The sequence below is a fragment of the Ruegeria sp. K5 genome, from assembly GCF_056531805.1.
Genome location: NZ_JBQFML010000004.1, coordinates 1 through 113,381 on the forward strand (window position 1 = coordinate 1; position 113,381 = coordinate 113,381).

110 protein-coding genes and 1 riboswitch (1 of these 111 running past the window's edge) are annotated in these 113,381 nt (G+C 60.1%); of the genes, 60 read left to right on the forward strand and 50 right to left on the reverse strand.

The annotated features are described in order from the left end of the window. Both ACR0MO_RS12625 and ACR0MO_RS12630 read left to right on the forward strand, forming a co-directional pair. A partial coding sequence (locus ACR0MO_RS12625; RefSeq protein WP_480642961.1) for an EF-Tu C-terminal domain-related protein occupies positions 1-163 on the forward strand: 163 nt, incomplete at its 5' end. A 360-nt stretch (positions 164-523) separates the two neighbouring features. Then, the gene (locus tag ACR0MO_RS12630) at positions 524-1,387 is read left to right on the forward strand and encodes a M48 family metallopeptidase (RefSeq protein WP_170454561.1); all 864 of its coding nucleotides are present in this window, start codon (positions 524-526) and stop codon (positions 1,385-1,387) included. Between the two features lie 67 nt (positions 1,388-1,454). Here the strand turns inward: ACR0MO_RS12630 and rpe are convergent, their stop codons facing one another. After that, the gene (gene rpe, locus ACR0MO_RS12635; protein WP_170454559.1) at positions 1,455-2,144 is read right to left on the reverse strand and encodes a ribulose-phosphate 3-epimerase; all 690 of its coding nucleotides are present in this window, start codon (positions 2,142-2,144) and stop codon (positions 1,455-1,457) included. A 163-nt stretch (positions 2,145-2,307) separates the two neighbouring features. Between rpe and phnC the strand changes: the two genes are divergently transcribed. The 5 genes from phnC (at position 2,308) to ACR0MO_RS12660 (ending at position 7,042) form a co-directional block, all read left to right on the forward strand. After that, positions 2,308-3,129 carry a phosphonate ABC transporter ATP-binding protein gene (phnC, locus tag ACR0MO_RS12640; RefSeq protein WP_170454557.1) on the forward strand — a complete coding sequence of 274 codons (822 nt, stop codon included), beginning with the start codon at positions 2,308-2,310 and terminating at the stop codon, positions 3,127-3,129. A gap of 64 nt (positions 3,130-3,193) precedes the next feature. Next, positions 3,194-4,096 (forward strand): phosphonate ABC transporter substrate-binding protein, encoded by a 903-nt coding sequence (gene phnD / locus ACR0MO_RS12645; protein WP_170454555.1) that lies wholly within the window; start codon positions 3,194-3,196, stop codon positions 4,094-4,096. Positions 4,097-4,162: 66 nt separating this feature from the next. Beyond that, positions 4,163-5,044 (forward strand): phosphonate ABC transporter, permease protein PhnE, encoded by an 882-nt coding sequence (gene phnE / locus ACR0MO_RS12650; RefSeq protein WP_170454553.1) that lies wholly within the window; start codon positions 4,163-4,165, stop codon positions 5,042-5,044. Continuing rightward, positions 5,041-6,408: a phosphonate ABC transporter, permease protein PhnE gene (gene phnE, locus ACR0MO_RS12655; protein ID WP_170623889.1), complete on the forward strand. Its 1,368-nt coding sequence runs from the start codon at positions 5,041-5,043 to the stop codon at positions 6,406-6,408. Before phnE (ACR0MO_RS12650) ends, phnE (ACR0MO_RS12655) begins: the two co-directional genes overlap by 4 nt. A 19-nt stretch (positions 6,409-6,427) precedes the next feature. Next, a complete protein-coding gene (locus ACR0MO_RS12660) occupies positions 6,428-7,042 on the forward strand; it encodes an LbetaH domain-containing protein (protein WP_170454549.1) in 615 nt (204 codons plus the stop codon). 151 nt (positions 7,043-7,193) lie between these two features. Here the strand turns inward: ACR0MO_RS12660 and phnF are convergent, their stop codons facing one another. Beyond that, a complete protein-coding gene (gene phnF / locus ACR0MO_RS12665) occupies positions 7,194-7,904 on the reverse strand; it encodes a phosphonate metabolism transcriptional regulator PhnF (RefSeq protein ID WP_170623887.1) in 711 nt (236 codons plus the stop codon). A gap of 102 nt (positions 7,905-8,006) precedes the next feature. On the opposite strand from phnF, the gene phnG reads away from it, so the two are divergent. From phnG to ACR0MO_RS12710, 9 genes are read left to right on the forward strand one after another with little or no spacing between them, the layout of a single operon-like run. Further along, the gene (phnG, locus tag ACR0MO_RS12670) at positions 8,007-8,465 is read left to right on the forward strand and encodes a phosphonate C-P lyase system protein PhnG (RefSeq protein WP_170623886.1); all 459 of its coding nucleotides are present in this window, start codon (positions 8,007-8,009) and stop codon (positions 8,463-8,465) included. Next, the gene (phnH, locus tag ACR0MO_RS12675) at positions 8,465-9,040 is read left to right on the forward strand and encodes a phosphonate C-P lyase system protein PhnH (RefSeq protein ID WP_170454542.1); all 576 of its coding nucleotides are present in this window, start codon (positions 8,465-8,467) and stop codon (positions 9,038-9,040) included. The genes phnG and phnH overlap by 1 nt, the downstream gene beginning before the upstream one ends. Before the next feature lie 3 nt (positions 9,041-9,043). Then, complete coding sequence (locus ACR0MO_RS12680) at positions 9,044-10,135, forward strand: carbon-phosphorus lyase complex subunit PhnI (RefSeq protein WP_170623884.1); 1,092 nt, start codon at positions 9,044-9,046, stop codon at positions 10,133-10,135. After that, positions 10,132-10,728, forward strand: a complete 597-nt coding sequence (locus tag ACR0MO_RS12685; RefSeq protein WP_170454538.1) for an HAD family hydrolase — start codon at positions 10,132-10,134, stop codon at positions 10,726-10,728. The genes ACR0MO_RS12680 and ACR0MO_RS12685 overlap by 4 nt, the downstream gene beginning before the upstream one ends. Beyond that, positions 10,725-11,603 carry an alpha-D-ribose 1-methylphosphonate 5-phosphate C-P-lyase PhnJ gene (locus ACR0MO_RS12690; RefSeq protein ID WP_170520367.1) on the forward strand — a complete coding sequence of 293 codons (879 nt, stop codon included), beginning with the start codon at positions 10,725-10,727 and terminating at the stop codon, positions 11,601-11,603. The genes ACR0MO_RS12685 and ACR0MO_RS12690 overlap by 4 nt, the downstream gene beginning before the upstream one ends. Then, positions 11,600-11,998: a VOC family protein gene (locus ACR0MO_RS12695; protein WP_170520369.1), complete on the forward strand. Its 399-nt coding sequence runs from the start codon at positions 11,600-11,602 to the stop codon at positions 11,996-11,998. The genes ACR0MO_RS12690 and ACR0MO_RS12695 overlap by 4 nt, the downstream gene beginning before the upstream one ends. After that, the gene (gene phnK, locus ACR0MO_RS12700) at positions 11,998-12,777 is read left to right on the forward strand and encodes a phosphonate C-P lyase system protein PhnK (protein ID WP_480781543.1); all 780 of its coding nucleotides are present in this window, start codon (positions 11,998-12,000) and stop codon (positions 12,775-12,777) included. The genes ACR0MO_RS12695 and phnK overlap by 1 nt, the downstream gene beginning before the upstream one ends. A 22-nt stretch (positions 12,778-12,799) precedes the next feature. After that, positions 12,800-13,483 carry a phosphonate C-P lyase system protein PhnL gene (gene phnL, locus ACR0MO_RS12705; RefSeq protein ID WP_170520373.1) on the forward strand — a complete coding sequence of 228 codons (684 nt, stop codon included), beginning with the start codon at positions 12,800-12,802 and terminating at the stop codon, positions 13,481-13,483. Further along, the gene (locus tag ACR0MO_RS12710) at positions 13,480-14,028 is read left to right on the forward strand and encodes an AAA family ATPase (protein WP_480891583.1); all 549 of its coding nucleotides are present in this window, start codon (positions 13,480-13,482) and stop codon (positions 14,026-14,028) included. The genes phnL and ACR0MO_RS12710 overlap by 4 nt, the downstream gene beginning before the upstream one ends. Here the strand turns inward: ACR0MO_RS12710 and ACR0MO_RS12715 are convergent. Continuing rightward, on the reverse strand, positions 14,010-14,693 hold the full coding sequence (locus tag ACR0MO_RS12715; RefSeq protein ID WP_170520378.1) for a DUF1045 domain-containing protein: 684 nt from the start codon (positions 14,691-14,693) through the stop codon (positions 14,010-14,012). The genes ACR0MO_RS12710 and ACR0MO_RS12715 overlap by 19 nt on opposite strands. 53 nt (positions 14,694-14,746) lie before the next feature. Between ACR0MO_RS12715 and ACR0MO_RS12720 the strand changes: the two genes are divergently transcribed. Further along, a complete protein-coding gene (locus tag ACR0MO_RS12720) occupies positions 14,747-15,889 on the forward strand; it encodes an alpha-D-ribose 1-methylphosphonate 5-triphosphate diphosphatase (RefSeq protein ID WP_170454523.1) in 1,143 nt (380 codons plus the stop codon). On the opposite strand, the gene ACR0MO_RS12725 is transcribed toward ACR0MO_RS12720, so the two are convergent. The 7 genes from ACR0MO_RS12725 to ACR0MO_RS12755 are packed head-to-tail and all read right to left on the reverse strand — an operon-like array spanning position 15,890 to position 22,387. Beyond that, positions 15,890-16,366 (reverse strand): class I SAM-dependent methyltransferase, encoded by a 477-nt coding sequence (locus ACR0MO_RS12725; RefSeq protein ID WP_170623880.1) that lies wholly within the window; start codon positions 16,364-16,366, stop codon positions 15,890-15,892. Between the two features lie 17 nt (positions 16,367-16,383). Continuing rightward, entirely contained in the window at positions 16,384-17,136 is a 753-nt protein-coding gene (locus tag ACR0MO_RS12730; protein WP_480891585.1) for a polysaccharide deacetylase family protein, read from the reverse strand. After that, positions 17,133-18,275, reverse strand: a complete 1,143-nt coding sequence (locus tag ACR0MO_RS12735; protein ID WP_170736748.1) for a glycosyltransferase — start codon at positions 18,273-18,275, stop codon at positions 17,133-17,135. Before ACR0MO_RS12735 ends, ACR0MO_RS12730 begins: the two co-directional genes overlap by 4 nt. Continuing rightward, a complete protein-coding gene (locus tag ACR0MO_RS12740) occupies positions 18,272-18,856 on the reverse strand; it encodes a histidine phosphatase family protein (RefSeq protein ID WP_170736750.1) in 585 nt (194 codons plus the stop codon). The genes ACR0MO_RS12735 and ACR0MO_RS12740 overlap by 4 nt, the downstream gene beginning before the upstream one ends. Next, positions 18,853-19,929, reverse strand: a complete 1,077-nt coding sequence (locus ACR0MO_RS12745; protein ID WP_170736752.1) for a glycosyltransferase family 4 protein — start codon at positions 19,927-19,929, stop codon at positions 18,853-18,855. The genes ACR0MO_RS12740 and ACR0MO_RS12745 overlap by 4 nt, the downstream gene beginning before the upstream one ends. Further along, a complete protein-coding gene (locus ACR0MO_RS12750) occupies positions 19,929-21,176 on the reverse strand; it encodes a glycosyltransferase (RefSeq protein ID WP_170736754.1) in 1,248 nt (415 codons plus the stop codon). The genes ACR0MO_RS12745 and ACR0MO_RS12750 overlap by 1 nt, the downstream gene beginning before the upstream one ends. Next, a complete protein-coding gene (locus ACR0MO_RS12755) occupies positions 21,173-22,387 on the reverse strand; it encodes a glycosyltransferase family protein (RefSeq protein WP_480891589.1) in 1,215 nt (404 codons plus the stop codon). The genes ACR0MO_RS12750 and ACR0MO_RS12755 overlap by 4 nt, the downstream gene beginning before the upstream one ends. A gap of 390 nt (positions 22,388-22,777) precedes the next feature. Here ACR0MO_RS12755 and ACR0MO_RS12760 point away from each other — a divergent pair, with 390 nt between their 5' ends. After that, positions 22,778-25,150: a mechanosensitive ion channel domain-containing protein gene (locus ACR0MO_RS12760; RefSeq protein WP_170454505.1), complete on the forward strand. Its 2,373-nt coding sequence runs from the start codon at positions 22,778-22,780 to the stop codon at positions 25,148-25,150. Positions 25,151-25,237: 87 nt separating this feature from the next. On the opposite strand, the gene ACR0MO_RS12765 is transcribed toward ACR0MO_RS12760, so the two are convergent. The 5 genes from ACR0MO_RS12765 to ACR0MO_RS12785 are packed head-to-tail and all read right to left on the reverse strand — an operon-like array spanning position 25,238 to position 32,458. Next, a complete protein-coding gene (locus ACR0MO_RS12765) occupies positions 25,238-26,593 on the reverse strand; it encodes a CoA transferase (RefSeq protein WP_170623867.1) in 1,356 nt (451 codons plus the stop codon). Then, positions 26,590-27,744 (reverse strand): ABC transporter permease, encoded by a 1,155-nt coding sequence (locus tag ACR0MO_RS12770; protein WP_170454501.1) that lies wholly within the window; start codon positions 27,742-27,744, stop codon positions 26,590-26,592. Before ACR0MO_RS12770 ends, ACR0MO_RS12765 begins: the two co-directional genes overlap by 4 nt. Then, a complete protein-coding gene (locus tag ACR0MO_RS12775; RefSeq protein WP_170454498.1) occupies positions 27,741-28,769 on the reverse strand; it encodes an ABC transporter permease in 1,029 nt (342 codons plus the stop codon). The genes ACR0MO_RS12770 and ACR0MO_RS12775 overlap by 4 nt, the downstream gene beginning before the upstream one ends. A 13-nt stretch (positions 28,770-28,782) precedes the next feature. Beyond that, a complete protein-coding gene (locus tag ACR0MO_RS12780) occupies positions 28,783-30,693 on the reverse strand; it encodes an ABC transporter substrate-binding protein (protein ID WP_170454496.1) in 1,911 nt (636 codons plus the stop codon). Further along, positions 30,686-32,458: an ABC transporter ATP-binding protein gene (locus ACR0MO_RS12785; protein ID WP_480891591.1), complete on the reverse strand. Its 1,773-nt coding sequence runs from the start codon at positions 32,456-32,458 to the stop codon at positions 30,686-30,688. The genes ACR0MO_RS12780 and ACR0MO_RS12785 overlap by 8 nt, the downstream gene beginning before the upstream one ends. Before the next feature lie 233 nt (positions 32,459-32,691). On the opposite strand from ACR0MO_RS12785, the gene ACR0MO_RS12790 reads away from it, so the two are divergent. The 6 genes from ACR0MO_RS12790 (at position 32,692) to ACR0MO_RS12815 (ending at position 39,883) form a co-directional block, all read left to right on the forward strand. Further along, positions 32,692-33,189, forward strand: a complete 498-nt coding sequence (locus ACR0MO_RS12790) for a class I SAM-dependent methyltransferase (protein ID WP_170632754.1) — start codon at positions 32,692-32,694, stop codon at positions 33,187-33,189. A 19-nt stretch (positions 33,190-33,208) separates the two neighbouring features. After that, positions 33,209-33,838, forward strand: coding sequence for a glutathione S-transferase family protein (locus tag ACR0MO_RS12795; protein ID WP_480891593.1), 630 nt, complete (start codon positions 33,209-33,211; stop codon positions 33,836-33,838). A gap of 113 nt (positions 33,839-33,951) precedes the next feature. After that, positions 33,952-36,354: a GcvT family protein gene (locus ACR0MO_RS12800; RefSeq protein WP_480891596.1), complete on the forward strand. Its 2,403-nt coding sequence runs from the start codon at positions 33,952-33,954 to the stop codon at positions 36,352-36,354. 2 nt (positions 36,355-36,356) lie between these two features. Continuing rightward, a complete protein-coding gene (locus ACR0MO_RS12805) occupies positions 36,357-37,907 on the forward strand; it encodes a trimethylamine methyltransferase family protein (protein WP_170454486.1) in 1,551 nt (516 codons plus the stop codon). After that, complete coding sequence (locus ACR0MO_RS12810) at positions 37,908-38,582, forward strand: TetR/AcrR family transcriptional regulator (protein ID WP_170454484.1); 675 nt, start codon at positions 37,908-37,910, stop codon at positions 38,580-38,582. It abuts the gene before it with no gap. Next, positions 38,579-39,883, forward strand: a complete 1,305-nt coding sequence (locus ACR0MO_RS12815; protein ID WP_170454482.1) for an FAD-dependent oxidoreductase — start codon at positions 38,579-38,581, stop codon at positions 39,881-39,883. The genes ACR0MO_RS12810 and ACR0MO_RS12815 overlap by 4 nt, the downstream gene beginning before the upstream one ends. A 110-nt stretch (positions 39,884-39,993) precedes the next feature. Here the strand turns inward: ACR0MO_RS12815 and ACR0MO_RS12820 are convergent, their stop codons facing one another. After that, positions 39,994-40,353 (reverse strand): DUF3307 domain-containing protein, encoded by a 360-nt coding sequence (locus ACR0MO_RS12820; protein WP_170454596.1) that lies wholly within the window; start codon positions 40,351-40,353, stop codon positions 39,994-39,996. 244 nt (positions 40,354-40,597) lie between these two features. Between ACR0MO_RS12820 and ACR0MO_RS12825 the strand changes: the two genes are divergently transcribed. Further along, a complete protein-coding gene (locus ACR0MO_RS12825; protein WP_170454594.1) occupies positions 40,598-43,594 on the forward strand; it encodes an ABC transporter transmembrane domain-containing protein in 2,997 nt (998 codons plus the stop codon). 3 nt (positions 43,595-43,597) lie between these two features. On the opposite strand, the gene ACR0MO_RS12830 is transcribed toward ACR0MO_RS12825, so the two are convergent. The 8 genes from ACR0MO_RS12830 to ACR0MO_RS12865 all read right to left on the reverse strand — a co-directional run bounded on the left by ACR0MO_RS12830 (position 43,598) and on the right by ACR0MO_RS12865 (position 50,689). Further along, positions 43,598-43,885 carry a metalloregulator ArsR/SmtB family transcription factor gene (locus ACR0MO_RS12830; RefSeq protein ID WP_170623909.1) on the reverse strand — a complete coding sequence of 96 codons (288 nt, stop codon included), beginning with the start codon at positions 43,883-43,885 and terminating at the stop codon, positions 43,598-43,600. Positions 43,886-43,991: 106 nt separating this feature from the next. Further along, the gene (locus ACR0MO_RS12835) at positions 43,992-45,224 is read right to left on the reverse strand and encodes a mandelate racemase/muconate lactonizing enzyme family protein (RefSeq protein WP_480891598.1); all 1,233 of its coding nucleotides are present in this window, start codon (positions 45,222-45,224) and stop codon (positions 43,992-43,994) included. A gap of 105 nt (positions 45,225-45,329) precedes the next feature. Further along, positions 45,330-46,547, reverse strand: a complete 1,218-nt coding sequence (locus ACR0MO_RS12840) for a TCR/Tet family MFS transporter (RefSeq protein ID WP_480891600.1) — start codon at positions 46,545-46,547, stop codon at positions 45,330-45,332. A 75-nt stretch (positions 46,548-46,622) separates the two neighbouring features. After that, on the reverse strand, positions 46,623-47,351 hold the full coding sequence (locus ACR0MO_RS12845; protein WP_170632772.1) for an alpha/beta fold hydrolase: 729 nt from the start codon (positions 47,349-47,351) through the stop codon (positions 46,623-46,625). 12 nt (positions 47,352-47,363) lie between these two features. Continuing rightward, entirely contained in the window at positions 47,364-48,152 is a 789-nt protein-coding gene (pcaD, locus tag ACR0MO_RS12850; protein WP_170454473.1) for a 3-oxoadipate enol-lactonase, read from the reverse strand. 52 nt (positions 48,153-48,204) lie between these two features. Beyond that, entirely contained in the window at positions 48,205-49,179 is a 975-nt protein-coding gene (locus ACR0MO_RS12855) for a threonine/serine dehydratase family protein (protein WP_170454472.1), read from the reverse strand. Next, the gene (locus ACR0MO_RS12860; RefSeq protein WP_170454470.1) at positions 49,176-50,003 is read right to left on the reverse strand and encodes an alpha/beta fold hydrolase; all 828 of its coding nucleotides are present in this window, start codon (positions 50,001-50,003) and stop codon (positions 49,176-49,178) included. Before ACR0MO_RS12860 ends, ACR0MO_RS12855 begins: the two co-directional genes overlap by 4 nt. Then, a complete protein-coding gene (locus ACR0MO_RS12865) occupies positions 50,003-50,689 on the reverse strand; it encodes a haloacid dehalogenase type II (RefSeq protein WP_170454468.1) in 687 nt (228 codons plus the stop codon). Before ACR0MO_RS12865 ends, ACR0MO_RS12860 begins: the two co-directional genes overlap by 1 nt. A gap of 126 nt (positions 50,690-50,815) precedes the next feature. Between ACR0MO_RS12865 and ACR0MO_RS12870 the strand changes: the two genes are divergently transcribed. Then, positions 50,816-51,244: an FKBP-type peptidyl-prolyl cis-trans isomerase gene (locus tag ACR0MO_RS12870; RefSeq protein WP_170623842.1), complete on the forward strand. Its 429-nt coding sequence runs from the start codon at positions 50,816-50,818 to the stop codon at positions 51,242-51,244. 8 nt (positions 51,245-51,252) lie between these two features. Here ACR0MO_RS12870 and ACR0MO_RS12875 read toward each other — a convergent pair whose 3' ends face one another. The 4 genes from ACR0MO_RS12875 to fabA are packed head-to-tail and all read right to left on the reverse strand — an operon-like array spanning position 51,253 to position 54,054. Then, a complete protein-coding gene (locus ACR0MO_RS12875; RefSeq protein WP_480891604.1) occupies positions 51,253-51,426 on the reverse strand; it encodes a hypothetical protein in 174 nt (57 codons plus the stop codon). Positions 51,427-51,485: 59 nt separating this feature from the next. After that, positions 51,486-52,277: an enoyl-ACP reductase FabI gene (locus ACR0MO_RS12880; protein WP_170454462.1), complete on the reverse strand. Its 792-nt coding sequence runs from the start codon at positions 52,275-52,277 to the stop codon at positions 51,486-51,488. A gap of 5 nt (positions 52,278-52,282) precedes the next feature. Then, on the reverse strand, positions 52,283-53,512 hold the full coding sequence (gene fabB / locus ACR0MO_RS12885; protein WP_170623841.1) for a beta-ketoacyl-ACP synthase I: 1,230 nt from the start codon (positions 53,510-53,512) through the stop codon (positions 52,283-52,285). A 32-nt stretch (positions 53,513-53,544) separates the two neighbouring features. After that, positions 53,545-54,054 (reverse strand): bifunctional 3-hydroxydecanoyl-ACP dehydratase/trans-2-decenoyl-ACP isomerase, encoded by a 510-nt coding sequence (gene fabA / locus ACR0MO_RS12890; RefSeq protein ID WP_170326986.1) that lies wholly within the window; start codon positions 54,052-54,054, stop codon positions 53,545-53,547. 211 nt (positions 54,055-54,265) lie between these two features. Between fabA and irrA the strand changes: the two genes are divergently transcribed. Next, positions 54,266-54,685: an iron response transcriptional regulator IrrA gene (gene irrA / locus ACR0MO_RS12895; RefSeq protein ID WP_170454458.1), complete on the forward strand. Its 420-nt coding sequence runs from the start codon at positions 54,266-54,268 to the stop codon at positions 54,683-54,685. A 1-nt stretch (position 54,686) separates the two neighbouring features. Here irrA and ACR0MO_RS12900 read toward each other — a convergent pair whose 3' ends face one another. Continuing rightward, entirely contained in the window at positions 54,687-55,583 is an 897-nt protein-coding gene (locus tag ACR0MO_RS12900) for a LysR family transcriptional regulator (RefSeq protein ID WP_480891607.1), read from the reverse strand. Positions 55,584-55,667: 84 nt separating this feature from the next. Between ACR0MO_RS12900 and ACR0MO_RS12905 the strand changes: the two genes are divergently transcribed. Further along, positions 55,668-56,465 carry a phytanoyl-CoA dioxygenase family protein gene (locus ACR0MO_RS12905; protein ID WP_170454454.1) on the forward strand — a complete coding sequence of 266 codons (798 nt, stop codon included), beginning with the start codon at positions 55,668-55,670 and terminating at the stop codon, positions 56,463-56,465. A 70-nt stretch (positions 56,466-56,535) separates the two neighbouring features. Here ACR0MO_RS12905 and ACR0MO_RS12910 read toward each other — a convergent pair whose 3' ends face one another. Next, positions 56,536-57,399, reverse strand: a complete 864-nt coding sequence (locus ACR0MO_RS12910; protein ID WP_480891609.1) for a glycosyltransferase family 2 protein — start codon at positions 57,397-57,399, stop codon at positions 56,536-56,538. Positions 57,400-57,521: 122 nt separating this feature from the next. Here ACR0MO_RS12910 and miaB point away from each other — a divergent pair, with 122 nt between their 5' ends. The 8 genes from miaB to trmB all read left to right on the forward strand — a co-directional run bounded on the left by miaB (position 57,522) and on the right by trmB (position 66,056). Beyond that, positions 57,522-58,841: a tRNA (N6-isopentenyl adenosine(37)-C2)-methylthiotransferase MiaB gene (gene miaB / locus ACR0MO_RS12915; RefSeq protein ID WP_480891613.1), complete on the forward strand. Its 1,320-nt coding sequence runs from the start codon at positions 57,522-57,524 to the stop codon at positions 58,839-58,841. Positions 58,842-59,025: 184 nt separating this feature from the next. Beyond that, positions 59,026-59,790 (forward strand): outer membrane protein, encoded by a 765-nt coding sequence (locus ACR0MO_RS12920; RefSeq protein WP_480580062.1) that lies wholly within the window; start codon positions 59,026-59,028, stop codon positions 59,788-59,790. A 136-nt stretch (positions 59,791-59,926) separates the two neighbouring features. Next, a complete protein-coding gene (locus tag ACR0MO_RS12925) occupies positions 59,927-60,949 on the forward strand; it encodes a PhoH family protein (protein WP_170520443.1) in 1,023 nt (340 codons plus the stop codon). 35 nt (positions 60,950-60,984) lie between these two features. After that, positions 60,985-61,479 carry an rRNA maturation RNase YbeY gene (ybeY, locus tag ACR0MO_RS12930; RefSeq protein ID WP_480891616.1) on the forward strand — a complete coding sequence of 165 codons (495 nt, stop codon included), beginning with the start codon at positions 60,985-60,987 and terminating at the stop codon, positions 61,477-61,479. A gap of 36 nt (positions 61,480-61,515) precedes the next feature. Continuing rightward, on the forward strand, positions 61,516-62,403 hold the full coding sequence (locus tag ACR0MO_RS12935) for a hemolysin family protein (RefSeq protein WP_170454429.1): 888 nt from the start codon (positions 61,516-61,518) through the stop codon (positions 62,401-62,403). After that, a complete protein-coding gene (lnt, locus tag ACR0MO_RS12940; protein ID WP_480891618.1) occupies positions 62,400-63,923 on the forward strand; it encodes an apolipoprotein N-acyltransferase in 1,524 nt (507 codons plus the stop codon). Before ACR0MO_RS12935 ends, lnt begins: the two co-directional genes overlap by 4 nt. 21 nt (positions 63,924-63,944) lie before the next feature. After that, positions 63,945-63,993, forward strand: a riboswitch (SAM-SAH riboswitch). A 5-nt stretch (positions 63,994-63,998) separates the two neighbouring features. Then, the gene (gene metK, locus ACR0MO_RS12945) at positions 63,999-65,180 is read left to right on the forward strand and encodes a methionine adenosyltransferase (protein ID WP_480626847.1); all 1,182 of its coding nucleotides are present in this window, start codon (positions 63,999-64,001) and stop codon (positions 65,178-65,180) included. Positions 65,181-65,345: 165 nt separating this feature from the next. Then, positions 65,346-66,056: a tRNA (guanine(46)-N(7))-methyltransferase TrmB gene (gene trmB / locus ACR0MO_RS12950; RefSeq protein WP_170520452.1), complete on the forward strand. Its 711-nt coding sequence runs from the start codon at positions 65,346-65,348 to the stop codon at positions 66,054-66,056. Here trmB and ACR0MO_RS12955 read toward each other — a convergent pair. Beyond that, positions 66,053-66,859: a hypothetical protein gene (locus ACR0MO_RS12955; protein WP_170520454.1), complete on the reverse strand. Its 807-nt coding sequence runs from the start codon at positions 66,857-66,859 to the stop codon at positions 66,053-66,055. The genes trmB and ACR0MO_RS12955 overlap by 4 nt on opposite strands. A gap of 191 nt (positions 66,860-67,050) precedes the next feature. On the opposite strand from ACR0MO_RS12955, the gene aroA reads away from it, so the two are divergent. Together aroA and ACR0MO_RS12965 are read left to right on the forward strand one after the other, a co-directional pair. Next, positions 67,051-68,403, forward strand: coding sequence for a 3-phosphoshikimate 1-carboxyvinyltransferase (aroA, locus tag ACR0MO_RS12960; protein WP_480891621.1), 1,353 nt, complete (start codon positions 67,051-67,053; stop codon positions 68,401-68,403). Positions 68,404-68,411: 8 nt separating this feature from the next. Then, positions 68,412-69,035 (forward strand): (d)CMP kinase, encoded by a 624-nt coding sequence (locus ACR0MO_RS12965; protein ID WP_480781446.1) that lies wholly within the window; start codon positions 68,412-68,414, stop codon positions 69,033-69,035. Between the two features lie 22 nt (positions 69,036-69,057). On the opposite strand, the gene ACR0MO_RS12970 is transcribed toward ACR0MO_RS12965, so the two are convergent. After that, positions 69,058-69,537, reverse strand: a complete 480-nt coding sequence (locus tag ACR0MO_RS12970) for a YHS domain-containing (seleno)protein (RefSeq protein WP_480891624.1) — start codon at positions 69,535-69,537, stop codon at positions 69,058-69,060. Positions 69,538-69,757: 220 nt separating this feature from the next. Between ACR0MO_RS12970 and ACR0MO_RS12975 the strand changes: the two genes are divergently transcribed. Together ACR0MO_RS12975 and ACR0MO_RS12980 are read left to right on the forward strand one after the other, a co-directional pair. Beyond that, positions 69,758-70,273 (forward strand): hypothetical protein, encoded by a 516-nt coding sequence (locus tag ACR0MO_RS12975; RefSeq protein WP_170454415.1) that lies wholly within the window; start codon positions 69,758-69,760, stop codon positions 70,271-70,273. Positions 70,274-70,486: 213 nt separating this feature from the next. Then, entirely contained in the window at positions 70,487-72,172 is a 1,686-nt protein-coding gene (locus tag ACR0MO_RS12980; protein WP_480891627.1) for a tryptophan halogenase family protein, read from the forward strand. A gap of 40 nt (positions 72,173-72,212) precedes the next feature. On the opposite strand, the gene ACR0MO_RS12985 is transcribed toward ACR0MO_RS12980, so the two are convergent. Next, positions 72,213-72,620 carry a hypothetical protein gene (locus tag ACR0MO_RS12985; protein ID WP_480891630.1) on the reverse strand — a complete coding sequence of 136 codons (408 nt, stop codon included), beginning with the start codon at positions 72,618-72,620 and terminating at the stop codon, positions 72,213-72,215. Positions 72,621-72,973: 353 nt separating this feature from the next. Here ACR0MO_RS12985 and rpsA point away from each other — a divergent pair, with 353 nt between their 5' ends. The 6 genes from rpsA to trpB all read left to right on the forward strand — a co-directional run bounded on the left by rpsA (position 72,974) and on the right by trpB (position 77,915). Beyond that, positions 72,974-74,650 (forward strand): 30S ribosomal protein S1, encoded by a 1,677-nt coding sequence (gene rpsA, locus ACR0MO_RS12990; RefSeq protein WP_170454410.1) that lies wholly within the window; start codon positions 72,974-72,976, stop codon positions 74,648-74,650. Between the two features lie 271 nt (positions 74,651-74,921). Next, positions 74,922-75,206, forward strand: a complete 285-nt coding sequence (ihfB, locus tag ACR0MO_RS12995) for an integration host factor subunit beta (protein WP_050603110.1) — start codon at positions 74,922-74,924, stop codon at positions 75,204-75,206. A 7-nt stretch (positions 75,207-75,213) separates the two neighbouring features. Next, positions 75,214-75,564 carry a LapA family protein gene (locus ACR0MO_RS13000; RefSeq protein WP_170454588.1) on the forward strand — a complete coding sequence of 117 codons (351 nt, stop codon included), beginning with the start codon at positions 75,214-75,216 and terminating at the stop codon, positions 75,562-75,564. Positions 75,565-75,574: 10 nt separating this feature from the next. After that, positions 75,575-76,216, forward strand: a complete 642-nt coding sequence (locus ACR0MO_RS13005; protein WP_480891632.1) for a phosphoribosylanthranilate isomerase — start codon at positions 75,575-75,577, stop codon at positions 76,214-76,216. A gap of 124 nt (positions 76,217-76,340) precedes the next feature. Further along, positions 76,341-76,598 (forward strand): hypothetical protein, encoded by a 258-nt coding sequence (locus ACR0MO_RS13010; RefSeq protein ID WP_480891635.1) that lies wholly within the window; start codon positions 76,341-76,343, stop codon positions 76,596-76,598. 69 nt (positions 76,599-76,667) lie between these two features. Beyond that, a complete protein-coding gene (gene trpB / locus ACR0MO_RS13015; protein ID WP_170454406.1) occupies positions 76,668-77,915 on the forward strand; it encodes a tryptophan synthase subunit beta in 1,248 nt (415 codons plus the stop codon). Between the two features lie 224 nt (positions 77,916-78,139). Here trpB and ACR0MO_RS13020 read toward each other — a convergent pair whose 3' ends face one another. From ACR0MO_RS13020 to ACR0MO_RS13050, 7 genes are all read right to left on the reverse strand, one after another. Continuing rightward, entirely contained in the window at positions 78,140-78,517 is a 378-nt protein-coding gene (locus ACR0MO_RS13020) for a DUF2237 domain-containing protein (RefSeq protein WP_170623822.1), read from the reverse strand. Between the two features lie 9 nt (positions 78,518-78,526). After that, positions 78,527-79,690 carry a serine hydrolase domain-containing protein gene (locus ACR0MO_RS13025; RefSeq protein WP_170454402.1) on the reverse strand — a complete coding sequence of 388 codons (1,164 nt, stop codon included), beginning with the start codon at positions 79,688-79,690 and terminating at the stop codon, positions 78,527-78,529. An 82-nt stretch (positions 79,691-79,772) separates the two neighbouring features. Further along, positions 79,773-80,453 (reverse strand): aminoacyl-tRNA hydrolase, encoded by a 681-nt coding sequence (gene pth, locus ACR0MO_RS13030; protein ID WP_170454400.1) that lies wholly within the window; start codon positions 80,451-80,453, stop codon positions 79,773-79,775. A gap of 124 nt (positions 80,454-80,577) precedes the next feature. Then, entirely contained in the window at positions 80,578-81,231 is a 654-nt protein-coding gene (locus ACR0MO_RS13035; RefSeq protein WP_170454398.1) for a 50S ribosomal protein L25/general stress protein Ctc, read from the reverse strand. Between the two features lie 244 nt (positions 81,232-81,475). Next, positions 81,476-82,642 carry an alpha-hydroxy acid oxidase gene (locus ACR0MO_RS13040; RefSeq protein WP_480781449.1) on the reverse strand — a complete coding sequence of 389 codons (1,167 nt, stop codon included), beginning with the start codon at positions 82,640-82,642 and terminating at the stop codon, positions 81,476-81,478. Positions 82,643-82,805: 163 nt separating this feature from the next. Beyond that, a complete protein-coding gene (gene trpA, locus ACR0MO_RS13045) occupies positions 82,806-83,597 on the reverse strand; it encodes a tryptophan synthase subunit alpha (RefSeq protein ID WP_480891638.1) in 792 nt (263 codons plus the stop codon). 79 nt (positions 83,598-83,676) lie between these two features. Continuing rightward, positions 83,677-84,165, reverse strand: a complete 489-nt coding sequence (locus ACR0MO_RS13050) for an acyloxyacyl hydrolase (RefSeq protein ID WP_170454392.1) — start codon at positions 84,163-84,165, stop codon at positions 83,677-83,679. A gap of 202 nt (positions 84,166-84,367) precedes the next feature. Between ACR0MO_RS13050 and ychF the strand changes: the two genes are divergently transcribed. The 4 genes from ychF (at position 84,368) to fdhF (ending at position 91,717) form a co-directional block, all read left to right on the forward strand. Continuing rightward, positions 84,368-85,465: a redox-regulated ATPase YchF gene (gene ychF / locus ACR0MO_RS13055; RefSeq protein WP_170454390.1), complete on the forward strand. Its 1,098-nt coding sequence runs from the start codon at positions 84,368-84,370 to the stop codon at positions 85,463-85,465. 784 nt (positions 85,466-86,249) lie between these two features. After that, positions 86,250-87,131, forward strand: a complete 882-nt coding sequence (locus ACR0MO_RS13060) for a LysR family transcriptional regulator (RefSeq protein WP_170454387.1) — start codon at positions 86,250-86,252, stop codon at positions 87,129-87,131. A gap of 84 nt (positions 87,132-87,215) precedes the next feature. Continuing rightward, complete coding sequence (locus tag ACR0MO_RS13065) at positions 87,216-88,919, forward strand: NAD(P)H-dependent oxidoreductase subunit E (RefSeq protein ID WP_480891642.1); 1,704 nt, start codon at positions 87,216-87,218, stop codon at positions 88,917-88,919. Between the two features lie 14 nt (positions 88,920-88,933). Further along, positions 88,934-91,717, forward strand: a complete 2,784-nt coding sequence (fdhF, locus tag ACR0MO_RS13070) for a formate dehydrogenase subunit alpha (protein WP_480781452.1) — start codon at positions 88,934-88,936, stop codon at positions 91,715-91,717. Between the two features lie 88 nt (positions 91,718-91,805). Here the strand turns inward: fdhF and ACR0MO_RS13075 are convergent, their stop codons facing one another. Next, positions 91,806-92,171, reverse strand: coding sequence for an eCIS core domain-containing protein (locus ACR0MO_RS13075; RefSeq protein WP_480891644.1), 366 nt, complete (start codon positions 92,169-92,171; stop codon positions 91,806-91,808). 217 nt (positions 92,172-92,388) lie between these two features. Between ACR0MO_RS13075 and ACR0MO_RS13080 the strand changes: the two genes are divergently transcribed. Further along, a complete protein-coding gene (locus ACR0MO_RS13080; RefSeq protein ID WP_480891646.1) occupies positions 92,389-92,901 on the forward strand; it encodes a thioesterase family protein in 513 nt (170 codons plus the stop codon). On the opposite strand, the gene ACR0MO_RS13085 is transcribed toward ACR0MO_RS13080, so the two are convergent. The 3 genes from ACR0MO_RS13085 to ACR0MO_RS13095 all read right to left on the reverse strand — a co-directional run bounded on the left by ACR0MO_RS13085 (position 92,898) and on the right by ACR0MO_RS13095 (position 100,480). Further along, positions 92,898-97,310 carry a translocation/assembly module TamB domain-containing protein gene (locus tag ACR0MO_RS13085; protein WP_480891648.1) on the reverse strand — a complete coding sequence of 1,471 codons (4,413 nt, stop codon included), beginning with the start codon at positions 97,308-97,310 and terminating at the stop codon, positions 92,898-92,900. The two genes, ACR0MO_RS13080 and ACR0MO_RS13085, sit on opposite strands and share 4 nt — an antisense overlap. Then, complete coding sequence (locus ACR0MO_RS13090) at positions 97,307-99,112, reverse strand: autotransporter assembly complex protein TamA (protein ID WP_480891650.1); 1,806 nt, start codon at positions 99,110-99,112, stop codon at positions 97,307-97,309. The genes ACR0MO_RS13085 and ACR0MO_RS13090 overlap by 4 nt, the downstream gene beginning before the upstream one ends. Before the next feature lie 144 nt (positions 99,113-99,256). Continuing rightward, positions 99,257-100,480 carry a urate hydroxylase PuuD gene (locus ACR0MO_RS13095; RefSeq protein WP_170623801.1) on the reverse strand — a complete coding sequence of 408 codons (1,224 nt, stop codon included), beginning with the start codon at positions 100,478-100,480 and terminating at the stop codon, positions 99,257-99,259. Between the two features lie 96 nt (positions 100,481-100,576). Here ACR0MO_RS13095 and ACR0MO_RS13100 point away from each other — a divergent pair, with 96 nt between their 5' ends. Further along, positions 100,577-101,500 (forward strand): LysR family transcriptional regulator, encoded by a 924-nt coding sequence (locus ACR0MO_RS13100; protein WP_480891652.1) that lies wholly within the window; start codon positions 100,577-100,579, stop codon positions 101,498-101,500. A 195-nt stretch (positions 101,501-101,695) separates the two neighbouring features. On the opposite strand, the gene uraH is transcribed toward ACR0MO_RS13100, so the two are convergent. After that, the gene (uraH, locus tag ACR0MO_RS13105) at positions 101,696-102,052 is read right to left on the reverse strand and encodes a hydroxyisourate hydrolase (RefSeq protein ID WP_480891654.1); all 357 of its coding nucleotides are present in this window, start codon (positions 102,050-102,052) and stop codon (positions 101,696-101,698) included. 163 nt (positions 102,053-102,215) lie between these two features. Here uraH and puuE point away from each other — a divergent pair, with 163 nt between their 5' ends. Both puuE and ACR0MO_RS13115 read left to right on the forward strand, forming a co-directional pair. Next, positions 102,216-103,634, forward strand: coding sequence for an allantoinase PuuE (gene puuE, locus ACR0MO_RS13110; RefSeq protein WP_480891657.1), 1,419 nt, complete (start codon positions 102,216-102,218; stop codon positions 103,632-103,634). Further along, on the forward strand, positions 103,631-104,119 hold the full coding sequence (locus tag ACR0MO_RS13115; protein ID WP_480891660.1) for an ureidoglycolate lyase: 489 nt from the start codon (positions 103,631-103,633) through the stop codon (positions 104,117-104,119). Before puuE ends, ACR0MO_RS13115 begins: the two co-directional genes overlap by 4 nt. 101 nt (positions 104,120-104,220) lie before the next feature. Here the strand turns inward: ACR0MO_RS13115 and ACR0MO_RS13120 are convergent, their stop codons facing one another. From ACR0MO_RS13120 to ACR0MO_RS13130, 3 genes are all read right to left on the reverse strand, one after another. Further along, positions 104,221-105,207, reverse strand: a complete 987-nt coding sequence (locus ACR0MO_RS13120; RefSeq protein WP_480781454.1) for a type I glyceraldehyde-3-phosphate dehydrogenase — start codon at positions 105,205-105,207, stop codon at positions 104,221-104,223. Positions 105,208-105,261: 54 nt separating this feature from the next. Then, on the reverse strand, positions 105,262-105,585 hold the full coding sequence (locus tag ACR0MO_RS13125) for a hypothetical protein (protein WP_480626831.1): 324 nt from the start codon (positions 105,583-105,585) through the stop codon (positions 105,262-105,264). A 101-nt stretch (positions 105,586-105,686) separates the two neighbouring features. Next, positions 105,687-106,517 (reverse strand): bifunctional allantoicase/(S)-ureidoglycine aminohydrolase, encoded by an 831-nt coding sequence (locus tag ACR0MO_RS13130; RefSeq protein ID WP_170632831.1) that lies wholly within the window; start codon positions 106,515-106,517, stop codon positions 105,687-105,689. Between the two features lie 178 nt (positions 106,518-106,695). Between ACR0MO_RS13130 and ACR0MO_RS13135 the strand changes: the two genes are divergently transcribed. Then, positions 106,696-107,052 (forward strand): hypothetical protein, encoded by a 357-nt coding sequence (locus ACR0MO_RS13135; RefSeq protein ID WP_170520495.1) that lies wholly within the window; start codon positions 106,696-106,698, stop codon positions 107,050-107,052. Positions 107,053-107,057: 5 nt separating this feature from the next. On the opposite strand, the gene ACR0MO_RS13140 is transcribed toward ACR0MO_RS13135, so the two are convergent. Beyond that, on the reverse strand, positions 107,058-107,993 hold the full coding sequence (locus tag ACR0MO_RS13140) for a 2-hydroxyacid dehydrogenase (RefSeq protein ID WP_480891663.1): 936 nt from the start codon (positions 107,991-107,993) through the stop codon (positions 107,058-107,060). Between the two features lie 127 nt (positions 107,994-108,120). Between ACR0MO_RS13140 and ACR0MO_RS13145 the strand changes: the two genes are divergently transcribed. From ACR0MO_RS13145 to ACR0MO_RS13160, 4 genes are read left to right on the forward strand one after another with little or no spacing between them, the layout of a single operon-like run. Further along, positions 108,121-109,356, forward strand: a complete 1,236-nt coding sequence (locus ACR0MO_RS13145) for an acyl-CoA dehydrogenase family protein (RefSeq protein WP_170454357.1) — start codon at positions 108,121-108,123, stop codon at positions 109,354-109,356. Between the two features lie 8 nt (positions 109,357-109,364). Continuing rightward, positions 109,365-110,168 carry a thioesterase family protein gene (locus tag ACR0MO_RS13150; RefSeq protein ID WP_170623786.1) on the forward strand — a complete coding sequence of 268 codons (804 nt, stop codon included), beginning with the start codon at positions 109,365-109,367 and terminating at the stop codon, positions 110,166-110,168. Further along, the gene (locus ACR0MO_RS13155) at positions 110,165-110,890 is read left to right on the forward strand and encodes a DUF1007 family protein (protein WP_480891666.1); all 726 of its coding nucleotides are present in this window, start codon (positions 110,165-110,167) and stop codon (positions 110,888-110,890) included. The genes ACR0MO_RS13150 and ACR0MO_RS13155 overlap by 4 nt, the downstream gene beginning before the upstream one ends. Further along, positions 110,875-111,837 (forward strand): nickel/cobalt transporter, encoded by a 963-nt coding sequence (locus ACR0MO_RS13160; protein ID WP_480891669.1) that lies wholly within the window; start codon positions 110,875-110,877, stop codon positions 111,835-111,837. The genes ACR0MO_RS13155 and ACR0MO_RS13160 overlap by 16 nt, the downstream gene beginning before the upstream one ends. Before the next feature lies 1 nt (position 111,838). Here the strand turns inward: ACR0MO_RS13160 and truA are convergent, their stop codons facing one another. Then, positions 111,839-112,606, reverse strand: a complete 768-nt coding sequence (gene truA, locus ACR0MO_RS13165; protein WP_480891672.1) for a tRNA pseudouridine(38-40) synthase TruA — start codon at positions 112,604-112,606, stop codon at positions 111,839-111,841. 107 nt (positions 112,607-112,713) lie between these two features. Here truA and ACR0MO_RS13170 point away from each other — a divergent pair, with 107 nt between their 5' ends. Then, positions 112,714-113,381 carry the 5' portion of a YcjX family GTP-binding protein gene (locus tag ACR0MO_RS13170; protein ID WP_480891675.1) on the forward strand. 748 nt of this gene lie beyond the right edge of the window, so 668 of the gene's 1,416 nt are visible here — the first part of the coding sequence; it begins with the start codon at positions 112,714-112,716; its stop codon lies off the right edge, out of view.

Here is a 113,381-nt window from a genome sequence, read left to right on the forward strand (position 1 = left end):
CGTGACCCTGGCGGAAGGCACCGAGATGGTCATGCCCGGCGACAACGTGTCGTTCGGCGTTGAGCTGATCGCACCGATCGCGATGGAAAACGGTCTGCGCTTCGCCATCCGTGAAGGTGGCCGCACCGTTGGTGCGGGTGTTGTTTCCAAAATTATTGAATAATTCGCACCTGCGAATGATCAAACGGAAAGGGCGTCCCTCGGGACGCCTTTTTTGTTTGAACTCAATGATCCCGAGACACACCAAATGTAGTGTGTCGAAGATCATCGAGTAATCGGTAGGCCAGGCTTCAGCCCGGCTCGTCGTTGAGATTGAGAAGGCCGCTCCCTAAGGGGCGGCCTTTTTTGTGGCGAGCCCTTCGCTGCGAAAGTCATCGCCGAACATTTGGCGTTAGCGCATAGTACTCAATAATACGACCGGGTTCCGCGATTCCGTAGAAAGACTGAACAGTTGATTTCGTCTTACAAAATAGATGTAATTTCATAATCTATTACTTTTCACGATTTTTGTGGGGGATTTCCCATGCCTTTGTCAAAAAATGAAATGCAGGAACTAAGACATCCTACTGAGACTCCACGCTTTTACATAACCTTGTTTGTTTTGATTCCGTTTGGTTTCGTAACGGCGCTGCTAACAGTCGCAACTTTTGGAACCATTCTTTTGCTGGTTCCGATCATCCTTTTCTCGCTGTGGTTTAGCCTTAGGTTGGCTGTCGCGCATTGGATGAACAATTTTGTCCAGGTTTCAGCGGCGTCTTTCCCTGAAGCCAACGATGCGATCAAAGAAGCGAAGGAGCTTTTTGGTTACAACCGAACGGTCGAGGCATATGTTCATGAGGATGGATCTTACAATGCATCAATCCTGTCGCTTCTCAACACCAAGATATTGCTTCTGAATTCCGAGCTTCTGAGGAACGAAAACACTAAGGACGAACTGCGATTTATTGTGGGGCGATTTGTGGGCGCATTGGCAGCTAAACATTTCCGGTTTGGCTGGTTGCAATTCTTCATTAACAGTGTGGAGAAGCTATTGATCTTCAATATTTTGCTTTTCCCCTACGAACGCGCAACCAAACTATCAGGCGACAGAATGGGATTGCGCATGATTGATGGCAACACTCGGGTCGCTGTGAGGTCCATGATGAAAATGGCTGTAGGCTCCGAGATTGCTGACCGTGTCAACATTCGCGCGTATGTCGCACAGGGAAGAAAATACAATGGGAGTTTCTTTGGCTGGTTGGCCCGTGCTTTTTCGTCTTTCCCACACCACTGCACACGTGTGTCAGAGCTTATCGTCTTCGCGAAACAAAAATACCCAAGAAGCGTTTCCGCTTCCCGTGGCCGGGCCCGAAAACGCCGTGTCAGCGGCGCACGAATGGCTACATAGCGACTGACTTTGTGACCCGGGATCCATTCGGCACAGACCCAGTCAGCCGCCGCCATAAGCTGCTGAATTAGGACAACCCACCCTCAGCCGCCGCGCGAACGGCCCGGATGTTCTCACCATAAACCTCCGGCTGATCCACCGATCCGCCCTTGAATACGGCTGATCCGGCCACCAGCACATCCGCACCCGCTGCCGCAACCAGTGGTGCCGTCCGGGGATCGACGCCACCGTCGATTTCGATATGTACCGGGCGGTCGCCGATCATCTGGCGCAGTTTGCGGACCTTGGCGGTCATGTCGATGAACTTCTGGCCACCGAACCCGGGGTTCACCGTCATCACGCAAACCAGATCGGTCAGGTCCAGCAGATGCTCGACCGCCTCGGCAGGGGTGCCGGGGTTCAGGGCGACGCCTGCTTTCATGCCCGCCGCGCGGATGGCCTGCAGGGTGCGATGGGTGTGCGGCCCGGCCTCGACATGGGCGGTCAGGATGTCGGCGCCCGCATCGGCATAGGCCTGGATGTAGGGATCGACCGGCGTGATCATCAGGTGCACGTCCATCACGGTTTTCACATGCGGGCGGAACGCCTTGACTGCCGGGGGGCCGAAGGTGAGGTTCGGGACGAAATGGCCGTCCATCACGTCCACATGTACCCAGTCGGCACCTTGGGCTTCGATGGCCTGAATCTCGGCCCCGAAATTGGCGAAATCGGCGGACAGGATCGACGGAGCGATCTTGATGGTGCGGTCAAAGCTCATGGTGGCCTCGTGTCAGCAAAAGAGTCGCGGTCGCGTATACCCGCGCCGTGACGCAAAGGGTAGCCCCTGCGACCCGTGCGCCGTTACAAAACTTTCACCGCAGTGACACGTATTCGTTGAACGGCATCTGTAGCAGACCGCCAACACGAATTGGGGGTGGCACGTGCTGCGGATCGAGAAACTGACCAAACGCTTTGGCGGGAATACAGCCGTGGACGCGGCGACGCTGGATGTGGACAAGCCGTGCATGATCGGCATCATCGGACGTTCGGGTGCGGGCAAATCGACGCTGTTGCGGATGATCAACCGTCTGACGGATTCGACGGAAGGTCGGATTCTGTTCGAAGGCCGCGACGTGACCCAGTTGAAGGGGCGAGAGAAACGGGCATGGCAGGCGGATTGCGCGATGATCTTCCAGCAGTTCAATCTTGTGCCCCGCATGGATGTGGTTTCCAACGTGTTGCACGGCACGTTGAACCGCCACTCGACGCTGGCGACGATGTTCAACCTGTACCCGATGGCCGAAATTCACCGCGCCATCGATATTCTGGACCGTCTGGGCATTGCCGAACACGCGCCCAAACGGGCTGAGGCGCTTTCGGGTGGACAACAGCAGCGCGTGGCCATTGCCCGCGCCCTGATGCAGGACCCTAGGATCATTCTCGCGGATGAGCCGATTGCCTCACTCGACCCGATGAATGCGCAGGTGGTGATGCAGGCGCTGCGTCGTATCCACGAGGAAGATGGCCGCACCGTCATCGCCAACCTGCACACGCTGGACACGGCGCGCCGCTACTGCGACCGCGTCGTCGGAATGCGTGACGGTCGCATCGTGTTCGACGGCCTGCCCGAGCAACTGACCACCGGCGTCGCCCGCGAAATCTATGGCGCTGATGCCAGCTTCTCGGAAGAGGCGACCTCGACCGAGATCGACACTCTGGACGCCACCCAGAAGGCCCTGATGGAAGCAGAAGCCACCATCTGAGCCACCCAACCCCTTTCATCGACCGGCCGATGAAAGGCCGGCACAAAAACCTGGAGAGAGACAGATGAAAAAACTGATTGCTGCCCTTGCTGCAACCACCGCCTTGGCCGCGCCGGTCCTGGCTGACGACATCAGCGAGTTCCGCATTGGCATTCTGGGCGGTGAGAACGCTCAGGACCGCCTGAACAACAACGAATGCCTGCGTGAATACACCGAAGAAACATTGGGCGTTGAAACCAAGCTGTTCGCGCCTGCCGACTATGATGGCGTGATTCAAGGCCTGCTGGGCGGCACAATCGACATGGCGTGGCTGGGCGCATCGGGTTACGCAAAAACCTATCTGAGCGACCCCGAAGCGGTCGAGCCGGTTCTGGTCAAGGTCAACACCGATGGCGGCTACGGCTATTACTCGATCGGTTTTGCCCGCAAGGACAGCGGCATCACCTCGCTGGAAGACATGAAGGACAAGACCTTTGGCTTCGGCGATCCGAACTCGACCTCGGGCTATCTGATCCCGTCCATCGAAATCCCACAGGCCACCGGTTCGACCATGGAGTCGGGCGACTATTTTGGTGAAGTCAAGTTCACTGGCGGTCACGAACAGACCATCGTTGCTGTCAATAACGGCGACGTTGATGGCGGCGTGACCTGGGCCGATGGACTGGGTGACTGGGAAGACGGTTTCAACTCCGGTGCCCTGCGTCGTGCGGTTGATGCGGGTCTGATCGACATGAACGACATGGTCATGATCTGGCAGTCCAAGCCGATCCCGGAAGGCCCGGTTGTACTGCGCACCGCGCTGCCTGCGGATGTGAAGGAAAAGATGACCGCGCTGATGGCGGGTCTGGCCGAAAAGGACCGTGAATGCTTCTACGGCGTTGCCGCTGGTGAGGCCAAAGCGTTCGAACCGATCACCCATGACGCTTACGAAATCATCATCGAAGCGCGCAAGCTGAAGTCGAACTAAGCCTGCATCCTCCAAGATCGGGGTCCGGTACCTGCCGGGCCCCGTTTTTCCACTCAGGAGCATTCCATGACAGACCTGACCGCAGGGCCCCCCAGCGTCGCCCAGATCCGGGCCGACTATTCCGAGATGACACGGCGCAAGCGGGTCTATGGTGGTATCCTTCTGATCCTGTTTGTGGCGCTGATGGTCGCGGGCTTTCGTACAGCAGACAGCCGCAACGCGGGCAGCTTTATCGATGGTTGGCACCGCATCTTCGACTACCCGTCCGAGGTTCTGGCCGAGGCGTGGGAGAAGATCGGCGCGATGCCCGAGAATCTGGTCACGTTCTTCCCGGCCTTGATCGAGACAATCAACATCGCCGCAGCATCGACCCTGATCGGGACTATCGCGGGGACGTTTCTGGCCTTGATGTCGACGCGGGGCATGGCGCTTTGGCCTTCGCTGATCCCGCTGTTCCGCCGCATTGCCGACATTTGCCGGGCGATACCGGAGATCGTGATCGCGCTGGTGCTGATCTTTGTTCTGGGCGGTGGTCCGGTTCCGGCGATGATCGCGATTGCCATTCATACGGCAGGGGCCTTGGGCAAGCTGTTCTCGGAAGTGAATGAGAACGCCTCGCTGAAACCGGTCGAGGGGTTGCATTCGGTCGGTGCGAACTGGTCACAACGGATGTATCTGGGTGTGATCCCGCAGGTCGGGCCGAACTATGTCAGCTATGCCTTGCTGCGGTTCGAGATCAACATCCGCGCCTCGGCCATCCTCGGTTTCGTCGGGGCTGGCGGTCTGGGCTATGAGCTGCGCAACTCGATGTCCTGGGGGCAGGGGCGCTATGACGAGGCCGCCGCCATCTTCCTTCTTCTCTTTGTCACTATTGTCGTCGTGGACCAGATCTCGGGTGTGCTGCGCGACCGCCTGACCCATGGGTCGGAAAAAGGAGCTTCGGCATGAGCACCTTCGCAACCGATCTGACCGTTGTTGAACTGAAGGCCGAAGCGGACCGTCTGTTCAGCCGAAAACGTCTGGTGAATTTCGGCCTTCCGGCTTTGGTGCTGGTCTATCTTGTCTATGTGTTCTTCGCCTTCGACGTGCCGGGTTTGGCGGGGCGGGCGAACCTGGAAAACGGCAGAACTCTGGTCGCCGACAGTTATAGCTACAAAACCCATATCGAGCGGGATAATCGCACAGGTGAGGTCTCAGCCGCCATCGAAGGCGAGCGCAAGGGCGCCTACCCCGAAGGCGAGGCGCCGGATTGGGTGACGCTGGGCGAAACGACCGTCATCGATCTGGAAGACGGGCATGTGGTGCGTTTTGGTCCGGAGACCATCGAATATGACATTCCCGGCTACGGCACCGTGCGCGCCACACCGACCCGATCCGCCGGGGTGCAGGCCGAACTGCCGCCGGGCGATGTGCCCGATTGGATCAATGTTTCAAAGAACCGGATGGCGATCACCACCGATGCCGGTCGCCTGACTGTGACCCGGAACCGGGCCGAGGTGTTTCGGTATTTCACCGGGTGGGAGCTGTTCTGGTTCACTTTGGACAGCCCCTATTACGGTCAGTCATTCTCCGATCTCGCCGGGCGCGCTGCATCCGGGGAAGCCGGGGCAATTTTCAACGATTTCTGGACCAACAAGATGTGGCGGCACCAGGACGTGGCCTGGGCCATATTCGAGACGATCCTGATGGCGTTTCTGGGCACGTTCGGCGCGGCCATCGTGGCCTTGCCACTGGCCTTTCTGGCGACGCGCAACTTCAACCCGCTGAAATCCGTTCGGTTCGTCACACGACGTATCTTTGACTTTGTGCGCGGCGTGGACGCCTTGATCTGGACGGTTGTTCTGGCCCGCGCCTTTGGGCCCGGCCCGTTGACCGGCGCTTTGGCCATGCTGGTGACGGATACCGGCACCTTCGGCAAGATATTCTCGGAAGCTTTGGAGAATGTGGACCAGAAACAGATTGAGGGCGTGCAATCGACCGGTGCAAACGCGCCGCAGCGCTATCGCTTTGGGGTCATCCCGCAGATCACACCTGTATTGTTGAGCCAGCTTCTGTATTTCCTGGAATCCAACACCCGCAGCGCCACCGTGATCGGTGCGATCACGGGCGGCGGTATCGGCCTGTTGCTGACCCAAGCGATCATCACGCAGAAAGACTGGGAGGAGGTCGCCTATTACATCGTCCTGATCATCCTGATGGTGATGCTGATGGACTGGTTCTCGGGCTGGTTGCGGCGTCGCCTGATACAGGGGGAGATTGGAAAGGCACGCAAACCGCGCGATCCCAAGCGCAAACCCTTCCTGCTGCCCTGATCTAACAACGGACGAGACAATGCCACGACTGCGCGCGGATCAGCCGTTCATCCATCCCGATTGCCAGATCAGTAACAGCCGGTTCGGGGAATATGTCGAAATCGGCGCGGGTAGCCGCCTCGCCAATACGGTCTGGGGTGACTATTCCTATTGCGACCGGACCTGTGACATTGCCAATGCCGAGATCGGCAAATTCGCCAATATCGCCAGCTTCACCCGGATCGGGGCAACGGATCACCCGATAGAGAAAGCCTCGCTGCACCATTTCCTGTACCGGTCGGCAGATTATTGGGACGGTGAAGAGGACGATGCCGAATGGTTTGCCCATCGTGCCAGCCGGACGGCGCGGATCGGCCACGACACCTGGATCGGTCATGCGGCGATCATCAAGCCCGAGGTTTCCATCGGGCATGGGGCAGTCGTCGCCTCTGGTGCCGTTGTGACCAAGGATGTCGCGCCTTACACCATCGTTGGTGGCGTCACAGCGGCCCAGATACGCCGTCGGTTCTCTGACACGGTGTCCGACCGGATGTTGGCCCTGTCATGGTGGGATTGGGACAATGCCCGTTTGCGGGCGGCCCTTCCGGACTTCCGCACCCTGAGTGCCGAAGCCTTCCTGGAGAAGTACGAATAGGAAAAGGCAAACTCTCCCGCGCCCGCTGGTGCATCGGCTGCGCCGATCCCCCTTGGCGACCTTGGGCCCGGCGCCGCGCTGCGCGCGGTGCTACGCCCAACAGGATGAGGCCTCCGGCAGGAGGGCGAAGACGGGCGGGAGCCCCTTGGGTTCAATCCTCATTCAGGGTCAATGTCACACGCTCGCCGGCGAAAACGGTTCGGCCATATTCCACAGGATTGCCGTCCGGGTCGGCGTTTATGCCGATTGAAAACAGCACGGGAGCCCCTTCTGCCATATGCAAATGAAGCGCCTGTGTTGCGGTCGCCGCCCGCGCTGTCAGCCGGGTCGAAATTCGGGTGTAATCGGAAATGCCACAGGTTTGCAGGGCTTTGGTAACGGATTGCGTGTCCGAGAGGGCCTTGAGCAGATCGGGAAACCGCTCAGCCGGAAACACACTTTGAAACAGGCCGATGGGTTGCCCGTCCGCCAAAGACAACCCGTCATAGACGTGCACCGAGGCACCTTGTTCAAGCTGTAAAGCCTCGGCTTCTGCCTCATCCGCCGCACGGGTGGTCAGCGCTAGGATTTTCTTGCCGGGGATCTTGCCGCCGGCTGAGATATTCTTGTGGTAACGCACCCGCTTGCCAATGGGATAATCCGTGGGCCTCGCCGCCACAAACACGCCCGCTCCGCGCCGTGCGTGGACCAGCCCCTGATCGGCCATATCCGACAGGGCACGCCGGACCGTGTGGCGGTTGACCCCATGAGTTGCCGCCAACTGCGCCTCGGTCGGCAGGCGATCACCCGTTTGATACCGCCCTTCGGCGATATCCGACGTCAGGCTGAGGGCGATGCTTTTCCAGATCGGCGTTTTGCTCATGTCACCAAATATTCACAGAGTTCTGATTGCACGGCGCACGCACGCACGCTAATATTTGTCTAGTTGTATAGTATAGATAGACAACCCAGCCAAGAGGCTTTGATGACACATCAAACAGAAATCGCGACGGCTGCCCGGCAAGAGTGGATGGGCCTTTTGGCGCGCGCTCCGGAAGATGCAATGTTGACGCTTTGGAAGGATCTTGCGGACCGTCCCCCTTTTGAGTGGTTGCGTCGGCCCGAAACCGGCGGCGTGATGGTGCGCGGACGCGCGGGTGGAACCGGTGCGCCGTTCAACCTGGGTGAAATGACGGTTACGCGTTGCTCGGTTGTTCTGAAGGATGGCACGGTTGGGCATGGCTACGTTCAGGGACGCTCGAAACCCAAGGTCGAGGCGGCGGCGGTGATCGATGCGATGATGCAGACGGCGGCGGCGTCAACCCTGCGGTCCGAACTCCTTGATCCGCTGAAACAGCAGATGCAGGCGGTCAAGGCCACGCGCGCGGCCAAAGCAGCCGCAACCAAGGTCGAGTTCTTCACGATGGTCCGGGGGGAAGATTGATGTCGGCGCAAACGCAATTCTCGGGTGGCTTCGACAACGCACCGATCCAGGCCGCTCATGCGTTCCGCGCTGCGATGACAGTGATGGCGCGCCCCGGCGAAATCCGCCCGCTGACCGGTGTTGTGCCGCCCAGCCCGCTGTCCGCGGCCGCCGGAACATTGCTTTTGACGCTGTGTGACCCGGAAACCAAGCTGAATCTGGCCGGGGCTGTTGACACCGACGCTGTCCGCAACTGGCTGACCTTTCACACCGGCGCTCCGCTGGTACCCGCGCCCGAGGCCGACTTTGCGGTTGGAACCTGGGATGCGTTGGCCCCGCTTGACGTCTATCGCATCGGAACGCCGGAATACCCGGATCGCTCGGCCACTCTGATTGTCGAATGCGAGGCGCTGGAACAGGTGGGTGCTGTTTTGTCCGGTCCCGGCATCAAGGATGTGGCGCATCTGGCTGTGCCCGACATCGCTGCGTTTCAGGCGAATTCGAAACTCTACCCGTTGGGGTGCGATTTCTTTCTGACCTGCGGAGAACAGGTCGCTGCCGTGCCACGCAGTACGCAGATCAGGGCGGAGGGCTAGGTCATGTATGTCGCTGTCAAAGGGGGCGAAAAAGCCATTGAGAACGCCCATAGCTGGCTTGCCGAGGAACGGCGCGGCGCGACAGATGTGGCGGAGCTCAGCCTCGGCCAGATCCGGGAACAGCTGAGCCTTGCGGTCAATCGGGTCATGGCCGAAGGGTCCCTGTACGATCCTGATCTCGCCGCTTTGGCGATCAAACAGGCGCGCGGGGATCTGATCGAGGCGATCTTTCTGATCCGCGCCTATCGCACCACCCTGCCACGCTTTGGCTACTCGAACCCTGTCGAGACAGGGCAGATGGCTTGCGACCGTCGCATCTCGGCCACCTTCAAGGACGCACCGGGCGGGCAAGTTCTGGGCCCGACTTTTGATTACACCCACCGGTTGCTGGATTTCAAACTGGCCGCAGATGGCGAGGTGCCTGCCACCCCTGAAGGATCAGCGCGTACCGAACCAACGCCGCATATCACCGAATTCCTCAAAGGCGAGGATATCATCCAAGACGAACCCCTTAGCGATGAAACCCCGGGCGATCTGACACGTGAACCGATGGAGTTTCCCTCGAACCGCCCGCTGCGCCTGCAATCTCTGACGCGCGGGGATGAAGGGTTTGTGCTGGGCATGGCCTACTCGACCCAGCGCGGCTATGCCCGCAACCACGCCTTTGTCGGCGAGTTGCGGATCGGCAAGGTCACGGTTGAGATGGACATCCCGGAACTGGGTTTTGCCATCGACATTGGCGAGGTCGAACTGACCGAATGCGAGACGGTAAACCAGTTCAAAGGCTCAAAAACCGAACCGCCGCAATTCACGCGCGGTTATGGGCTGGTCTTTGGTCAATCCGAACGCAAATCGATCTCGATGGCTCTGGTCGACCGGGCGCTGCGGTGGGAGGAGTTGGGAGAGGAAAATCTGGGTGCCCCCGCGCAGGATGAAGAATTTGTTCTGAGCCATGCGGATAACATTCAGGCCACAGGGTTCCTCGAACACATCAAGTTGCCGCATTACGTGGATTTTCAGTCCGAACTGGAACTGGTGCGCAAACTGCGCCGCGAGGCGGAAGAACGCATTACGCCCAGGGAGGCTGCGGAATGAAGGCGGTTGTTTTTGACATTGGTGGTGTGCTGATCGACTGGCAGCCGCATCTGGCCTGGGTCGAGGCATTGGGTTCCGAGGACGCCGCCCATGCGTTTATTGAGCGGACAGGTTTTCGGGAAAAAAACGCGCGCGGGGACAATGGCGAGTGCTTTGCTGATCTGGCGCAGGAGCTGGAGGACCCGCAGGACCGGGAGTTGTTCGCCGGATATGTCGATCTTTACGCCCGAACGGTTGAAAATGCGATCCACGGGACCTGGGACGTGCTGGACAGGCTCAAGGCGCAGGGAACACCGGTGCATGCCATCACCAACTGGTCCGCTGAAACCTGGCCCGAGGGGTTAAAAGTACACCCACGTCTGGGTGAGGTGTTCGGAACTCTGGTTGTGTCTGGCGAAGAAGGGATGATGAAGCCGGACGCGCGGATATTCCATCTGCTGTGTGAACGGGCGGGAATTGCGCCCGAGGGCTGCGTTTTTATTGATGACGGATTGCACAATGTCGAAGGCGCTCGGGCGGTCGGAATGGATGGTATCCATTTCACGACACCGCAGGCGCTGGAGATCGCTCTAACTGAAAGAGGGTTCCTATGAGCGAGTATAATTTCGCCTATCTGGACGAGCAGACCAAGCGGATGATCCGCCGTGCCATTCTCAAGGGTTTGGCCGTTCCGGGCTATCAGGTGCCCTTTGCCAGCCGCGAGATGCCGATGCCCTATGGCTGGGGCACGGGCGGGGTGCAGGTCTCGGCCGCGACGCTGACGCCGGATGATACGTTCAAAGTGATCGATCAGGGGGCGGATGACACCACCAATGCCGTTTCGATCCGCAAGTTCTTTGAAAACACGGCAGGCGTCGCAACCACCGAACAGACCGAGAAGGCGACCGTCATCCAGACCCGCCACCGCATCCCCGAAGCCAAGCTGACCGAGGATCAGATCCTGGTCTATCAGGTGCCGATCCCGGAACCTTTGCGCTTTCTGGAGCCGCGAGAGACCGAAACGCGGAAGATGCACAGCCTTGAAGAATACGGGCTGATGCATGTGAAACTCTATGAAGACATCAGCCAGCACGGGGCGATTTCGACCTCATACGCTTACCCGGTGAAAGTGTCCGACCGCTATGTGATGGACCCATCGCCGATTCCGAAATTCGACAACCCCAAGCTGGAAATGGACGCGATCCAACTGTTTGGCGCAGGCCGCGAGCAGCGGATTTACGCGGTGCCTCCGCATACGAAGATCGTCAGCCTCGATTTCGAGGATTATCCGTTTGAGGCCACCAAGGCCGATCACGCCTGCGATCTGTGCGGGGCCGAAGACAGCTATCTGGATGAGGTTATCATTGATGATGCGGGCAACCGGATGTTCGTATGCTCGGATACCGATTACTGCCGCTCGCGCCGCGCGGCGGGCCGTTTGGGCCGATTGGGCGAAACACAGCCAGAATTGCAAGGAGAGATGAGATGACAGGAAGGCCTTCGATTGTTCCCTATTTCAGCTATGTCGATGCAAAGGCTGCGGTTGAGTTTTTGCAGCGTGCGTTTGGGTTGGAGGTTGTTCAGGCCTTTGATGGCGAGGACGGTCGGCTGATGCATGGCGAGATGCGATATGGCAACGGCATCATCATGATGGGCACGGTCGACGATGCCGTGCAGGTGCTGAGCCCCGGCGTTTATCTGGTCGTCGAGGATGTGGACGCCCATTTCGAAACCGCAAAGGCGGCTGGCGCCGAAATTGTTTACCCGCCCGAGGATACTGAATTCGGAACGCGCCGTTATCGGGCGCGCGATTCAGAAGGGCATGAGTGGTCGTTTGGCAGCTATCAGCCTCAGACGGTTGCTCCGGATTGGGGCGCGGAATGATGGGGCAAAACGTGCCATTGTTGAGCGTCAAGGGCATCGAGAAACGCTATGGCACGCGGATCGGCTGTGCAGATGTCAGCTTCGATCTCTACCCCGGCGAGGTGATGGGGATTGTTGGCGAGAGCGGGTCGGGGAAATCCACGCTGCTGAACTGTCTGGCCGGGCATCTGGTGCCGGATACGGGGCAGGTGATCTTTGACACCCGTGCAGATGGACCGGTGGACACAGTCACCATGTCGGAACCCGCGCGCCGGATGCTGGGTCGCACTGATTGGGCCTTTGTGCACCAGCACGCGCGCGACGGGTTGCGCATGTCGGTCAGTGCCGGGGGCAACATTGGTGAACGGCTGATGGCCGTAGGCGACCGGCACTATGGCGATATCCGGGACAAGGCGATTGACTGGCTGGGCAGGGTCGAGATCGCTGCATCTCGGGTCGATGACCGCCCGACCGCGTTTTCCGGCGGCATGCAGCAGCGGTTGCAGATTGCGCGCAATCTGGTGACGGGGCCACGGCTGGTGTTCATGGATGAGCCGACCGGGGGGCTGGACGTCTCGGTTCAGGCGCGTCTGCTGGACCTGTTGCGCGGGTTGGTCCGCGAGATGGGCCTGAGCGCGATCATTGTGACCCATGATCTGGCCGTGGTGCGCCTGCTGGCGGATCGATTGATAGTGATGAAGGACGGGCACGTGGTCGAGGCCGGGTTGACCGATCAGGTGCTGGACGATCCGCAACATGCCTATACGCAGTTGCTTGTGTCCAGCGTCCTGCAGGTTTGAGTATTTGGGAAAAGATGAAGTGATGATTGAGCTGAAGGACGTCAGCAAGAGCTTTACCCTGCACAACCAGGGCAGTGCGGTGATCCCGGTGATGGAGGGGGCTTCGCTGACGGTGGCGCCGGGCGAATGTGTTGCCCTGACCGGGGCGTCCGGTGCGGGGAAGTCCACGCTGATGCGGGTGATCTATGGGAACTATCTGGCCGCGTCCGGTTCGGTACTGGTTGCTGGGTTGGATGTTGCGCAGGCCGAACCGCGCGAGATTCTGGCTCTGCGGCGGGACACGCTTGGCTATGTCAGCCAGTTTCTGCGGGTTGTGCCTAGGGTGCCGACGCTGGAGGTAGTGGCCGAGCCGTTATTGGCAGTTGGGTGCGATCGGCAGATGGCGTTGGACAAGGCGGCGGGATTGTTGGCGCGGCTGAACATCCCGGAACGGCTGTGGTCCCTGAGCCCGACGACCTTTTCCGGGGGTGAGCAGCAACGTGTGAATATCGCGCGCGGCTTCGCGCATGAGTATCCGGCGATGTTGTTGGACGAACCGACCGCCAGTCTGGATGCACAGAACCGGGAAACCGTTCTGTCCTTGATCGATGAGGCCAAGGCGCGTGGCGCGGCGATTGTTGGGATATTCCACGACGTTGATGCGCGTGATCGGGTCTGCGACCGCGCGGTGGATGTGTCCACATTCACGCCCGGACAGGCGGCATGACACTCGCCCCGGTCATAGCGGTTGTGGGTCCATCAGGCGTTGGCAAGGACAGCGTCATGGTGGCGCTGGAGGCGCGCGCGCCGGGTATTCAGCGATTGCGGCGGGTGATCACCCGGCCCGAAGGGGAAGAGGGCGAGGAGTTCGACCGTGTCTCGGTCGAGGTGTTCAAGCAGATGGTGCTGGACGGTGCCTTTGCCATGCATTGGCCGGCGCATGGGCTGCTGTATGGCGTACCAGCCGGGATCGCCGAACAGCGACAGAGTTGTCAGGCGGTGCTGGTCAATTTCTCGCGCGCTGTGCTAGTGCAGGCGCAGAAGGTGTTTGGCGATCTGATCGTGATTTCTCTGACCGCTGATGCCGAGGTGCTTGCACAGCGTCTGGCCGCGCGGGGGCGCGAAAGCGCGGCGGATCAGGCCAAGCGTCTGGGCCGGGCCAAAACGCCCCTGCCGGACGGGCTGAACCGGGTGATCGAGATCGACAACTCGGGCGCTTTGGATGACACGGTCAGCGAAATCCTTGCGCGGCTTCAGCCGGAAAGGGCGTAGCGATGGATCAGGTGAAACCGACCGTCCTGAGCCTCGCCCATCAGGGCCAGATCGTTGATCTGGAAGGGCGACGGCAGCAGCGGGGCCAGATGAACGGCCAGTGCGCTTTCGACGTCTGTCAGCGTGGCTTTGTCCAATCGCCCGCTGAGCGTGATGTGGAACCGGAACGCGTCCAGCACATAGGGATAGCCCCACTGAACAAGATTGACGTCCTGTTCCGGGGTCAGCTTTGCCGCCCGGCGGCGGGTCAGTTCCGCCTCGGACGCGGGCGCGCGAAACGTATCCAGATCCTGCACGCAGCCAGCGGCCAGGGCGTTCAGGGCATCGGTGTTCCCAACGGGGCGCAAGGCCAGAAACCGGCCCAGACGCGCGATCTCGAGCCCGTCCAGCGTGACCGGCGTGTGACTAGCGGCCAGCGCGGCGCAGGCATCGTGCAGCGCGTCCACGGTTTGGCCGTCTCGCAAGCGAAAGGGCGGCTTCAGCGTTGCGTGCAGCCCGTATTTGCGCGGAACCTCGGTGACGGTGGCCACGTCGATGCCGTCGACAACCGGGTGCGTAGCCTGCGTTCCGGCCTCCATGTCCCAGCCCAGCCAGCGAGTGGCAAATCTCGTCCATTCCGCGTCAGCGGGCGGGGCAAAATAGATCGCGTATCGCGTGAATGTCACATTGGCCTCCTAGCTACGTGGCCGTTCAATATCTCAAACTGCGTGAAGTTCAGATGACAGAAGAAATGATCCTTGCCAATGCCACGCTTGTGTTGCCCGAAGAGACCGTGACCGGCAGCGTTCGGATCGTCGGTGGCACCATTGCGGAGATGGACACAGGCACCTCGGTTCCGACGGGGGCGATCGATTGCGGCGGCGACTATGTCTGCCCCGGATTGGTGGAGTTGCACACGGACAATCTGGAACGCCATATCCAGCCGCGCCCCCGAGTGGACTGGCCGCATGCCGCCGCGATCCTTGCTCACGATGCCGAGTTGGCCAGCACCGGGATCACCACTGTCTTCGATGCCATGCGCGTGGGCTCGATCCCGTCTGGGGCCGCGCGATACGGGAAATACGCCCGTGGCCTGTCGCAGGAGCTTTGGGACCTGCGGGAACAGGATGCGCTGAAGATCAGCCATTTCCTGCATCTGCGGGCCGAGGTGTGCTCGGAAACGCTGGTCGAAGAACTGAATGAGTTCGGCCCCGAGGACCGGGTTGGGCTGGTGTCGATCATGGACCATACGCCGGGCCAGCGGCAGTTTCGCGATCTGTCAAAGTTCGAGGCCTATATGAAGGGCAAATACGCGATGGACGACGATACGTTTTTGCAGCACGTGGCGCAGTTGAAGGGCCTGCGCGACCAACACGGTGACACACACGAGGTCGAAACCGTGAAGGCCGCGCAACGGTTCGGGGCGGTGATCGCCAGCCATGATGACACGACCGAAGATCAGGTGAAGGTTTCTGCAGGCCACGGCATTTGTCTGGCCGAATTCCCGACAACGGTCGAGGCCGCGCGCGCCTGTCATGACCACAACATCAAGGTGATGATGGGGGCGCCGAACATCATACGTGGCGGCTCTCATTCCGGGAATGTGGCGGCCGAGGAACTGGCCCGGCTGGGTCATCTGGACATCATGTCGTCGGATTATGTGCCGTCGGCCCTGTTGCTGTCGGCAGTGCGTCTGGGTGAGATGTGGGGCGACATGGCACGCGGTCTCAGGACCGTCACTCTGGCCCCGGCGCAAGCCGCAGGGTTGCACGACCGGGGAGAGCTGCGCAGCGGCGCGCGTGCCGACCTGATCCGGTTTCAGATGCGGGGCGATGTTCCGGCCTTGAAGGCGGTCTGGTCGCGTGGGCAGCGCGTGGCCTGATCAGGCAAGGTAAAACAAGTACCGGTCCGGTGCGATGGTTTCGGGCCCTTTGATCTGATCGAAGCCCACCAATGGCTGGCCCGAGATCAGCAACCCTCCGGGCTGCATCACCTGCGCGATCAACGGGCTGAGGCGGGCAGCTTCGGCCACGTCCTCTTCCTTGATCCCACGTCCGAAATCATAATGCGCCATGGCCATCTTGTGGCCTTCACGGGCCAGCCTTTCCAGCATCGGCTCGGCCTCGCCTTGCAGGAAATCCTGTTCGGGCGGGGTGCTGTCGGGGTGGCATTGCAACACCCGGTCCATCACCCAGATGCGCCGGTTGGGCAGGATCTCTCGCAGGTGGTCATAGGTGCGCCCGTTGCCCAGGCCCATGTCCAGCACATCGCCGTCCTTATCCGCGATCCGGGATGCGGCCCAGTTCAGCCCGTCGCGCTGGGCAGTCAGGCGACGCAGCATGGAATCCAATCGGCTCATCAGGGGAACTCCGTTCTTCAGGTCTTGGGGGCGGTCCACGCCTGTGCGGGGCCGTCCAGTAGTTTCGTCAGCAGGGCCTCGGTGAAGGCCCAGATGTTCGGGTCGTGGACAAGGTGGTGGGTCAGCACTCCGAACGGTTCAGCATTCTCTGCCCGTCCATTGCGGCGATCCTTGAGAAAGTCCACGACCTGCAAGATCAAAACATCCGGAGCAACCAGCCCGCGTGTTCCACGCCAGTCAATGGGATCGAGATGGGTGTTGATCTGCTCCAGCCCCGGGGCGGTCATCGCGGCCTTGCGCGGCGTTGCCGTGGACAGGATGCGAAAGCCCAGCGCGGGCAGTTGCGCGACGGCTTCATCGCCGATCCTGTTCCAAGGTGGGACAAACATCGGTCGCAGCCGATCACCGAACATCTCTGTCATACGGGTAAGCCCCGCTTTTGCATCGGCGATAACCGCATCCAGTGGTCGATGCGCCCTAAACTCGGACTTCTTTTCACCTTCGGGTGCGTGATTCTGATGCGCCCATCCATGGACAACGGGGATCAAAACCGGATGCTGGTCGACATATCCCGCAAGTTTTGCATCCGCATCACGGGGGATCACAGCCAGATGGACAGGCAAGCCCAACCGCTCGGAGAGTTCGGTTAGCCTGTCCAATTGCGGTGTAAGCGTCGTCGCATCATCGTCCCGCCACCACAGGGGCAGGGACAGGTCGCCCTCGCGCCACAGGGCCAGTTCGGCGTCCAATGGGCTCCAGTCGGGGTTCATGGCCGTTGCTCCCACAAGTGTTTGGCGATCTCGACGCTGCGCTGTGCGCCGTCAAACCCTGCGCGTTCGGGCTCTCGCCGCCCGTCGGAAATCACGCGTTCAACCCGCTGGGCCAACACAGACCCGGTCAGGTCCTGACTGTGCAGCAGCTCGATTGCCGGCAAACCCGACAGACTCTGACCGCGCAGCCCCTGTTCGACTTCCTTGCCATCGTCAAAGGGCACAAACACCGCAGGCGTACCACATTGCAGGATATCCAAAGCGGTGTTGTAGCCGCACATGCTGACCGAGGCCGCGGCATGGGGCAGCATTTGTCGGAAATCCGGGCGCACGGGTTCCAGTGTCACCGGTGCCCCATCAACGTACCCGGACAGCTCGGCAATGCGGTCCTTTGCGTCCCGCCCGCCCACCAACAGGCGCCAGCGCCTGTTGGGCATCTTTCGGGCGGCCTCGATGGCCGCGCGAAAGATCGGCTGGCCGACAGATCCGCCGCCTGTGCTGACTAAAACTTCGTCCCGTCCCACGGCGTCTGGATGCGGGCTTGGAGCTTCTGGTGCGACAAACCCCGTATAATGCAGCCGTTTTGCAAGGTGCTCCGACACCGGCCAACTGACCGAAAGCGGGGTGATGTTTTCATCAGAATGCACCAGCACACCGTCATAATAACGTTGCACAATCTCATCGGCGCGTTCGGCCTTCGCGGGTTTCGAGGGCGGTGCCAGAATGTCCCGGATCGAACAAAGAATGATGGGCCGCGATTCCAGTGCGTGTGCGGCTTCCAGACCCGCTTCAAACTCGGCGGCCAGCACACGGCGGCCAAAGGGGAAAAGCTCGGTGATCAGAACCTGGGGCTGAAAGCTGTGTATCGCCTGAACCAAAGCGGTGCTCCGCGCAGTCAGATACCCTGCATCGGCGACCTCGCCGGTCTCTGTCAGAAGGCGCGTGAAATTTGTCCCGTCCGAGCGCAACGGCGGCAGGCCAAGCAGGGTCATGCCGTCCGTGTTCAATTGCGGCGCGGGCATACCGCCCGACACAACCAGCACCTGCTGCCCATCGTCCACAAAGGCGCGGCCCAATGTCAGCGCGCGGCTCAGATGACCTGTGCCCAGCAGATGGGTGACGACGATCATCACTCTCATTGCGTCACTCCGCGAAGGATCAGGCGCACAGGGTCAGGTTCGGCGGTCAGGTCAGGCATCTCAACGATATAAAGCCGATTGCGTTTGATCTTGAAAGGCGCGGGGCCTTCAAAATTCCAACCCCAGGCGCGGGCGAGGATCACCCGCATGATGCCGATATGGCAGACCGCGACCGTGTCCCGCTGCAACCCAGACAGCCATGGTTGCAAGCGACGCCAGACCTCGGCGGGGCTTTCGCCATTGGGCGGGCGGTAGTCCCAGCCCCAGTCTTCGATATGGCGATAGCCGCTTTTGGGGTCTTCAATCAGATCGACGCCGCGCAGCCCCTCCCATTCGCCCCAGTTCATCTCGGTCAGGGCCGGAGATGTATGCGGAATGCGACCCGATACCAACTGCGCCGTCTCGTGGGCGCGGGCCAATGGGCTGGACCAGATGTCAGCCTGCTGCCAGCCCGACGGAAGATCGTAGCCCGCCAATTCAGCCCGCGCGTCATCATCAAGGGAAATATCGCTGCGCCCTTGTATCTGCCCCGCGCGGTTCCAGCTTGTGTGTCCGTGTCGCAAGAGGGCCAGTCTGGTCATGCCGATGCCTCCACCAACGGGCGCACCGTTGACCAGAATATTTCGGTCGCGCGCGACATCAGGTGATGCGCCGCCACATGCGCCCGCGCGTCGGCACCAAGGGTTCGGCGTCTGGCGGGGTCATCCAGCAGCGCCTGAAGATTCATGGCAAATCCCGGTACCCCGGCGTCCACGGATGGGTAATCCGACGGACAGAGAACATCCCGAACCCCCGGCCGATCCTGCGCCACAACGGGCAGGCCGGCTGCCTGCGCTTCGAGGTAGACCATCCCATAGGCCTCATTCACGCCGGGCCAGACGAACAGGCTGGCGGCTTGGTAGGCGGTTTGCAGAGCGTCCCGATCCAGTTGACCCAAGAAGGTGACGCGATCCGCAAAGGGTGCCATCAGGGTCTCGACCTCGGGGCGGGCGGGGCCGTCCCCTGCGATGTTGAGGTGCCATTCGCCGGTCAGATGCGCCAAGGCTTCGGCGAGAATGGTGTACGAGGCCAGCTTGTCCCCGTGGCGCATCATCCCGACGCTCAGCATCGGGCCGTCCGCGGTGCCGCTTGGCGGCAGGTCGGAGATCGGCAAAAAGGGTGGCAACTCAACCAAAGCCTGATTGTTGCAGCGGTCGCGCTGCAGGGTGATCAGGTCATTTGCCGTGTGATAGAAAATCACCTGCGCCGCATCGCAGGCCGCGTGCGCCGCCCGGGCGAAGCCCGACCAGGGGCCGGTCAGGCGGCTGGAGGCGCGGGTGCTTTCCAACTGAACATAAGGAATGCCGCGCGCCTTTGATACGGCAGGGCCCAACAGATCGGGGGCCTTGTAGTAGTTGTGATAGGTCACCCAAAGATCGACGTCCGACGGCAACCGGGAAATCAACCGCTGCGCCTCGGCCTCAGCCGCCAAACGCAGCGATTGCTGATGTGCCGCGTCTCCGGTTTTGTCATAGATGCGCAGGTCCGAGATCAGATCGACCCGGTCCCCTTGCGCCGAAATGGCCTGCATCAGGTTGCGGGCCATTTCCCGGTCGCCCGAGGGTTTTGGGCTGTCGGGGGACTTCATCGGCGCATAGAACGCGACGCGCGCCATCAGGCGGCATCCGTGCACAAAGCGCTCAGCCGTTCCGACAATCGAGCGATGCCCGGGTCCATCCGGAATTCGGCGAGCAGACGATCATAAGCGGCTTGGGCCATCTGGGCAGTTTTCGCTGGCTGCGCCGCCATCTGGGCCATCGCCTCGGCCAAAGCCGTCGGGTCATCCTTGGACAGAACGCCATGCGTTCCGGTCTCGATAAACTCGGGAATGGCGGAAACGGGCGTCGAAAGGATCGGCAGATTTTGCGAGGCCGCTTCCATCAGGACATTCGGCAACCCGTCCCGGTCTCCGTCATCGGCAATTCGGCTGGGCAGCACGAACAGGTCCGCATCCCGCATCGCAGCAATCACCTCGGGCTGATCGCAAGCGCCTTTCCAGATGATGCGGTGCGCAACGCCCGCAGCCTTTGCCTGATCCTGCAGCGCCTGACCCAGGCCGCCGCCGCCGATATGGGTCCAGTGCCAGTCCAGTGTCCTGGGCAGCAGGGCGAAGGCCGCGATCAGGCGATCAAAGCCCTTTTTCTCGACCAGCCGCCCGACCGAGATCATGTGAAACGGTCCATTCGCATCGCGCAACGCGCGCTCGGGCGGGGATGGAAAGCGGCCAAGGTCCAGCCCGTGATAAATCAGATCGACCCGATCCGGCGTATCCGCCAAACCGCGCAGGTGTTTCGCCCCGATGGCGGTGCAGGTGGCCCCGAAGGCTGCGCCATGGGTCGCTGCCTGCAGCTTTTCGCGTTTCTCCCAATCCGGCGAGGTCCAGATATCCTTGGCGTGGGCAGAAAAGCTCCATGGAACGCCGCGCATGATGGACGCGTAGCGCGCGACCGAAGACGGGGTGTGCATGAAATGCGCATAAAGCGCCCGAGTGTCGCCGGGCAGTTCCGCAGCCAGAACGCAGGCCTGCCCGAAGCGGCGGATGCGGTTGTGGGTGGGATCACGACGCAGGTCTTGCCGCCATACCCGGTATGCCTCGGCATAGCCCGGAAGGCCCTGTGCAATCGCGCGTGCGGACCAGACCCGCTGGGGTTCCTGATACAGATATTCGGGCAGGTAGTGTACGCGACCGGTAAAGCGGTCATGCAGCGGATGGCGTTTGGTGTCCGTCGGGTGGCGCAGTGACCAGATGTCAAACGTGTGGCCCGCGTCCTGAAGGGCGACCAGTTCCTGCGCGATGAACGTCTCGGACAGGCGCGGCCAGCCTTTGACCAGCACCGCCAGCTTCGGCGTATTTGCACTCATCCGGTGGCCCGTTCCTGTTCGCCGGTCAGCAGGGTTTCGATCCGGTCGGTCACGTAATCCAGACCGTCAAGCAGGCCAGCCTGGATCGTCTCGGACGGCAACGGTTGTTGCGGCAGTGCACGAATGGCCTGGATCATCGCATCAGGCGTCAGGCCATCGCGGGTTTCGTCCAGCATTCGGACAAGACCCAACCCCTCGGCCTGCGAGGCGCGGATCCACTGTTCCAGACGCGGTGTGGTACGCGGAACAATGACGGCGCGCTTGTCGAAGGACAGCACCTCGCAAAAGGTGTTGTATCCCCCCATGCAGACCACACCGGCAGCACCGGCAAACAGGGTTTCGATCTGGGATTCGAAGCCCACAGCCGTCACCCGGCCATTCAGTGCGGCCACGCGGGCTTCAAAATCCTCGCGCAGTTCGCCGGACAGGAATGGCCCATAGACCAGAACGGCGCGGGGCGACAGATTGGGGTCTTGTTCGTAAGCGGACAGAACCAGATTGACCATGGCCTTGCCATCGCCGCCCCCACCGGGGGTGATCAGGATATAGGGCTGTTCAGGCGGTTCACCGACAGGGCCAAGGTCGCGCCGCAGATAGCCGGTCCAATGAATGCGGGACTGTGTTGCGGGGTTCAGAGGCAACCCAGCGGTCGGGTCGTAGATCGAGCGGAGGCCATAAACCCAGATCTCGTCATAAAACCGCTCGGTCGCGGTAACGGCGTCTTTCCGGTCCCATTCGGCGGCCAGCACCTCGGGCTCGTCCAGCACATCGCGCAGACCAAGGACCAGCTTGGTGCCGCACTTGTTTTCCAGATACTCCAGCGTCGGCAACAATTCGCCGCGAAACCCGGTGGGTTCCTTATCGACGATCAGCATGTCCGGATCGAATTGCTGCACGGCTGTCTGGATCAGACCCGCGCGCAGCTCGGTCACTTCATCGATTCCCATGCCGATAGTGCGCGCGGCATAAGATCCGTCGGCGCGCTTGGTCACGCCGGGCAGGCGCACATGGTCGACGCGGCGGGGAAAAGTGAACCGCCCGGCCACGGGCGAGCCGGTCAGGATCAGCGCCGATGCGGTTGGGTCTGCCTGCGTTGCCGCCGCCGCCAATGCGCGCGAGCGTCGCAGATGACCCAAACCAAAGGTATCATGGCTGTAAAACAGGATGCGCGGCGCGCGACCGGATTTGAGAGTGTTTGTGCCGAGGCTCATATTGGTGCCTGTTTTTCTGGTCTTGGTGCAGGATCCGCGCGTTCGCACCAGTTATCTTATATTGTTAAGCCTTGCTTGCCAAAGGCGGAAAGGCCCAATCGCAAATGCGCGAGGCATTGCGAATTGGCAACAGAAGAATGTTGTATCGCGGGCATTTTTCTCCGGGGTTTGGCATTGTTAGCGGAATGGTCGAGAAAACGGCCAGTTGGGCAGCGCCTGGGCGCAATACAGGTCATATTCAATTTTTGCGAAGTTGAAAATACCCGCAGTGACCCATTGCGCCAGGACCACGCCCCGGCACGATATTGAGTTCGATGGCCGTGATGGTTTGAACAGAGCGTAAGGGTTCTGTATTCTGAGCGGCATCTTGAGTTTAGGATGCAAGACCCTATGAAACCTAACTTTCTGGCTGGATTGATCCTGGCGTTGCTGACTGTTCTTCTGGTCTTGCCCGCTGGAGTTTCTGCGCAAACCTCTCTGATCCCCGGTTATCCGACAGGATCAACCGAAGAGACCGAGACAGCCAGCGAAGGCGATCTGGCCGCCGCGATCCGCGCCGCCAGCGAGGCTGGTGCCAGCGTCATCGTGATCGACAGTGCGGGGCAGGTTGTGACCTCGACCTCCGGCGGAGGGGCTGCGTCCGAGGACTCGGCGGAAAACCCAATGGCCGACGGATCGCAACTGATGCGGGCGCAAGAGCGGTTTTCGAAGTTCCGCGAGTCGGTCGCCTCGCGCCTGGAAGCCTTGCCCTATTCGGTATTCGAGGTTCAGTACGTCCTGCGCCAAACCAGCCCCGATGGGCGCATTCAGACCTATGTCGAGGTTCTGGTTTGGAACGTCCTGTTCCTGTTGTTAGGCCGATGGCTGTCGACGGAAATATACGGCAAACGCTTTGCCAAACGCTGGGTCGTGGCCCGAAGCAAAGAAAACCCCCAAGGCTATCGCGAAAAAATGCCGTTCCTTGTGTTCCGCTTCCTGATGGGAATCGGCGGAACCATATTTGCGATGCTGATGGCCCTGATCGTCGGGTATCTGTTTTTTGGCGAGGCCGAGGATATCTCGATCCAATTCACGGTAACGGCCATCTTCACGGCCTTTTTCCTGTCACGCACGGTGTCCGACCTGTGGCGGATGGTGCTGTCGCCGTATCTGAGCCAATATCGCCTGCCGCCCTTTTCCGACCGCAACGCGAAGCGGCTGTATATCTGGGCGTCGGCACTGGCCACCTATGACATCTCGGTCGTTATGTTCTCGACCTGGGTGGCGGATTTCGGGCTGAACTACAATGTCTATGCCATGGTCTATGGTGGCCTGACCATGGTGGGGGCCTTGGGCAATATCCTGATGATCCTGTTCAATGCAGGTGCCATTTCCAATGCGATCCGGGGTGGGCGCGCGCCCGGTCAGGTGTCGTGGATCTTGCGGTTCATCTCATTCGCCTGGGCCCCGGTGCTGATCATTTACATGGTATTCAGCTGGTTCAAGCTGGCAGTGGATCTGGTGCTGGAGAATGAAAACTCGGTCCCGATTGTGGCCAGCAGCTACGCGATCTTCATGTCCGTCGTCGTGGCCTATGGTGCGATGAACTATCTGCTGGAACGCTATTTCAACCGTAACCGCCAGATCGAAGAAAAGAATGCCACGGCGGACGAACCTCTGGAGGGCGAACTCGTTTCGGACACGCCAGAGGCCACGCAACGAAAGCACACGATCCTGACCTACGAAGACCTTGCCCGCCGTGTCGCCGGTATTCTGGCCTTTGTGGTCGGTATGTACGCGCTGGTCGTGATCTGGAACCCCGAGGCCAGTTGGAGCGAGGACCTGCCCGTCGGGCGCGCGTTGGATGTCATGGTGATCCTGTTCATCGGCTACATCCTGTTCAACTTCTTCCGCATCTGGATCGACAGTAAAATCGCCGAAGAATCCGATGACGGGACCGAGGCCGAACTGGGTGATGAAGGTGGCGAAGGCGGTCAAAGTCGGTTGGCGACTCTGTTGCCGCTGTTCCGGGGGGCGATTCTGGCCGTTGTCGTGGTCACGATTGTGCTGATCGTGCTGATGGAACTGGGCATCAATGTCAGCCCGCTGTTCGCCGGTGCTGGTGTGGTTGGTCTGGCCGTTGGGTTCGGCTCGCAAACGCTGGTCCGCGACATATTCTCGGGCGCGTTCTTCCTGTTGGATGATGCGTTCCGCAAGGGGGAGTATATCGACATTGGGGATGTGAAAGGGACGGTCGAAAAGATCTCGGTCCGGTCGTTCCAGTTGCGCCACCATCTGGGCGCGCTGAACACCATTCCCTTTGGTGAGATCAAGGTTCTGACCAACTATTCCCGCGACTGGGTGATCATGAAGCTGCCCCTGCGTGTCACCTATGACACCGATGTGGAAAAGGTGCGCAAACTGATCAAGAAGCTGGGCCAGCAATTGCTGAGCGATCCGGTGATCGGCGAGAACTTTATCCAGCCGCTGAAATCGCAGGGCGTGATCGAGATGCAGGATTCCGCGATGATCATCCGGGTCAAGTTCATGACCAAACCGGGCGATCAGTGGCTGGTGCGCAAGAAGGTGTATCAGGAAATTCGCGAATTGTTTGCCCGCGAAGGTATCCGTTTTGCCCACCGCGAAGTCACTGTGCGGCTGGCAGATGACAAGAACGCCGAAGACCTGACGCCAAAACAGCGCGAGGCGGTAACCGGCGCTGTGCAGGCCGCGATTGACGAGGATTATCTGGACGATATCGGCCCCGGCGGCGACGACCGCTAGGGGTTCTCCCGCCCCTTTGGTCTGCGTCTCTGACGAGACGCCACCCAAAGCGTTGGGCCGGGCCGCGCGTGCCGCGCGGCGGGTGTGTCAGGGGGCCGGCGTCGGCCAGACAGGATCAGATGTGCCCAGTTTGTTGGCGGGACGGGGCCAGCGCAGTTCGGTCCCGCCCACGGTAAGGGGCGATTTCAGCCGGTATCCGGGGCCCCAGCCTGAATTTTCCATGGTTTTGGAATAGTCGCTTTTTGTGACTTCCCCGATTTCGTCCGCTGCGTCGGTCTTGCCCAAAACGGCAAGAAGCTCGGCCGTGCGGGCAAGGGACAGTTGCGCATGCATGACCGAGTTGCTTTGCGCCGCCTCGGCCAGTGCAGACAGGACGGCGGCTGCCATCAGGTATCCGGTTGCATGATCCAATGCCTGAACCGGCAACGGGGTTGGTCTGTCCGCCTGCGCCCAGCCCATGCCGGTATGTGCAATTCCGGCGCTCATCTGCACCAGACTGTCGAACCCGCGCCGCCCGGCCCAGGGGCCTTGCCAGCCATAGGCATCCAACGTGACCTCGACCCGGTTCGGGGCCAGTTCGTCCCGCTTGGATTTGGTCAGGCCCAAGGCGTCCAAAGCACCGGGACGGTAGCCATGGACAAAGACATCCGCCTCGGCCAGCAGAGCCTGCAGTCGCGCCAGCCCATCAGTTGATTTCAGGTCCAGATAAGCGCAGTGCTTGCCCAGAGAAATATCGGGGATCACGCCGGGTTCATCCCAATCCGGTGGATCAATGCGCAACACGTCGGCCCCAAGCCCGGCGAGCGTACGGGTCGAGACCGGACCCGCCAGAACCCGCGTCAGGTCCAGCACGCGCAACCCTGCCAGCGGGCGTTCAGCGGTGGCCTGGGGCCGATCACGCAGCGTGATATGTCTGGGGCTGTGCCATCCGATCAGCGGGTCTCGGGCGACTGCACGACCTTGGGGGTGGTCCTGCCACTCGACCCGGCTGCGCATTGCAGCGGCAACGCCGCCTTCCGCGACGATGGCGTTTTCCAGATCACCAATGGACCACGACCTGAGGGCCTGCGTGACCGCATCCCGGTCGGCCTCGGTGCCCAGGACCTTCAGCGCGGCGGCCCGGTGGTGCGGCAGGTTGGTGTGCAGCCGAATCCAGCCATCTGCGGCGCGGTAATCCCCTGCGATGGCGTCCCACAGGCTGGGCATCTGCCACCCATCGGGCTTGAAGGAATAGCGAAACCAGAGCGAGGCCAGACGTTGGTTGACCTCGATGTCGGGCGCTGTGGGCGTCAGGTTGAGCGCCACCATCAGGCGCGATACCTCCTGACCCACGGCAGCAAGGCTGGCAGTTGCAAGCTCAGAGACCGCGAAGGCGCTGGGCAATGCCCCGGACCCGGTGGTGCGATAGCCGTCAGATGCAGGCAGTGCGGCAAGCAGACTCATTGCTGATAGGGATCAAGGCTGTCGCGCAATCCGTCACCAAGGAAGTTGAAGGCCAGTACGACGACGATGATTGGCAGCATCGGGATGGCGGTCCACGGGTAGATCTCGATCGAGGCCAGGTTCTGCGCGTCATTCAGCATCACGCCCCAACTGACCGCCGGTGCGCGCAGGCCGAGGCCCAGGAAGGATAGTGCCGTTTCCCCAAGGATCATCGCAGGGATCGACAGCGTGGCCGAGGCGATCAGGTGGGACATGAAGTTGGGCAACAGGTGTTTGCGGATCACCCGGCCCGAGCTTGCGCCCATCATCTCGGCCGCGCGGACATATTCCTCTTCCCGCAGCGACAGGAATTTGGCCCGGACGGATCGGGCGAGGCCGGGCCAGTCGAGGATGCCAAGAATGATCGAGATGATGAAGAACACCGCAACCGGGCTCCAGTTCGATGGCACGGCGGCGGACAGGGCCAGCCACAAGGGAAGCTCGGGTAGAGAGCGCAGGACTTCGATGACCCGGTTGATCGTCCAGTCGATGCGCCCGCCGAAATACCCGGCCATGGATCCGAACAGGATTCCAAGGAAAAATGAGACCGAAATGCCGATCAGGCCCACCGTCAAGGACAGTTGCGCGCCGTAAAGGATGCGGCTGAACACATCACGGCCCAGCCGATCCGAACCCCACAGGAACAGGGTAGCGCCGTCCGGGGCGCAGAACAGGTGGGTGTCGGATTTGATCAGGCCGGCCAGCCGGTATTCCGACCCTTCGCAGAAGAAGCGGATCGGGCGCGGGTCTTCGGTATCGGGAACGAATTTCCACTGGAACGTCTCCAGATCCGCCTCGGCCACGATGGGATAGATGAACGGGCCTTTGAATTCCCCTTCGTGGAACCAGTTGATCGATTGAGGCGGAGCATAAAGGTGTTCGCCGTTCCGGTCATTTGGGCCATAGGGTGCGATGAACCCGGCGAAGGGCAACATCAGGTAACACAGCAACAGGAAGATGCCCGAAATCAGGCCCAGCTTGTGGGTTCTGAATTTCCGCCAGACCAGCACCCAGTTTGGCGCGTCCAGATCGGCACGTTCCAGCTGCTGGACCGAGGCTTGCGGGTCGAATGGGGCGTCATCGACAAAGCGATCATCGGGGCGGTCGGTCATGCTTCGCGCCCCTCATACCGAATGCGTGGATCGAGCATCACCAGCAGAATGTCCGAGATCATGGTGCCGATCAGCGTCAGCAAGGCCACGAACATCAGGATGAAGGCCGACAGGAACTGATCCTGTGTCTTGAGCGCCGTCAGCAGGGTCGGGCCGATGGTCTGCAGGCCCAGAACGACCGAGACCAGAACCGAGCCCGACACCATCGAGGGTAGCAGGTTGCCGATATCGGCCACGAAGGGGTTAAAGGCCACGCGCAGGGGGTATTTGGTCAGCATCCGCGACGGGGCCATGCCCTTGGCGATGGCTGTTTCCACATAAGGCTTGCCCAACTCGTCCAGCATATTCGCCCGCAGGCGTTGCATCATGGCCGAGGCTCCGGATGTGCCGATGACGAAGGTTGGCACGATCAGATGGATCAGGATGGATTTGAGTTTATCCCAACTCATCGGCTGGCCCTCGAATTTAGGGTCCATAAGCCCACCGATGGGCAGGTTGAAATACTGGTGGCCGTAATAAAACAGGATCAGCGCAAGCAGGAAGTTGGGCGTCGCCAGACCCAAATACCCGACAAAGGCCGAGGTATAGTCGATCCATGTCCGCGACCGCGCGGCGGCAATCACGCCAAGGGGCAGGGCGACTGCATAGACAAACAGGATCGCGGCAAGGTTCACGACAACGGTCAGCCACAGCGTATCGCCAACGATCTCGGACACCGGGCGGTCGAATTCAAAGGACCAGCCCCAGTTGCCCTGCAACATGCCCGAAAAGCCGTGCGGACCGGGCCAGAACCCCATCCAGATCAGGTATTGCTCCCACATCGGGCGGTCCAGCGCGTATTCCGTGCGCAGGAACTCGGCCTTGGCCACGCCTGCCGATTGACCCGAGGCCTGAAGTTCGGCGATCTGATTGCTCAGATAGTCGCCGGGCGGCAGGTTGATGATCACGAAAATCAGGACCGAGACCACCAACAGGGTCAGCAGCATCGTGAAAAAGCGATACACCGCATAGCGCAGCATGACCATTTAGCTGCTCCTGTCAGTCGGCGAAGAAGAACTCATCCGGGCGGTGAACGCCGAAATGCGCGCCGGGCTCCCACGCCCACATGGCCTGTTCCGGGACATTGCGCAGACGGTTCGAGACGACGATGGGCTGCGGTGCGCCGTTCAGGATGCCAATGGCATACAGCTGATCGGCGTGGATATTCAGCATTTCGGTCCAGGCGGCCTCACGCTCTTCATCCGTGGTGGCGATCTCCCATTCATGGGCCAGTTCCATCAGACGCTCGGCCTCGGGCATATCGGGGGCTTCGCCAACCTCGCCACCGGTCTGATAATACTGGCCCCATTTCGGCCAGGCCAAAAAGACCTGATCGGTCGGTGCCAGATAAGACGGCGACGTATGGGCCTGCGGCAACCCGTCATCCCATCCGAACCAGACCGAGGCCATGGTGTTCCCGGCAAAAACCCGGTTGCGCAGGATGTCGCGGTCCAGCGGACGCATCACCAGTTTGACGCCAATCTCGCGCCACGTGTCGGTGACGATTTGCAATGCGTTTTCAACCTCTTGCCGTTCGCCTGCGGTTTCGATCACAAGTTCCATGGGGCGGCCATCGGGCAGCAGGCGGATGCCATTCTTGTCGCGCTGATCCAGCCCGGCCTCGTCCAGCAGGGCATTTGCCTGATCGACATCGAAGTCGGCCCAGGCCTTGGCGTTTTCCTCACTGTAGAAAGGCGAGGCGGGCAGAACCGACATCGCCATCGGCTTTGCCAGCTTAAAATAAAGCGCCTGATTGATCGTGTTGCGATCAATTGCCAGCGACAGTGCACGGCGTACACGCACGTCGCGCAGCACATTGCGCCAAGCTTCGTCCGAGTAGTTCAGGTTGGGATAGATCGCGATCTGCGAGGCCACGCCGGTTTTCCACAGCAATGTCTTGTAGTTGCCAACCTCTTCCCCCTTTTTCAGGATCGAGGCATCGCGGAATGCCAGACCACGGCCCTGCAAATCGCTTTCGCCTGCGTTGGTCTTGGCTGCAACCAAGCCGGGGGCAACAATCTCCATCTCGACCACGTCGATATAGGGCAGTTGCACACCGTTCGAGTCGACGCGGTGATAATATGGGTTGCGGATAAAGCTGTGCCGGATCTTCTTGCCCGAGCTGGCATTCAACCATGGCTGTAGGGTCGGCAACTCACTATTGTCGAATTTATACAGGTTATCCAGCTTGTTATGCAGCGCCGCCCAGCTTTTGACGCGGGCATCTTCGACCTGAAACGCCAGCTCTTCCGGGTCCGCAAATTTCTCATGATATTGCTTCAGGAAAGCGGCTGGCCGGTAGATGAAGGGCGGACGGGCCTGCGCCAGCGATTGCAGGAAATCCGGGTTGGGGTCATCCCATTCGAAGATCACGGTTGTCTCATCCGGGAATGAAACAGTGGGTGTTTTGCCTTCGACGATCAGAAAGTCCGGCGGGCCCGAGGGGCTGAGTAATTCGTTATTGGCAACATCTTCCCACCAATAGCGGAAATCCTCGGACGTGAAGGGCGAGCCGTCGGACCACTTATGACCTTCGCGCAGTTTCAGGGTGAACTTGCGATTGTCTTCGTTTTCGAACGAGGCCAGCAGGTCGGGGACAATCTCGTAATTCTCGTCAAAGCCGACCAGGCGGGCATATCCGTAGACGACCATCTGACGGATATCCTTGGAGCGGGTCACCATGGTGCGCAGGGTCCCGCCCGGCGTTCCGAACTCGCGCCCCTTGGCGGCCAGATCGACGACCAAAGGCTCTTTCGGCAAGCGTTCGGTAACCGGTGGCAAGTCTCCGGCATCAACCTTTGCGGCCCAGTATTCGGCCTCTTGCGGGGTTGGTGTTTCGGCTGCGGCGGCCAAGGTCGAAGAAAAGGCCAGCGATGCGGCAAAAAACAAATGGCGAGTGGTCTTAAACATGACAACGTACCTTATGGCCCGGCTCCAATTCCACAAGTGAAGGTATCACGGTGTCAGAGAAACGAAAGGCTTCATCCCAACTGTCCGGCGCGCCGGCACCCAACGAAACCATTTTCAGGTCGATCGGGCGGTTGATGTCGGGTTCTGGTTGAGCGGCAATCAACGCCTTGGTGTAGGGGTGGCGCGGATTGTAGAAAAGGGTTTCGGGTGGGGCTTGTTCAACGATCAGCCCTCGGCGCATCACGGCGACCTCATCAGCAATGCGCGCCACGACCGCAAGATCGTGAGAGATGAAGAAGTAGGACAGGTTCAGACTGTCCTGCAGGTTCTCCAGCAGTGTCAGGATTTGTTCCTGTACCGACACGTCCAGCGCCGAGGTCGGCTCGTCACACACGATCAACTGCGGGTCCAGCATCATGGCGCGGGCGATGGACAGGCGCTGGCGTTGACCGCCGGAAAAGGCGTGCGGGTAGCGTTTCAGCATGTCGGCGTTCAGACCAACACGCTGCAACATCTCGGCGGCCTTGTCCCGCTGTTCCGAAGTCGAGCCGATCCGGTGAATCTCCAACGGCTCAGTCATCGCATCCTGAATCCGCATGCGGGGGCTGAGCGAGCTATAGGGGTCCTGAAACACCATCTGCGCCTTGCGCTGAAAGGCGGTGCGCTGGGCGCGGCTCATTTTGTGCACGGGGATCGGGTCTTCGGTTGCGGAGGTGCGGAACAGCACCTCTCCGCCCGGATCGGGCAGTTCTGCGCCAAGGGCGATCCGGGCCGCGGTGGTCTTGCCCGAGCCGCTTTCACCTACGATGGCCAGCGTCTTGCCGCGCGCAAGTTTCAGATCGACGCCGCGACAGGCATGAATTTCCTTATCTGCCTGCCAGCCCTTGCTGGCCCGCATCGTATAGGTCTTGGAAACCCCCTTCATCTGCAGAATCAGGTCTTCGTCGGGCATGGGTATCCCAACAGCATCCTGATCGGGGATTTCGGGGGCCGCATCGAACAACTGCTTTGTATAGGGATGTGCGGGCGCAGTCAGGATGGGCGCGGCGGGACCCGCCTCCATCACGCGGCCCTTGTGCATGACCACGACCTGCTCAGCCATGTTGGCCACCACGCCAAGGTCATGGGTCACCAGGATCAGCGCCATCCCGGTTTCGCGTTGCAATTCCTTGATCAGACCAAGCACCTGCGCCTGTGTTGTCACGTCCAGCGCGGTTGTCGGCTCATCCGCGATCAGCAAATCAGGCTTGGCCACCATCGCCATCGCGATCATCGCGCGCTGACGCATACCGCCGGACAGCTCGAACGGATAGGAGTCATAGGCGCGCTGCGGGTCGGGGAAGCCGACGCGTTCGAATTGCGTCAGCACCTCTTTGCGAGCCTGCGCCTCGGACGCGCCGCGATGCAGCCACAGCACCTCGCTAACCTGATTGCCGATCTTGTGCAGCGGCGACAGCGAACGCATGGGTTCCTGAAAGATCATCGAAATCCGGTTGCCGCGAATGCCGCGCATCTCACGCTCGCCGATCTTTACAAGATCAGCGGTGCCCTTGGAATCGTTCAGAATGATCGAGCCGCTGCGAATCTGTGCGGTTCGGGGAAGGATGCGCAGCGCTGCCCGGCACGAGATCGTCTTGCCCGACCCGGACTCGCCCACAAGGGCAAGCGTCTGCCCGGCATCGACGTCGAAATTCACGTCTGTGACCACAGGATCACCCACGCCAAAACCAATGCTGAGGTCTCTGACGGACAACAACGCGCTCATTCGGGTTTTCCACCCCGTTGGCCGTACGGTAGCATCGGCTGTATCAACTCCCCGTGATTTTTTCGTCAGTGTCGCGCGGTTCCGCCCGTCTAGTCAAACCCGTTCTTAGACTGAAATGTCTCGGGAATATGAAAGTTATGTCTTCGCTGCTACACAAGCTCTTGAGTTTTTGTCATCTAGTGCACAGCCGCCTGCGTCTATGCTGGTGAGCGGTATCAAGGAGAGATTTCCCCGTGTCCGAGAATCAAAGCCGTCTGGATCTGTTCATCGACCGCATGGTGTCGCAGCGCGCCTGTCTGGATTTTGCGATAGCGCAGACCGCAGGGATGGAGGGGCCGGTATTCGAACTGGGTCTGGGCAATGGCCGGACTTATCATCACATGATCCGGCACATTCAGGACCGCCCGGTTTACGTGTTCGAACGCGCGGTGGCCTCGCACCCGGACAGCACCCCGCCCGAGGATCGGGTCATTCTGGGCGATGTGCGCGAGACGCTGCCCGCCTCGGTCGCGCGTTTCGGCGCGTCTGCCAGCCTGATCCACGCGGATCTTGGCGGGCACAATCGCGAGAAAAACGATGCATTCGCGCGCCTTGTTTCCCCGCTGATCGAGCCGCTGCTGGCCGAGGGCGGGCTGATGGTGTCGAGTGATCGAATGTATTTCGAAACGCTGACTGAACTGCCTTTGCCCGACGGGGCCGTCGAGGGGCGCTGTTTCGTCTACCGCCGATGATCCGAAAAGGACCCAGCCGATGATCTTCTATGATTGTTCAACCGCGCCAAACCCGCGCCGGGCCCGCATGTTTATCGCCGAAAAGGGGATCGACATCGAAACGCGTGAGGTTTCAATTGCCAAGGGTGAGCAGCTGGAGGATGCGTTTCTGGCGGTGAACCCGCGCGCGACCCTGCCGGTTCTGGTGACGGACGAGGGCGCGGTCCTGACGGAAAACCTAGGAATCGCGGCCTATCTTGAGGCACGCTTTCCCGAACCGCCCCTGATGGGGCGTACACCTGATGAAAAAGGCCAGGTGTCAATGTGGCACGCCCTTGTCGAACAACAGGGCGGGGCCCCGATTGCCGATGCGCTGCGCAACACGCATCCGGCCTTCAAGGATCGCGCCATTCCGGGGCCGGTCGATTACGCCCAGATCCCTCAACTGGCGGAACGTGGTGCGGCACGTGTCGGGGCGTTTTTTGACTTGCTTGAGGGCAGATTGGCCGAGAGTCCCTTTGTCGCCGGGGATACCTTCAGCCTCGCCGATATCTCGACCTTCGTATTCGTCGATTTCGCGCGCGTGATCAAAATGCGGATACCCGAGGGCAATACCGCCACGCAGAAGTGGTTTCATACGGTTCAATCCCGGCCCAGCGCCAGTCTTTGAAAGCAACCAAAACAGGCGGATGTCTGATTGGGTCGATTACTGTACAGAAATGTCTAGACAGAAGTGAACAGTGCCACTAGCGTCTTCCCAGGTTCTGATTAGGGGAGGTCGGGATGAAATCCCAATACCGTGTCGTGGTCATCGGGGGCGGCGTTGTTGGCGCCTCGGTTCTGTATCATCTGGCCAAGTTCGGCTGGTCGGATGTTGTGATGCTGGAACGGCGGCGGCTCGCCTCGGGCTCGTCCTGGCACGCGGCGGGTGGCATCCATGCGCTGAACGCGGATCCGAATATGGCCTCGCTACAGGCCTATACCATCGATTTGCTCAGCGAGATCGAAAAGGAATCGGGCCAGAATATCGGGTTGCACATGACCGGCGGCCTGACGCTGGCTGGCACGCCCGAACGGTGGGAATGGTTGCAGGCCAATTACCGAATCTTCCAATCCATCGGCATTGACGATTGCGAGTTGCTGACCCCGCAAGAGGCACAGAAACGCTGCCCGATCATGTCCACCGATGGCGTTCTTGGCGCGATGTGGGCGGACCGCGAAGGGTATATCGACACGACCGGGACGGTTCAGGCCTACGCGACTGCAGCAAAAAAGCGCGGTGCTGAGTATTTCGAGGAAACCAAGGTCGAAAGCCTGACGCAAACCGCCGATGGGTGGGAAGTCGTGACCGACAAAGGCACGATCACCTGTGAACACGTCGTCAACGCGGCGGGTCTCTGGGCCAAGCAGGTGGGTCGGATGGCCGGAGTGGAACTACCGGTCTCGCCGTTGAAACACCACTATCTGATCACCGACACTGTGCCCGAGGTGGCCGAGGCAGATTTCGAGATGCCTATGACTGTGGACCTCGAAGGCTTCACCTATATGCGGCAGGACCAGAAGGGTGTTTTGGTCGGTATCTATGAGGTCGATCACGAACACTGGGCCATGGACGGCGCGCCGTGGACCTATGGCGAAGAACTGTTTCAAGAACAGCTCGACCGCATCGAGAACGAACTGACGCTGGGCTTTGAACGCTATCCCTCGATCCAGAATGTGGGCATCAAGACATGGGTGAACGGCGCGTTTACCTTCTCGCCCGATGGCAACCCTCTGGTCGGGCCGGTGCCGGGCAAGCGGGGCTATTGGTCGGCCTGCGCGGTGATGGCCGGGTTCCTTCAGGGTGGCGGCGTTGGCAAAACGTTGGCCGAGTGGATGATCCATGGTGAGCCCGAAGCCGACGCATGGCCGATGGACGTGGCACGTTACGGCGATTTCGCTCAGAACAAGCGCTACATCCGCGAAACGACCGGCCAATTCTATTCGCGTCGTTTCGTGATGACCTACCCGAACGAACAGCTTCCCGCAGGCCGTCCGCTGAAAATGGCCCCGGCCCATGATGCGATGACCGAGGCGGGCTGCAAATGGGGCGTCAGTTGGGACCTTGAGGTGCCGCTGTATTTTGCGCCGAAAGGGTTCGAAGAGACGCCGACGCTGAAACGCTCGAACGCGCATGACATCGTGGCCGAGGAATGCAAGGTGATCCGTGAGGGTGTGGGCCTGATGGATATCTCGGGCTTTTCCCGGTTCGAGGTCACTGGGCCGAATGCAGAGATCTGGCTGGACAAACTCATGGCCTCGAAACTGCCCGCGCCGGGTCGGGCCAAGCTGGCCCCGATGCTGGGCGAGAACGGACGCCTCAAAGGTGATCTGACCGTCTTGAACTGGGGTGATGGCACCTGGTGGATCATGGGCAGCTACTATCTGCGCGCCTGGCACATGCGCTGGTTCGACGATCACATGATCGACGGGGTTGAGGTCCGCGATCTGGGCGAAGAATACTGCGGGTTCGCCGTGGTTGGCCCGAAATCGCAGGCAGTGGTCGAGAAACTGGCGGAACAGGATATCTCGGGCCTGAAATTCATGGGGTGTGGAGATTTCGACATCGGTTTGGTCCGCGCCCGCGTGGCCCGCATGTCGGTGACGGGCGAGAAGGGGTACGAGATCAACTGCCGCTATGGCGATCACATCAAACTGAGGCGCATGTTGCTGGAGGCCGGGGCCGAGGACGGTATTCGCGAGTGCGGTTTCAACGCAATGCTGTCGACTCGGCTTGAGAAAAGCTTTGGCATTTGGTCCGCCGAGTTCACCCAGGCCTATACCCCCGGCATGACCGGTATGGATCGCTGGATCGACTGGGATAAGAACTTTGTCGGCAAAGACGCTGCCTTGGCCGAGCGCGATGGCAACGGCCCGGCGCAGGTGCAGGTGACGCTGGAGGTGGACGCTTTGGATGCCGATGCCAGCGGCTATGAACCCATCTGGTCGGGCGAGGACCGCGTTGGTTTCGTCACCTCGGGCGGCTATGGCCATTACACTGGCAAGTCGCTGGCAATGGCCTTGGTCAACCGCGACAAGGCCGCGCCGGGTACGGAACTGACCGTGCATGTGGTGGGGGTCGAACGACCCGCGCGGGTGATCGCCCCATCGCCGTATGATCCCCAGGGCAAGGCGATGAGGGGCTGAGGATGATCTCGCAAACCCCTGAGCGTGGCAGGCGACGGCGCGGACGTGGGGCCGAGGCCGCGCCCGCACCCAGTCGCGACGTAAATTACCGCCAATTGCGGAACCCGTTCCCGCAAATGGAGGTGTTCCCCGCCGATCAGATCGCCGACATGCACGAAACGGCCTTGCGCACGTTGGAAGAGCTGGGCGTCAAAGTCCTTTTGCCCGAGGCGCGACGCCTGTTTGCGGCAGGTGGCGCAAAGGTGGATGAAGACAGCGAAATGGTCTTCATCGGGCGCGATATGGTCGAGGCAGCTGTGGCCTCGGCCCCCAAATCGATCGCGTGCCGCGCCGGGGCACGGCGCAGGGATTTTACTTTGGAACTGGGTTCGCTGGTGTTTCAGCCCGGTGCTGGCGCACCCAACGCCACCGATCTGGAACGCGGGCGACGCCCCGCGACCGGGCAAGACTATCTGGAGTTCCTGAAACTCACCCATCATTTCGACGTGTTCCAGATGATCTCGCCCCAGGTCGAGCCGCAGGACATGCCGACCCATTTACGCCATTACTTCACGACCAAGGCGCAGATGGAGTTGACGGACAAGTTCCCCTTCTTCTTCTCGCGCGGGACGCCGCAGGTGATGGATTGCTTTGAAATGCTCTCTACCGCGCGCGGTCTGACGGATGCGGAGTTCCGGGCCAACCCGCACTGCTACACGATTATCAACACCAACAGTCCACGCACGCTGGACATTCCAATGGCGCAAGGCCTGATCGACTTTGCGCGGCATGGGCAGATGTCGATCATCACCCCGTTCACCCTGATGGGCGCGATGGCCCCGATCACCGTGGCAGGCGCAATCACGCTGTCCCATGCCGAGGCACTGGCGGCGCTGACCCTGACCCAACTGGCGGGTCCCGGAGCGCCGGTTTGTTACGGCACCTTCACCAGCAATGTGGACATGAAATCGGGTGCGCCCGCCTTTGGCACGCCTTCGCACTTCCAAGCCTCGCTTGCGGCAGGGCAACTAGCGCGGCATCTGGGTCTGCCATGGCGGTCGGCGGCAGGGTCGGCATCGAATATCAACGATGTGCAGGCCGCCAATGAAAACCAGTTCGGCCTTTGGGGTTGTCTGATGGCTGGTGCGACGGTGATCATCCACTCTGCCGGGTGGCTTGAGGGCGGGTTGACGGTGTCCTTTGAAAAGATGATCTGCGATGCCGAGGTCCTGAACATGGTCGCGGAGCTTTGTGCCGGGGCGCAGGCCGGGACTGCCGAGATCGGCTTTGACACAGCACTGGCCGAGGTCGAGCCCAGCGGCCACTTCTTCGCCTCAAGTCAAACGATGGAGCGCTACAACACCGAATTCTACCAGCCCCACGTTCACGACTACGCCAATTTTGGCACCTGGACCGAGCGGGGGGGCGTTGATGCCAACCATCGCGCGACCGGTGTCTGGAAGGCAATCCTGAACGATTTCAAGGCCCCTGCTGGCGACAGCGACCGGCTGGGTGCCTTACATGATTTCATCGCGCGCCGGACCGCCGAGGGCGGCGCACCGCCGGAGAGTTGAATGAACACCAAACCAATTCTGCATCGGGATGATCCACTGGCTGAACCCTTGGTCGGCAACATCAAGGTCACGCGCGACGACTGGCTGAATGTGGCCATGGACGTGCTGATCTCGGACGGTGTGGACCAGATCAAGGTCCTGAACCTGGCCGAGCGCATGGCAGTCTCGCGCTCGTCCTTCTATTGGTATTTCAAATCCCGGCAGGAGCTTCTGGACGCGCTGCTGTCGCGCTGGCAGGCCACCAATACGGCTGCGTTGGTCGCGCAGGCAGAGGCACCGGCCAGGACGATCACGGCAGCGGTCTGTAACGTGCATCGATGTGTGGTGAACACCGACCTGTTCGATACGGCGCTGGACTTTGCGGTGCGCGACTGGGCGCGCAAATCCGGCAAGGTGCGCCGCGCATTGGATCAATCGGATGCCCGACGATTGCAGGCGCTTCACGCCATGTTCGCGCGTTTTGGCTATTCCGAGATCGAATCCGAGACCCGCGCCCGCGTGCTGTATTACATGCAGATCGGATACGATCTGGCGCAGCTGAACGAGCCGATGGAGACGCGGCTGTCGATGGTTTCGCATTACCTGTACGTATTCACGGGTGTCGAGCCGCGCCCAGAAGAAGTGGAAGAATTCAGCGCCTATTCCAAGCGCTATTGGGAAGGAGACACAGAATGAGCCAACCGGATGCAATCATCATAGGGACCGGAGTGATCGGTGCCGCCATCGCGTTTGAGATGGCCAAGGCTGGATGGAAGGCGCTGTCGCTGGATCGCAATGCGCAGGTCGGGCACGGCTCAACCGCAGGGTCTTGTGCAATCATTCGGATGCATTATTCGACCTTCGATGGCACGGCCTTTGCGTGGGAGGGTTATCACTACTGGCGCGATTGGGCCGAATATCTGGGCCTGCCGTCAGATGCCAATCTGGCGCAGTTCCGTGAAACGGGCTGTCTGGTGATGAAAACCGATGCCAATGGCATGCTGGAAAAGCACATGAAGAACAGCGCCGATCTGGATTGCCCGTTCGAGGAATGGTCGCCCGACAAGGTTGTTGAACGCTTGCCGGTCTATTCGCTGGATAGTTTCGCGCCCGCGCGCCGCATGGATGATCCGGAGTTCGGCCAACCCAATGGCCGCAAGATGCAGGGCGGTGTTTACTGGCCACAAGCGGGGTACGTGACCGACCCGGCGCTGTCGGCACAGAACCTGATGGACGCGGCCAAACAACACGGGGCCGAGGTTCGCACCGGGGCCGAGGTGGTCGAGATCCTGACCGACGGCGGTCGTGTGGCCGGGGTCAAGCTGGCCTCGGGCGAGGAAATCCACGCCAAAGTGGTGGTGAACGTGGCGGGGCCGGGATCGGCCATCATCAACAAACTGGCGAATGTGCTGGACGATATGACCATCGAAACCCGCCCCCTACGGCAAGAGGTGGTGCATGTGCCCGCCCCCGAGGGGTTTGATTTCGAAAACGACGGCACCATCGTCTCGGACAGCGACATCGCGTGTTATTGCCGCCCCGAGCATGGCAATCACATCCTTGTCGGATCAGAAGACCCGGAATGCGACCCGCATCAGTGGTGCGAGGATGACATCCACTACAACCGCGATTTTACCGACCAGTGGACCACGCAGGCCATGCGCTACGCTCAGCGTGTGCCCAGCCTTGGCATTCCGTCCAAGACCCGTGGGGTGGTTGACCTGTATGACGCCTCGACGGATTGGATTCCGATCTATGACAAGTCCAGCCTTCCGGGATTCTACATGGCCTGCGGCACCAGCGGGAACCAGTACAAGAACGCTCCGATCGCCGGGAAGATGATGACCGCCCTGATCGATTATTGCGAGGGCGGAGCGGATCACGACGCCGAACCGCTTCAGTTTGAACTGCCCTACATCAAACGCATGATCGATGTCGGCTTTTATTCGCGCAAACGCCCGATCAACGAGGAAAGCAGTTTTTCGGTTTTGGGGTAGTCGAAAGGCGACCAAACGTTCTGAATGACTGGAGGCCCAAATTCTAGCGGGTCACACCTTGGTCAATATGCTGGTCATTGCCGCGCGACGGAAACACGACGCGGTCCCGGTCAGTGTGCGAAAGTAACCCAGGCCCAGGCCATGGCGATGTAGGTCAGATTGTGCATCAACTGGTCCAGACCTGCCGCGCGCCAGAATGCGGGCTGGTTGGGCTCTAGCCGTTTTTTGTCGGAATAGCTGGCTTTGGCGTAGTCGATATTGAAGTGAATAAACCACTCAAGCGCGCCGATGATCAGGATAAAGGCCAACGGCGTGCCAAAAATCAGAAAGACAATGATCGAGCCAACAACATGCACAGCGGCATGCTGCGCACGGCCCATGTGAAGATATTCACCCCGACCGGACAACATTTTCGGTGTTTGTAAGTAATAGTCAGCGAACATATGTTTGATCTGCAACAAGCAGAGCATGACAAACACTGCGCCAAAACTGGCAGTCAAAAGTTCCCTCCCGAAATCGTCCTTCAGCGGATACTAGGCGTGAATGCGTCAATTGGTAAATGAACTAGTTCACATTTGGCAAAGAAATCTGAGGCTCGAAAACGTGTTTGCGAAATTTTGCTGGGATTGTGTAGATTTATACTGTTCAGTTTTTCGGCATATCGCCAATCATGAGTTTTGAGTACAAGCAGGGGCAGGTTCCATAGAGCGCACGATCTTTCGTTTTATCTGGAAGTATTCCAAACGCGACCAGCTGATCCTGCTGGCCGTGACCTCGACGCTGTTTCCCTTGCTGTACCTGACGTTGGAGTTGCCCAAACGCATCATCAACGATGCGATCGGTGCCAGCAGCGATGTTGTGGATGTCTGGGGATACAGCCTGCCGCAGACCAATTTCCTGATCATCCTGTGTTTTGCCTTTCTTGCGGCGGTTCTGGCCCATGGCCTGATGAAGATGCGCATCAACACCATGAAAGGGGTGCTGAGCGAACGGATGCTGCGGCGCTTTCGTTATCAGTTGATCAGCCGTGCCCTGCGTTTCCCGCAGCCCTATTTCGAGCGGGTCAGTCAGGGTGAGATGGTGTCGATGATCACCGCCGAAAGCGAGCCGATGGGCGGGCTGATGGGGGATGCGATCAGCCAGCCGGTTTTGCAGGCGGGACAGATGATTACTATCCTGTCCTTCCTGTTCCTGCAAAGCGTCTGGTTCGGTCTGGCGGCGGTGGCCCTGATCCCCTTGCAGGCCTGGTTGATTCCGAAATTGCAGCGCCAGATCAACCTGTTGAACAAAAAACGCATACAAGAGGTGCGCGTGCTGGCCGCCCAGATCGGCGAGAATGCCGCCGGTGCCTCGACCCTGCGCGCCAATGGTGGCTGGCGCTATCGTCGCGCTATGATCTCGGATCAGTTGGGGCGGTTGTTCGGGATCCGGTTCGAGATCTATCAGAAGAAGTTCTTTATGAAGTTCATAAACAACTTCATCTCGCAACTGACGCCGTTCATGTTCTATCTGGTTGGCGGCTTGCTGGTGCTGCAGGGTTCGGTCTCGCTGGGGGCACTTGTGGCGGCTTTGGCGGCGTATAAGGACCTGAGCTCGCCATGGAAGGAACTGCTGACCTATTACAACCAGACGCAGGATATGTCGCTGCGCTGGGACGTTGTGATCGAACGCTTCGCGCCTTCGGGAATGCAGGACGAGAGACTATTCGAGGGTGAGCCACAGGCACGCCCGCATCTGAACGGCGACATCGTTCTGGATCACGTCTCGGTCCGCGATATGGACGGCAATCAGGTGCTGGACGATCTGAACCTGACGTTCCCGGGCGGCAAGATCATCGGCATCGCGGCCCCAAGCGAAGAAGATCGGCGCGCCGTAAGCGAATTGCTGACGCGCGAGATTCTGCCCAGCGCGGGCAAGGTGGCAATCGGTGAACATAATCTGTCCGAGCTTCATCAGGGTGTGGTGGCGGCGCGGATCGGCTATGCCTCGTCCCGGCCAGTCATGTTTCAGGGCACGCTGGGTGACAATGTCATGATGCCGATGCGGTTCAAGCCCTTGTCCGATCAGACGGATGATCCGGATTTTGCCGAAACCTTGCGGGCGGGCAACAGCGACGATCCGTTCCAGACCGAATGGCTGGACCCGTCCCTTGCCGGTTTGCAGGACGCCAGCGAGTTGCGGGACTGGTGGTTGAAGCTGATCGATGGAATGGGATCGGGTGCCGCCTTGTTCCAACGCGGGGCCGAGCAGGTCTTTGATCCGGACACCCATCCGGAGCTTGCGCGCAAATTGATCGATCTTCGCCCAAAGGTTCAGGAGGCTGTTCAAAAAGCGGGCCTGACGCAGCAGGCGCTGATCTTTGATCGCCAAAGCTATAACCCCGCGTTGCCGGTGGCCGAAAACCTGTTGTTCGCCACCCCACGCGTTCCGGTGACGCAGGATTTGCTGGCCAAACAGACCGTCTTCCTGGGCCAGTTGCGAGAGTTGGGTCTGGATGAGACGCTGATCGCCTTGACGCGCGACGTGATCGATATGTTGCGGCAGATCTTTGGTCTTGATGGCACCGATCACCCGCTGTTCCGCAAACTGGGGCTTGAGGCCGCAACCTACGAGACTGCTGTCGAACTGGTTGAGCGGACACGGAAAGAGGGTGCCTCGGGTCTGGACGACGAGCAATTGGCCAACCTGCTGGCCGTGCCATTGGTGATTTCCGCGGAACAAATCGGCCCGGCCTTCACGGATGAGCTGAAGAACCGCATTCTCGAACTGCGGCACAGCCATTCCGACAAGCTTTTAGCGCGGTTGCAAGATGTATTCGTTTCACTGGACCCGGATCAGTTCGCCCCCGGTCTGACGGTGATGGAGAACGCGCTGTTCGGCAAAGTCAGCCAGATCGGTGGCGCGCGATCCGATGAGGCCCGCAAGCTGATCGTCGATGTGCTGGCCGAAAACGGCGCGCGGCTTTTGGTTGTCGAGTTGATCTATGACGTTCCGGTTGCGCTGGGCGGTCAGAACCTGCCCGCCGTGTTTGCCGAGCCGCTGGCCTTCACCCGCGCGACGATCAAGAAACCCGACATCCTGATTCTGGAAAACGCGCTGGCCAGCTATGACATGCAGACGCAGGTAGCGGTCTACAAAAACCTGCGCGAACTGATGCCGGACACCACGGTCGTCTATTTGAACGATCAGTTCGAGAATCCGGACGTATTCGACATGTATGTCGAAATCCGGCAAGGTCGTGTGGTCACGGACGAAGGACCTGCGGACGTGGAAGAAGACAGCGCCGCCTCGGCTGACCTTGCGCGCAAGCTGCGCGCCCTGGAACAAACACCTCTGTTTTCCGGCCTGGATCGCAGACAATTGCGTCTGCTGGCCTTTGGTGCGCGTTGGTTCGAGGCGATCCCGGGGCAGGTCGTGTTCCTGAAGGACGATCAGCCGACCGATGGGGCCTATGTGGTTCTGGAAGGTGAGGCGGGCCTGTTCCTTCCGCAACCGGACGGCCCCGATCAACTGATTACCAAGGTGGGACCGGGTGAGCTGGTGGGCGAGTTGGGCCTGATCCGCAAGGAACCCCGCGCGCTGAGCATGGTGGCCGAGACCAAGATGTCCTGCCTGCGCATTGGTGAGGAGGAATTCCTGGCTGTGGTCGAAAACGACGCTGCGACCGCCTTCAAGCTGATGCAGGTGATTGCCGGTTACGTATCGAACTGACCGCTAACCGTCGGGCTTGCAGAAGAGTTCGTACAGCAACCCGATCACCTGCCGTGTGTTCCCATCTGCCAGCGAATAATAGATGGTCTTGCCATCGCGGCGGGTGGACACCAGATTTTCCTCGCGCAGCCGCGCCAGCATCTGGCTGACGGCCGCCTGCCGGATTTGCAGCAGGTCTTCCAACTGCCCAACCGATTTTTCCCCGTCGCCCAAATGGCACAGGATCATTAGACGCCCTTCATGGGCCAGTGTCTTGAGATAGGCCGCGGCGCTTGCCGCGTTTTCTTTCATATTTGCCGACGTATCAGGGGTTTCGTCGGTTAGTTCATTCAGGGTCACGGGTAGGCCACTTGTCCGATTGGGGTTGGCGCAATATGCCCCAACCCATACGGGCTTGTCACCCCTCGGTGGCGGGGGCTCCGCCCTGAAAGGCGTTGCCGTTGGCATAATCGCAGGGGTCTTCCTGCATTTGCAGGTGCAACCCGTCCCCGGTGTACGGGTGCGCGCGGGCCAGATCTTCGTTGACTTCGATCCCCAGACCGGGCGCGCTTGGTGGCGTGACAAAGCCGTCCTCGACCCGGATTGCGCCATTGATCAACTGATCATGGAACGGTGTTTCGATGGTTTCCAGCAACAGAAGATTCGGAATTGATGCGGCCAGATGCGTATTCGCGGCCCACTCCACCGGACCGGCATAAAGATGCGGGGCCATCTGCGCGTTGAAGACCTCGGCCATGGCGGCGACCTTCTTCATCTCCCATATCCCGCCAGCGCGGCCCAGGGCGGGTTGCAGAATCTCGGCGGCACCGGCGCGCAAAACTGCACCGAATTCGGCCTTGGTGGTCATGCGCTCGCCGGTTGCGACCGGGATGCGCACGTTGAGGGCGACGCGGGCCATATCCTCGATATTGTCCGGCGGGGTGGGTTCTTCGAACCACAGCGGCGAATATTGCTCCAACGCCTGACCCAACCGAATTGCGCCCGCCGTGTTGAACTGACCATGGGTGCCGAACAACAGGTCGGCTTTGTCACCAACCGCTTCACGGATCGCTTTGCAGAACGCCACGGACATTGAGATGTCGGACATAGCGGGCATATGCCCACCCCGGATCGTATAAGGGCCAGCCGGGTCGAACTTGACCGCGGTATAGCCGCGCCGAACCATTTCAGCGGCGCATTCCCCGGCCTGATCCGGAGCGGTCCAGAAATCATTCAGGTTATGCTGCGGCAGGGGGTAGAGGTAGGTGTACGAGCGGATGCGTTCGTTCATCAGCCCGCCCAGCAAGGCATAGACAGGCCGGTCCCGATCCTTGCCCAGAATGTCCCAGCAGGCGATCTCGAGCCCCGAGAACGCGCCCATGACGGTCAGGTCCGGGCGCTGGGTGAAACCGCTGGAATAGGCGCGGCGGAACATCAACTCGATATTCTCGGGGTTTTCGCCCAGCATGTGCCGTTCGAACACATCGCGGATCACGTGGCGCATGGCCTCGGGGCCGATGGATGAGGCATAGCATTCGCCCCAACCGGTAATGCCTGTGTCGGTGGACACTTTGACCAGTATCCAATAGCGCCCGCCCCATCCCGGTGCGGGTGGCGCTGTGACAATGATATCGAGGTCCTGCAGTTTCATCCCGTGCCCTCCGGCCCTGTGGGTTTGACGTGTCGACGCGTGCGCTGCACCGAACTGTTTCAGCCACGGTGGCGCGGGAAGATGCAGGCCGCAAGGCGGAAATCGTCAGTTTGATGTCGCTGTTGCGCCCTGGACCGGGCGGGCGCGCAAAAACAGCACACAACCTGCCAGCATCAGAACCAGCGCCAGAAGGAACGGTGCGCCAGGCAGGTATATAAGTGTGTCGGGTCTGATGAACTGCGCGAAGATGCTGGTCATCAGCAGGGGTGAGATGACCATCGACAAGGCATGCAGCGAAGTCAGGACACCCTGCAATTCCCCCTGTTGCGAATCCGGCGTGGCGCGCGACATCATTGCCTGCAGTGCAGGAGTAATGACGGCCCCGATGGCGGTGATCGGGATCAGCATCAGGGCGATCAGGCCGTTGGTCAGAAAACCCAGAATGCCAAAGCTGACGATTTCGAAAACCATCCCGTATATGATTGTCACCCGTTCACCCAGATAGCGGGTGGCAGGGCGGATCAACCCGCCCTGAACGGCTGCCATAGCAAGGCCGTACACGCCCAATGACACGCCGATCATCTGCGGGGACCATCCGAACCGCTCGGTCGTGAAATAGGCCCAGATGGCCGGATAGACATAGATCGACACCGAGTAGAGGAAATAGACCCACAGCAAGGGGCGAATGCCGGGCAGGGCGGCAATAGCCTTCAACGAATTGATCGGGTTCGCGCGCCTCAGACTGAAGGCCCGGCGGGTCTTGTCCGTTACCGTTTCCGGCATCACGAACAAGCCAATGGCAAAGGTCAGTGCAGACAGGGCCGCAGCCGCCCAAAAAGGCGCGCGGGTGCCGTATTCGCTCAGCAACCCGCCCACGACAGGGCCCAGCACAAAACCGACGCCAAAAGCCGCGCCCAACAGCCCGAAATTCGCCGCCTTGTCCTGCGGTTTCGAGACGTCGGCCATGAAGGCGGCCGCCGTTGAATGCGTGGCCGCCGTGATCCCGCCGACGATACGGCCCGCCAGAAGCAGCCATATACTGCCCGCCAGCGCCATGACCACATAGTCCAACGCCATGACAAACAGGGATACCAGCAGAACGGATCGGCGTCCGTAAGCATCGGACAAATTACCCAGAATCGGCCCGAACACGAACTGCATCGCGGCAAAGGCGGTGCTGAGGATGCCACCCCACACCGCCGCATTGGCCAGCGTACCGCCCTGAACCTCGACAATCAGTTGGGGCATGATCGGCATGACCAACCCTATGCCCATTGCGTCGATCATGACGATGGAAAGAACAAAGACAAAAGGCAGGCGCATCAGAACCGTCTCGTCGTTTCAACCCTCGCACCCTAGGCGGGGTTACTACGTTAGGAAAGAGTTGCCCGAGGTCATCTATGTTTCGTCATGCGACAATTGCTGTTTCAGATCAGACAGGATGTTGGCCAGTTGATCCGGGTGCGAAAAGAAGGCCGAATGCCCCGAGTGGATGGTGCGTCGGAACGCGGGCGGGATGCCCTCACTCATCTTGCACTGATACTCAAACGGTACTGTGTGGTCATCGCTGGTGGCGATATAGGCGCGCGGGACCTTTTGGTAGCGCGCGCCAAGATGCAAGGGCGTATCTTGCGGACGAATGGCCTGAGGACACAAGCGGCCAAAGGCGTAGGGCGTGATGTCCGGGTCGCAGTCGTGGTAGAACAGCTCTCTCACGCAGTCCGGACGGACGGTATAGGACAGCCCGTCGGCGGATTTTTCCACCGCGTCGGCAATCGTCTGGCTGGGTCCGCGGCGGCGCATTTCGACCATCGACAGACCGTCCTGCGGGACATAGGCGCTGAGGTAGATCAGCGCGCGCATGGCATCCGGCTGCGCCTCGGCCGCGGCGCTGATGGGATACCCGCCCCACGAATGGCCCACGATGATCGTTTCCGGGGTTGTCGCCGACAGGATAGAATCCCTGCACCCATCCAGCGTGACATCTGCGATGGGGGTTGGATCAGCGCCATGGCTGGGCATGTCGATAGCGCGGACCGAGTGGCCGAGGGATTCCAGCACGGGAATCAGGTCGCGCCAACACCACGCGCCGTGGCAAGACCCGTGGACCAAAAGGAAATCAGCCATGTATTGGCTCCTTCAAATATGCCCGATACCGGTCAAGAATTCGTTCAGCAAAGCTGCGTAGTCTTCAGGTTTTTCCACGCAGGGCAGATGGCCCGCCCTGCGCATCAGTTTAAAATCTGCGCCCGGGATCAACTCGACCGTCTCGCGCACCAAATCCGGTGGGGTCGAGCCGTCCTCGCTGCCGGCGATGCCCAAGGTAGGCAGCCGCAAGCCGCTGGTGGGCGTATAAAAATCCGTGCCCGCAATGGCCGCGCAGCATCCAAGATAGCCTTCGACCGGCTGCCCAACCATCATATCTCGCCACGGCAGATGTTTCTGCGCTGCCCGGAAATCCCGGGAGAACCAGCGCTCCATCGTGGCATCGGCCAATGCTTCGATACCGCCCTGTTGCACGGCCTGTATCCGATCCTGCCAAATTGGCGGGTTGCCGATCTTGGCTGCGGTGTTCGACAAGACCAGCGCGCGGACCTGATCCATGCGTTTGACGGCCAGACCTTGCGCAATCATACCACCGATGGACAGACCGACAAAGACACAGTCGCGCACCTCAAGGTGATCCAGCAACCGTTCGACATCCCGAATCAGGGCACCCATGGAATAAGGGCCACGCGGGACTGAGGATTGCCCATGCCCGCGTTTGTCATACCGAATGATCCGCAGCCCGGCGGGCAGATGGGGCAGCATTGCGTCCCAAAGATGCAGATCGGTGCCCAGCGAATTGGCAAAGACAATAGGGGTGCCATCCGGGGCGCCATCGATCCGGTAATGCAGCTTTACATCGCCAAAATCCGCGCAGGTCATGCGTTTGATCCTTCTGTCCGTGTCGATGTTTTGCACAGAACTGTGGCGATTGTCAGGTCAGGAATTCCAACGCCTTTGCAAATACTTCCGGGTCGGCGTTTCCACCGGATGCCACCACGATCACGGCGTCACCTTCGATCTCGTCTGTCCGGAACAGGGCCGAAGCCAGCGCCACGGCCCCGCCTGGTTCCAGCACGACTTTCAGGCGTAGGAAGGCCAAGGCCATGGCACGCAGCGCCTCGTCCTCGGTGATCGACAGGCCGGGGCCGCAAAGGCGTTTGAGAATCGGGAAGGTAATTTCACCCGGCTGCGGGGTCAGAATCGCATCGCAAATATTGCCCGAGGTCGCCGCGTTCTTCTGGATCTGCCCCGTTGCCAAAGAGCGTTTTATGTCATCGAACCCCTCGGGCTCACACGGGCGGGGGCGCAGGTCGGGGGCGTGTTTCTCCAGCGCCAGCGCGATGCCCGAGGTCAGACCGCCACCGCCGCAACATACCAGCACATCAGCCTGAGTAACGCCCAACGCTTTGGCCTGACGTGCGATCTCAAGGCCCACCGTGCCTTGGCCGGCGATGACCTGAGGTTCGTCATAGGGGCGGATCAGGGTCAGCCCGCGATCCGAGGCCAAAGCCTCGCCAATCTCTTCACGGCTCTCGCTCGCGCGGTCATACAATACCACCTCGCCCCCCAAAGCACGTGTGTTGTCGATCTTCAACTGCGGCGCGTCCGAGGGCATGACGATCACTGACGCCACGCCATGTTTCGACGCAGCCATGGCAATGCCCTGCGCATGGTTGCCCGAGGAATAAGCGATCACCCCGCGCTGCCGTTGATCCGGTTTCAGCGCCGAGATGGCCGACCACGCGCCGCGAAATTTGAAACTGCCGGTGTGTTGCAGGCACTCGGGCTTCACCAGAACACGTCGACCCGCGATCTGGTCCAGAAAGGGCGAGGTCAGAATCGGGGTTTCCCGAGCATGTCCATGCAGCCGTTCAGCGGCGGCTTCGATCAGTTCAATCGTACTCATGTCACACTCAGGACCCTGCGAATGATGTCTAAGGATTCGGGTTCATCCAGAAACGGGACATGCCCGCGATTCGGAATCTCGGCCGAAATCAAGCCGGGGTGGCGGTTGTGCATCTCGGTCAGCGTCTCGGCACCCAGAACATCCGAATTTGCGCCCCTCAGCACGCCTGTTGGAATGTCGCGCAGGGCGTCGAAGAACATCCACATATCCGGGATCGCGCCGGTAGCCGCCTGTTCCAGCAAAGCCGTGCGCAAGGCAGGATCGTAGCGCAGGCTCAGGCCGTCAGAGGTTGCCGCGTACTGGATCTCGGCCTGCGCACGCCAGCGTTCGTATGGAACGCCCGGGAATTGCGGCTCCATCACGGATTGCAGGGACTTGGCGGCTTCGTCATAGGTTTTCGAAACCGGGGTCTTGCCGACGTAATCCATGATCTTGGCGATGCCCGCAGGTTCGATCACGGGGCCCACATCGTTCAGGATCACATGCGTCAAGCGTTCAGGGTGGCTGGCGGCAAGGGCCATGGCGATCAATCCACCGCGTGACGTGCCCAGAATCGCAGCTTTCGGCACATCCAGATGATCCAGCAATTCGATCGCGTCGTGGGATTCGCGAAAGATGTTGTAGTTCATGAAATCCGGATCGTAATCGGACTGCCCGCGCCCCCGGTAGTCCATCATGATCAGGCGTTTGTCGCCAAGGTGCGGCTGCATAAAAGAAAAATCGCGGCTGTTGCGCGTCAATCCCGCCAGACACAGCACCGGTTGACCGGAGCCTGTATCCTCAAAATGAAGCCGCCTGCCGTCTGAGGTCGTGAAATCAGGCATCAAAGCCCCGCCAGTTCGGGGATCGAGGTCAGGTCGGACAGCACATGTGCGGGTGTCCAGGGCAGCCGGTCCATCGGTTCCCCGGCGCGGTTGACCCATGCGGTGACAAAGCCGTATCCGCTTGCCCCGGCAGCGTCCCAGCCGTTCGAACTGACGAACAAGACCTCGTCGCGGGCGCAGCCGAACCTGCCCTGCACCAGATCGTAGACTCGGACATGCGGCTTGAAGACACCAACACTTTCGACCGAAAGCACGTCGTCCAGAACGCCCTCGATCCCGGCCGATTTCACCGCGCCTTCCAGCATCGGGGGCGAGCCGTTGGACAAGATCGCCGATTGCAGGCCGCCATCCTTGAGCGCCTTCAGCATGGCCGGAACTTCGGGGTAGGCTTGCAGTTCCCAGTACAGGTCCAGCAAACGCTGCCGCAGTTTGGCATCCCCTTGCAAACCGGCGGCTTCCAGCGCCCAGTCCAGACCGTCCTGCGTCACATCCCAGAAATCGGCATGGGCATCGGCCACGGCCCGCAACCAGGTGTATTGCAACTGTTTCAGACGCCAATGCCCTGCAACCTCGGGCCAGGTGTCGCGCAATGCCTCAAAGCCGGGCTCGGATGCGGCCTGACGGGCGGCTGCGGCCACGTCGAACAACGTGCCATAGGCATCGAAGATACAAGTTGTGATTGCCATCTGCTCCCCTCCACATTCGGGCGCAGGTTGGCACACAAGGGCAGGGCGTTAAAGGGCGAAGGGTTTACATCATTGTGTAAGCCCCTAGGGTTGGCCGTTCAGTTCCCAAACGGCCCGGAGGCCCCAATGACCGACATCAAACAAGGCGACACGGTTCGCATCCACTACACCGGGACGCTGCTGGACGGAAACGTCTTTGACAGCTCGGACGGGCGCGATCCGCTGGAGTTTGTCGTGGGCTCGGGCCAGATCATCCCCGGTCTGGACAGCGCCATGCCGGGGCTGGCGGTCGGGGACAAAAAGCGGGTCGAGATTGCCTGCGTTGACGCTTATGGCCCGATTAACCCGGCGATGCGGCAGGTTATTCCTCGGGAAGGCATTCCGGATGACATTCCGCTTGAACCCGGTACGCAGTTGCAGATGCAAACCCCGGACGGTCAGGCGCTGCCGGTTATGGTGGTCGAGGCGAATGAGGCGACCGTGACACTGGATGCCAACCATCCATTGGCCGGGCAGGACCTGATCTTCGAGATCGAGGTCGTCTCGGTCAACTGATCGTGGGGCTATCCCAGTAGGGCTTCGATCGCGCCGCGCACCTGCGGCTGCGTAAAGAACACGAACAGCACCAGCAGAGTGGTCAGGGTCAGCAACAGCACGCGGGCGCGTAGGCTCAGGAAGCCCGATTTGCGTCGGGCCGTCCGGGCATTGCTTGCGATGATCTGGTCAAATTTGCTCATGCTGCAATCCCTGCCGCTGAAAGATGGTTAAATCTTGGCGGCGGCAGGGAAAGATATGGTCACATGAAATCGGGCTGTGGCATTCCGAGCACGTGAAAACCGCCATCGACGCGGATAATCTCGCCCGATGTGCAGGCACCCGCGTCAGATGTCAGGTAAACCGCTGTCCCGCCAACAGCCTCCAGCGTGGCGTTCGAACGCATCGGTGCGTTCTGGTCGCAGAACTTGTAGGTCTTGCGCGCGCCGCCGATGGCCGCACCCGCAAGCGTTTTCATCGGGCCGGGTGAAATGGCGTTCACGCGGATGCCTTCGGGGCCCAGATCATTGGCCAGATAGCGCGTTGCCGACTCCAGCGCGGCCTTGGCGACGCCCATGACGTTGTAGTTTGGAACAACGCGGTTCGACCCCTGGTAAGTCAGTGTCAGCAGCGAGCCGCCATTGTCCTTCATCATTGGATAGGCGCGGCGTGCGACCTCGACAAAGGAATAGGCCGAAACGTCCATCGAGTGCTTGAAGTTCGCCCGTGTGGTGTCCAGGAACCGGCCCGCCAGTTCCGACTTGTCGGAATAGGCAATTGCGTGAACCAGAAAATCAATCGTGGGCCAACGCGCGGCCAATTCTGCGAAGGCACGATCCAGCGAGGCGTCATCGGTGACATCCGCATCTACCATGAAATCGCTGCCAAGACTTTCGGCCAGCGGCGCCAACCGCTTGCCGAATGCCTCGCCCTGATAGGTGAATGCCAGCTCTGCGCCTGCTTCGTGCATGGCCTTGGCGATGCCCCACGCAATCGAGCGGTCATTGGCGACGCCCATGATCAGGCCGCGCTTACCCTTTAGAAGTTCCGACATCACATTCACCCGTTATACTTTGACAGAATCATGGATCCGTTGGTGCCGCCAAAGCCGAAGCTGTTGGTCATGACACTGTCCAGTCCTGCGTTTTCAACTGTTTTCGTTGCAATTTCACCGGGCAGGATGCCTTCGGCAAGTGTGTCGACATTGATCGACGGAGTAATAAAGTCGTTGTCCAGCATCAGCAGACAGAAGATCGCCTCAAGCGCGCCAGCCGCGCCCTGGGCGTGGCCGGTCATCGACTTGGTCGAGGAAATCGGCGGCACGTTGCCTTCGCCAAAGATGCGGCGGACGGCTTCGACCTCACCCACGTCACCGACCGGGGTCGAGGTACCGTGTGCGTTGATGTAGCCCACCTTGCGGCCTTCGGGCAGCGTATCCAGCGCCAGTCGCATGGCGCGCTCTCCGCCTTCTCCGGATGGGGCCACCATGTCGTGACCGTCCGAGGTGGCGGCATAGCCCGTGACCTCGGCATAGATCTTGGCACCGCGCGCCAGCGCATGTTCCAGCTCTTCCAGCACGACGATGCCGCCGCCGCCCGAGATCACGAATCCGTCGCGGTGTTCATCAAACGCGCGCGAGGCTTTTTCGGGCGTGTCATTGTATTTCGACGACATCGCGCCCATCGCGTCGAACAGGCAGGACAGGGTCCAGTCCAGCTCTTCTCCGCCGCCTGCGAACATCACGTCCTGCTTGCCCAGCATGATCTGTTCCGCCGCGTTGCCGATGCAGTGCAGCGACGTCGAGCAGGCCGAGGTGATAGAGTAGTTGATACCCTTGATCTTGAACGCAGTCGCGAGGTTGGCGGAAATCGTCGAACACATGCATTTGGGAACCGCAAAGGGCCCGATCCGCTTGGTTGCGCCGGTTTTCAGAACCGTCTGATGCGCCGTCAGCATGGCGCTTGTGGATGGCCCGCCGGAACCGGCCACCAGACCCGTGCGCGGGTTGACCACCTGGTCTTCGCCCAACCCGGAATCGGCAATCGCCTGGCTCATGGCGATATGGGCATAGGCTGCGCCGGGGCCCATGAACCGCAGGGTACGCTTGTCCACATGCTCGGCCACGTCGATTTTCAGCGTTCCGGCGATCTGGCTGCGAAAGCCATGTTCGACCATCTGTTCGTTGGCTTCGATGCCGGATTTGCCAGCTTTCAGCGAGGCCAGAACCTCTTGGGCATTGTTGCCGATAGAGGAGACGATCCCCAGACCGGTGACAACTACTCGACGCATGTGCGTGCTCCTTACATTCGGGCCGGTCAGGCTCAGGCTTCGGACAGAACGACTTTCATGTCTTTGACGTCGTAAATCATTTCACCGTCCGCTTCGACGATACCATCCGCGACGCCCATGGTCAGGCGGCGGGTCTGGATCGCCTTTTTGAAATCAATTTTATACGTCAGCATCTTGCGGTCCGGGCGCACCATTCCGGTCAGCTTGACCTCGCCCACGCCGACCGCCATGCCGCGCCCCTGCCAGCCGCGCCAGCCCAGGTTGAAGCCGGTCAGCTGCCACAGGCCGTCCAGACCAAGGCAGCCGGGCATGATCGGGTTGCCGGGGAAGTGACAGTCAAAGAACCAAAGATCGGGCGTAATGTCGAACTCTGCCAGAACATGGCCTTTGCCATGCGCACCCCCGTCTGCCGAAATATCGGTGATCCGGTCCATCATCAGCATCGGCGGGGCGGGCAATTGCGCGTTGCCGGGGCCAAAAAGCTCGCCTCGGGCGCATTTCAGCAGATCGTCTTTGTCAAAGCTGCTCGGGAATTGGGCCATTCTTGCCGCCTCTCCTGCCAGGGGTCAGTTCGTTATATCTGGCCTCGTCTAACACCCGTATGCAAGGTCCTGCAAGAGCGGCAGGCCACGTCATGGTGTTCCAGCGACACTCTTTTCCCTGCACCCGCAAGGTTTTTGCGAATGAATTTCATTTGAAATTCCTGACCAAGCGACCCTATATATATAACCAGCAAGAACGGGTATCGGATTTATGACACCTCAGAGCCGGAACATAGCGACAAATTGGTTGGAAGGCGCGGGTTTGCGCCCGACGCGTCAGCGTGTGGCATTGGCCGAATTGCTGGTTGGGGACGGGCGTCATCGTCACGTGACAGCCGAAAGCCTGTTTGACTCGGCCAAGTCCAATGGCGACGCAGTGTCGCTGGCGACGGTCTACAACACCCTGCGTGCGTTTTGCGACGCCGGTGTTTTGCAGGAAATCACGGTGGACGGATCGAAAAGCTATTTCGACACCAACACGCATGACCACCCGCATTTCTTCTGGGAAGACGAGGGCCGCCTGAGCGATGCGCCATCAGAGCAACTGGTCATTCAACGCCTTCCCGAAGCCCCGGAAGGGGTCGAGATCGCCTCGGTCGACGTGGTTATCCGCCTGCGCAAAAAGCAGTAACCTAAAACGCCGTTAGTCTGTCCAGCAGGGTTTGCTCGGCCAGAGCGACTGTTGCATCGACCGGTCCTGTCCCGTGCCGGGCCAATACGACAGCCTCGGGCGCGTCTTTGTCTGTAATCGGAAGGCTGACCAAGGGCTTGGCGTCGTAGCTAAGCGCATTCGAAGGGCTGGCATAGCTGATCGCGATCCCCTCGCCATGTGCGGCAAGGCTGCGTTGAATCTCGAGCGTTGCGGCCCTGTGCGCGACCGTTGGGTGCAGCCCGTTTTGCCGGAACAGGGTCAGCACATGCTGCGCGGACACGCCTTCCTTGGACAGAATAAGGGGGTCATTTGCTAACCTTGCCAGCGAAACAGTTCCAGCCGACGCCAGGGGATGATCTGGGGGGACAAGGGCGCAAGGCACAGAGTCGAACAGCTTTTGCCGGACAAAACCCGCATCCATGCCCAGATCATAGGTGATGGCAATGTCGATCTGTCCGTCGATGAGGCAGTCCTGCAATCCCTCGAAGCTTTCAACCCGGTAGGACACAGAAACATCCGGCATGACCGCCTTCAGGGCCTGCAACGCCGAGGCCAGATGGAAGGGGGCCAGATCGACGAAACAGCCCAACCTCAACTGGGATGAGCCCTGCGACACGGGCGAGGGGCCTTCGATCGCCGCCGCCGCGCTTACCAGCCCTTGTGCCTGTTCGATGAACCGGCGACCCTGCGGCGTCAAAGCCATGGCCGCCCCGCGCCTGCGGGTGAACAGAGGATAGCCAAGATGCGATTCGACCCGCGTCAGCGCGGTGGACAGCGCCGGTTGCGAGACATTGAGGGCCTGAGCCGCCGCAGACAGGCTGCCATGGCGCCCGATGGCACAGACATAGTCGTACTGGCGCAAGGAAATATATAACATCAGGTTATTTATAACTTCCCAAGATATGATTTGAACAGAAGGCATGGTTGGCATTTAACCGATGCAAACATCAAGGAGGTCGCCATGCCACATCCCCTCGTATCCAAAGAGATGATCGACACTTACCAGACCGACGGCGTTGTCCTGATCAAGGGACTGTTCGCCGATCACGTGGATCAATTGCGCGACGGCGTGGCGGCAAACATGGCAGAGCCTGGGCCCTATGCCTCGGAGAACAGGAAAGAGGGTCAGACCGGCCTGTTCTTTGACGATTACTGCAACTGGACCCGAATTCCGCAGTTTCGCGAGGTGATTGAGAATTCTCCGGCGGCCGAAGTGGCTGCTGATCTGATGCAGTCGAACAGCGTGCAGATGTTCCACGATCATGTGCTGGTCAAAGAGCCCGGAACCTCGATGGCGACGCCCTGGCATCAGGACGGGCCGTATTACTTTGTCGAAGGGCAGCAGACCATCAGCTTCTGGTCACCGCTGGACCCGGTGAAACAGGCCACATTGCGTTGTGTTGCCGGTTCGCATCGCTGGGAGAAAGAGGTTCTGCCGACCCGCTGGGTCAGTGAAGAGGGCTTCTTTCCGGATGAAGGCCAGTACATTCCTGTTCCCGATCCGGATGCCGAGGGCATGAAGATTGTTGAGTTTGAGATGGAGCCGGGCGACGCCGTTGCCTTCAACTATCGCACGCTGCACGGTGCGCGGGGCAATCATTCGGACAGCCGCCGCAGGGCGTTCTCATTGCGGTTGGTTGGGGACGACGCGCGGTATGTGGACCGTCCAGGCCGGACCTCACCCCCATTTCCGGGGCATGACATGGTTCCGGGTCAGCGCCTGCGCGAGGATTGGTTCCCGGTTTTGCTGCAACGCTGATAGGGGGCTCTGCCCCCGCCGCGGCAAGCCGCGACTCCCCCGGGATATTTTTTGCCAGATGAAGAGCGGATCAGAACCACTGGCCGGGTTCCATCAGACCCAGCTCCATCAACTGATCTGACCGCCATTGGAACGGTACTGAGTTACGCCAGCGGAAGCTGGGGATGTCGAAGGTGGAGCCCGCATTGCTTTTCAGGGCTTTTGCAGCGCGGAACGAGCAGATCGCGGCCGTCAGGTTGTGATGCCAGGGGCAGGAATAGGTGTTGTGTTCGGGCTGGTTGAATGTGTGGTCCGGTTGAAGCGTTAGCTCTTCTTCGGCCTTGAACAGGGCGATTCTGTCGATGCGGCGTCGTTCATAGGGGATATGGTCCTCGAACCGCCAGCGCAGACCGCCGGACATGTCGAGTTGACGGTCGAGCGGTTGCCCCGTGGCGTCGTGGCGGGTGTGGGCATAGTAACCGGTATTGTCGAGCATGGCGCTGTTCGGGGCGACGCCATTGGGGAATTGCGTCAGATCATCCGCGTACAGGTCGATCACGTGACACAGCATCGACGCGCGGCGTTCCTCGGTATGGAAGGCCAGCATCTCGCCAATGCTGCGGGTTTCGCAGAACGGGTAGAACAGGTATTCGGCATTGTAGCAGTAATACAGCCAGATACCCGGCGCGGCCTTTGTGATGCGGTTGACCGTGTCGAAGACAACGGACCCCGGGGCGCATTTCAACGTAACGCGGTGCACCTGTTCGCTGATGGCCGCGCTCAGATCGAACTCGGCGGGCATGAAGGCGATCACGGATTTGAACCCCAGGCTCAGATGGTGGTGCAGCGTGCTTTCGACCTCGACCTCATCCTCGGCGAAGACAAGCGCGACGGGGCCTTTGCGCAGGGCGGACTGACCCGATTTCAGAAAGGTATCGAGGGATTCGTACTGCATCGCCTGTTTTCGTTCGCGCCTTGCTGGAAAGTTCCGCCAAATTCGGGTAATTGCGCCCGCATTGCAAGCGGCGTTCGAAGCATATAGATGACGCCGATCCAGCGACTGCAAAGGCCCGATCCATGTCCGAACCGAAAAAGCTGTTTATCAAGACCTATGGCTGTCAGATGAACGTCTATGACAGCGAGCGCATGGCCGAGACGCTGGGCGGGCAGGGTTATGTCGAGACCAAGTCGGCGGATGATGCGGATATGATTCTGCTGAACACCTGTCACATCCGGGAAAAGGCGGCCGAGAAAGTGTATTCCGAACTGGGTCGGTTCAAGGGCCTGAAGGCCGAGAAACCCGATCTGAAGATCGGCGTTGCCGGGTGCGTAGCGCAGGCCGAGGGCGAAGAGATCATGCGCCGTCAACCGCTGGTCGATCTGGTGGTTGGCCCGCAAAGCTATCACCGCTTGCCCGAGATGGAGGCCAAGACGCGTACCGGGGCCAAGGCGCTGGACACGGATTTCCCCGAAGAGGACAAGTTCGAGAAGCTGAAGAACCGCCCCAAGGCCAAGCGCGGCCCGACGGCGTTTTTGACAGTGCAGGAAGGCTGCGACAAGTTCTGTGCCTTTTGCGTCGTGCCCTATACCCGCGGGGCCGAGGTCAGCCGCCCGGCGGATCGTATCATCCGCGAAGCGCAGGATCTGGTGGAACGTGGGGTCCGCGAAATCACCCTGCTGGGTCAAAACGTCAACGCCTATCACGGGGCGGGCCAAAATGGCGACATGACGCTGGCGGGTTTGATCTGGGAGTTGAACAAGGTTGATGGGCTGAAGCGTATCCGCTTTACCACCTCGCACCCCAACGACATGGCGGATGATCTGATCGAGGCGCATGGCACCTGCGAGAAACTGATGCCGTATCTGCATTTGCCGGTTCAGTCGGGCTCCGACCGGATATTGAAACGGATGAACCGCAGCCACACGGCTGAAAGCTATCTGCGCCTGATCGAGCGTATCCGGGCGGCGCGTCCCGATATCGTTATGTCGGGTGACTTCATCGTCGGATTCCCGGAAGAAACCGAAGAGGATTTTCAGGCGACGCTGGATTTGGTTGAGCAGGTCAAATACGGCTATGCCTATTCGTTCAATTACTCGACCCGACCGGGTACTCCGGCGGCAGAGCGGGCGCAGGTGGATCCGGATGCGGCCGATGATCGTTTACAGCGCTTGCAGGCCTTGATCACGCGCCATCAACGCGAAATTCAGGATGCGATGGTGGGCCGGACGGTGCGTGTCCTGTTCGAAAAATCCGGGCGTCTTGACGGGCAGATGGTGGGTAAATCCGAGTATCTGCATTCGGTTCACGTCAAGGGCCCTGAAATAGCGGTTGGAGATCTGCGCGACGTTCGCATCACCGAATCGGGGGCAAATTCGCTGGCGGGTGAACTGCTTTAGGTTGACGATTATCCGTCGATGAATGGCCAATTGTGGTGTTTGTTTCCAAAATTTACCCTTGATTTATTGCTTGGAACTATGTTCCGACGAAGGTCAGATTTTTGACAGACGAATATGGAAGCGTCTTTCAATTGTCGTTGGGCGTCGAATCACAGGCCTTGTCGACGTGTGATGGAGGGTACGAGTGGAAGTTCTTAGGGCATTGAAAATACCGGGTCCCTGGCGTGTTTTGCCGGTGGCCTCGGTCGTGACCATTCTGGCCAGTGCGACCATGGCGGGGGATGTGATCGGGGATATCACCGAACCGGATGTGGTCAGCCCGTTGCGTTACAGCAGCGATGTCCAAGCGTTCTACCTTGGATTGGGGGCAGGTTACGGATCGGGCGGCGATGATCGCTTTGGCCTGAGGACCAGTACCGATGTTTTTGCGATTGGCGAACAGGACGTTAGCGGATCTTACGGTGAAATCCGCGGCGGTTGGCGGGGCGTTGTCCCGACAAGCCTGGGTCGAGACTATGTCTACGGGTTCGAGGTTGGCTACAATTTCGGCTCGTTGGACGACACTGTCTCAACGCAAATCGGCAGCGATACGGTGCGCGGCGGAACCGAGATTTCGAATGTGCTGTCCGTGCGCCTGCGAAATGGCCTGACCAACAAAAGCGGACGTATCCTGTATTTCGTGAGCGTTGGATATGTCTGGGGCGATATCGAAACCACCAGCAGTATCTCGTCCGAATTCGCCAGCCAGTCGTTTGAAGACTCGGACCGCCGTGGAGGATTCTCGGCCAGTATCGGGGCCGAGCATAAGTTGAACGACAATTGGTCGATCACCGGAGAGTATGAATATATCCGCTTCGACTCGCGCGATGTGGATCTCGGATCCGACTTTTCCACCAAATCCACGCCCGGATATCAGGGGCTGAAATTTGGCCTCAACTACACGTTCTGACACGGGTCCTTGATGTCCTTTCGTGCTGGCCGGTTGGCGGTTTTGTCATCCGAATCGGAATTTTTGAATCTGTGGCTTGCGCCCACCAAGATTTGTTGTCTACGCTCGGGGTGAAACGCCAAGACAGGAGAACGGATTGGCCATCGGTGCCCTGACCCCACCGCAAGATGAAATGCCCCAGCGCGAGGCGTTTGTAGAGTTTCCCGATAACCGTTTGTTGATTGATCTTTGCGGCGAATATGACCGCAATCTGACCGACATCGAACACAAGCTGTCCGTGCAGATCGTGCGCCGTGGCAACCAGTTGGTTGTGATGGGCGAAGAGGATGCTCAGAAGCAGGCGATTGAGGTTTTGCAGTCGCTTTATGCCCGTCTGGAGGGTGGCCGCGATGTCGAAGCCGCCGATGTGGACCGGGAATTGCGCATGGGCAATTCCGAGCAGGGCACTGGCAGTCGCGACGGCGATCAGCTTGAGATGTTCAAGGGCGGCGCGGTTGAGATCAAGACGCGCAAGAAACTGGTCGAGCCGCGCACGGATGCGCAGAAAGCCTATGTGCAATCGCTGTTCAACAACGAATTGGCCTTTGGCATTGGGCCGGCGGGGACCGGCAAAACCTATCTGGCCGTGGCTGTCGGCGTGTCGATGTTCCTTGGGGGGCACGTGGATCGCATCATCCTCAGCCGCCCTGCCGTCGAGGCGGGCGAAAAGCTGGGCTATCTACCCGGCGACATGAAGGACAAGGTCGATCCCTATATGCAGCCGCTTTATGACGCGCTGAACGACTTCCTGCCGGGCAAGCAGCTGGCGAAACTGATCGAGGAAAAGCGAATCGAGATCGCTCCGCTGGCGTTCATGCGCGGTCGCACGCTGGCCAACGCCTTTGTGGTGCTGGATGAGGCGCAGAACGCCACGACCATGCAGATGAAGATGTTCCTGACGCGATTGGGCGAGGGCAGCCGCATGGTCATCACCGGCGACCGGTCGCAGGTCGATCTGCCGCGCGGCGTGCAATCGGGGCTGGCCGATGCCGAACGTCTGCTGAAGACCATTCCAAATATCAGTTTCAACTACTTCACGTCCAAGGATGTGGTGCGCCACCCGCTTGTCGCCGCCATTATCGAAGCGTATGAGGCCGATGCGGGCCGTGAGACAGGTTGATCCATGGCTCCGAGACGGGGCTTTGGGCTGACAATATGAACCTGGAAGTAACAATCGAAGATCCGCGTTGGCAGGGGCTGGAGGCGTTGACCAAGCCAGCCATTGCGGCGGTTCTGGAGTATTGCGCGTTGGACGCCGAAACCTGCGAGATCAGCGTTCTAGGCTGCGATGACGACCGCATCGCACAGCTCAACGCTGAGTTCCGGGGCAAACCCACGCCCACCAATGTGCTCAGCTGGCCCGCCGAGGATCTTGCCGCCGAGGAGCCGGGCGGCAAACCCGACCGGCCCGAGCCGGATTTCACTGGCGAAATTGCGTTGGGCGACATCGCGATCTCATATGACACCTGCGCGCGCGAGGCTGCCGAGGCGGGGAAATCCACAGATGATCACGTGACACATCTGATCATTCACGGAATGTTGCATTTGCTGGGCTATGATCACATTCGTGACCCGGATGCCACCTTGATGGAGGCTGTTGAGGTCGAGATACTTGGCAAACTGGGTATCGATAACCCATATAATGGATGAAGCGGGTACTTTCACCCGGACAATTGGAACAGGAAAATGGGCGACACAGACGGCAGTTCTAGGGCGGCGCACAGCGCGCAACCACAGGACAGCACCACGGAAATAGCTGAGAGAAGCGGTTTCTTTTCTCGGATTTTTGACGCGTTTACCGGTCAGGACGAAGATCAGGAAAGTTCTGTCAACGGCCAGCAGGTCGCGGCCCATCAGCCCCGAGGCATGATCAACCTGCGCCGTATGCGGGTCGAAGACGTTGCGATCCCCACGGCCGAGATCATCTCGGTCCCATCGACAACCACCAAGGATGAGTTGGCGCAGCTGTTCCGCGAAAGCGGCCTGTCGCGCATACCGGTCTATGAAGGGACGTTGGACACGCCGCTTGGGTTTGTTCACCTCAAGGATTTCGCGCTGACGCATGGGTTCAACGGCGGATCGGCCGAGTTCGATCTGGTGTCAATGCTGCGCACCTTGCTTTTTGTGCCGCCGTCGATGCCGATCGGTGTGCTGATGACCAAGATGCAAACCGAACGCCGCCACATGGCGCTTGTGATCGATGAATATGGCGGCGTCGATGGTCTGGTCACCATCGAGGATCTGATCGAACAGGTCGTGGGTGAGATCGCCGACGAGCATGACGCCGACGAAGATCAGCTATGGGTTCAGGAAAAGCCTGGCTGCTACATCGTTCAGGCCCGCGTGCCGCTTGAGGATTTCGAGGCCGAGATCGGCCGGTCCCTGACCAGCCACGAGGATGTGGACGAGGAAGAAATCGACACTTTGGGCGGTCTTGTGTTCCTGCTGTCGGGTCGCGTGCCTGCGCGGGGCGAGGTCGTCCTGCACCCAGAAGGCCCCGAGTTCGAGGTTCTGGACGCCGATCCCCGGCGCATCAAACGCCTGCGTGTCATGCTGCCGGACGTGACTGCATGACCCCTGTCCGGGGCTGGCCCTTCAGCCTGAGATTTGTTGCAGCCGCCGCGTTGGGGGCGCTGGGCGCATTTGGTCTGGCCCCTTTCGGGTACTGGGTCGCTACTCTGCTGGCTTTTGTGCTGATAGCTCCGCTGTTCCTGTCATCTGAAACCCGTGCTCGTGCGGCTTGGTTGGGCTGGGCTTTTGCGACCGGATATTTCGCCCATGCTCTAAGCTGGATTATCGAGCCGTTTCAGGTAGATGCAGAACGCCACGCCTGGATGGCCCCTTTCGCCCTTGTCTTCATGGCGGGTGGGTTGGCGCTGTTTTGGGCGGCGGCGTTCTGGGTCTCGCACGGGCGCGGGACCGCAATGCGACAGGCCCTGTTTTTGGCTTTGGCCCTGTCGCTTGCCGAGTTTGCGCGGGGATATGTGCTGACCGGATTTCCTTGGGCTGGACTGGCTCAGGTCTGGATCGATACGCCTGCAGCGCAGCTTTTGTCCTTGATTGGGCCTTACGGTCTGGGGGCGCTGATGCTGATGGTGACGCTTCCTGTTGGTGCGGCGCTGACGGGCCAGCGAACCGGGCGTGGGTTTCTTGTACCCGCCGTTTTTGTTGTGGCAAGCGTTGCGTTGACACTGGGCTATGCCGGTTCAAGGCCATCTGTTCTGAACACCGAAAACACAGTGCGGCTGGTCCAGCCAAACGCGCCTCAGCACCAGAAATGGGACCCGGCCTATGCGCCCTTGTTCTTCATGCGGCAGATCGAGTTCACCGCGGCCGAGCCGCGGCCCGATCTGATCGTTTGGCCGGAAACCGCGGTTCCCGCATGGCTCAGCAGCGCCGATCCATATCTCGAAGCCATTGCCGATGCGGCGCAGGGCACGCCCGTCGTGCTGGGCATTCAGCGCGGCGACGGCCCGCGGATCTATAACTCGATGATCTATCTCGATGAGGTCGGCGCGCGGACAGGGCTCTATGACAAGCACCATCTTGCCCCGTTTGGGGAATACATCCCGTTTGGCGATCTGCTCGGCCAGTTCGGCATTCACGGTCTGGCTGCAACGACGGGCCACGGCTTCAGCGCGGGTCTGGGGCCAGAGCTGTTGGACATTGGCGCCTTGGGCCGTGCCGTGCCGCTGATCTGTTACGAGGCCGTGTTCCCGCAGGACGTCAACGGCGCGCCGGGGCGGGCAGATTTCCTGTTGCAGATCACCAATGATGCGTGGTTCGGCACCCGTTCCGGCCCCTACCAGCATTTGGTGCAGGCCCGTATGCGCGCCATTGAACAAGGCCTGCCCCTGATGCGCGCCGCCAATACCGGAGTGTCGGCGATGATCGACCCGCTGGGCCGGGTTACCGCGTCCTTGCCCTTGGGTGAGGCGGGCTATGTCGATGCCGTTTTGCCACAACCGCAGGCTCGGACCATTTATTCCCAAATCGGGGATAAAGCTGTCTTTGTCGCGCTATTGTTGCTTTTTGCCGGTGTCTTGGCCTTTGCCCGCAGGGGGCGATCTGAATTACCGATTGACCCGGTTTAACAAGGCGCGTATCCCCGCAAAAGCCTGTCACAACGGCTTCCTGGCGTGACAGAGAAATCTTAATGGAGCACTTTTATGTCCAGACAGAACTATACATTTACTTCGGAATCGGTTTCCGAAGGGCACCCGGATAAGGTTTGCGACCGGATCTCGGATGCCGTCCTTGACGCATTTCTGAATGAAGAACCCGAAGCACGCGTGGCGTGCGAAACCTTTGCGACCACGGATCGTGTCGTGATTGGTGGCGAAGTAGGTCTGTCTGATCAGGAAAAGCTGCACGACTATATGGGCCGCATCGACGAGATCGCGCGCGCCTGTATCAAGGATATCGGCTACGAGCAGGACAAATTCCACCATGAGACGGTCGAGGTGACGAACCTGCTGCACGAACAATCGGCCCATATCGCGCAGGGCGTGGATGCCTCGGGCGATAAAGACGAAGGTGCTGGTGATCAGGGCATCATGTTCGGTTACGCAACGACCGAAACGCCCGCGCTGATGCCCGCGCCGATCCAGTATTCGCACGCGATCCTGCGGCGTCTGGCCGAGGTGCGTAAAAACGGGTCCGAGCCTGCGCTGGGCCCTGACGCCAAATCGCAGCTGTCGGTTGTGTATCGCGACGGTAAACCGGTTGGCGTCAGCTCGATCGTGCTGTCGACACAGCATCTGGATGAGGCGTTAAGCTCTGCCGACATCCGCGCCATTGTTGAGCCTTACATTCGCGAAACTCTGCCCGAAGGCTGGTTGACCAACGAAACCGAATGGCACGTGAACCCCACAGGTAAGTTCGTGATCGGCGGCCCCGATGGCGATGCTGGTCTGACCGGGCGCAAGATCATCGTGGACACCTATGGCGGTGCGGCCCCGCATGGCGGCGGCGCGTTCTCGGGCAAAGACCCGACTAAAGTGGACCGCTCGGCTGCATACGCGGCCCGTTATCTGGCGAAGAACGTGGTTGCCGCGGGTATGGCCGAACGCTGCACCATTCAGCTCAGCTATGCGATTGGCGTTTCCAAGCCGTTGTCGATCTACGCGGACACGCATGGTACCGGGGAAATCTCGGATGCCGAGATCGAGCAGGCGGTTGGGCAGGTAATGGACCTGACCCCACGCGGTATTCGCCAGCATCTGCAACTGAACAAGCCGATCTATCAGCGTACGGCAGCCTATGGCCATTTCGGGCGCACACCTGATGCTGATGGCGGTTTCAGCTGGGAACGGACCGACCTGACGGATGCGTTGAAAGCGGCGGTCTGACTTTCTGCTATCAAAAGGTGCGCCCTGACGGGCGCGCTCTTCTTTTTTTGAAATATCTCGGCGGTCGCTATCGGTTGCGCCATTGGTCCGAGAAACCAAGGGCGACGGGCTTGCCCCCACCTCTGCCTCTTGCCACTCGTGAGTTGTCACAGTAAGGCGACCGCCATGAGCACCGAGACCCCCCAACGCCCCCGCAGAAACTTCTATGGCCGCTTCAAGGGCAAGACCCTGAAGCAGAGCCAGAAGACGTATCTGAACGAAGACCTTGACGCTTTATCGCCGGGCGCAGTGGATTGGGACAGCAATCCCGAACGCCACCCGCTGGACCTTGACGCCCTGTTCGGCGGAAAGGAGGTCTGGCTTGAGGTCGGCTTTGGCGGGGGTGAGCATCTGGTGCATCAGGCCGCAAGCAATCCGGATATCGGGATCATCGGGGCCGAGCCCTATATCAACGGCGTCGCCATGTTGCTGGGCAAGATCCGTCAGGCCGGGGTTGAAAACCTGGCCGTACATCCCGGCGATGCCCGCGACCTGTTCGACGTTTTGCCTAAGGCGAGTATCTCACGCGCCTTCCTGCTGTATCCTGACCCCTGGCCCAAAACGCGGCATCACCGCCGCCGCTTTGTCACGCCCGAGCATCTGGAACCTCTGGCCCGCGCCCTGAAGCCGGGGTCGATCTTCCGGGTTGCGACCGACATTCCCGATTATGTTCGCCAGACGCTTGAGGAAGTCCCCCGCGCAGGGTTCGAATGGCTGGCCGAGCGCCCCTCGGACTGGCGCGAGCCGTGGGACGACTGGATTTCCACCCGGTACGAACAGAAGGCGCTGCGCGAAGGGCGTACGCCCCACTATCTGACGTTCCGTCGACTGGGTTAGCTGTCGTTCAGCGCAGGGAATGCACGCCCTTTGGCAAACCATGCGATCCCAAAGGCCCATAAGGCGATGGCCTCGACAAAGAAGGTCAGGTTCAGGCTATTCCACCATTTAAGGAAACCCGGCCCGCCGATTTCGCCTTTGATCGCCAGCACCGCGACGCAGGCCAGAATGGTTAATCCGCAAATGCTGTAAAGCTTGTTGCGCCGCCGCTTGCTGTCGATCATCACGCCGTCCTTCTCGTGCCGTTGCGGGATGACCCGTTTCAGCACGATCAGACAGTAGAGACCCAGATAGACGAACAGAATGCCTGCGGCGATCATGTGCCAGTTGCTGGCGGTGCTGAACAGGTTGAAAAAGCCTTGATCCGGTGCCTGGCCGACCTTGATGGGCGGGGCGTTTTTGACCTCGACAAAGACGCGCGACAGGAATGTCTGATGGCTTTCGCAGCCGCTGTCTAATGTGGGGACTGAGGCAACGATAAAAGCGCCGAACCCGGCGACGCTGCTCAGCGTGTCCTCAAAGAATGTATCACCTGTATAGGCGATCAGGAATCCACCAACGAAATAAAGCAACCCGACAAAGATCGCCCCCAGAAACTGGGCATAGTAGAAATGGCTGATACTGTCGCGAAAGCAGCTGCCGCCAAAGATTGCTCCGCCGGCCAGAATCAACGGTAGGCCGAAGGCAACGAGGCCGACAAGGAAAGCCAGCCTTTGCTCAATCTTGCTTTCAGGGCGCAGTGGATCTTTGGGGTGAAACAGGTCTCGGGGCCCTCGGGCCATCAGGGGTAAGGCGTCGGCCATGGCGTGTTCCTTCAATGTCAGGTTCAAAAATCAATCAAATCGAATGGCGGTATTGTAGCACCGAAGCGGCGTTTCTCACAGAATCAGCCGTTCGCCGGTCCAAAGCGGCGTTTTGCCGGACCTTTGACGCTGGACCAACCGGTCCCAATTCGCTAAGCGGCTTGGGCACTGATAGCGCAAAAGGAGCCCCCATGTCCGGACACGGTACGCCCATTCCGATGACTTCGCATCCCTGCGGTCCGCTGACCGGTACTGCCGAAGTCCCCGGCGACAAGTCGATCTCGCACCGGTCCTTGATTTTGGGCGCGATGGCGGTCGGTGAGACAAAGATCTCGGGCCTTCTGGAGGGCGAGGACGTTCTGGACACCGCCAAGGCCATGCGCGCCTTCGGGGCCGAGGTGACAGATCACGGCGGCGGCGAATGGACCGTTCACGGTGTGGGTGTCGGCGGCTTTGCCGAACCCGATCAGGTGATCGACTGCGGCAACTCGGGCACCGGCGTGCGGCTGATCATGGGCGCGATGGCAACCTGTCCGATCACGGCGACCTTCACCGGCGATGCCAGCCTGAACAAACGGCCGATGGCGCGGGTTACGGATCCTCTGGCGCTGTTCGGGGCGCAATCGGTGGGCCGCTCGGGTGGGCGTTTGCCGATGACTATTGTGGGCGCGGCAGAGCCTGTGCCGGTGCGCTATGAGGTTCCCGTGCCTTCGGCGCAGGTGAAGTCGGCTGTTCTACTGGCCGGTCTGAACGCGCCGGGCAAGACCGTGGTGATCGAGCAAGAGGCCACCCGCGACCATTCCGAACGGATGCTGGCGGGCTTCGGGGCCGAAATCACGGTTGAGGACACCGATGAGGGGCGGGTCATCACCCTGAGCGGTCGTCCCGAGTTGAAACCGCAGGTCATTGCCGTGCCGCGTGATCCCTCCAGCGCGGCATTCCCGGTCTGCGCGGCGCTGATCACGCCCGGCTCGGACGTGCTGGTTCCGGGCATCGGCCTGAACCCGACCCGCGCGGGCCTGTTTACCACGCTGCGCGAAATGGGCGCGGACCTGACCTATGAGAATGAGCGTGAAGAGGGCGGCGAGCCGGTTGCCGATCTGCGCGCGAAATACTCTCCGAATATGCAGGGGATTGAAGTTCCGCCCGAGCGCGCGGCGTCGATGATCGACGAATACCCGGTGTTGTCCGTCGTTGCGGCCAACGCCACCGGCACCACCATGATGGGCGGCGTGAAAGAGCTGCGCGTCAAGGAAAGCGATCGGATCGACGCGATGGCGCGCGGCTTGCGGGCCAACGGCGTCACGGTGAACGAAGGCGACGACTGGTGGTCGGTTGAGGGGCTGGGCATTGGCAACACCCCCGGCGGCGGCACCTGTGAAAGCTTTCTGGATCACCGCATTGCAATGTCCTTCATGATCCTTGGGATGGGCGCCAAAAGCCCTGTGACGGTGGATGATGCGGGCCCGATTGCGACCTCGTTCCCGATCTTCGAGCCTTTGATGGCGCGCCTTGGGGCGCAGCTTGTCAGAAACAATCGGTAAGTCGGACAATGACAAGCAGTTTCACCGTTGCGATTGATGGTCCGGCTGCGGCGGGCAAGGGCACAGTATCAAAGGCCGTCGCGGCGCATTTCGGGTTTGCGCATCTGGATACGGGGCTTCTGTACCGCGCGGTTGGCCGCCGTACGCTGCAAGGTGTGGAAGCTGTGGAAGCGGCGCAGTCCCTGACGGCAGAAGAACTGGATCAGGGTGATCTGCGCACGGCAGAAATCGCTCAGGCCGCGTCCAAAGTGGCTGTGATCCCCGAGGTACGAGCCGCATTGGTTGATTTCCAGCGTGCCTTTGCCCGGCGGGCAGGGGGGGCGGTTCTAGACGGGCGCGACATTGGTACCGTGATTTGCCCGCAGGCCGAGGTGAAACTGTTCGTCACCGCCAGCCCCGAGGTACGGGCGGAACGGCGGTTTCTGGAACTTCACGCCAAAGGGGCCGACGTGACGCGGGCACAGGTGCTTGAGGATGTGCGCGAGCGCGATGCCCGCGACGCCGAACGCAGCACAGCCCCGATGAAAGCGGCGGATGATGCCGTTCTTCTGGATACGTCCGACCTGAGCATCGACGAAGCCCTGGCCGAGGCGCTTGCGGTGATAACACAGAAACTGCCCGCGACACGGTAGCGACGCGGGCAGATCGGTCAGATTACAATTCGCCCACGGCGATGCTTTGAATCTTTGACCACTGATCGTCAGCAGTTTTTGCCGTTCCAGCAACATCTTTCAGGAAGGCGGCGCGGGTTTCGGCGTTCAGGAACAGATACAGCTTGCCATCTGCGATCAGATATTGATCCGGGTCGCCGTCGAACTTCTTGCCGACCGAAACACCAAACGAGCAGAAGCCACCATGTTGCGGCAGGTAAGCGGCTGGGTTGGCCTCGAACGCTTCGCGGTTTGCGGCGGTGGTAAAGTAGTAGGACGCCCCGTCATAGGTGGCGGAATGGGTCGCAAAACCTTCGACCGGGTTGCCGTCATTGACCAGCGCAACAAGGTCGACTCCGTGGGCGGCCAATGGCGCTCCGGCAGCGGAGATGCCGTTGGACACATTGATTTCATCTGCCGCAAAAGCGGGTGCGGCGGCCAGCGGCAGGGTTGCGATCAGAGAGGCCAAAACAAGTTTCTTCATGGTGTAGTCCTTTTCATTTTCTGTTTCGGGCCGAACCGGGTGTCGGCCTGTGAAACAGACATAGAGGCGGGGTTTTGAACGCGTTATCGCAGGAAGGCCCGCGTTTCTTGCAGATCGTTCAAACCTGCGGGCCTTGCATAAATTCCTGTTCACTAAGCTTTGTTTGGTCAGGGGCTATGGCAGCGCCTATGGTTGGCTGGACACTTGCAGGAGATTGATCATGATCCGCCTCGCCCTTGCGCTGATGTTACTGGCCGGAAGTCTTGCCGCCCAAGAGGCTGAGCCTCCGATGGATTATGAAAGGCTGGGCAAGATCCTGTTTGCCCTGGACCCCGAGGCGCAACCGATTGGGCCGGGGTTTCAGCTTACGATCTCGGACGTGCCGGTTCTGGTTGTAACCGATGTCAGCACCAACCGGATGCGTGCGATGGTGGCGGTTCGCAGTGCCGATGAGCTGTCGAAAGAGGAACTTCACCGCATGATGCAGGCCAATTTCGACACCGCCCTTGATGCCCGTTACGCGATTGCCAACGGAACCGTTTGGGCGACTTTCATCCACCCGCTTGCATCCTTGCAGAAAGACCAGCTGATCTCGGGTCTGGCGCAGACGGTGAATATCGCCGCGACCTATGGCACATCCTACACCGGCGGCGCGATTCAATTCGGTGGCGGCGACAGCGATGAGTTGCAGCGGCAGCTGATCGAGGATCTGCTGAAGAAGGGCGAGGAAATCTAGGGGTTTACGTTGAACTTGATGCCTTTCGCTTGCAGCGTTCACAGGTCCGGGCAGTGTTGGAACCCCCAACAAAATATAGCGTCATAGACCCTAGCTGGACACAAGAAAGATGCTATAGTCTCCCATAGCAAAAAAGGGACAGCTGCTACAAAAACCCCAAACAATAAGGGGAAGCAGCCATAAAATCCCCCAAGCCAACAGGGACAGAAATACATGAACAATCGTTTGCGCAAAATCACCATCGTGGGTGGCGGCACGGCGGGATGGATGACCGCGCTTATCCTCGAGATGGTGCTTTCCCGCACATCCGCCCCCAAAGACCGCCCGCGCATCTGCCTGATCGAAAGCCCCAATATCTCGACCGTGGGGGTGGGCGAGGCGACAGTGCCGCGCATGCCGGTCACATTGCGTCAGGCGGGCATTTCCGAGCGTGACTTTTTCCGTGAAACCAATGCCTCATTCAAGCTGGGTGTGAAGTTCTGCAACTGGAACAAAGACGCCAAAGGCAATCGGATCGACTACGTAAACCCTTTTGCCCATGGGCAGTTGCTTGAGGGGTTGGAGGCCGCCGAGTACTTCCTGCGCTTTGGCAATGGGGATCGGGACTTTACGCAATCGATCTCACCGCACGACGATCTGGCCCGTCTGTGCAAGGGCGGGCGGGCCTTGGGCCAGCCGGAATTCGAGCAGCGTTTTGGTTATGCCTATCATCTGGATGCCGTGAAATTTGCAGGCATGCTGACCAAGGTCTGCACCAAGCGCGGCGTCGAACACATCCAGGATGAGGTGCAAGCGGTCGAACTGGACGAGCAGGGCAATGTCAGTCACCTGATGCTGGAACGCAAGGGCCGCCATGACGTCGAGATGGTCATAGATTGCACCGGCTTCCGCGGATTGATTATCAATCAGGCCCTTGGCGAGCCGTTCAAGGACTATTCCGAATACCTGCCGAATGACCGGGCCATGGCGTTGCAGGTCGAACATCCCGATCCGGAAAAGATCGAAAGCGTCACGCGGTCGACTGCATTGGGTGCGGGCTGGACGTGGCGGGTGCCGCTCTATAACCGTGTGGGCACCGGATATGTGTATTCGTCGGCGCATCGGACCGATGATCAGGCGGCGGATGAATACCTTGAATGGCTGGGCGACAGCGGCAAAGGTCTGACGCCGCGCGTCATCCCGATGCGCGTCGGGCGCGTGCGCAATGCCTGGGTCAAGAACTGCGTCGCTATCGGCCTGTCCGGCGGCTTCATCGAGCCGCTGGAAAGCACCGCGATCCACATGATCGACCACGCCGTCCGCTGGTTTGCCGAGCATCTGCCCACGCGGGACATCGAACCGCAATTGCGCGACAGATACAATCGGCAGGTGAATAAGCTCTATGACGAGGTTCTGGATTTCATCTGTCTGCATTACCGGTTGGGCAACCGCACGGATGACCAATACTGGATCGACGCGCGCACCGAGATGAAAATCCCGGATCGACTGGCCGAGAATCTGGAATTGTGGCAGCACCGCCTGCCGATGGAGCACGATATCGAATTCGCAACGCTGTTCAATTTCCGCGTCTATCAGACGGTGCTTTTGGGCAAACAGGTCTATGACACGGGATATGGCACCGGCATTCGGGATCGTATTCGTCCGTTGAAAAAGCCGATCTGGTTCCAGTGGTGGAAAGGCGCGAAAGTGGACCTTGCGCAGATCCTCAAGACAATGCCAGACCACAAGACTCTGCTGCGCGATATCCGGGGTGAGTTGAAGCGACCTGCCTTTGACAAGGCCGTTGCGGCGAAACCAACGGTGGCGATGCCCGGTACGGCTCCGGCGCCGCTGGTGGTGCAGAACATGCCGAACCTTGCCGAGATTCAACGCGGCGAGAAGGACTTGCAGTTGTTCTAACAAGCCCTTCGGGTGCGCGAAAAACCAAGATGGTGGCGGTTTACGCCGGTACAGGCACCGGCGTCCGCTCACCCAGCAGATAGCGGATCACATCGACGTAGTCGAAAGCCAGCGAGATCACGATTGTCAGCAAGGCGAAGCGGATGATCCATCGGGGTGGCGTCGGCATATCGGCGCGGGCCTGTTGGAACCACAGGTAAATGGCCAGCGGTGTCCAGAACGGGATATGGCCCAGCCCCATCAGCCGCACATAGCCCATCTGCGTAAAGATGAACTTGACCCCCAGCGCCGCCAGCACGGTGCCGACGACCGTGACAACCGCGACAAGGCGCGATTGTCGCCAGATCAGCAGCGCAAAGGGCAGGATAAAGGCCCCGAGGGTCAGGATTTTCATCCAGATCTGAATCCACTGTGGCTGCTGTGAAACGATAAGGTTGAACTCTCCCATGGGGCGACGGCTCCGTGTCTTGTTGTGATTGACCGTCAGGTGCCGTGTCCCGTCTGCGGGTGCAACCGGACACGCGCGGCATCAAGTAATTGTGAAACCGGCAAGTTCGGGCATGTCTTCGGGCGCAGATGGCTTTCGACTTGCGGGACCGGACCCAACCCGCTATAGAGCACCCGTCTTAACACGGGCGGTCAACGTCCGGATGACGTATCTGAGCAGGGCCGGGTCACCTCGGCCCTTTGTGTTTGTGTAATCGGATGCGCCCCGGATCACGCCTGAAGGCACCATCAAACAAGACCGGCGGAGACAACCGCTCGGCCAGCAAAAACGTATGTAAAGGAAAACAACGCCACATGGCTAACGCATCCATGGAGGAATTCGAAGCCCTCCTGAATGAAAGCTTCGAAATGGACACACCCGAAGAGGGTTCTGTTGTCAAAGGCAAGGTTCTGGCGATCGAAGCCGGCCAAGCCATCATCGACGTCGGCTACAAAATGGAAGGCCGCGTTGATCTGAAAGAATTCGCAAATCCCGGCGAAGCCCCTGAAATCGCTGTAGGTGACGAGGTCGAAGTTTACCTGCGCGCCGCAGAAAACGCCCGTGGCGAAGCCGTCATCTCGCGCGAGATGGCTCGCCGTGAAGAGGCATGGGACCGTCTGGAAAAAGCATATGCCGACGACCAGCGCGTCGAAGGTGCAATCTTTGGTCGCGTCAAAGGTGGCTTCACCGTCGATCTGGGTGGCGCAGTTGCGTTCCTGCCCGGCTCGCAGGTTGACGTCCGCCCCGTGCGCGACGCTGGCCCGCTGATGGGTCTGAAGCAGCCGTTCCAGATTCTGAAAATGGACCGCCGCCGTGGCAACATCGTTGTGTCGCGCCGCGCAATCCTGGAAGAATCGCGTGCCGAACAGCGTGCCGAAGTCATCGGCAACCTGTCCGAAGGTCAGACCGTCGAGGGTGTCGTCAAGAACATCACCGAATACGGTGCATTTGTTGACCTGGGCGGCGTTGACGGCCTGCTGCACGTCACCGACATGGCATGGCGTCGTGTCAACCACCCGTCCGAGATCCTGACGATCGGCGAAACCATCAAGGTTCAGGTCATCAAGATCAACAAAGAAACCCACCGCATCAGCCTGGGCATGAAGCAGCTGCAGGAAGATCCGTGGGATCTGGTTGCTGCCAAGTACCCGCTGGGCTCGGTCCATCAGGGTCGCGTCACCAACATCACCGACTACGGCGCGTTCGTCGAGCTGGAAGCCGGTGTCGAAGGTCTGGTGCACGTGTCCGAAATGTCCTGGACCAAGAAAAACGTCCACCCCGGCAAGATCGTTTCGACCAGCCAGGAAGTCGACGTTATGGTTCTGGAAATCGACGGCGCCAAGCGTCGCGTGTCTCTGGGCCTGAAGCAGACCATGCGCAACCCGTGGGAAGTGTTTGCAGAAACCCACCCCGAGGGCACCGAGGTCGAAGGCGAAGTCAAGAACATCACCGAATTCGGTCTGTTCATTGGCCTCGAAGGCGACATCGACGGCATGGTTCACCTGTCCGACCTGTCCTGGGACGAGCGTGGCGAGGATGCGATCCAGAACTACCGCAAGGGCGACGTCGTTCAGGCGGTTGTCTCGGAAGTGGACGTCGAGAAAGAGCGTATCTCGCTGTCGATCAAAGCCCTGGGCGGTGACAAGTTCGCCGAAGCCGTGGGCGGCGTGAAGCGTGGCTCGGTCATCACTGTCGAAGTGACTGCTATCGAAGATGGCGGCATCGAGGTCGAGTACGAAGGCATGAAGTCCTTCATCCGTCGTTCGGACCTGAGCCGTGACCGCGCCGAACAGCGCCCCGAGCGTTTCTCGGTCGGTGACAAGGTCGACGTCCGCGTCACCAACGTCGACAGCAAGACCCGCCGTCTGGGCCTGTCGATCAAGGCACGCGAGATCGCCGAAGAGAAAGAGGCCGTGGAACAGTACGGCTCTTCCGACTCGGGCGCATCGCTGGGCGATATCCTGGGTGCAGCGCTGAAATCGGGCGACTAAGCCCGGGCGCAGTCCCAAACATGAATTACGGCCTCGCGCACCCGCGCGGGGCCGTTTTTGTTGCGAATCAATATGTTCCGATTCATCGGCTTATTCGGGGTATCGCTCGCGCATTAAGTGTGGAAAACGGGAAAACTGGCAAAAAATCGCGTGAGTCCGAGCCAAATTCCCATGCCTTCGCCCATAGTTTGCTTTCCCCTGATCCGGCTTTTTCCCTATACTGTCAGAACAGTAGACCTGTCACACCGGCCGCCTGGGAGGGGTAGTACGAATGATCCGTTCAGAATTGATTCAGAAGATTGCCGACGAAAATCCACATCTTTATCAGCGTGACGTCGAGCGGATCGTGAACACCGTATTTGAGGAAGTGACAGATGCCATGGCCCGCGGCGACCGGGTCGAGCTGCGCGGATTTGGTGCATTTTCTGTGAAAAAGCGCGATGCCCGTGTCGGGCGAAACCCCCGCACCGGCGAGACCGTTCAGGTCGAAGAAAAATGTGTACCATTTTTCAAAACGGGTAAGTTGCTAAGGGACCGATTGAACGGTAAAGCCTGACCCCATGATGCGCTACCTTCGATATGCTTTTCTCGGGACCCTGGGGATCATCCTGATTTCGGTGTCTCTGGCCAATGTTCAATCGGTTGAACTCAAGCTGATGCCTGACGCTCTGGCCGAATTGCTGGGGTTCAATCTGACCACCACTTTGCCCTTGTTTCTGGTGGTGCTGGGTGGCGTTGTGGCCGGTCTGGTCATCGGGTTCCTGTGGGAATGGCTGCGCGAGCACAAGCATCGCAAGGACGCGACCGTGAAAAAAGGCGAAGTCCGCAAGCTTGAGCGTGAAGTCAAGAAGCTGAAGAAAAAGCAGAACGAAGGCAAAGACGAAGTTCTGGCCATTCTGGACGAAGCCAGCTAAGGCGCACCCAATGTCCGATGTAAGGTTCAAGATCTGCGGCTTGTCCGCCCCTGAACATGTGCGCGCTGCGGCCGAGGCCGGGGCGGGCTATGTTGGGTTTGTGTTTTTTTCCAAATCGCCCCGTAATGTGACGGCAGCAGACGCAGCCGTATTGGCGCATCAGGTTCCGGCAGGCGTCGCAAAAGTGGCCTTGGTCGTCAACGCGACGGATGAGGAATTGGACGCCATTACTTCGACCGTCCCGCTGGACATGCTGCAACTGCATGGCAAGGAAAGCCCCGACCGCGTGGCGCAGGTGCGTACCCGCTACGGCCTGCCTGTGATGAAAGCCATTGGCGTGGCCGAGGCCGAGGATCTGGCCGCGATTGACCTGTATTCGGATGTGGCCGACCAACTGCTGATCGATGCCAAACCGCCCCGCAATGCAGAGCTTCCCGGCGGCAACGGGTTGGCCTTTGATTGGCGCTTGCTGGCCGGTCGCAAATACTGGCGGCGTCCCTGGATGCTGGCCGGCGGCCTGACGCCTGAAAACGTGGCAGAGGCTGTTCGCATGACCGGTGCGCAGCAGGTCGATGTTTCATCCGGCGTTGAATCGGCCCCGGGCGAAAAGGACGCGGCCCTGATCAAAGCCTTCGCAGCCGCGCTGGGGTGATCTGATCCGCGCCTTGTTTCGTATCTCCTGCAAGGGGAGATGGAACATGCTGGCAGCCATTGGCGGTATTTCGCTGAAACATTGGTACAACGCGCCCGAGTTCTTCTGACGCACGCGACAGGCGTTGCATCAGGCCAAGGGCGACCCGCTATGCGTCCATGCGGACGTGTTCCATCAGGCGGGCCTCTATTTCTCGCTCAGCGTCTGGCAGGATATCGAGGCGATGCTGACCTTCGCGCAATCCGGCCCGCATCGCCGCGTGATGCTGGCGGCTGACCGGCTGGCAAATGTGAACCGGTTTTATCACTTTCCTTGCATTGGCGTACCGACGCCCCAGCAGGCCGTGGACGTTTGGCAGCAGTACACAGATCGCGCGTCATGATGCGTTTTGCCCATGGCAAATCCCGCCGCCACCTCCTATGAACAACGGGTACGACGAGTGGAGACACCCATGGCCAACGATCTTTTCAACTCTTTCATGTCCGGCCCCGATGAACAGGGGCGTTTCGGTATCTTCGGCGGACGGTTCGTCAGTGAAACGCTGATGCCCCTGATCCTGTCGCTGGAAGAGGAATACAACAAGGCCAAGGATGATCCGACCTTCTGGGCCGAGATGGATGATCTGTGGGCCAATTATGTGGGCCGCCCCTCGCCGCTGTATTACGCCGAACGCCTGACCGAGCATCTGGGCGGCGCGAAGATCTACCTGAAACGTGACGAGCTGAACCACACCGGCGCACACAAGATCAACAACGTGCTGGGCCAGATCATTCTGGCACGCCGTATGGGCAAGACCCGGATCATCGCCGAAACCGGGGCAGGGCAGCACGGCGTTGCCACCGCCACCGTCTGCGCCAAGTTCGGCCTGAAATGCATCGTCTACATGGGTGCCCATGACGTACAGCGTCAGGCCCCGAACGTGTTCCGCATGCGTCTGCTGGGGGCCGAGGTGATCCCGGTGACAAGCGGCAGAGGAACGCTGAAAGACGCGATGAACGACGCGTTGCGGGATTGGGTAACCAATGTGCGCGACACGTTCTACTGCATCGGCACCGTCGCTGGCCCTCACCCCTATCCGGCAATGGTCCGTGACTTCCAGTCGATCATCGGCAAGGAAGCCAAAGAGCAGATGATGAAGGCCGAGGGCCGTCTGCCTGACACGATCATCGCCGCCATTGGCGGTGGTTCGAACGCGATGGGCCTGTTCTATCCGTTCCTCGACGACAAAGAGGTCAATATCATCGGCGTCGAGGCCGGCGGTAAGGGCGTGAACGAGAAGATGGAACACTGCGCCTCTTTGACCGGTGGTCGCCCCGGTGTGCTGCACGGCAACCGCACCTATCTGTTGCAGGATGACGATGGCCAGATCCTCGAAGGTTATTCGATCTCTGCCGGGCTGGATTACCCGGGTATCGGGCCCGAACACTCGTGGCTGAATGATATTGGTCGCGCAAACTATGTCGCAATCACCGACAAAGAAGCGCTGGAGGCGTTCCAGCTGTGCTGCGCCACCGAAGGTATCATTCCGGCGCTTGAGCCCAGCCATGCGCTGGCCCATGTGATGAAAATCGCGCCCGATCTGCCCAAAGATCACCTGATCTGCATGAACATGTGCGGTCGCGGGGACAAGGATGTGCAGACCGTTGCGAAGTACCTGAACTTCGACATGTCAGACACCGAAGGCCGCACGGCGGACTAAGCGCTGAAACCTTCGAACGGATAGAACCGGCCCACATGTGGGGGCCGGTTTTTCTTTGTCCTTCGTGCTGAGCGGTCTCTAGCCCTTCGAATTACGCGGTGCCAAACGGACCTAAAAACGGTTCATTGCGATAAAGCTCAGGTGCTCCCTCGTAAGTTCTCGGGGTGCGTTGGCTTATCGGGTCGTGGCGGGCTGTGGTCTTTGATGCCGAATTTCAGGTGGCGTCAGTCGGTCTTGGTGGAGTGTTGACGCAATATGTCCAGCGGCACAATCTCCAGCGCCCGATGATGCGTGGCCTCAAGATGCACCTGCGGGGCGCAGCCCTCGTCATGGGCTTGCAGGAACCGACCCGCGCACAGGCACCAGCTATCGCCGGGTTTGAGGCCGGGAAAATCGAATTCGGGACGTGGGGTGCTTAAATCGTTTCCGACATATTTCGAATAGGCCAGAAACTCGGCGGTCATCACGGCGCAGACCGTATGGCTGCCCTGATCCTCGGGACAGGTGTTGCAGGCCCCATCGCGGAAGAACCCGGTCAGGGGATCGCGCGAGCAGGGGGCGAGAACGCCCCCCAACACATTGATGCTGTCCTGCTTTTGCATGGACCTACCTTACAGGCTTTCGGCAATCTTGCGAAACATTCCCAAATTCACATCGTTCATGCCCGGTTCACGGAACTTACGATCCGCAGCCGTCGAGACGATCAGAACACCGCGCGCCCGGTCGATATAGATGTGCTGTCCATAGACACCACGGGCCATAAATTCACCTTCATGCGCGCCGGGCGGGATCCACCATTGATAGCCGTAGCCGTATTCATCGGGCGCTGTCGGGGCGCTGGGCGCAACGGCTTCGGCGATCCATTCAGCCGAAACGATCTGCTTTCCGTTGTATTCGCCCTCTTGCAGGATCATCTGACCGAACCGGGCGAAGTCTCGGGTGGTGAAGTTCAGACCGCCCAACACAAACGCAACCCCGTCACCATCGGTGATGTAGAAGCCATCCTGTTCCAGACCCAGCGGCTGTATGACCTTTTCCGTCAACAGGTCTGTCACGCTGCGCCCGGTCGCACCACGGATCACCATGCCGATGACATGGGTGTCGATCGATACATATTGCCAATCCTCGCCCGGGGTTACGAACGTGTCCTGCAACGAGGCCGCGAAATCGTCCAACTCACCGCCCAAAGCAATAACGCGGCCCATCCGGTTAATGTCCGAGTCGTAGTCCAGATAGTCTTCGTCGAAGGTGACGCCGCTGGCCATGTTCAACACATTGCGGATCGTCGCGCCGTCATAAGCTGTGCCCTTCAGGCTTGGCGCGTATTTCACCACCGGATCATCCAGCGAGTCGATAGCCCCCTCGGCCATCACGATACCGAACAAGGTGGCAAGATAGCTTTTGGCGACCGACCAGGAGATTCGCCGATCCTCGGGCGTGGTGCCCTGATAATAGTCTTCGAACAGAATCTGCCCGTCCTTGATCACCAGCAAGGATGTCAGCGACCGTTCCTCAAGCCATTGGTCGGTTCCGTCAGGCAGCTCGATACCAGCGCCATAAGGAAGTTCGGACACCGGCCCGTCACCGCGCGGCAGGTTCGCCGTCAGGAATGCCTCATCCATATGAGAGAAATTGTAGACAATTTTCTCCTCCGAAAACAGAGAGTTCACGGCCATCAGGCGCTTGATCTCTTCGCGCTTCCAGAATCCGACAACCGCCGCTGCCAGCACCAGAATGAGCAGGATGCGCAGCACCCACTTCAACAATTTTCTCATAGATCTCCTCCAATTTGCGGATTGTTGTAGAACGCGGTTCGTTCAATTCGCAATTGGGACGTGGCGGCACTGCACGCGGATTCTACTTGAACTTATCCAGCAGTTTTTGCATCGCCGAACGGTCGTCCGGCTGGGGCTCTGGTTCGGCTTTGATGGCAGGCGCAGCCGGTTTTGCAGGGGGTTTGGATGATCGCGGTGGAGCGGTGCGCAGGGCGACCGCATTCATGAACTTGCCGCCATCGCCATCGGCCAGGTGCCCAGCACCATCCGAGACACCGCGCAGCACATCCTCAAGCCAATCGCCATCGGCTTTGGCAAAATCGCCTAGCACATAGGGCGACACCATTTCCTTGCGCCCCGGATGCCCGATGCCCAGCCGAACCCGGTCGTAGGCCGGGCTGATATGTTCGTGGATCGAACGCAGACCGTTATGCCCGGCATGCCCGCCGCCCGCCTTGACGCGCACCTTGCCGGGGGCCAGATCCAATTCGTCGTGAAACACCGTCACGTCGGTCGAGTCCAGCTTGTAGAACCGCATCGCCTCGCCCACGGATTGACCCGAACGGTTCATGAAGGTCTGGGGCTTGATCAGCAGCACTTTTTCGCCGCCAAGACGCCCTTCGGCGATCTCGGCCTGAAATTTGGACTTCCAGGGGCTAAACCCGTGATCCTCGGCAATCCGGTCCACGGCCATGAAGCCGATATTGTGCCGGTTGCGGGCGTATTTTGAACCCGGGTTCCCCAATCCGACAAACAGTTTCATCGTCTCGTCCTTCGTGCAGTGCAGGGGGTTGATGGCACGGAATACCACCCGATTCCAGCCCGACCAAAAGAAAACGGGGCCCGAAATGAGCCCCGTTTCAAAATCCAAATCGTTGGGTCCGGATTTATTCTTCTGCAGCTTCCTGGCCGACGACTTCTACTTCGTCCGCGGCCACTTCTTCGCCTTCTTCATCGTCGCTGGTCGACAGACCGGTCGGCGCCGAGATGTTGGCGATCACGAAGTCACGGTCGATGGTCGGCTTGGTGCCAGCAGGCAGATCAACCGACGAGATGGTGACAACGTCGTTGATGTTCAGGCCGGTCAGATCAACGGTGATCTTCTCAGGAATGTCACCGGCGGTGCACATCAGTTCGACTTCCGGGCGGACGACAGTCAGAACGCCGCCCTTCTTGATGCCGGGTGCTGCTTCTTCGTTGATGAACTCAACGGGGATGTACAGCGCGATCTTGGTGGTCCGGCGCAGGCGCATCAGGTCCAGGTGGGTCGGCAGGTCTTTGACAACGTCACGCTGAACGTCGCGGCAGATGACGCGAACGTCTTCGTGGCCTTCGACCTTCAGGTTCCACAGTGTCGACTTGAACCGACCCGCTTTCAGGCGCTTGAACAGAACGTTGAACGGGATCTGAATCGGCAGCGGCTCTTTATCGCCACCAAAAACAATGCCCGGAACCATGCCGTCGCGGCGTGCCTGACGAGCGGCGCCCTTGCCTGTCCCCGTCCGTTCCAGAGCTACGAGATCAGGAATCTCTCCAGCCATGATAATTCTCCAATGTTAGGGCGGGCATCCTCCAAGGCTGTATGCCCGCGTGAAGCCGCGTCCTTAGCTTGATTCATTGGGTTTGGAAAGGGGTTTTTGGCGGTTTTCCTTTTTGCGAGGCTCTGCCTCGCGCTCCGGGATATTTATAGCCAGATGAATAAAGGATCCATGCTTCATCTGGCTACAAATATCTCGGGGGAGCCGCCCGAAGGGCGGCGGGGGCAGAGCCCCCTGCGCACGCCCATCAGCTTTGCCAACGCCCACCAAAATCTTCGGGGACCAACAAGTTGTGACGGCCCAGATCGGTCACTTTGCGTTCCCCGCAAAGCGCCATAGTGGTGTCGAGCTCTTTTTGGATCACCTCAAGGGCGGTGGTCACACCGGCTTGTCCCATCGCACCCAGGCCATAGACGAAGGCGCGGCCGATATAGGTGCCTCTCGCACCAAGCGCCAAAGCTTTCAGAACGTCCTGCCCCGACCGGATGCCGCTGTCCAGATGCACTTCGGTATCTCCGCCAACCGCATCCATGATTTCCGGTAACACCCGGATCGAACTGAGCGCGCCGTCCAGTTGGCGACCGCCGTGGTTTGACACAATAATAGCGTCTGCCCCCAGTTTGGCCGCCATTTTTGCGTCGTCGGCGTCCAAAATACCCTTCAGGATCACCTTACCGCCCCATTGCTCCATCAGCTTTTCGACCTTCGTCCAGTCCAGGCTTGGATCGAACTGTTCCGCGGTCCATGCGCCCAGCGAGGACGCATCTGAAATGCCCTCGACATGGCCAACGATATTCCCGAACTCTCGCCGTTTGGCGCGCAGCATTTCGATGCCCCAAGACCATTTGGTCATCAGGTTCGCGATGGTTTTCAGGGTCAGCTTGGGCGGGGCGGACAGGCCGTTTTTCAGATCCTTGTGCCGCTGGCCCAGGATTTGCAGATCCAGCGTTATGACCAGAGCGGAACAATTTGCATCTTTCGCGCGCTGGATCAGTCGGCTGACGTAGTCTGTATCCTTAATCGTATACAGCTGAAACCAGAACGGTTTGGTTGTGTGCTCGGCCACATCCTCGATCGAGTTGATGGACATGGTGGACAAGGTGAACGGCACGCCGAATTCCTCGGCGGCCTTGGCGGCTTTCATTTCCCCATCCGCATGTTGCATTCCGGTCAGTCCGACAGGCGCAAGCGCAACAGGCATCGATACATCCTGTCCGATCATTTGCGACGCTGTCGAACGCCCCGCCATGTCCACCGCGACCCGCTGGCGCAGCCGGATCTGTTCGAAATCCGAGCTGTTTTCATGAAAGGTCTGCTCGGTCCAGCTGCCGCTTTCCGCATAGTCGTAGAACATGCGCGGCACGCGGCGTTCATAGATGCGTTTGAGGTCATCGATATTGGTAATCACGGGCATGTAGCAGACCTTTGAGGTTTTGGTTAGAAATTCTTACCAAGTTTTGAAGATCCTCACTACGCCTTTCGTGATTGCCTTTTCCGTGTTCACTCCCCGGTAAAACAAAAGCCGCAGCGGGGTGACCCGGCTGCGGCTTTGCTCAAGTAGTTTAGGATGCGTTTATTCAGACGGAATGGGCCCCGTCGGACAGGGATTTGACAAAATCCAGCACCTCGGCAACCGGCTTGCCTGCGCCGATCTGGCTGACAATGGCCGAACCGACGACCGCGCCGTCTGCAACAGTTGCAATCGCGCGCGATTTTTCAGGCGTATTGATGCCAAAGCCTACGATGACGGGCAAATCGGTCGCGGATTTGATCCGTGCGACCTCGGGTCCGACATTGGTGGCTTCGGCCTCTGCCGCGCCGGTGATGCCCGTGATCGAGACATAGTAGACAAAGCCCGAGGTATTCTGCAGCACGCGCGGCAGGCGTTTGTCGTCGGTTGTTGGCGTGGCCAGGCGAATGAAATTCAGGCCCGCCGCCTGAGCGGGCAGGCAAAGCTCTTCATCTTCTTCCGGCGGCAGGTCAACAACGATCAGGCCATCGATTCCCGCGGCCTTGGCATCCGCCAGAAACGCGTCCACGCCCCGGCTGTAGATCGGGTTGTAGTAGCCCATCAGCACAATCGGCGTGGTGTCGTCGCTTTCACGGAAAGCGCGCGCCAGATCCAGCGTCCGCTGCAATGTCATGCCACCGTCCAGCGCGCGTTGGCCTGCGGCCTGAATGATGGGGCCGTCCGCCATCGGGTCGGTGAAGGGTAAACCCAGCTCGATCACGTCCACGCCTGCGCCCGGCAATCCTTTGACCACCTCCAGCGAGGTGTCATAATCGGGGTCGCCCGCCATGACATAGGCAACAAATGCTTTCTTGCCTTCAGCTTTCAGGGCGGCAAACTTGGCGTCGATACGGGTCATCGGATGTCCTTGCAATCAGGTTTGGACCTGATGTGCAGAAAGTTTCACCGAAAATCAATCCCGCCCGGACCAGAACGGATCAGAAGCCCAGATGATACCGCAAGAGCAGGGTGTTCACGCCCGGGTTCGGGTCCTGCGTGCTGGCGTTCGACTTGTGGGTGATCGCAACCGAGATCTTATCGCCGCCATTCAGCGTATAGCCGAGGCCCAGAAGGCTGCGGATCTGGAAACTGCCGCCCAGATCATTCTCATCGCTGCCTTCATTGTAGTATCCCGGCATCACGCTGCCTTCGACAAACCAACGGTCGTTGAGGCTGTATACCCCAATCAGACCGGCGCCGAGATGGGCGCCGCCATCGGCGTCAACTGACAGGGCCGCACCCCAACCGGCGCTGAACCGGGTCGCCTGGTGAAAGGGTTGATGCTGGTATTCCAGCGAAACAAGGGCCTGATCATCGGCAGCATCATCGGAAAAATCCGCGTATCCGGCACCAAAAATCAAGGATTGAGCCTGGGCTGCTGCAGGAAGGGCAAGCGCCAAAGCAGAGGCGAAAAGGAACTTCTTCATAACCGTATTTCTAAGGCTGTTACATCGTTACGCGCTAAGTGGTTATCGTAAGATGTAAATTTCAATTCGCGCAAGAACACGATTTAGGAACAGTTTCGTGATGTGGCCATTTGGGCTCGGTCCGTTTCGCGTCACGCTACTGCTTGCGCATTCCACCGCAGGTGCATAGAAGACGCCGTCACATCGCTTTCAGGAGGCCGCAATGGGCTTTAAAATGGGAATCGTGGGTCTGCCGAATGTGGGCAAGTCGACCCTCTTCAACGCGCTGACCAAGACCGCGGCCGCGCAGGCGGCGAATTTCCCGTTCTGCACCATTGAACCCAATGTGGGGGATGTGGCGGTTCCTGACGACCGGCTGGACAAGCTGGCGGCGATTGCCTCATCGAAGCAGATCATCCCGACCCGGATGACGTTCGTGGACATTGCCGGTCTGGTCAAAGGGGCCTCGAAGGGCGAGGGGCTGGGCAACCAGTTTCTGGCCAATATTCGCGAGACCGATGCCATTGCCCATGTGCTGCGTTGTTTCGAAGATGGCGATGTGACCCATGTGGATGGCCGCGTTGATCCGGTAGCCGATGCCGATACCATCGAGACCGAGCTTATGCTGGCCGATCTGGAAAGCATCGAAAAGCGCCGTGCCAATCTGGTGCGCAAGCTGAAAGGTAACGACAAAGAAGCGCAGCAGCAGGAGCGTCTGCTGGCCGAGGCGCAGGCCATGCTGGAAAACGGCAAACCCGCGCGTCTGGTCGAAGTCTCCGACGAGGACGCCAAAGCGTGGAAAATGCTGCAGCTGCTGACCACCAAGCCCGTGCTCTATGTCTGCAACGTGTCCGAGGAAGAAGCCGCCGAGGGCAATGAGTATTCGGCCCGCGTGGCCGAAATGGCCGCCGCGCAGGGCAATTCTCACGTCATAATCAGCGCCAAGATCGAAGAAGAGATCAGCCTGCTGGAAGAGGACGAAGCGCAGATGTTCCTTGAGGAGATGGGCCTGGAAGAACCCGGCCTCGACCGCCTGATCCGGGCCGGTTACGACCTGCTCAAGCTTGAGACCTATTTCACCGTCGGCCCGAAAGAGGCCCGCGCCTGGACCATCCGCACCGGCACCGCCGCGCCGCAGGCCGCTGGTGTAATCCACGGGGATTTCGAAAAGGGTTTCATTCGGGCCGAGACCATCGCCTATGACGACTACATCGCTGCGAATGGCGAGCAGGGCGCGAAAGAGGCAGGCAAGATGCGGGCCGAGGGCAAGGGCTACATCGTCAAGGACGGCGATGTGATGCACTTTTTGTTTAATACCTGAACCGGAACTGGTTAGGTCGCCTGCGACGTGCCTTATTTTGGTTAAGTCACCAGTAGAGCAAGGCTTGCAACGCATAGGCGTCGCGTCGGCCGAGCTTGGTGACAAAATGATCCGTCGCTGGCCGCGTAAGGCCGGGCGGGGATCGTTCTACTAATTAGATTTTTGCCGGTTGCCTGCTTGGTGATCGACTGATCTTTTTTAAGAGCGGCTTCTTAGTTCGTCGAATTGATGAATCAAGAACTCCTGTTCCCGCGCACGCGAAACAACCTTTACTCCGATCAGTCCGTGAACCAAGCCGGCAGCGCCTGAGAGGAATGCGGACAAGCAAATCCAAACTACCGTTGGTCGCATGTTCAGTATTCCTGCTAGCGGCAGAAACGTCAGGTTTCCAAACCAAAACGACGTTATCAACAGCAATGCGAAACCGGCAGTCAAAATCAGGACGACTTCTGAACTGACATTTCGCCGTGCACGCTTAATTATTTTTCGGCGCGCGGCCAAGGTTAGTTGGCCGGGATCAAAATCAAGCATTGTGTATTAGGACTCTCACTGTAATCACAAACGTATTCAGCTCTGTCATTCATTCCACCTTACCTTATGAAACCACTATATTTTATTAAAGCGGTAAGTGCAGGCTGGATCCTGTCGACCGCGCGCTCTCCCTTTTTGAATATGCTAAGGACAAGCAGAATGTGGTTATTGAGTTCTTGTTCGTGCACAAAGGCGTGCGCCCCACTTCGGTATCGTGTAAAACCCGGTGGCCTTGTATCAGAGACATCTCCAAATGATCGAAATCCGCGACCTCCAACTCCTCAGCGCCCTTGCACGGCATCGCCATTTTGCCAAAGCGGCCGAGGAATGCGGGATTTCGCAGCCCGCCTTTTCGATGCGCATTCGCAACCTCGAAGATCGGTTGGGTGTGTCCATCGTCCGCCGTGCCAACCGGTTTCAGGGATTGACCGAAGAGGGCGAGATGATTGTCCAGCGGGCGCGGCGCATTCTGGACGACACCAAGGCATTGGAACAGCAGGTGCTGGCGGCCAAGGGTGAGATCACCGGGACGCTGATCCTCGGCGTGATTCCGACCGCGATTGCCTTTACCGGGCGTCTGGTCAAGCGGTTGCGGGACGCTCATCCCCGAATTGTAACCCGGATCGAGACCATGTCCGCGACCGCGATCCAGCACCGGCTGGACGAGGGTAGTCTGGATGCGGGCATCACCTATGGCGACAGCATCGGCACCGATCTGCGGCAGGTGCAACCCTTGTATGAAGAGACCTATGTGCTGCTGGTTCCGACCCATATGACGGATGAAACCGGCCCTATTCCGTGGGCGCGTGTGGCCGAATTCCCGCTCAGCCTGCTGGAACCGCAGATGCAGAACCGGCGCATCCTTGATCGGATTTTCGCCGAACAGGGCCTGCACCCGGATGTGGTGGCCGAGACCAGCGGCTTCACCGCCTCGATGGTCATGGCGCGTGAGGGGTTGGCGGCCACCGTTGTCCCCCGCGTTCTGGTGCGGGCGCTGGGCGATCTGAGGGGGACGCGGGTGCTGCCTCTGGTCGATCCGATTGTCAGCAAACCAATATGTCTGGCGACCCTGACCCGCGACCCGGAGCTGCCCACGGTCGAGGCCCTGCGCGCTGTGGTGACGTCTTTGCGGTGATAAGCTGTCGTTATCGTGCGATTGCGACAAGCGATTTGACGATATGCTGGTCTGATGAGACACGGGCCTTAATCGGAGGGCATCATGGCACCATTAGACACCAAGCCATCAGGCGCACCCAAGGGCGTCTGGAAGTCAGGTAAAGGCAAGGGGCGGCACACGCCCAAAGGCCGTCAGTTCACGGATGAGGCGCAGGCGGAAATCACACGCCTGCTGGGCGACCGCCCGCGCCGCCGTGACCTGCTGATCGAGTTCCTGCATCTGATTCAGGATGCGCATGGCCACATCAGCGCCGACCATATCGCCGCGCTGGCGGTCGAGATGCGGATCGGTCAGGCCGAGATTTACGAAACCGCCACCTTCTACGCCCATTTCGATGTGGTGAAAGAGGGCGAGACGCCGCCGCCCGCGCTGACCATCCGGGTCTGCGATTCTCTGTCCTGCGAAATGGCCGGTGCCCAGCAGTTGCAGAAGGCGCTGGAGGATGGGCTGGACGCGTCGCAGATCCGCGTGGTGCGCGCGCCCTGCATGGGCCGCTGCGACACGGCTCCGGTTTTGGAGATCGGTCACAACCATATCGACCACGCGACCCCAGAAAAGGTGCAGGCGGCGATTGCGGCAGGTGATACGCATGCGCATCTGCCCGACTACGAAACCTTTGCCGCCTACGCCGAAAACGGCGGCTACGCCAAGCTGGCAGAGCTGCGCGACAGCGGCGATTGGGAGAAGGTGCAAGAGGACGTTCTGGCCTCGGGCCTGCGCGGTCTGGGCGGCGCTGGCTTCCCGTCCGGCAAGAAATGGGGTTTCGTTCGGATGAACGAAGGCCCGCGTTATCTGGCCGTCAATGGCGATGAAGGCGAACCGGGCACCTTTAAAGACCGTTACTATCTGGAACGCACGCCGCATGTCTTCCTCGAAGGGATGCTGATCGCCGCGTGGGCGGTCGAGGCCGAGACCTGCTTTATCTACATGCGCGACGAATACCCGGCGGTGCTAGAAATTCTCGCGACCGAGATCGCCGCGTTGGAAGACGCGGGGATTGTCGAGAAAGGCTATATCGATCTGCGCCGCGGTGCCGGTGCCTATATCTGCGGTGAAGAATCCGCGATGATTGAGTCGATTGAGGGCAAGAAGGGCTTGCCGCGTCATCGTCCTCCGTTTGTGGCGCAGGTTGGGGTCTTTAACCGTCCGACCTTGGTGCACAACGTTGAGACGCTGTATTGGGTCACCAAAGTCTGCCGCGAAGGTCCGGAATGCCTCAACAGCACAGAAAAGAATGGTCGTAAGGGCCTCCGCAGCTATTCGGTCTCGGGCCGGGTGGCGCGGCCGGGGGTCTACCTGCTGCCTGCGGGCTCGACCATTCTGGACGTGATCGAGGCTGCCGGTGGCATGGCCGAAGGGCAGACCTTCAAGGCGTATCAGCCGGGTGGGCCGTCCTCGGGCCTGTTGCCCGCATCGATGGATGATATCCCGCTGGATTTCGACACGCTGCAACCGCATGGCACCTTTATCGGGTCGGCCGCCGTGGTGGTCCTGTCCGATCAGGACACCGCCCGCGATGCGGCGCTGAACATGCTGCGCTTCTTCGAAGATGAAAGCTGCGGCCAGTGCACGCCCTGCCGGGCGGGCTGTGAAAAGGCAGTGAAGCTGATGCAGGCGGACAAGTGGGATCAGGACCTGCTGGAGGATCTGTGTCAGGTCATGGGCGACGCCTCGATCTGCGGTCTGGGGCAGGCGGCCCCGAACCCGATCCGCCTTGTCATGAAACATTTCGCTGATGAAATCTGAGGGGAGACAGAGCCATGCTTGATGCAAGCCCAAACAAGACCGTCACCTTCAACCTGAACGGCGAAGACGTCACCGTGCCCGAAGGCTGGACCATCTGGGAAGCCGCCAAGGGGCAGGGGTTCACCATTCCGCACCTGTGCCACAAGCCGCAGCCGGGCTATCGCCCCGACGGCAACTGCCGCGCCTGTATGGTCGAGGTCGAAGGCGAGCGCACGTTGGTCGCCTCGTGCATCCGTCCGGCGGTGGACGGCATGGTCGTGAAAACCGACAGCGACCGCGCCGAGAAATCGCGCGCCATGGTCATGGAACTGCTGGTCGCCGACCAGCCCGAAGAGGCGCATGACACCTCAAGCCATTTCTGGGATATGGCCAAGCTGAACGATGTTTCAGACAGCCGTTTCCCGGCAAAAGAGGCCGAGAAAATCCCGCTGCTGGACGACAGCCACGTTGCAATGCGCGTCAATCTGGACGCCTGCATCAACTGCAACCTCTGCGTCCGTGCCTGCCGGGAAGTGCAGGTGAATGACGTGATTGGCATGGCCGGTCGCGGGCATACGGCGCAGGTGGTGTTCGACCAGAACGATCCGATGGGGGATTCGACCTGTGTGGCCTGTGGCGAATGCGTTCAGGCCTGCCCGACCGGCGCCCTGATGCCTGCCACCGTGCTGGACGATCAGCAAAAGGGCGACAGCAAGGATTACGATTCCGAGACCGAAAGCGTCTGCCCGTTCTGCGGCGTTGGCTGCAAGGTCTCGCTGAAGGTCAAGGACGGTAAGGTCAAATATGTCGAAGGGATCAACGGCCCCGCGAACGAAGGCCGTCTGTGCGTCAAAGGCCGGTTTGGGTTCGACTATATCCACCACCCGCACCGCCTGACCAAACCGCTGATCCGGCGCGAGGATGCGCCTGAAAAGGGGCTGAACGTCGATCCCGGCAATCTGGGCACCCATTTCCGCGAAGCGACCTGGGAAGAGGCGATGGATCTGGCGGCCTCGAAGCTGAAAGCCCTGCGTAACGAAGACCCGCGCAGCGTTGCGGGCTTTGGTTCGGCTAAATGCACCAATGAAGAGGCGTATCTGTTCCAGAAGTTCATCCGTCAGGGCTTCAAGCACAACAACGTCGACCACTGCACCCGTCTGTGCCACGCGTCGTCCGTTGCGGCTCTGATCGAGAACGTGGGTTCCGGCGCTGTGACCGCGACCTTCAACGAGATCGAAAACGCGGATGTGGCGATCATCATCGGGGCGAACCCGATTGAAAACCACCCCGTTGCCGCGACCTATTTCAAGCAGTTCACCAAGCGCGGCGGCAAGCTGATCGTGATGGACCCACGCGGTGTCGGCATGCGCAAGTTTGCGGATGAGATGCTGCAATTCCGTCCGGGGGCGGATGTCTCGATGCTGAACGCGATCATGAACGTGATCGTCGAAGAGGAGCTCTACGACAGCCAGTACATCCACCGCTGGACCGAGAACTGGGAGGCCGAGAAAGAACATCTGCGCCAGTTCACGCCCGAGGCGATGGCCCCGATCTGCGGCATCGAACCGGATCAGTTGCGCCGCGTGGCGCGCACCTTTGCGCAGGCCAAAGCTGGTCTGATCTTCTGGGGTATGGGCGTCAGCCAGCACATTCACGGCACCGATAACTCGCGCTGCCTGATCAGTCTTGCGTTGATGACCGGCAATGTCGGCAAACCCGGCGCGGGTCTGCATCCGCTGCGGGGGCAGAACAACGTGCAGGGGGCCTCGGACGCTGGCCTGATCCCGATGTTCCTACCGGATTATCAGTCGGTGATGGATGACGGCGTTCGCGCCAAGTTCAACAACGTCTGGAACTCGGATGACTTTTCGAACGAGAAGGGCCTGACCGTTACCGAGATCATTGATCAAGCCTATGCGGGCAACATCAAGGGTATGTACATCATGGGCGAAAACCCGGCCATGTCCGACCCGGATGTGAACCACGCGCGCGATGCGCTGGCCAAGCTGGATCTGATGATCGTGCAGGACATTTTCCTGACCGAAACGGCGAACTATGCCGATATCATCCTGCCCGCCTCGGCGCTGTATGAAAAGAACGGCACGGTGTCGAACACCAACCGTCAGGTGCAGCGGGTGCGGCCCGCCGTGACCCCTCCGGGCGAAGCGCGCGAGGATTGGAAGATCACGGTAGAACTGGCGCAGCGGATTGGGTTGAACTGGGATTACACCGATGTGTCTCAGGTCTTTGCCGAGATGAAGCTTACCATGGCCTCGCTGGACAACATCACGTGGGAGCGGCTTGAGACCGAAACCATCACCTACCCGTCGCTGTCAGAGACCGATCCGGGGCAGGCGATTGTGTTCGGCGATGGCTTCCCCCGTGCCGATGGCAGGGCGCGGTTCACCCCGGCCAGTGTCATCCCGCCGGATGAAGCGCCGGATGACGAATACCCGATGATCGCCACCACGGGCCGTCAGTTGGAGCATTGGCATACGGGGTCGATGACCCGCCGTGCCACCGTTCTGGACGCCGTGGAACCGGAAGCGAACTGTTCGATGAACCCGCGTCAGCTAAAGCTGATGGGGATCGAGCCGGGCGAAACGATCCGCCTGACCACGCGCCGTGGTTCGATTGAGATCATGGTGCGGGCCGACCGGGCGATTGCCGAAGATATGGTGTTCATCCCGTTTGCCTATGTCGAGGCGGCGGCGAATATCCTGACCAACTCGGCCATCGACCCTTACGGTAAAATCCCCGAGTTCAAGTTCTCGGCCATTCGCGTCGAAAAGATCGAAGACGCTATCGCGGCGGAATAGGCAGGAAAGCCATCTGAAACGACCAAGGTCGGCCCAAGCAAGAGCCGACCTTGTTTGCACTGTTTTTGTTCCCCACGACCGGAAAGAATTAGCCCGAGACCAGAACCTTGCCTTTCTGGGGTTTTGGCATCTTGCCTTTTGCCTGCTGCACGACATGAGTGATTTCATGGGCAATCAACTTGTTGTTCTTTGAATCCGTACCCTTGCCAAAGTAAATGTCGTTTCCGTTGGTGAAGGCCTTTGCCTTTAGCTCTTTGCAGATATCGGCGGCGTTCCCGCCGATGTGAACGCGGACCTTGGACAGGTCGGCACCCAACGCGCCTTCCAACCCGTCGCGCAGTTTCTTTTCCAGCTTGGTTGCCTTGGTCCCGGACACTTCGGTTCCGATCGCCTTTACTTTCGCCTTTTTGTTTTTCAATGCCCCGACGATTTTCTCGGCTTCTTCCGCTTTCATAAATGGCTCTCCGTATTGATTTCGAAGCCTTTTTTGCGCCGACCCGGTTCTGGGTTCAGTGACACGTTTCACATATAGAAATCAGATTTTTTACTTTTGGAGAAAGGATTGAAATTTACCCCACGTAGGTAGCGCAGCGTTGCGGTCACGCACTTCCATACTGGACAGACGGGACGTTTGTCGGCCACATATTCTGACCCAGCGGAGACGACTTCAGATGACCAATAGCCCCCTGTCCGGATATGACGGACCTTACCCGGCCCCTGTGGAAATCCGGGGCTTTGACTTGAAACCGGAATGGATCGACTATAACGGCCATATGAATGTGGGCTATTACGGCGTCGCCTTCGATAATGCCTTCGAGGTTCTGCTGGTCGAGCATCTGGGGCTTGGTGAACCTCAGGTACAGGCCTACGGGCAGGGGCCGTACATTCTGCAGGCCCATCTGCATTTTTTGCGTGAGGTGATCGCTGGCGCGCCGTTCTACTTTCGGTTCCGATTGCTGGACGTCGATCACAAGCGCGGCCACTATTTCGCTCAGATGATCTCAGAGGAAGACAACGCCGTCTGCGCGACGCAAGAGGCGCTGTTCATGAATGTCAGCCATCAGACCGGGCGGTCGGTTGCTTATCCGGACTGGGCCATTGCGCGCCTGGCGCGGATGGTTGAGGATCACAAAACCTTGGAGAGCGCCCCTCAGATCGGTCGCTCAATCGGTATTCGCCGTTAGTAATCGCGTTCGAAGAACAGGCCTATGCCGGTTTCGCCGCGGCCATCGACCGTGCCCCGGACCGTAAAGTTATCATTCACGTCCAGGTTCAGGTTCACCTCGGTATCGCCCTCGGTGTTGACGGTGAAGTCCGTGTAGAGGTTGTCGCTGAGATACGCGCCCGCGCCCAGACGACCTGCGCCGCCCTCGGTCGCGCCGATATCGATGGTGTCGACGCCGGTAGAGTCGCGCAGCCCTTTGGTGGCGTCGCCGCCCGCACCGCTGAGCTGTGCCAGCGACGCGGCCATTTGCGCGATGATAAACGGCGAGAGTTCCGAGAACCGGTTGCCGAACAACAACATGGCCAGCGCTTCTTCGGCGGGGCGTTCGGGGTCCGAGAATACATCGACTTCCGGGGAATCCAGCGGTCCGGCGATTTCAATCGTGGCGGTTCCATCCGAGGTGCTGGCAGACGATTCGAACTCGATATACGGGGTCAGATCGCCTTGCAGTGTCACGATCCCCTTGGTCAGGGCCAGCCTGCGGCCCAGAATATCGAAATTACCCCGGATCAATTCAATCTGGCCCGAGGGGACAACGGATCGTGTCGTGCCTCCGATGAAAATCCGCCCACCCAGTTCCGCGTTCACGCCGCGCCCGCGCACAAAGACGGCTTTGGGGGCCAGCAGACTGATATCCAGCGCAATGCGCGAGTCGCTTTGGGCGGCTTCCTCTTTCACCACCAATTGCGCCCGTTCGCGGGTGACATATTGCGCGCGGCTTTCGCCGATATGCGTAATCTCGGGGATCGGTGCCGCGCCCACGGCACCCGAGGCGGCGGCGAGGTTGATATTGGTTTCCTCAAACGTGATCTGACCGGACAGGGAACTGTTTCCGGCCAAAGCCCCCGCCATGACGATCTGACCGTTGAGCGTTGTCTCATACAGCAGTTGATCGGTCAGCACGAGGCTGTTCAATGCGGTGGTGATCTGGGCGTTGAACGGCGGCGTCAGATCGACCGGGCCAGACACGGTAAACCCGCCACCGGCGCGCATGCCGCCATTCATTGAGATGGTGGCGCGGCTTTGCGCCAGATCAACCGACCCGCTGATCCCGGTCACCGTCTGTCCCGCAGTTGGAATCGCAAAGGACGTTCCGGATGTGGTGATAGACCCGCTTAGGGACTCAAGCGCCGGTGCGCCCTTCAGCGCCAGATCGAACCGGGCCGCACCTTCGATCTTGTTCGGTGTGATGAAGATATTGGCGATGCCAAGGTTTACGCCGCCCTGTGCCCTCAGGTCAGCCGTGCCGGCGGTTTCGTCGAACGTCCCCGCCACGGTGCTGTTGATCCCGGCAGGTCCTTCAGCCTTGGCATCAATGGTCCAGACCCCGTCTGACCGCTTTGCATTACCGGTTGCCGCGACGGTGCCGGGGAAATCCGGCACAAACCGCTCGATCCGGTTGAGCTTGGCGTCAAAGTCCAGATCGGCTGAGCCATCGGTATCGACCGTTCCGACAAGGCTGGCGTAAGAGCTGTCGGGGCCCTGCAGATTGGCCGTGCCTTCCAGCCCCGATCCGGTTGGCGCAACATTGCCGTCCAGTTTCAGGGGTCCGGTGAGTGTTTCCGACAACCGCCCCAAGTCGTCGAGGGCGGCGGTAAAGTTCAGCCCCCCGGTCTCGCGGCTCAACTGACCCGAAGCATTGGCGGAAAGGGCTGTTCCTTTCAGGCGGAAGGTGCGGATGTTCAACCCGTTCTCATCGTTCAGGGCATCCACGGTCAGGGTCGTGCGCCCCTGTAGCAGCGCATCCACCTGCTCGATCCCCGCGCGGATGTCATCTGCCTTGACGCTGCCGTTCACATCGAAGGCTTTGCTGCCCACTGCGCCCTTGCCTTGAAGCTGCGCCTCGACCGATCCCGCCAGATCGCGGTTTGCAAGGCCCGAGAACAAGGACAGGTTGGGAACATCCAAACTGGCCGTACCATCAACCGCAATATCTCCGGTGGGATCATCAATCGTAGCCGCGATCTGGGCTGTCACGGCGTTTCCGTTGACCTTGGCCTCGCGGATCGTGATCTGATCCTTAGACACGGCCCCGTCAAACTCGACCGAAGTTTGCCCTGTCAGAAGCGGATCGATATCCGCCATCCCGGTTTTGATGTCCCGGCTTGTCATGCTGGCCTTGCCATCAAACCGAGGCGTTTTAACGGCCCCGCTCCCTTGGACACTGGCGTTGACCGACCCCGCCAGATCGCGGCCCGCAATTCCCGAGAACAGCGACAGGTCGGGAATAGACGCACTGGTTGCGCCATCGAAAGCAATGTCGCCGGTTGGATCGTCAATCGTCGCCGCGATTTGGGCCGTCACGGCATTCCCATTGATCGTTGCCTCGCGGATCGTGATCTGATCTTGCGACAACGCCCCTTCGAATTCGACAATGGTTTCGCCTTTCAGAAGGGGGTCAATCTCGGTCATCCCGGTTTTGATGTCGCGTGCCGTAACACTGGCTGTGCCGTCGAATTCAAGGGTCTGAACCGTTCCGGCCCCTTGCAGGCTGGCCTGAACCGAGCCGCCAAGTTCGCGTTTCGCCAGACCGGAAAAAACTGACAGATCGCGCGCGGACAGTTTGGCCTGACCGTCGATTGACAGGTTGCCATCAGGGGTTGTGACCGTCCCGCTTGCCTGCGCCCGTGCCGCATCCGCAATCAAGGTGAAGTCGCGCAGGGTGATTCCATCGGCTCCGCGCTTGGCATCGACTGTGATTGTCGTCTCGCCCCGGATCACCGGATCGATGTCGTCGCGCCCGGTGGACAGATCGCTGCCCTTGACCTCTAGCTTGCCATCAAAGCTGCCCTCAAGCGGTGAGCCTTTGCCCACCAGCCGGGCTGAGGCCTGCCCGCCCAACTGCAACTGCGCGAGATCAGAGAACCGGGACAGATCGGTTGCGTCCAGCGTGGCCGAGCCATCCACGGCCAGCCCGCTGGTCAAACCGCTGATCAGCGCATCGACGCCCAGCGTATAGTCCGAGCCCACCAGCTCGAACCCCGACAGGTCAAGCGACTGATCGCTGCCATAGTCGAACACTCCGTCCAGCGTGATCCGATCCCCCAGCGCCGTGTTCAGCGCAGGGTCTGCCAGATCCAGCCCGTCCAGCGCCGCCTGCACGTCGCCATCGACATTGACGATGGCGCCCTGTTCCAGCGTGCCCTGCGCGGTGATCTGCGCCCGGTCCAGACTGATCTGAGGCGATTTGAATGCGTTGGCCGTCAGACTCAGGTCCCACAGATTGCCATTCGCCTGATCGAACAGGGCCGAGATTTGAGCGGCTTCAATCGAAGTTTCGCCGCCCGAGGCTGGCAAGACAACAGTTTCCCCATTGGGCGGTGATATGCGCCCCTGCAATGCGGCCAGTTGCAAGGTCCCACCCGCCGCCAATTGCAATTCGCCTTCCAGATTCAGGGCTTGGGACGTGAAATCCAGATCACTGATCTGCAACGCGCCTTCGGGCTGTGTTTTGCCGTCGACAAACAGGCGCGTGTCCTGACCAAAGAATACGTCCATGTCGTCGGCGACAAAGGGGGTCAGATCACCGCTTAGGTCTGCAGTGAAGGCAATCCCGTCTTCGGCCGTTTCATCCTCGGTCGCTGCCGAACGCAACCTGACCTGACCGGCCACCCGTTGCTGGTTGTCGCTGCTCAGTCCGATATCGGCGGTGAAATCGGTCAGCGGCCCTGATCCCTTGGCGGTCAGTCCAATGGGCGGGCTATCGGGGATTTTCAACGCCGTCGAGATCAACCCGCCCGAGGCTTCGGTCACGTTCAGATCCAGATCGATCTGACTGTTCGAGTTCTGGAACCCTGCCGCCAGCGTGATCTCATCCCCTGCACGGTCCAGCCTTGTAATGTCCAGATTTGTGTCCAGTGTACCGTCCGCCAATGAAAGGTCGCCGGTGACGGTCAGTTCTGCGGCCACGCCGATCAAGGGCTCACCCAAGGCCAATTCATCGATCCGGATCTCGCCGATTTCGATTGAGACCGGCAGTTCCGGCAATTGAAACGGCTGGGTTTCTGCTGACGGGGGTGGGGCCTCGGTCGTTGTAGTGCCCGGAGCGCGGGCCACGTCGATCTCTTGCGCGGTCAGGGCGTTGACTGAAAACCGGCCCCGGATCAGGGCAAGACGGTTCCAGTCCAGTTCCGCCCCTTTGATCGTCAGCCAGACGCCTTCGTCATCGGCCACCGTGATCTCTTCTATCGTTGCGCGTGAACTCAGCGCGCCTTCCAAGCCTTTTACAGTGACGTTCTGATCGTCTCCCGACAGCGTGTCCTGCAGGAACCGCTCGATCATGCTGCCGCCTTCGTCCTGTGCGTATGCCGCAACCGGCGCGCAGGTCAGTGTGACGACCAGAACGGGGTATGAAAGACGCTGTATCAAAAGGCCTGTCCGATCCCGATATAGAATTGCAACCCATCGCCCGTGTCGCCCTGAACAGGCACTGCGAGGTCAAAGCGCAGCGGACCAAAACCGCCCAGATCATATCTGACCCCAAGCCCAGCCCCGGCATGATCCTCGGCCCCGGTGCCGACGAATGAGGACGTGTCTACGATACCGTAGTCATAAAACCCGACCAGCGACAGGGTGTCGGTGATCTTGCCGCGCACCTCGCCCGAAAAGCCCAGGAACGATTTGCCGCCCGCAACGCCGGTGCCGACCGGAATGCCAAGGCTTTCAAACGGTTGCCCGCGCACCGTCCCGGCCCCGCCTGAGAAGAACAGAAAATCCGGCGTCACCCCATCCGGTGGTGGCCCGATGACCGAGCCCAGCTGGACCCGCCCCGCCAGAACCAGCCTGCCACCGGTTCCAAGGCTGGTATAGGCGCGACCGTCAAAGAACAGCCGGATGCCGGTATCCGTACCCGAAAGCCCAACAAACGGCATGACCTGCGAATCCAGATAGAACCCGTTTGTCGCGCTGACTTTGCTGTCGCGCTGATCCCATTCGGATCGGAATGGCAGGATAAAATACCGGAACTTGCGCCCGTCACCATAGGCATCGTCTGCGTTTGACCACTGAAAGCCCGCCGACGCTTCGGCGTATAGCTGATCCGAGAAGGTGCGCCGCGCACCATAGGCCAGCGAGGCGACGGTCACGTTGTAATTGTCGGTGTTTCGACGTTCCAGCAGCGCGCTCCAGAAGGTGTTGTCGTCGGGGCCCAGCCGGTCGGGTTGATCCAGTCGCAGGCCAATGCGTCCATCCAGATCCTCGGCCCCGCCGATATTGCGCAGGGCGGCCTCGAACCGCAGACGCTCGGCCCGGCGAAAGACATTGCGGTGGGTCCAGGTGGCGGTGACGTCGACACCATCGCGGGATGCAAGCTCGACACCAAAGGTCAGACGGCGTTTGGGCAGGTCTTCGAAGGTCGCGTCGAAATCCAGCGTACCATCGGGGTTTGGCGTCTCACGCTCTAGCAGGGACACCACGTTGAAGGTTCCGGTGCGGCGCAAGCGGGTGCCGACTTTCTGGATTTTGGCGGGCGAATAGACCTCGCCGCTGGGAAAGCCTGCGATCTTTTCAATCGACCGGTGACGAACGTCGGTGTCGCCCTTGATGAACATCTGGCCAAAAGTCAGTCGCCTGTCCGGGTCCAGATCAATCTCGGCGTCCAGCCGCGCCTGGGCATGGCGCGCGATCACCCGTTGCCCGGCCACACTTGCCTTGGCGTGGCCCGCATCGCGCCACGCCTGAACACCGGCCGAGGCCGCCTGTTGGATCGCGCCCGTGGTGGCCAGCTTGCCGGTTGCAAACTCCTCGGGCAGCACCGTGTCAGGGGCCAGAGGTTGCACAACTGCCGTGCCGAATTTGAAGGTCGGGCCGGTTTCCACTGTGATAACCGCGCGGTTGATCTGATTGGGAACGGTGAGCGAGCTCATCTCGGCCGCTTCCTGCCCGTCCAGTTTGATACTAACGACCGGGCTGAAATACCCCTCGTCATACAGGATCTGTACCAGCGTCCGGTAATCCGACAGGGCGGCAGACAGAATTTCCAGCGGCGTGTCCAGCCCGCGATCTTCGGCGGTGGCGACGGAAGAGGTTTCTTTCAGGCGCTCGACAACTTCCTTGGGGGCTCCGGGGGCGGTCAGTGTGGTTTCCAACGCAACCAGCGTTGTTGGCGCAAGGGCGGCGACAGCGCCCAATAGCCAGCATCTCAGACCGCGTCGCGGCTTGCTTCCCTGCATCAGTTGGCTCCAACTGCCCCCGAGTCGAAATCTCTTGTGCCGTGTTTCTGCACGGCTCTTTGAATTCAAGTTAGAGCATCTGAAACCGTTTGGGGGAAGGGGTTAATCGCGCGATGCGCCGAATTGCCGTGATCCGTGACCGCGTTACAGCCCGGCGTTGCGGACCCATCGGATGATGGCATCGCGATCTTCTGGTTCCATAAAGGTCACATTGGCCGGCGGCATCGCATGGGTCACACCGGCCTGCAGGTAAATCTGCTGCGCGTTGCGGGCAATATCCGCCTCGGTTTCCAGCAAAACGCCTTTGGGGGCCCAAAGGATGCCCTCCCAAACCGGCTCACGTGCATGGCACATGGAACAGCGCCCCAGAACGATGTCGTGTGCCTGCTCAAACCCTTCGGCTGCTGCGAATTTCTGTTCATAGGGCGTCAACGGCTGCGCCTCGGCCTCTTCAACCGGTTCATACATCGGTGCGGTCGACAGCCACATGATGGCGATGAACAGCATGGCGGTTGCCAGCCAGGTCCAGGTGGGGTTGCCTGCACGCGCGTGGCGGGTGTTGAAATAGTGCCGGATGGTGACGCCCATCAGGAACACCAGCGCGGCGATGATCCAGTTGTATTGGGTCGCAAAGGCCAGCGGGTAGTGGTTGGACAGCATCAGGAACAGAACCGGCAGGGTCAGATAGTTGTTGTGGGTCGAACGCAGCTTGGCGATCTTGCCGTATTTCGGGTCGGGTGTGCGCCCGTTCTTCAGGTCATCCACAACGATGCGCTGGTTCGGCATGATGATGAAGAACACGTTGGCCGTCATGATCGTGGCGGTAAAGGCCCCCAGATGCAGCATCATCGCGCGCCCGGTGAAAATCTGGTTGTATCCCCAGCCCATAGCCACCAGCAGGACGAACAGCAGTACCATCAACAGGGTTGGACGCTCGCCCAGACCGGATTTGCACAGAAAGTCATAGACCAGCCATCCGATAGTCAGGGACGCTGCCGAGATCAGAATGCCTTGCCACAGTGCCAGATCGGCCTTTTCGGCGTCGATCAGGTATAGTTCTCCGCCGACCCAGTAGACGATCATCAACAGCGCCGCACCGCTGAGCCAGGTTGAATAGCTCTCCCATTTGAACCAGGTCAGATGGTCGGGCATCCGCTCGGGCGCGACCAGATATTTCTGAATGTGGTAGAAGCCGCCGCCATGCACCTGCCATTCCTCGCCATCCGCAGGGCCGGGGATATTGCGGTTCAGGCCCAGATCCAGCGCGATGAAGTAGAAGGACGATCCGATCCACGCCATGGCCGTGATCACATGCAGCCAGCGCACGGCAAATGCCATCCAGTCCCAGAACACGGCAAAGTCGTACATGAATGAGGTCTCCGATTGGTTGCCGCCACACTAGGCAAACGGGCTTTTCTTCGGTATTCCCGTATATTGTCAAACTGTATCAAAAAAAACGATAAGATGTCCTATCTCGACAATATCCGCACCTTCGTCAGGGTTTATGATCTGGGCAGCATGTCCGCCGCCGGGCGCGATTTGCGGATTTCACCGGCTGTGACCTCGGCGCGGATTTCTCAGCTTGAGGATCATCTGGGCGTGCGTCTGTTTCAACGCACGACGCGGAACCTGTCACCGACCGAGCAGGGCAAAGCGTTTTATCCCGGCGCGGTGGCGGTGCTGGATGCGGTGGATGAGGCCGAAGCGCAGGTGACGCACCTGACCGAAGCCCCGCGCGGGTCTCTGTTCGTGGCGGCTCCGCTGGGGGTGGGGCGGCGGTTACTTGCCCCGCATGTGCCTGATTTTCTGGCGGAATACCCCGAGATCGATGTGCGTTTGCGCCTGACGGACCGGTCCGTTGATCTGACGACCGAGGGGTTGGATCTGGCCTTTTTCATCGGTCAGCCCGAGGACAGCACCTTGCGCATCCGCAAAATCGCCGATTGCCAGCGCGTGCTGTGTGCTGCCCCTGATTATGTGAAGCGGCGGGGGATGCCTGAGACTGGGGCTGATCTGGTGAAGGACAAACACGAATGCCTAAACCTGCGCTTTCCCGGCGCGACCGAGTTTCAGTGGATGCTGGAGACCCCGGACGGCCCGAAACGCTATGCGGTGTCAGGCCGGTTCGAATGTGATGACGGAGACGTCCTGACAGATTGGGCGCTGTTCGGGCAGGGCATTGCCATGAAGCCGGTGTTTGAAGTGGCCGATCACCTAAGCGCGGGCCGTCTGGTGGCCGTCGCGCAGGATACGCCGCCCGTGCCGGTGCAGATGGCGTGCCTTTATACACACCGCCGCCATCAGGACCCCAAGGCGCGCCTGTTCATGGATTTCATGATCGAGCGGGTCGGAAAAGTCGTCCGAAACTCGGAATTGCCAGCCGGGTAGCGCTCCCGCCCCTGTTTGTGCCGTTCCGGCACCGCACAGCGTTGGGCCGGGCGCCGCAGCTGTGCTGCGGCGCGGGTGCGGCGGGATCGGGTGTGGCGCTGCCATTGATAAAAGCGCAACCGCGCCGGGCCCGCTGGGCGCGGCGCTGGGCTCAACGGGAAGGGACCCTGAAAGGGTCTCTGACCGGCGGGAGGGTTAGCTGCCGCGATAGGTCGAGTAGCCGTAAGGGGAAAGCAGCAGGGGCACGTGGTAATGTGCCTCGGGGTCGGACATACCAAACCGGATCGGCACCTGATCTAGAAACAAAGGGTCATCCCCGTCTTGTCCTGTCGCGCGCAGGTAATCGCCGGCGAAGAAGATCAGTTCATATGTGCCGGTCTTGAACGTCTCCTGCGGCAGGATCGGGCTGTCGGTACGACCGTCGGCATTGGTTTCCATCTCGACCAGCTTGCGATGGGAATTGCCGGACACGCTGTACAACGCGATTTTCAACCCGGCGGCGGGGCAGCCCCGGGCGGTGTCCAGAACATGTGTTGTCAGATAGCCTGCCACGAAAGCCTCCCTCAGATACGTCACTTTGCTGTGACACAGTGTGGCGCAAAGATCAAAACAGGGGAAATGCCGAAAGAACCGGAAACAGCGTTCGGATTGATTTGATAATCATTGGCGAATTTCTAGGATAAGCCTGTCGAAACATCCAAAACCGGAAGACGCCATGCAACCGCCTCGATACCCCCGCGACATGATTGGATACGGTGCCAACCCGCCAGCGGCGCAATGGCCGGGCGGGGCCAAGCTGGCCGTCCAGATCGTACTGAATTACGAAGAGGGTGGCGAGAACTGCGTTCTGCACGGTGATGCCGCATCCGAGGCGTTTCTGTCCGAGATCGTCGGCGCGGCGCAATGGCCGGGGCAGCGTCATTGGAACATGGAATCGATCTATGAATACGGCGCGCGGGCCGGGTTCTGGCGGCTGCATCGCTTGATGCAGGACCTGCCGATCACGGTTTACGGCGTGGCATCGGCTTTGGCGCGGTCGCCGGATCAGGTGGCCGCGATGAAAGACGCCGGTTGGGAGATTGCCAGCCATGGGCTGAAATGGGTGGAACACAAAGACATGCCCGAGACGCAGGAGCGCGCCGAAATTGCCGAGGCGATCCGGCTTCACACCGAGGTCGTCGGTGAGCGCCCGCGCGGCTGGTACACCGGGCGCTGTTCCGAGAACACGGTGCGTCTGGTGTCCGAAGAGGGCGGGTTCGATTATGTCGCCGACACCTATGACGACGATCTGCCCTATTGGGCACAGATCGACGGTCGGGATCAGCTAATCGTGCCCTACACGCTGGATTGCAACGATATGCGCTTTGCCACGCCGCAAGGGTTCAATGCGGGCGATCAGTTCTTTTCCTATCTCAAGGACAGTTTCGACGCATTGTATGAGGAAGGGCAGGCGGGGGCGCCCAAGATGCTATCCATCGGGTTGCATTGTCGTTTGATTGGGCGACCGGGCCGCGTCATGGCGTTGAAACGTTTTCTGGAATACGCGCGCAGCTTCTCGGATGTGTGGTTTGCCACCCGGTTGCAGATTGCTGAACACTGGGCACAGACCCACCCGCCGCAATCCCATCCGAAGCCGTCGCAGATGGGACGGGACGCGTTTGTCGAAGCCTATGGGGGCATTTTCGAACACTCGGCCTGGATTGCCGAGCGGGCCTATGATCTGGAACTTGGGCCTGCTCATGACACCGCAGGCGGGTTGCACAACGCTTTGGCGCGGATCTTCCGGTCGGCCTCTGAGGCCGAGCGGTTGGGGGTTCTGACAGCGCATCCTGATCTGGCGGGCAAGCTGGCGCAGGCCAAGCGGTTGACGCAGGAAAGCACGTCCGAGCAGGCCTCGGCCGGGTTGGACGCGCTGACGGATGAGGAGCGCGCGACCTTCACCGAATTGAATACGCGGTACACTGAAACGTTCGGATTTCCGTTCATCATTGCGGTGCGGGATCATGACAAGGCCTCGATCCTTGCGGCCTTTCAGCGGCGGATTGAACAGGATCGCGATACCGAGTTTGCCGAGGCCTGCCGTCAGGTTGAACGCATCGCCGAATTCCGGCTGCGGGACGTGTTGCCCTCATGAGCCGCCAGATCGTTGCCGAGCCGCTGACTGCCAAGCTATTTGCGCCTTTTGGTGATGTGATCGAAGTGTCTGGCGATGCCGACAAGATCATCAACCAGGGGCAGTGTGGCCGGTATCATGATCGGGCGCTGCTGGATTTCACCGACGGGCGCGCCGGGATCAGCCTGTTCAACGCCAACCCGCGCGCGCTGCCATATGCGCTGGATATGGTCGAGCGGCACCCGGAGGGCAGTCAGGCGTTTATCCCGATGACCCATCAGCCGTTTCTGGTCGTCGTAGCACCCGATGAAGGAGGGCAGCCTGGGCGGCCCAGGGCGTTCATGACACGAGCCGGGCAGGCCGTGAACTATCATCGCGGTACGTGGCATGGGGTGCTGACGCCTTTGCACGGCCCGGGCCTGTTTGCCGTGGTGGATCGCATCGGTGGCGGTGCAAATCTAGAGGAATTCTGGTTCGACACCCCCTATGAGGTGATCGCGGGCTAACCCCGGAAGGCTCCCGCCCGGTCAGAACGCATCGAAGATGCGCGCTGACCCGTTGGGCCCGGCAGCGCGCGGGCAGGCCCGCCCGCTGCGGTTGGTCTGGATCAACCCGTCGCCATCAAACGGGCCACGTCCAGCATGCGGGCGGAAAAGCCCCATTCATTGTCATACCAGCCGAAGACACGGACCTGATTGTTGCCGACCACTCGGGTCTCGGGGCCTGCGATAACCAGCGATTCGGGGCGGGAACGCAGATCGGACGAGACCAAAGGCAGATCGGTCCAGCCAAGAACCGCCGAAGCCTCGACCGCTTCGCGAAACGCGGTGTCGAAAGCCTGTTCGCTCATGCCGCGCCCGAGCGTTGCCACAAGGTCCACCGCCGAAACGCTGGCGGTTGGAACCCGCACCGCTGCGCCCGAAATCCGTCCGGCCAGATGCGGGAGAACAACGTCGATCAGGTGGGTCGCGCTGGACGTGGTCGGCACCATCGACAGCGCCCCTGCGCGCGAACGCGCAAGATCGCCGCGCGGCGCGTCGACCATCGGCTGGCTGTTGGTGTAACAGTGGATAGTGGTCATATGGCCCGAGACGATGCCGCCGATCTGATCCAGTGCCCGAACCAGCGGCGCGAGGCCATTGGTGGTGCAGGATGCGTTCGAGACGATGCTGGCATCGCCCAGCTGATCCTCATTGGCACCCAAAACCACCGTCAGTTCAGCGGCGGGCGAGGGCCCCGAGATCAGCACCTTGCGTGCGCCAGCCGCCAGACCCCGGCGGGCGACATCGGATGAGCGTGCAATGCCGGTGCAATCCAGCAGGACGTCAACGCCTGACAGATCGATATTCGCCAGATCGGAACTGTGCGTCATCGGCACCGTGCGCCCGTCTATGATCAGGGCTTCGTCACCGGCAGACACGTCCCCGGCATAGGGGCCAAAGGTGCTGTCGTATTTGAACAGATAGGCACAGGTGTCCAGCGGTGCGATATCGTTGATCAGCACCAGCTCGATATCTGATCCTTGCGGCTGGGCCAGAACCTGCCGCAGGATCGTGCGGCCAATGCGGCCGAATCCGTTGATCGCGAGTTTCATGCGCAAGCTATGGCAGGCAGATCAGGCGATCTCAACGAAAGTATTGTACCAATTTCAACCGCAACTGACCTGCGAGAAGAACTGCCCCGAGATGTTCTGATACATGCTGGCCACGATCGGTTTGCATCCGGTTGCCTGCTGGATCGCCGCGATGGCCTGCAGGGTGCGCAGGCGCGGGGGCGGGCCGAACGGGTTGAGGTTGTTGTTGTCGCGGGTGGCACGGTAGATGACCGGCTCGTCCGAGACTTTGGTCACGGCCCATGTGCGGCTCATGACAAAGACCGATTTGGTCTCATCCTTGGCAGCGACCGGCGTGGACAAGGTTGCGGCCACCATGGCGCATGCGGCCAGAGCCATCAGGGGGGTACGCAGTTTCATCAGCCAGTCTCCAATACTCAAACAATGGAATTTGCTGGGATTTCAGCAAATTCCGGGGCCGCTGTGAACCCCTGCAGGGGTAAAAGGCGATGAAACCGGGTTTAGCGGGGCAAGGATAACGGCATATGCCGGTTCACATCTTTGTACAGAAGATACCGGAAACGCCCCGGTCCACCCGCGTAACAGGCCTGCGGGCAAAAGGCGCGTAGCCACATGTAATCGCCTGCCTCAACCTCAACCCAATCCTGATTGAGCCGGTAGACGGCCTTGCCTTCCAGCACGTAAAGCCCGTGTTCCATCACATGGGTTTCAGCAAAGGGGATCACGCCGCCGGGTTCGAAATTGACGATGTTGACATGCATGTCGTGACGCAAGTCCTGCGGGTCGGCAAAGCGCGTTGTGGACCAGCGCCCTTCGGTTCCGGGCATCTCGATCGGCGTCACGTCTCGTTCATTGGTGATGATCGGGTCGGGGACGGGCAGCCCGTTCACGGCCTCATAGGCCTTGCGAACCCAGTGAAACCGCGCCACGGCGTCGGATCGGTTGTGCAACGTCCAGTCCGCGCCGGGTGGGATATAGGCGTACCCCCCTGTATCCAAATTATATTCCGTTCCGTTCAACGTCAGATGCACGGCCCCCTCAACCACAAACAGAACGGCCTGAGCGCGCGGGTCTGTTTCAGGCTGATCGCTGCCGCCGCCGGGCTGAACCTCCATAATGTATTGCGAAAACGTCTCGGCAAAGCCGCTGAGCGGACGGGACAGGACCCACAGGCGCGTGCCCTCCCAAAACGGCAGGTAGCTGGTCACGATGTCGCGCATCGTGCCCTTGGGAATGACGGCATATGCATCTGTGAACACCGCCCGGTCGGTCAAAAGCTGGTCCTGGCCGGGGTGCCCGCCGAGGGGCGAAAAATAGGTTGGGTGTGTCATCATATGCCTCGGGTTCGTTTGCGTTGCACTATGCGACCAAACCGGGTGTGGCCTCTAGCGCTGGGCTTGCGATAGGTTTGTTCGGGATAATTTGAAGGTCGCCGCCATAGGGGTTGGCCGCGCCCCCGCGCAGGTATATCCTTGAAGGCAAAATTGATTTCAGTTCAGCGAGGCAGAAATGAAAGCCCGGGTCTTTTTCGCATTGGCACTACTTAGCATGGCAGGCGTTACGACAACCGCCTCGGCCAAACCATTGTCCCGAATCATCGCCGAAATGGGGCTTTCGCCTGCGGATTTCGAAGTGGCAAACAAAGCGTCACGCAGCTTGCTGACCGACGGCACGCCCAGCGTCGGCAAGGAGATCGGGTGGAGCAATGGCGAAACCGGATCAAAGGGGACAATCCGGATTGATGCGGTCGAGGGCAATTGCGTCCGGCTGCAACACGACATTCAGCCCGAAGGCAAAGAGGCATCGCGCGGGGTCAGAACCCGTCAATGCAAGGATGCGGGCGGCAACTGGGTGATGGCGCCCTGATCCCGCTAGTAACCGCGCGCCCGGTCGACCTCATTAAGCAGTGACGCGCCGGTTGTCAGCCGCTGGAAGTTTTCTGCCACATCCGACAACGCATCGCCCAGATGCCAACCGGACACATGGGGCGTGATCGTCACGCTTGGGTGCTGCCAAAGCGGGTTGTCGGCTGGCAGAGGTTCCTGACACGTCACATCCAGAACCGCATGGCCGGGCGTGCCCTGATCCAGCGCAGCAATCAGCGCACCTTCGTCAATCAGATCGCCGCGACCGGCGTTCAATAGCTGGCTACCGGGTTTCATTGCTGCCAGCATTTGTGCGTCAAACAGACCCACCGTTTGCGGGGTCGAGGGCAGGATGGCGCAGACATGATCGCACTGCCCCAGCAGACCGGGCAAGGCATCGTCGCCGTGCACGCAGGTGACGCCCTCGATCTGCTTAGGCGACCGGCTCCAGCCCAGAACCTGAAACCCGACAGCGCGCAGCATTCGCGCCGTGCGGTCCCCGATATGACCCAGACCCAGAACGCCGACGGTTGTATGGGGCGTGAAGGTTGGTTCCTTGGGCAGCCATTCAGCACGGGCCTGCGCGGCTTCGTGAAATGCCATGTGACGCTGGGCGCGCAGAATGTAGGCGACGAACCATTCGGCAATGCCTTGTGCCGGTGCATCCGGTTTCAGGCGCGCAACCCGCATGTGATCCGGCAGGTTGGGATTGCCGACAATCGTTTCTACGCCCGCCCCAAGCTTTTGCACCAGTTTCAGGTTCGGCAGCTGGTGCAGGTGGTCGTCTTTCAGGCCCACGACCGCAACCATCGTGATCTCATCGGCGTTGCCGATTGCGTCCGGCGTGCGAATATCGGCACCGGGGATCGCGGACCGGATGTCATTGGCGATGTCCGCATCGCTGATCCAGTTGGTCAGGCCGGTGTCTATCAACAGCGCCATGGGCGGTTCCTTCCCTTGAAATTGAACGTGGTGACGTTCCGTCACGCAACTGGACAGAGTCGCAACAGTTAAGCCATCCTCGGTCCGAAAGGTACAGCCCGGATTTCACCCGGCAGGAGGGAATTTCATGAATATGTCATTTGGTTTGCGCGAGGAAAACCGCGCCCTTTTGCAACGTGTCGCCGACATGGTCCGGGATGAGATCATGCCGCTGGAAGAAGAATACCAGGCCGAGATCAACAAGGACGACCGCTGGCAATATACCGAACGCCAGGCCGAAATCCTTGAGGGGCTGAAAGCCAAAGCCAAGGCCGCCGGTCTGTGGAATTTCTGGCTGACCGACAGCGACAAAGGGTTCGGGCTGACCACGGTTGAATATGCTTATTTCGCCGAAGAGATGGGCAAGACCCCCCTTGGGGCCGAGGTGTTCAACTGTTCCGCCCCCGACACCGGCAATATGGAAGTGTTCGAGCGTTACGGCACCGAGGCGATGAAACAACAGTGGTTGAAGCCACTGCTCGACGGCCAGATCCGCTCGGCCTATCTGATGACCGAACCGGATGTGGCTTCATCCGATGCGACCAATGTGTCGATGTCCTGCGTGCGGGACGGCGATGACTATGTCCTGAATGGTGAGAAATGGTGGTCATCCGGCGCGGGCGATCCGCGCTGCAAGGTCTATATCGTGATGGTCAAAACCGGCGGCGAGGATCAGCCCAAGCACAAGCGCCAGTCGATGATCGTGGTGCCCGCCGATACGCCCGGGATCGAGGTTCTGCGACCCATGCAGGTCTACGGCCACGACGACGCGCCGCACGGCCATATGCATATTCGGTTTACCGACGTGCGCGTGCCCGCAGAGAATATCCTCTTGGGCGAAGGCCGCGGGTTCGAGATTGCGCAGGGCCGCTTGGGGCCGGGGCGCATTCACCATTGCATGCGCGCAATCGGTCAGGCGGAAAGCGCACTGGAGCAGATGTGCAAGCGTTCCATGCAGCGTGAGGCGTTCGGCAAGAAGCTGGCGCAGCTGGGTGCCAATTACGACATCATCGCCGAATGCCGGATGGAGATCGAGATGGCCCGCCTGCTGTGTCTGAAAGCGGCGTGGTACATGGATCAGGGCGATGCGCGGGCCGCGGCCCCGTGGATCAGCCAGATCAAGGTGGTTGCGCCTCGGGTCGCGCTGAAGGTGATCGACGAGGCGGTGCAGATGTTCGGCGGGCAAGGGGTCAGTCAGGACACACCACTGGCCACCGCCTGGACTCATGTGCGAACCCTGCGACTGGCCGACGGACCAGACGCGGTTCACCGCCGTCAGGTCGCGCGGGCCGAATTGAAGAAACACACGCAGGAAAAGGTCTGACGCACCGCATGACCAGGTACGAATTCGACAATCTCGCCTATTTTCATCAGCGAGAAGATGGGGCTTTTGTCGGCAACGACCCGGCGCGCGGCCCCTGGTCAGCCGATCATTGTCACGCGGGGCCCGTCAGCGGCCTGATCGTGCGCGCTGCTGAAACCGAGGTTGGGCCCGAGAAGATGCTGACCCGTCTGACGGTTGATCTGCTGCGCCCTCTGCCCCTGTCGGGCTTGCGGGTGGCGGCAGAGACTACACGGCACACCAAAACGCTAGCCACCACGCGGGTGACGGTGCACGATCTGGACGACACCCTGTGCGCTACGGCGACAACCATGCATCTGGCGCGTCGTGATCTGGGCACAGTGCCCAATGTCCACGTCACTCAGCTGCGGTTCGAAGATGCGGTTGATGGGCCTTTCCCGATCGGTGAACTGCGCCACGACCTTCCGGGATTTGCCCATTACAGCGACATCAGATACCCGGCAGGGGGCAAACAGGGGGCCGGGCCGAAAGCCATCTGGATGCGCACGCCGAACCTGTTGGAGGGTGAGGTGCAATCGCCGATCCAGTCGCTTTGCCCGCTGGCCGATTGCGGCAACGGTATCTCGTGGAATGCGCCAACGGCGGAAATGGGGTTCATGAACACCGATCTGACGGTGAACATCCATCGCGAGCCTGTCTCGGAATGGTTGGCAGCCGACTCGATCTCGCACTGGCAACCTTCGGGCGTCGGCATGTCGCAATCGGTTCTGTATGATGCCGAAGGGCCAGTGGGGACAGCGCTGCAAACGTTGGTTCTGTTCCCACCCACATGATGCGCTCGGCCGGTTTCTGCGGTGAAGCCGGGAAACGCATTGCCGCTGCGGTGTTGCCGCCCTATCTTGCCGGCATGCGTTGGCTGATACCCATTCTGACTTGCTGCCTGCCGATCCCCGCGCTGGCCCACCCGCATGTCTTCATTGACACCGGGCTGGAGTTCATCGTGGACGAAGCAGGCAACCTGACCCATGTGCGCGTGACCTGGGCGTATGACGAATTCTACTCGCTGCTGGTTCTGGAGGATTTGAAGCTGGATCAGGACGCAGATGGCGTTCTGACAGAAAGCGAAGAGGCATTCCTGACCGGGTTCGACGCGCAATGGATCGAAGGCTACAACGGCGATCTGGTGGTGACTGCGGGTGGTGCGCCGGTCAAACTGTCCGGTCCGCTGGAACCCCACGCGACGGCCGAGAATGGGCGCGTCGTGACCACGCATCTGCGTCAAGTCGAAGGCGGCGCCGTACCTGCCGACGCCCTGTCGGCCAAACCGTTTGATGAGACCTATTATACCGCATACGAAGTCAACCGGCCCGTGATCGTGTCCGGCCCGTCCACATGTTTTATCGAGCGTGTCGATCCCGATATCGATGGTCAGTTGGCGCAGATGCGGGCGTTTCTGCTGACATTGGATGCGGATTACGATCTGGAGGAAAACGACATCCCTCTGGTGGGCGAGAACTTCGCGACTGAGATCCTCGTGTCATGTCCAAATACCTGATCGTTCCGGTTGCCATCGCCTTTGGCCTGTTGGCCTGGTTCTGGGGAAGCGGTGGCTTTGACAGCCTCGCCGCCTGGGCCGCGGGTGAGCAGCGCGAGTTTCAGAACCAGATCGCACGGGCCTTGCGGGCAGCGCGGGCCGAGCAGCCGCAAGCCGTGGCAACGCTGCTGACCGTTTGTTTCGCCTACGGGTTCTTTCACGCGATCGGTCCCGGTCACGGCAAGGTCCTGATCGGAGGGTACGGTCTGGGCCGCCGCGTCGCGTTCTGGCGCTTGTCCGCGATCAGTGTGCTGTCCAGCCTTGGGCAGGCGGTGACGGCGGTTGTTCTGGTCTATGCCGGAGTGCTGGTTTTTCAGCTGTCGCGCGAGACCTTGGTAGGCACGACCGAGCGGGTGATGGCCCCCATCAGCTACGCGGCGATTGCAGCGATTGGCCTGTGGCTGGTTTTCCGAGGTGTACGTAGCTTTGTCAGGCGGTCCCGTAACGACGCCAAGCCTTCCCATGCCCATGATCACGACCATGACCATCACCACCACCACGATCACGATCACCACCACCATCATCACCACGAGGGCGAGGTCTGTTCGGATTGCGGCCACCGCCACGGCCTCAGCGCGGAAGAAGTCGCCAATGTCGGCAGCCTGCGCGAGGCGATCATCCTGATCGCAGGCATAGCCGCGCGCCCCTGTACCGGCGCGCTGTTCGTTCTGATTTTGACCTGGCAGATGGGTATCGCAATGGTCGGCATCGCCGGAGCCTTCTCGATGGCGCTGGGCACGGCACTGGTTACCACCTTGGTCGGCTGGACGTCATTTGGGCTGCGCGGCGGGCTGCTTGCTTCGGCCTCGGCCACCCGGTTTGCCTCCGTTCTGGCCCCGACCATCGAATTGGTGGCGGGGTTGGTGATCGCGGTAATAGCGGGTGGTCTGCTGTTGCGCGCGATCTAGGTCAGTCGAAGACCGGCTCGGGGTAGCCGACCCGCGCCAGATACAGCCCTTGCGGCGGGCATACCGGCCCACAGGCCGCGCGGTCCGTGGCCTGCAACGCGTCGCGCACGTCCTCGGGTGACCACGAGCCCGCGCCAACGCGTTCCAGCGTGCCGACGAAACTGCGCACCTGATTGTGCAGGAAGGACCGGGCGCGGACGTGGAAATGAACCTCGGGGCCGGAAAAGCCCTGAACCCGCTCGACCCGCAACTCATCCAGAGTTTTGACCGGGCTGGCCGCCTGACAGATCGACGAGCGGAACGTGGTAAAGTCATGCCGCCCGATCAGCATGTCGGCGCCCTTCTGCATGGCATCGACATCCAGTTGATGGTTGACGCGCCAGACCTGCCCCTTGTCATGGGCCGCAGGCGCACGTCGCATCAGGATGCGGAACAGGTACTGGCGCTCGACCGCCGTGAACCGCGCATGCCAGTCGTCCGCGACCTGCGCGGCCTGCACAATGGCCACCGGTTGCGGCTTGAGGTGATAGTTCAGCGCCTCGGACAGGCGGAACGGGTCCCAGTCCTTGACCAGATCGCAATGGGCCACTTGCCCCAGCGCATGCACACCCGCATCGGTACGCCCGGCGGCGGCGATGGTGTGATCGCCCGGTTGAATACGGGACAAGGCGCGTTCGATGGCACCTTGCACCGACGGCAAGTCCTTTTGCCGCTGCCACCCGGCAAACGGCTCCCCTTGGTATTCAACTTTCAACGCATATCTGGGCATGCGCCGCTGGTAACGCGCGGCGCGCAAACGGGCAAGGGGGCGAAAGCACTGGCATGTCCGAAGGCGGCTACCTATCTTGGGCAAAACGATAATTGCGGGGCGACAGTTTGGTCATCTCTTCCCTGGCAGACAGTCTTGTGCGCGGCGTCGAAACCATTGGCGACAGCGTGTCCGAGACGTTTTTTGAGTCGGTCATCCGTCTGGGCGTCACCGGTCTGGCGCGATCTGGCAAGACGGTGTTCATCACCTCGCTGGTGGCAAACCTGCTGGACCGGGGCCGCATGAGCGGCCTTGTCGCGCAGCAGGAAGGCCGGATCAACGCTGCCTATCTGCAACCGCAACCTGACGATACTGTACCCCGATTTGACTATGAAGCGCACCTGTCTGACCTGACTGGCCCTCAACCACACTGGCCCGACAGCACCCGCGCCGTGTCCGAGCTGCGCCTGTCTTTCAAAGCCCGCCCTGCCGGGTTGCTGGCCGGGCTACAGGGGCCGCGCACCGTGCATCTGGATATTGTGGATTATCCGGGTGAATGGCTACTGGACCTCGCGCTGTTGGACAAATCCTATGAGGATTGGTCGCAGGAGACGCTGTCGCGCATCGAAAACCGACCTGACGCGGCAGAGTTTCTGAAACAAGCCCGCGCAACCGATCTGACGGCCATTCATGACGAACCCACTGCGCAAGCCTTGGCTGCCGCATTTACCACCTATCTGAACCAAGCACGGGACGCCGGGTTCTACGACTGTACGCCGGGGCGGTTCCTGCTGCC

Coding starts and splice junctions, on each gene's coding strand:
- ACR0MO_RS12835 (WP_480891598.1), bottom strand. CDS start 45,224: ATGAAACTGCAGGACCTCGATATCATTGTCACAGCGCCACCCGCACCG.
- fdhF (WP_480781452.1), top strand. CDS start 88,934: ATGCTTGATGCAAGCCCAAACAAGACCGTCACCTTCAACCTGAACGGC.
- metK (WP_480626847.1), top strand. CDS start 63,999: ATGTCCAGACAGAACTATACATTTACTTCGGAATCGGTTTCCGAAGGG.
- phnD (WP_170454555.1), top strand. CDS start 3,194: ATGAAAAAACTGATTGCTGCCCTTGCTGCAACCACCGCCTTGGCCGCG.
- phnE (WP_170454553.1), top strand. CDS start 4,163: ATGACAGACCTGACCGCAGGGCCCCCCAGCGTCGCCCAGATCCGGGCC.
- ACR0MO_RS12985 (WP_480891630.1), bottom strand. CDS start 72,620: ATGGGAGAGTTCAACCTTATCGTTTCACAGCAGCCACAGTGGATTCAG.
- ACR0MO_RS12870 (WP_170623842.1), top strand. CDS start 50,816: ATGACCGACATCAAACAAGGCGACACGGTTCGCATCCACTACACCGGG.
- ihfB (WP_050603110.1), top strand. CDS start 74,922: ATGATCCGTTCAGAATTGATTCAGAAGATTGCCGACGAAAATCCACAT.
- ACR0MO_RS13155 (WP_480891666.1), top strand. CDS start 110,165: ATGATGCGCTCGGCCGGTTTCTGCGGTGAAGCCGGGAAACGCATTGCC.
- ACR0MO_RS13075 (WP_480891644.1), bottom strand. CDS start 92,171: ATGAAAGCGGAAGAAGCCGAGAAAATCGTCGGGGCATTGAAAAACAAA.
- ACR0MO_RS12910 (WP_480891609.1), bottom strand. CDS start 57,399: ATGCAGTACGAATCCCTCGATACCTTTCTGAAATCGGGTCAGTCCGCC.
- ACR0MO_RS12875 (WP_480891604.1), bottom strand. CDS start 51,426: ATGAGCAAATTTGACCAGATCATCGCAAGCAATGCCCGGACGGCCCGA.
- ACR0MO_RS12775 (WP_170454498.1), bottom strand. CDS start 28,769: ATGGTCATGCTGCGCTATGCGGTGTATCGCTTTTTCACGATGCTGCTG.
- ACR0MO_RS13130 (WP_170632831.1), bottom strand. CDS start 106,517: ATGACACACCCAACCTATTTTTCGCCCCTCGGCGGGCACCCCGGCCAG.
- ACR0MO_RS13005 (WP_480891632.1), top strand. CDS start 75,575: ATGTCCGATGTAAGGTTCAAGATCTGCGGCTTGTCCGCCCCTGAACAT.
- ACR0MO_RS13025 (WP_170454402.1), bottom strand. CDS start 79,690: ATGAGAAAATTGTTGAAGTGGGTGCTGCGCATCCTGCTCATTCTGGTG.
- ACR0MO_RS12760 (WP_170454505.1), top strand. CDS start 22,778: ATGAAACCTAACTTTCTGGCTGGATTGATCCTGGCGTTGCTGACTGTT.
- ACR0MO_RS13050 (WP_170454392.1), bottom strand. CDS start 84,165: ATGAAGAAGTTCCTTTTCGCCTCTGCTTTGGCGCTTGCCCTTCCTGCA.
- ACR0MO_RS13040 (WP_480781449.1), bottom strand. CDS start 82,642: ATGCCCGTGATTACCAATATCGATGACCTCAAACGCATCTATGAACGC.
- phnE (WP_170623889.1), top strand. CDS start 5,041: ATGAGCACCTTCGCAACCGATCTGACCGTTGTTGAACTGAAGGCCGAA.
- ACR0MO_RS12780 (WP_170454496.1), bottom strand. CDS start 30,693: ATGTTTAAGACCACTCGCCATTTGTTTTTTGCCGCATCGCTGGCCTTT.
- ACR0MO_RS12965 (WP_480781446.1), top strand. CDS start 68,412: ATGACAAGCAGTTTCACCGTTGCGATTGATGGTCCGGCTGCGGCGGGC.
- ACR0MO_RS13135 (WP_170520495.1), top strand. CDS start 106,696: ATGAAAGCCCGGGTCTTTTTCGCATTGGCACTACTTAGCATGGCAGGC.
- ACR0MO_RS12630 (WP_170454561.1), top strand. CDS start 524: ATGCCTTTGTCAAAAAATGAAATGCAGGAACTAAGACATCCTACTGAG.
- ACR0MO_RS12680 (WP_170623884.1), top strand. CDS start 9,044: ATGTATGTCGCTGTCAAAGGGGGCGAAAAAGCCATTGAGAACGCCCAT.
- ACR0MO_RS12660 (WP_170454549.1), top strand. CDS start 6,428: ATGCCACGACTGCGCGCGGATCAGCCGTTCATCCATCCCGATTGCCAG.
- ACR0MO_RS12820 (WP_170454596.1), bottom strand. CDS start 40,353: ATGCTCTGCTTGTTGCAGATCAAACATATGTTCGCTGACTATTACTTA.
- ACR0MO_RS12755 (WP_480891589.1), bottom strand. CDS start 22,387: ATGAGCCTCGGCACAAACACTCTCAAATCCGGTCGCGCGCCGCGCATC.
- phnH (WP_170454542.1), top strand. CDS start 8,465: ATGTCGGCGCAAACGCAATTCTCGGGTGGCTTCGACAACGCACCGATC.
- ACR0MO_RS12735 (WP_170736748.1), bottom strand. CDS start 18,275: ATGAGAGTGATGATCGTCGTCACCCATCTGCTGGGCACAGGTCATCTG.
- ACR0MO_RS13080 (WP_480891646.1), top strand. CDS start 92,389: ATGACCAATAGCCCCCTGTCCGGATATGACGGACCTTACCCGGCCCCT.
- ACR0MO_RS12740 (WP_170736750.1), bottom strand. CDS start 18,856: ATGACCAGACTGGCCCTCTTGCGACACGGACACACAAGCTGGAACCGC.
- ACR0MO_RS13120 (WP_480781454.1), bottom strand. CDS start 105,207: ATGAAACTCGCGATCAACGGATTCGGCCGCATTGGCCGCACGATCCTG.
- truA (WP_480891672.1), bottom strand. CDS start 112,606: ATGCCCAGATATGCGTTGAAAGTTGAATACCAAGGGGAGCCGTTTGCC.
- ACR0MO_RS12770 (WP_170454501.1), bottom strand. CDS start 27,744: ATGACCGACCGCCCCGATGATCGCTTTGTCGATGACGCCCCATTCGAC.
- pth (WP_170454400.1), bottom strand. CDS start 80,453: ATGAAACTGTTTGTCGGATTGGGGAACCCGGGTTCAAAATACGCCCGC.
- ACR0MO_RS13100 (WP_480891652.1), top strand. CDS start 100,577: ATGTCCTATCTCGACAATATCCGCACCTTCGTCAGGGTTTATGATCTG.
- ybeY (WP_480891616.1), top strand. CDS start 60,985: ATGAACCTGGAAGTAACAATCGAAGATCCGCGTTGGCAGGGGCTGGAG.
- ACR0MO_RS12685 (WP_170454538.1), top strand. CDS start 10,132: ATGAAGGCGGTTGTTTTTGACATTGGTGGTGTGCTGATCGACTGGCAG.
- ACR0MO_RS12935 (WP_170454429.1), top strand. CDS start 61,516: ATGGGCGACACAGACGGCAGTTCTAGGGCGGCGCACAGCGCGCAACCA.
- ACR0MO_RS13035 (WP_170454398.1), bottom strand. CDS start 81,231: ATGGCTGGAGAGATTCCTGATCTCGTAGCTCTGGAACGGACGGGGACA.
- ACR0MO_RS12815 (WP_170454482.1), top strand. CDS start 38,579: ATGAGCCAACCGGATGCAATCATCATAGGGACCGGAGTGATCGGTGCC.
- ACR0MO_RS12855 (WP_170454472.1), bottom strand. CDS start 49,179: ATGAGTACGATTGAACTGATCGAAGCCGCCGCTGAACGGCTGCATGGA.
- trpB (WP_170454406.1), top strand. CDS start 76,668: ATGGCCAACGATCTTTTCAACTCTTTCATGTCCGGCCCCGATGAACAG.
- fabA (WP_170326986.1), bottom strand. CDS start 54,054: ATGGCCCAATTCCCGAGCAGCTTTGACAAAGACGATCTGCTGAAATGC.
- ACR0MO_RS13160 (WP_480891669.1), top strand. CDS start 110,875: ATGTCCAAATACCTGATCGTTCCGGTTGCCATCGCCTTTGGCCTGTTG.
- ACR0MO_RS13065 (WP_480891642.1), top strand. CDS start 87,216: ATGGCACCATTAGACACCAAGCCATCAGGCGCACCCAAGGGCGTCTGG.
- ACR0MO_RS12845 (WP_170632772.1), bottom strand. CDS start 47,351: ATGGCTGATTTCCTTTTGGTCCACGGGTCTTGCCACGGCGCGTGGTGT.
- pcaD (WP_170454473.1), bottom strand. CDS start 48,152: ATGACCTGCGCGGATTTTGGCGATGTAAAGCTGCATTACCGGATCGAT.
- ACR0MO_RS13125 (WP_480626831.1), bottom strand. CDS start 105,585: ATGAAACTGCGTACCCCCCTGATGGCTCTGGCCGCATGCGCCATGGTG.
- ACR0MO_RS12860 (WP_170454470.1), bottom strand. CDS start 50,003: ATGCCTGATTTCACGACCTCAGACGGCAGGCGGCTTCATTTTGAGGAT.
- ACR0MO_RS12725 (WP_170623880.1), bottom strand. CDS start 16,366: ATGAGCCGATTGGATTCCATGCTGCGTCGCCTGACTGCCCAGCGCGAC.
- ACR0MO_RS12840 (WP_480891600.1), bottom strand. CDS start 46,547: ATGCGCCTGCCTTTTGTCTTTGTTCTTTCCATCGTCATGATCGACGCA.
- rpe (WP_170454559.1), bottom strand. CDS start 2,144: ATGAGCTTTGACCGCACCATCAAGATCGCTCCGTCGATCCTGTCCGCC.
- fabB (WP_170623841.1), bottom strand. CDS start 53,512: ATGCGTCGAGTAGTTGTCACCGGTCTGGGGATCGTCTCCTCTATCGGC.
- ACR0MO_RS12765 (WP_170623867.1), bottom strand. CDS start 26,593: ATGAGTCTGCTTGCCGCACTGCCTGCATCTGACGGCTATCGCACCACC.
- ACR0MO_RS12690 (WP_170520367.1), top strand. CDS start 10,725: ATGAGCGAGTATAATTTCGCCTATCTGGACGAGCAGACCAAGCGGATG.
- ACR0MO_RS13150 (WP_170623786.1), top strand. CDS start 109,365: ATGACCAGGTACGAATTCGACAATCTCGCCTATTTTCATCAGCGAGAA.
- ACR0MO_RS12865 (WP_170454468.1), bottom strand. CDS start 50,689: ATGGCAATCACAACTTGTATCTTCGATGCCTATGGCACGTTGTTCGAC.
- ACR0MO_RS13095 (WP_170623801.1), bottom strand. CDS start 100,480: ATGTACGACTTTGCCGTGTTCTGGGACTGGATGGCATTTGCCGTGCGC.
- ACR0MO_RS13115 (WP_480891660.1), top strand. CDS start 103,631: ATGAGCCGCCAGATCGTTGCCGAGCCGCTGACTGCCAAGCTATTTGCG.
- ACR0MO_RS12975 (WP_170454415.1), top strand. CDS start 69,758: ATGATCCGCCTCGCCCTTGCGCTGATGTTACTGGCCGGAAGTCTTGCC.
- ACR0MO_RS13020 (WP_170623822.1), bottom strand. CDS start 78,517: ATGCAAAAGCAGGACAGCATCAATGTGTTGGGGGGCGTTCTCGCCCCC.
- ACR0MO_RS13090 (WP_480891650.1), bottom strand. CDS start 99,112: ATGCAGGGAAGCAAGCCGCGACGCGGTCTGAGATGCTGGCTATTGGGC.
- lnt (WP_480891618.1), top strand. CDS start 62,400: ATGACCCCTGTCCGGGGCTGGCCCTTCAGCCTGAGATTTGTTGCAGCC.
- ACR0MO_RS12810 (WP_170454484.1), top strand. CDS start 37,908: ATGAACACCAAACCAATTCTGCATCGGGATGATCCACTGGCTGAACCC.
- ACR0MO_RS13140 (WP_480891663.1), bottom strand. CDS start 107,993: ATGGCGCTGTTGATAGACACCGGCCTGACCAACTGGATCAGCGATGCG.
- puuE (WP_480891657.1), top strand. CDS start 102,216: ATGCAACCGCCTCGATACCCCCGCGACATGATTGGATACGGTGCCAAC.
- ACR0MO_RS12795 (WP_480891593.1), top strand. CDS start 33,209: ATGATCTTCTATGATTGTTCAACCGCGCCAAACCCGCGCCGGGCCCGC.
- phnK (WP_480781543.1), top strand. CDS start 11,998: ATGGGGCAAAACGTGCCATTGTTGAGCGTCAAGGGCATCGAGAAACGC.
- ACR0MO_RS12980 (WP_480891627.1), top strand. CDS start 70,487: ATGAACAATCGTTTGCGCAAAATCACCATCGTGGGTGGCGGCACGGCG.
- ACR0MO_RS12800 (WP_480891596.1), top strand. CDS start 33,952: ATGAAATCCCAATACCGTGTCGTGGTCATCGGGGGCGGCGTTGTTGGC.
- rpsA (WP_170454410.1), top strand. CDS start 72,974: ATGGCTAACGCATCCATGGAGGAATTCGAAGCCCTCCTGAATGAAAGC.
- aroA (WP_480891621.1), top strand. CDS start 67,051: ATGTCCGGACACGGTACGCCCATTCCGATGACTTCGCATCCCTGCGGT.
- ACR0MO_RS13060 (WP_170454387.1), top strand. CDS start 86,250: ATGATCGAAATCCGCGACCTCCAACTCCTCAGCGCCCTTGCACGGCAT.
- ACR0MO_RS12830 (WP_170623909.1), bottom strand. CDS start 43,885: ATGAAAGAAAACGCGGCAAGCGCCGCGGCCTATCTCAAGACACTGGCC.
- ACR0MO_RS12970 (WP_480891624.1), bottom strand. CDS start 69,537: ATGAAGAAACTTGTTTTGGCCTCTCTGATCGCAACCCTGCCGCTGGCC.
- ACR0MO_RS12720 (WP_170454523.1), top strand. CDS start 14,747: ATGACAGAAGAAATGATCCTTGCCAATGCCACGCTTGTGTTGCCCGAA.
- ACR0MO_RS12710 (WP_480891583.1), top strand. CDS start 13,480: ATGACACTCGCCCCGGTCATAGCGGTTGTGGGTCCATCAGGCGTTGGC.
- trpA (WP_480891638.1), bottom strand. CDS start 83,597: ATGACCCGTATCGACGCCAAGTTTGCCGCCCTGAAAGCTGAAGGCAAG.
- ACR0MO_RS12785 (WP_480891591.1), bottom strand. CDS start 32,458: ATGAGCGCGTTGTTGTCCGTCAGAGACCTCAGCATTGGTTTTGGCGTG.
- phnG (WP_170623886.1), top strand. CDS start 8,007: ATGACACATCAAACAGAAATCGCGACGGCTGCCCGGCAAGAGTGGATG.
- ACR0MO_RS13145 (WP_170454357.1), top strand. CDS start 108,121: ATGAATATGTCATTTGGTTTGCGCGAGGAAAACCGCGCCCTTTTGCAA.
- trmB (WP_170520452.1), top strand. CDS start 65,346: ATGAGCACCGAGACCCCCCAACGCCCCCGCAGAAACTTCTATGGCCGC.
- ACR0MO_RS12955 (WP_170520454.1), bottom strand. CDS start 66,859: ATGGCCGACGCCTTACCCCTGATGGCCCGAGGGCCCCGAGACCTGTTT.
- ACR0MO_RS12805 (WP_170454486.1), top strand. CDS start 36,357: ATGATCTCGCAAACCCCTGAGCGTGGCAGGCGACGGCGCGGACGTGGG.
- miaB (WP_480891613.1), top strand. CDS start 57,522: ATGTCCGAACCGAAAAAGCTGTTTATCAAGACCTATGGCTGTCAGATG.
- ACR0MO_RS12730 (WP_480891585.1), bottom strand. CDS start 17,136: ATGAACCCCGACTGGAGCCCATTGGACGCCGAACTGGCCCTGTGGCGC.
- ACR0MO_RS12880 (WP_170454462.1), bottom strand. CDS start 52,277: ATGTCGGAACTTCTAAAGGGTAAGCGCGGCCTGATCATGGGCGTCGCC.
- phnF (WP_170623887.1), bottom strand. CDS start 7,904: ATGAGCAAAACGCCGATCTGGAAAAGCATCGCCCTCAGCCTGACGTCG.
- phnL (WP_170520373.1), top strand. CDS start 12,800: ATGATTGAGCTGAAGGACGTCAGCAAGAGCTTTACCCTGCACAACCAG.
- ACR0MO_RS12695 (WP_170520369.1), top strand. CDS start 11,600: ATGACAGGAAGGCCTTCGATTGTTCCCTATTTCAGCTATGTCGATGCA.
- ACR0MO_RS13000 (WP_170454588.1), top strand. CDS start 75,214: ATGCGCTACCTTCGATATGCTTTTCTCGGGACCCTGGGGATCATCCTG.
- ychF (WP_170454390.1), top strand. CDS start 84,368: ATGGGCTTTAAAATGGGAATCGTGGGTCTGCCGAATGTGGGCAAGTCG.
- ACR0MO_RS12745 (WP_170736752.1), bottom strand. CDS start 19,929: ATGGCGCGCGTCGCGTTCTATGCGCCGATGAAGTCCCCCGACAGCCCA.
- ACR0MO_RS12905 (WP_170454454.1), top strand. CDS start 55,668: ATGCCACATCCCCTCGTATCCAAAGAGATGATCGACACTTACCAGACC.
- irrA (WP_170454458.1), top strand. CDS start 54,266: ATGACACCTCAGAGCCGGAACATAGCGACAAATTGGTTGGAAGGCGCG.
- ACR0MO_RS12900 (WP_480891607.1), bottom strand. CDS start 55,583: ATGTTATATATTTCCTTGCGCCAGTACGACTATGTCTGTGCCATCGGG.
- ACR0MO_RS12750 (WP_170736754.1), bottom strand. CDS start 21,176: ATGAGTGCAAATACGCCGAAGCTGGCGGTGCTGGTCAAAGGCTGGCCG.